We start from the raw sequence: 112,383 nt of genomic DNA on the forward strand, positions 1-112,383 counted from the left end.
GTTCGCGGTCCCGGATGGCATCGGCCCCCAGTGCCTGCATCGCACCCCGCACCGCCTGTTCCACCAGACCGGGCCAGATTTCCGCCAGGACAACAGCCGCGCTGCTGATATCCTCAAGCGGCCAGGCGCGCGCGCCGCAGGCCCTGCGCAGCCGCGACAGCACCGGCAGCCCCATCATGACCTGCCCGCCCACCGTCGGGGGGAAAGCCATCTGGAAACAGGAAGAAGCTGCATTTGCCACGATGTCCGTGACACGCCTTTCGGCAATTTCGTCGAACCGGACGCCCTGCTTGCGATAGGGCACGCCGGGCCATCTGTCGCGGTGCGATTTCCCCCAGAAGGGGCCGGGACCGCTGAAAAGCGCGTTCAGGCGCTCGGCCACCTCATAACGGTTGTTGTCGCCCGAGGCGTCATCGCTGATCTGGCTCTCGAACCAGTCCCACAGGGCCAGCGTGCCCTTGTTGCCGACAACCTTCCGGGCAAACCCCTTTGGATAGCCAAAGGGGAAGTCGAACCCCAGCAACAGCCGCCGCCCCGCCGCCACCTCCTGCGCAATCAATGCGCGCAAGTGGCCTTCCGCCTCCTGCCTGCTGCGACAGTAAAGCGGTGCCTGCTCCACCCCCGCGCGGTTGATCCCGATCCAGATCGCATCCTTTGACGGACGTGCCGGAGCGCGCTTTCCGGCGGACCAGTCGACAACGGCAAATGTATCGAATGCCGTCACAGCCCGACCTCGGCCAGGATGAAATCGGCGATGGCGCTGGTGTCATTGAGGTCAAAGACCGGCCGGTCGAGGTCGAGCGGCACATCGCTGGCCACTGCCCGCACGGTCGGATCCTCCGGCGCGATCAGGGGGTTGCCCGTTTCGGCGCGATGCGCCTCCACCTTGGGATGAGCATCGCGCTTGTAACCTTCGATCAGCACCAGATCGACCGGCGACAACCGCGCCAGCAGTGCCTCCAGCGTCGGTTCCGCCTCGGCGCGCAGCTCATGCATCAGGGCAAATCGGTTGCGCGAGGCCAGCATCACCTCGGTCGCGCCTGCAACACGGTGGCGGTGGCTGTCCTTGCCTTCGTGGTCCACGTCGAAGGAATGGTGCGCGTGCTTGACCGTGGAGACGCGCAGGCCCCGCCCGGTGATTTCGGTTACCAGCCGTTCCATCAACCCGGTCTTGCCCGCGTTCTTCCACCCGACAACGCCGTATAACTTCATAACATTGCCTCGGCCCGCTGCAGGTCTTCGGGCGTGTTGATGTTAAAGAACGCCGCCTCATCCGGGAACAGCGCTTCGCGCCCGTCGTGGCGCGCTGTCCACTGCACAACCTTGCGCATGCCGTCTTGAAGTGATGCACGAAGATCGTCGCGTAACCCCACAGGCCATAAGCCAAAAGTCGGATGCCGCGCATGGCCCCGCTCAGGATCAGGCGTCGCGGCCAATACCAGCGGCTGCGCCATCCCCTCGCTTGCCAGCAACAGCTGCGGAACCAGATCGCAGGGAAAGAACGGCGTGTCGGCGGCGGCGGTCACGATCGTATCCGCCCCCTGTTCCGCCGCCCAGTCCAGCCCGGCCAGAACCCCCGCCAGGGGGCCTGCGAAACCGTCGATACTGTCGGGCAGAACCGGCAGCCCAAGCGCCGCAAAGCGGGCTGCATCGCCATTGGCATTCAGCGCCAGATCAGCGACCTGCGGCGACAGCCGCCCGATCACCCGGTCCAGCACGCTCTGCCCGCCCAGCCGCAACAACCCCTTGTCGCCGCCGCCCATGCGCGTGGCTTGTCCGCCTGCCAGGATCACGCCGAGAGGTTGCTTCATGTCGCAGCCTCATGCCACCGGACCACATCCCTCACACCCTTCGCCACCAGCATCGCTCCGACCCCACCGCCGGGGACCAGCATGCCCGCAAAGCGCAACGCGTAGCTCTCGCTCATGATGCGGCCTTCCGCCCGGAGCGCTTTGGCTCATCGGCCACAGTTTCCGGATCCACATCCCGCACCAGACGTTCCGCACCGCTCAGGCAGATGAACCGCCGCCCCTTCAGGCGTCCGATCAGGGTCAGCCCGACCTGCCGCGCAATTTCCACGCCCCAGGCGGTAAAGCCCGAGCGTGACACCAGCACCGGGATGCCCATCATCGCCGTCTTGATCACCATTTCGGAGGTCAGCCTGCCGGTGGTATAAAGTATCTTGTCCGCCCCGTCGACGCCCTCGGACAGCATCCAGCCCGCGATCTTGTCCACCGCGTTGTGGCGCCCGACATCCTCCATATAGACCAGCGCGCGCTGCCCCTGGCACAACACGGTGCCATGGATCGCACCCGCCGTGAGGTACAGGCTGGGCGTCCGGTTGATCCGGGCGGAAAGCGCATAAAGTGCAGAGGTCGTCACCGGCGTCTGCGGCAGATGTACCTGGTCCAGCCCCTCCATCATGTCACCAAAGACGGTGCCGACCGCACAGCCCGACGTCCGCGTCTTGCGGCGCATCTTGTCTTCGAAATCGGTTTCGACAGCGGTGCGGACCACCACGGTTTCCAGCTCTTCGTCATAATCCACGCCGGTGATCTCATCGCCCAAGCGCAGCATCTGCTGATTGCGCAGGAATCCCAGCGCCAGATACTTGGGATAATCCCCGATGGTCATCGCGGTGACGATCTCCTGACGGTTGAGGTAGATGGTCAGCGGGCGCTCCTCCACCACGCGGATGTCGGTCTCGACCCCGTTCTGGTCCGTGCCGCGCACCGCCCGTGTCAGACGATCCGCCGCAGGATCGGGCGCGATCAGGAAATCAGACAAATCCGGGTTCTGGGCCAATTGTATCCCCTTTTGTAACAGGTTACCCCTGTCTGCATAATCTAGGGGTATCCCATGACCATCACCACCACCAAATCCGCCTATCTGAAGGGCATCGCCGACGGTGCCCCCTTCATTCTGGTGATCATTCCCTTTGCTGCGCTCTTTGGCCTGCTGGCCACCGAAGCCGGTCTTTCGGTGATCGAGGCGCTGTCCTTTTCCGTGGTGGTCATTGCCGGGGCCGCGCAGTTCACTGCCCTGCAGCTGATGCAGGAAGAGGCCCCGACGGTGATCGTCCTGTGCTCTGCCCTTGCGGTGAACCTGCGCATGGCGATGTATTCCGCCTCTCTTACCCCCTGGATCGGGGGCGCGCCGCTGTGGCAGCGCGCGCTGGCGGCCTATCTGACAGTCGATCAATCCTATGTCATCGCGATGGCCCAATACGAAAAGGCGCCAAAGATGACGATCCCGCAGCGGATGGGATATTTCTTTGGGGCGGTCACGCCGATCGTGCCGCTGTGGTATTTCTTTACCTTCATCGGTGCCTACCTTGGCGCCCGGGTGCCGGACGGCCTGGCGCTTGATTTTGCGATTCCGATTACATTTCTCGCGATGATCGCGCCGATGTTCCGCACGCTGGCCCATGTGGTTGCGGCCTTTGTCGCTGTTGTCGTCAGCCTGTTCGCGACCGGCATACCCTATTCGCTGGGCGTCATCGTCGCCGGCTTGATCGGCATGATGGCAGGCGCAGAGGTCGAGCGCCGGATGAAGCGCCGCGCGGGAGGTCCGACATGATCGACAAGACAACACTCTGGATCGTGATCATCGGGCTGGGGCTGGGCAGCTTCTTCTTGCGATTCGTCTTTACCGGGCTGGTCGGCAACCGGGCGATGCCGGAATGGTTGCTGCGGCACCTGCGTTACACCGCTGTCGCCGTATTGCCTGCCCTGGTGGCACCCCAGGTTCTCTGGCCGAATGCAACCGGGGGCGAGTTCGACCCCGCACGGCTGGCGGCAGCGACGGTCACCCTGGCGGTGGGCGTTCTGACCAAGAATGTCATCGGTGCCATCCTTTCAGGGGCGGCAACGCTGTACGGTCTGCTCTATCTGCTGGGGTAGCGGTTAATCCGCGACGACAATGCCCGCCTTGACCGCGTCGGTCACATGGCCTTCGTCATCTTCGAAATAGCGGGTGGTGGTCACACCGGGGCGTTTTGCAATCTGTTCCATGAACTGCGCCGGGTAGAAGGTGGTTTCGATGTCACCAAAGCCCGGAACCTTCTTGAGCAGGGAAGTGGTGGCATTGGCGCAATAGGCACCGGGCACAGCGCCATTCGACTGGACCAGCCGCAGCGCGGTTTCCGCCTGCTCGGGTGTCACGATCATTTCCTGGGTGACCACATGAAATGTCTCACGCGCATGGGCGGATTTGTAGGCCTGGATCCAGGACGGTGTCATGCCATAGAGCACATCGCCGCGTTCGACGACGCGTTCGTCGCGGAATGACCCCGCCGGGTCGAAGATGACCTGCTGGGAGCCATTGACCAGCAAGGCGGTATGACCGCCCTTGCCGGTGCGGTTGTTGATCATCGTGAAGACGGTGATTTTCTTGGGGCCCGGCGCCTGATAGGCGGCCGCGGCCACTGCTTCCGGCGGGCTGTCGGGGCTTGTGTCAGCCGCGCAACCGGCAAGAAGGGCGGCGCAAACAAGGCCGGTCAACAGGCGTTTCACTAAAGAAATCTCCGATACTGGTCACATATGCCTGGCATCACCGGATGCCGCAGCGCCTCAGCGGATGAAGATCGCCATCAGCACCAGCAGCAGCAGAATGATGATTCCGGTGCGGGTCACAAAGGACATGAAAGATGCAAAGGTCTGTTCCTGCACCTTGATGTCCATGCTGCCATGTTCGTGATCGGCCATATCAATCGGTCCCTCGTTTCAATGTTTGCGGCTGACTACCCTATTCAAACCGTCCTGTCACGACCCCATAGTGGCTCAGGGTCAGGTTGTCGCGGCGCTGTTGTCCGCATCATTCTCCAGGTCCTGGACCAGCCGGAAGCCGATCCGGTTGGGTTCGGCATCCTCGACCGCTTTCGGCAGCGCCCGCAGGATCACGTTCAACTGGCTGACATGCTGGATATGCTGCATTCTTCCGCCCACCGGATCGGCCCCGTAAAAGGTGATGATATCGGGATCGAAATAGCCCATGCCCACGATCCGCAGCACCCCGGCATCAGCCCCGGTAAAGCCCATCGCGACCTCGTGATCGCTGTCCAGCTGCTCTTCGAATTTCTTGAGGTAAAGGACAATGCGTTCATAGGCCCATTGGGCCGGTGATTTCTGCTCCATGGGCTGACCGCTGACCGCACCGGGCACCGGCTGGTCCTGCGCGCGGGCCGTCTCGGGGTCCATGTGAACCTCATAGCGGCGCGGCAGCGCGTCGGCCTCATAGGCTTCGGCGGCGGTCTTGATCTCGTTGTCCATGTTCACACCTTGCTCTGGTACACCCAGGCCCCGTCCTGCTGCCGCAGCGCGCGGGTGGCGTGGCCTGTCTGGTATAGGTGGCTCAGATGGGCAACGGCTTCAACCAGGGCAAGGCCATATTCGCCCTCGCCGATCTTGCGTTTGAACAGGGGCGGGAAACATTCCGACGCGGATCTGGGGGTCGCGATGAAATCCATCAGACGTTTCAATGCGCCGTGATGATTCTCGATCAGTTGCTCCATCCGCTTGGGCAGGCCGGTAAAGGGCAGTTTGTGTCCACCCAGCACCAGATGATCGGCCCGCGCCAGCGGAGCCAGCCGCTCGCAGGCCTCAAGCCATTCGCCAATCGGATCCGCCATCGGCTCGGTTGCATAGACACCGACATTCGGGCTGATGGAGGGCAATATCTGATCCCCTGCAATCACCAGGTTGTCGTCCCTGCTCCAGAAGGTCGCATGCTCCGGGGCATGGCCATTGCCGATGTGCACATCCCAGGTGCGCCCGCCCATGACAATGGTGTCGTCCTGCCTGATCCGGGTGTAGCCCAGCGGCATCGGGTCGACCACATCGGCAAAGTTGAAGGGCCGGTCGTTGCTCCGTTTCTCCAGCAGCTCGCTGTGCATGCCCGACTGGCGGTAAAAGCTCAGCGTTTCGGCCGGGGCCACTTCCTGCGTGTCGAGGGTCAGCATCCGCGCCGTCAGCCAGGCGGTACGCGTGGTCACCAGCTCGGCGCCGTGTTCGGTCTGGAACCATCCGGCGAGGCCCACGTGATCGGGGTGGTGATGCGTCACCACCACCCGGCTGACAGGTTTGCCCCCCAGCGGGCCTGCCAATGCCTCTGCCCAGATCGCCTTGGACTTCTTCGACGAAAACCCGGTGTCGATGATGGTCCAGCTGTCACCTTCATCCAGCGCATAGATGTTCACGTGATCCAGCTTCATCGGCAGCGGCATCCGCAGCCAGAGCACGCCGGGCGCAACCTCGATCGCGGCGGTGCCATGTTCGGGCGGCGTCTCCCAGGGATAGCGCAGGCCGGCGGGTGCAATATCAGCCATTACGCCACCAGATCGTCGGCTGTGACGGCAAAGAGATCGGCCGCGCCCGCCTGGGCATGGGTCAGCAGCCCGCCATATTCCGGCATGATCCGCTGGATATAGAACCGCGCAAGGCGTTCGCGCGGCCCGCCCTTGTCGGCCATGGCGGCCTTGAGGTGCAGATGCCCCCCCAGCACCCGTGCAAAGGCCCGCAGATAGGGCACAGCCCCGGCAAAGCGCGCCTGCATGTCATCCTGCGCCACCAGCCAGTCGGTCGCCTCGCGCAGGCTTTCGCAGGCCTGCCAGACCGCATCGGCCATGTTGGGAAAGCTGTCGCGCGCCCGTTCGATGTCCGCTTCCATCTCGTCCAGCAGCGCGCCCGCCGCATCGCCGCCGTCCATCATCTTGCGGCCCACCAGATCCATCGCCTGAATGCCGTTGGTGCCCTCGTAGATCGCGGTGACCCGCACGTCGCGGGCGAATTGCGCGGCGCCGGTTTCCTCGACAAAGCCCATGCCGCCGTGGACCTGCACGCCGGTCTGGGCAACCTCGTTGCCCACGTCGGTGCCAAAGGCCTTGGCAATCGGGGTCAGCAGCGCCGCCCGCGCCTTCCAGGCGGCGTCGCCGGTGGCATTGGTCATGTCGATGGCATGGGCACAGGACATGGCGATGGCCCGCGCGACATAGATGTCGGCCTTCATGGTCGCCAGCATCCGGCGCACATCGGCATGGTCGATGATCGTGCCCTTGCCGCCCTGCCTGCGTTCCTGCGCATAGGCCAGCGCGTGCTGATAGGCACCTTCCGCCACGCCCACGCCCTGCCCGCCGACACCCAGACGCGCGTTGTTCATCATGGTGAACATCGCGGCCATGCCGCCCTGTTCCGGCCCCACCATCCAGCCGGTGGCACCGGCGTATTCCATCACGGCAGTGGGCGAGCCATGCAGGCCCAGCTTGTGCTCCAGGCTGACGACCTTCAGATCATTGCGCCTGCCCGGGTTGCCATCGGCATCCGGCAGGAACTTCGGCACCAGAAACAGGCTGATCCCCTTGGTCCCCGCAGGGGCGCCGGGCAGACGCGCCAGCACCAGGTGGCAGACGTTCTCGGCAAAGTCGTTGTCACCCCAGGAGATGTAGATCTTCTGCCCGGTGATCGCATAGGTGCCGTCGCCCTTGTCCTCGGCCCTGGTCGACAGCGCGCCCACGTCCGAACCGGCCTGCGGTTCGGTCAGGTTCATCGTGCCGGTCCATTCGCCCGAGATCAGCTTGGGCAGGTAAAGTGCCTTGAGTGCGTCAGAGGCATGATGCTCCAGCGCCTCGATCTGACCCTGGCTCATCAGCGGGGCCAGTTGCAGCGACAGGCAGGCGCCGCTCATCATCTCGTTCACGGCGGTGTTCAATGTCATCGGCAGGCCCATGCCGCCATGCTCCGGGTCCGCCGTTATGCCGATCCAGCCACCCTCCGCGATGGCGCGAAACCCCTCGGCAAAGCCGGGTGAGGTGCGCACGACCCCGTTTTCAAGCCTGGCCGGATGCAGGTCGCCGGGGCGCTGCAGCGGTGCCAGCACCGCGTCGCACATCTTGCCCGCCTCGGAGAGGATGGCACGGGTGACATCCTCTGTCGCCTCCGCAAAACGCGCTGTGGCGCGCAGGGCCTCCGTGTCCAGGATGTGTTCGATCAGAAAGGCAAATTCATCTGTGGCAGCTTGGTATGGCATGTCTATCCTCTCCCGACTGGGGCGCAGCGGCTTGGCAACCCCGTCCCCACCCTGCTATGGGCAGGTCCGTAGTGCCGTCAACATGAAGCGCGGCACCCTGCCCCGCAACCCAAAACGCAGCGTCATCAGCACCCATGGCCGATCAGTCAGAGATCCTGCAATTCGACACGGACGGCATCGCCAGGGCCGCAGCACTCCTGTCCTCCGGGCAGTTGGTCGCCTTCCCGACCGAGACGGTCTATGGGCTGGGCGCGGATGCGCGTGACGGGGATGCCGTGGCGCGGGTCTATGCGGCCAAGGGCCGGCCCGGTTTCAATCCGCTGATCGCCCATCTGGCGGATGCCGGACTGGCCCGCAGCTATGTGCAATGGTCCGACATGGCGGAAATCCTGGCAACCGCATTCTGGCCGGGACCGCTGACGCTGGTCCTGCCGCTGAAACCCGGTCACGGGCTTTCAACGCTGGTGACCGCGGGCCTGGACACGGTGGCCCTGCGGGTGCCGGCCCATCCCGCAGCCCATGCGCTGCTGGAGGCTTTCGGCGGCCCGGTGGCGGCCCCTTCGGCCAATCCATCGGGTCGGATCAGCCCGACCACGGCTGCACATGTCTTGGCCGGTCTGTCAGGGCGCATCGCAGCAGTGCTGGACGATGGCCCCTGCACGGTGGGTCTGGAAAGCACCATCATCGGCCTGGATGGCCCGGCCCCCACCCTGCTGCGCGCAGGCGGGCTGCCGCAGGAGGCCGTGGAAGCGGCCCTTGGCCGGCCGCTGTCGGTTGTGAGCGGCGCAGAGGTGATTGCACCGGGGCAGCTTGCCTCCCACTACGCGCCGCGCGCGCGGGTCCGGCTGAATGCCACATCGGCAGAGGCCGAAGAGGTGCTGCTGGGGTTCGGCCCGGTGGACGGGGTGCTGAATCTCTCCCCGACCGGCGATCTGGTGGCGGCGGCAAGCCATCTGTTTGACCATTTGCACCAGCTAGACGCCATGAACCGCCCCATCGCGGTGGCTCCGATCCCCGATCACGGGCTGGGTCGTGCCATCAACGACAGGCTGCGCCGCGCCGCCGCCCCACGTTAAGAGATTGCGGAAGAGATCCCGGGGTCAGGCCCTGCCTGCCGTCGCCGACAGGCCCAGGGGATCGACGCCCAGCGATTTCAGCGCCGCAGACCATTTGCGCTCGTCCGGCAGGTCGAACACCGTTTCTTGGGTTGCCTCGCAGGTCAGCCAGCCATTCTGGGCAATCTCGCCCTCCAGCTGGTCAGGCCCCCAACCGGAATAACCCAGCATCAACTGCGCCTTTTCGGGCCCCTTGCCTGCGGCGATGTCCTCAAGCACATCAAGCGTCGCCGTCACGGCAAAAGCACCTGCGATGTTCATGGTCTGCATGGCAGAGCGGTATTCCGGCGAATGCAGCACGAAGCCGCGCCCGGTCTCCACCGGCCCGCCGATATGCACCCGCAGGTCGAACTGCGCCGGGGCTGTGGGGGTCTCGATCTGGTCCAGCACATCGGACAGCGCCATGTCTGCCGCGGGCTTGTTGACGATCAGCCCCATCGCCCCCTTTTCCGAATGATCGGCGACAAAAATCACCGCATGGGCAAAGCGGGGGTCGCCCATGCCGGGCATCGCAACAAGAAGTTTTCCGGTCAGGTTCATCGGCTACGGCATGTCATTACAGGTGATTTCAGCCTTTACGATGCCCAAGCAGGCAGGCTGTGGCAAGGGGTGGATCAAATGTCGGTGACCTTGCCCGAAACATGGATGATGCAAACGTGACTTGGCAGGGGCGCGCGCTTGGGCCATTGAACGGGCATGATCAAACATCTTGCATCCGCGCTGGCCCTTTGTCTGGCAACCGCCCTGCCGGGGTTCGCCCAGACCGGAATCGGCACACCCGTTACAGCGGAAATCCTGCCCGGATGGGTCAAGGCGGACGGCACCCGCGTCGCGGCGATCAGGTTCAAACTGGCACCGGGCTGGAAGACCTACTGGCGCGCGCCCGGCGATGCCGGCATCCCGCCGCAATTCGACTGGTCGCAGTCGGACAATCTGCGCGGCGTCGGCATCACCTGGCCGGCACCGAAAGTATTCCACGAGGGCGGGGTGCGCACCATCGGCTACAAGGACGAGCTGGTGCTGCCGATCACCCTTGCCCCGCGCAGCGCAGACAAGCCGATGCGCCTGACGGCAACCCTGGATTTCGGCGTTTGCAGCGACATCTGCGTGCCGCAGCAACTGGAAGTCTCTGCCATGCTGGACGGCACGGACAGCAGGCCGACACCGGCCATTGCAGCGGCCCTCGCCGCACGCGCCTATTCGGGGTCGGAGGCCGGCGTCCGTTCCGCCACCTGCAGCTTGCGGCCAACGGCAAACGGGCTTGAGATCGAGACGCGGCTGGATATGCCCCGCGCCGGCAAAAGCGAACTGGTGGTGATCGAACCCGGCCAGCCCGGCCTCTGGGCGGGCGAGATGGACAGCACAAGGTCCGGCGGAACGCTGACGGCAAGGGGCGCATTGTCCGCGATATCGGGGGGCGCCGTGGCAATCGACAGATCGGCCATCACCATCACCGTATTGGGCGACAATCAGGCCATAGAAATCCGCGGCTGCGCACCCGGCTAAAGCCCCGCCTTACACTCCGTAGCGCCGATACCGGGTGTATCAGGTTAAAGGCGGGACGCTGCAGGTGTCGGAGGTCAGCTGGCGGCCGCCTTCGCCCGCCTGCCCGACAGGGCGAAATAAAGCGCGCCGGTGACGTAACCTGCCAGCGCAATCACCCCGGCCCCGATCACGAACAACAGCAGCGCACCCTGGATTCCGCCCATGGCAAAGGGAACCAGCCCGGAAACCGTCGGCTGCACGCTGCCCTGCCAGACCGCCCAGCCCAGCGTCAGACCACCCCAGGCCAGCACCAGCAGCCAAAGCGCGATCATCCCCAGCCGCAGGCTGCGCAGCGGTGCCCGCAGGCCGCGCCGCATCGCGGTCACCTGCAACGCCACATCCTGCTGGGCCGCCACCAATGCGGGCACCACAAGAAGCACCAGCAACATGCCAAAGCCCAGCCCATAGACCAGCGTGATCACCGTGGGCTTGAGAAACTGCGCCTGCTGGCTTTGCTCATAAAGCAGCGGCGCCATGCCCAGCACCGTGGTCAGCGTGGTCAGCATCACGGGCCGCAGCCGATCTGCCGCGCCGTCGATGATCGAGGGGACCAGCCCCCGCGTTTCGGCATATTCGTCGATGGTCGTCACCAGCACGATGGAATCATTGATGATGATCCCGGTCATGCCCAGCAGCCCCACCACCGTGAACATGCTCAGCGGCACATCCCACAGCGCGTGCCCATAGATCGCCCCGACCAGCCCGAAGGGGATGATCGCCATCACCACCAGGGGCCGGGTCCAGCTGCCAAAGATCCATGCCAATACCAGGTAGATGCCCGTCAGAACCAGAATCAGCCCGGTCAGCGCGTCGCTGAGGAAATCGCTTTCCTGTTCGCTCAGCCCGGACAGGCGGAACTCGACCTGCTGTTCCGAGGCGATGCGCGGCAGGATGACCTCCTGCAGGGCCTGCTGGATCTCTGTCGCGCGGGCGGCATCGTCTTCCGAGATATCGCCGGTCACCGAGATCAGCCTGATCCCGTTCTCGCGCCGCACCGTGCTGAAACCGGTCCGCCGCGCCACGCTGACGATATCGGCCAGCGGCACATAAAGCCCCTCCGGCGTGCGCATCTGGGTCCGGTCCAGGAAATCCGCCGTCAGCTCGCCCTCGGGCAGTTCCACCCGGATCGCGGCAGAGCGGGGACCATCGGGATAGGTCGCCGCTTCGATCCCGGCCAGGCGATTGCGCAGCACCCGCCCCAGCGTGTCGATGGTAAAGCCCAGCGCCTGCCCCTGCGGGGTCAGATCGAGGATCAGCTCTTCCTTGTCATAGGCCAGGTTGTCCTCGACCGCGCTGACCTCGGGATAGCGGCGCAATGCATTCTTCAGGTCTTCCGCCGCAGCCTTGAGCCTTTCGGTACTGGCCCCGTAGAATTGCACGTCCAGCGCATCGCCGCCCGGTCCTGACCGCCAGCCGCGAAAGCTGACGGTTTCAGCCAGCGGATGGTTCACCACCCGGTCCTGCAATTCGCCCACGAAGGCAAAGCTGGAATAGGGGCGCAGATCGGCGTCGATCAATTCGATGGAGATGCCGCCCAGCAGATCCGCATCCTTGTTGTCGGCCCCGGCCAGGCCGCGCCCCGAGGTGCCGCCGATCTGTGCCATCACATAGTCCAGCGGATTGGCCCCGTAGCGCGCCTCATATTCCGCACCCAGGGCTTCGGTCGCGCGCTGCATCTCGCGCATCATCTCCATCGTGTCGGCGCGGCTGGCCCCCTCTGCCATAGCAAAACTGCCCGACACGGAGCCCTGCTCCGGCGAATTGAAGAACCGCCATTGCACCGATCCGTTGATAAACAGCGTGATCTGCGACGCCAGCACCACGACCACACCCGCCAGCACGACATAGCGGGCGGCGATCACCCCGGCCATGAAGGGGCGGAAGAGCCGGTCGCGCATGAACTCGAACCCGCGGTTCACCACCCGGCTGGGCAGATCGTACCAATGTTCCCTGGCCGCCGCGCGCATCGCATGTGCCATGTGGTTGGGCAGGATCAGGAAACATTCAACCAGCGACGCGGCCAGAACGGCAATCACGGTAAAGGGGATATCCTGGATCAGGTCACCGAACCGGCCCCCGACAACAACCAGCCCGTAAAAGGCGATGATGGTCGTCAGGGTGGCGGCAAAAACCGGCATCGCCATCCGCCGCGCGGCATTCTCCGCCGCCTGCAAGGCGCCTTCACCGGCCCGGTAGCGCTGATCGGCATATTCGCCCACCACGATGGCATCGTCGACCACGATGCCCAGCGTGATGATCAGCCCGAAAAGCGAGATCATGTTGAAGGTGAGCCCGCCCGCATACATCAGCGCGATGGCCGCCCCCATCGCCACCGGAATGCCAGCCGCCACCCAGAAGGCGGTGCGCGCGTTCAGGAACAGGAACAGCAGCAGCACAACCAGCCCCAGCCCCATAAGACCATTGTCGATCAGCAGGTCCAGCCGCCCGGTGATCGCCTCCGCCCGGGTGCGGATCAATTCGACGGTGACATTTGCGGGCAGGCTGGCCGACAGCTCTGCCGCCACCTCCTCGACCGTGGCCTGGATGCCGATGGCATCACCCCCGTCAGAGCGGTCCACCCGGACCGAAACGGCGGGATTGGCACCGACGAAGTAGGATTGCATCCGGTCCACCCCTTCGCTGCGCACGGTCGCCAGGTCACCGATGGTCAGCTTGGAGCCATCGGCGTTGGAACGCAGGACGATCCCCGAAATCTCCTGTGCGCTGCGTTTGGCGGTGCCGGTGCGGACCCTTGCATTGGCCCCGGTGACATCCCCTGCCGGGTCCGCATCGACTTCGGAGGCGATGGCAGCGGCGATATCGGCCATGGATATGTCAAAGGCGATCAGCTTGGCGGAAGGCACCTCGACCAGAGTCTGTGACGCCGCGATCCCCTGGATCGACGTGCGGGTGACACCGCGGGCGAACAGCCGGGTCACGAATTCATCGGCAAACCGGCCCAGCTGTTCGGGGGCAATGGGGCCGGTGATGACCACATCTGTCACCCGGTCGCGCCAGGCCCCGCGCCGGACATTGGGGTCTTCCGCCTCCTCCGGCAGGGTGGTGATGGCATCCACCGCCGTTTGCACATCGGTCGCCGCGCGTGCCATGTCCCAGCCCGGTTCGAAATCCAGCGTGACCGTGCCCCGCCCTTCGCGCGACGTGCTTTCCGAGCTTTCGACACCCTCAACCGCCAGCAGCGCCGGTTCCAGCACCTGCACGATTGCGGCGTCCACATCCTCGGCTCCCGCCCCGTCCCAGACCGTGGTGACAGTGACGTTGTCGACAATCACATCGGGGAAGAACTGCGCACGCATGTTCGGCGCGGCAGCAGCCCCGGCAACCAGCAGCAGGACCAGCAGAAGGTTCGCCGCCGTGCGGTGCCGCACGAAGTAGGACAGCAGCCCCCCGGCCTTGCCCGTGATCGCGCGGGCCATACCCTAGCCCCCCATCCGGCTTTCCAGCCGCGCCACCATGCCGGCAGGGACACGCGGTTCCGACAGCCGTGCCAAGACCCGTTCCTTTGCCTCCTGCGGCATCGCGCTGCTGGCCTCGACAAAGGCCACCAATCGCGCGCGGCGCTCTTCACTCAGTTCCAGCATATCCGCCGCCTCATCCGGCTGTGGTTGCGGCAATGCCCGGTCAAGGGGTTTGACGGCAATGCCTGCACCCAGCAGGGGCGAGCGTTCGCTCACGACCTGGCGGCCCTCGACCGGCCCCCTGACCAGCACGTCGTCACCCTGGCGGCGCAGCAATTCCACCGACACCTGTTCCAGCCTGTTGCCTTCGCCCAGCACCAGCACGCTGTCACCGGCATCCAGCGCGGAAGCGGGCAATTTCACCACGTTCTGCAGCACCGGCTCTGCCACCCGGACGGTGACGAAATCGCCGGTCTTGAACCCGGCGGCATTCTCCAGCGCGGCAAAGATCAGACGCCCCGTCGCCCCCTCGCCCGCGGCGGCACTGGCCCGGCTGATGCGGCCCCGCGCCTCCAGGTCGACACCGGCCACATCCAGCGTCACGGTGACATCGCTGCGGATCAACCGGCCCTCATCGTCCAGCAGGCGGGCATATTGCGCCGTGGACAGGCGAAACGACACCTCCAGATCATCGGGGTCGATCAACTGCGCCAGCTGCTCATTGGCAGAGGCCAGGCGCCCCACCACCACGGAAGTGGCCGAAAGCGTGCCGGAAAACGGCGCTTCGATCGTCGTGTCGTCCAGACGGCGCTCTGCCTCTGCCAGGGCGATCCTTGCCCGTTGCAGGCTGGTCGCGGATTGATCCACCCGCGCCTCCGCCGCTGCAACCGCCTGCCGGGAGGAGATCACCGCCAGCCGGGCGGTCGATGCGGCCAGTTCGGCGGTTTCCGTTGCGGTGGCGGTGCTGACGCCCCGCTCCCCCAGATCCTGTTGCCGGTCAAAGGCACGGTCGCGCAGGGCGGCCTGTTCTTCGGCAGCAGTGAGAGAATCCCGTGCCAGCACCAGCGCCCGTTCCGCATCGCGCTGTTCGGCCTGCGCATCGGCGATATCGCTGGCAGCCCGGTCCACCGCCGCCTGCGCATCGCTGGGGTCAAGCCGCACCAGTACCTGTCCGGCCTCAACCGCGCCGCCATCCTCGAAATCTTCCGCCAGTTCAACGACGCGCCCGCCGACAGCGGCGCGCAGTTCCAGCAGACGGCGGCTTTGCAGCGCGCCGAAGGTTTCCAGCACCGGAGCGATATCCGTCGCCTCGGCCAGCATCACATTGACTGAAAACACCCGTTCGCGCGCGGGCGGTGTCCGGGGTTCCTGCGCAAGACGTTCCTGCAGCGCGCTGCCGACCAGATAGACGGCAAACACCAAAAGCCCCAGCGTCGCCGCCGCGAGGAACAGGCCGATCATACTCTGTCTGAGAAACCGCATGCAGATCCGATCCGAAAATGACTGAGACGAGAGAGCTATACCCTAGTTCGCAGTCGAAAAATACAATTCACACCCCTGATACGCAGCAGCGAAACCTTTCCGTCGCTGCCACCAGTGAAGAATGTCGCGCAGCTTTGACCCGGTACATCCGATTTTCTGAATCGCATCAACGGGCCGCATCCTGCAATTCTGACCCGAACGACAGGTATCTCTGGCCCGGACCGGCCCTTTGGTGACGCGTGGGGTAGCGTCGGCAGTGCGGAATTTACTGCCGTCGATGAAAGGCACCCAGGCCCGGAACAAGCCGAAGGCGCCGGGCCATCGCCTGCCCGTTGTCCCGTTCCGGGTCAGCGATGAGGTAAAAGCCATCTTCGCGCGACTTCATACGACCGGGAATAAACCGGGCAGATCAGCCTTGCTTGCCGAACAGCCCGCCAAGGGCGCGTTTGATGATGCTCCGCACCCTGGGGCGTTTTGACGGGGTAAAGGGCAAGGGGCGGCACACCTCCATCGCTGCCACACCGACGCGCGCGGTCAGCGCCCCGTTCACCAGGCCTTCGCCAAAGCGCCGGCTGAGCTTGCCCAGCAGCGATCCGCCCAGGATCGGTTCCAGCATGTCGTCGCCCACGGCCACCGCACCCGTCGCCACAAGATGCGACAGCACCGCACGGGTCAGCCGCCATGAGCCGAAAAAACCCGAGCGGCCGCCGTAGATTTCCGCAATCCGGCGGATCATCCGCAGGTTCGATGTCAGCGCCGCGGCCACATCGGCCAGCGCCAGCGGCACCAGCGCCGTCACCGTCGCCACCTGCCGCGCCGCCGCCTCGACCTCGCGGCTGGCGGCAAGGTCGAGCGGGCCAAGCAGTTCGGCCTCGGTCAGTGCCAGCAGACCCTGTGCATCCAGCTGGTCCCCCCGCAGTTCCGCCAGCCTGTCCCGGCCCCAGCGGGTATCCTCGCGGCCCTTGTAGAGCGCGACCATCCGGTCTGTGACGGCCCGCGCGGCACCCAGATCAGCCTGCGCCAGCGCCTCTGCCGCATCATGGCGCAGCCCGTCGAGCCGGGCCAGACGGCCAAAGGCAGCCATCTCGCGCAGGCAAAGCAGCGACAGGACCAAAAGGAAGGCCGCGACCAGCACCGTCATCGCCCAGCCCAGCAGCGGATATTGCGCCATCAACCCGGTGATGAAACTCCATGCCGCGATGGAGACCGCAGCCCCCACCAGCGCCGTTGCCAGCCACCAGAACAGACGCACCAACAACGAGGCGCGCCGCGCGGCAAGCTGGGCAGCGATCTGCATCGCCTGCCCCTTTGGCGCCGGGTCCGACAGATCCGGCACCGGCGGCGCTTCGGCCACCTGCGGGCGCGGTGCCGCGTCTTCGTCGAGTTCAAACAGAACCGGGCCCCTGGCCATCACCTTGCCTCCTGTTGCCAGTCATAGCGAATGTCGGGCAGGCCTTCGTCATTGGCCTCGCCCTGTGTCCGCAACGCTTCACGGAACCCATGCCGCAGGTAGAACCGCTGCGCGCCGGTATTGGCCTGAAAGGTCCAGAGCGTCAGCGCCGGTGCCGCGGCCTGCGCCTGCCGCAGCAGATCGCTGCCAATGCCCTGTCCCCGTGCCGCCCGCGCGACATATAGCGCATGCAGTTGGGCAGCGTCGCGCGCGGCAAAGCCCAGAACCTCGTCCACCCCCACGGCCAGGGTCACCCAGCCAAGGTCGATCATATCCGCCGCATGGGCCAGATCCTGCGCCCGGCTGTGGATGCGGGGCATCCAGGAGGTCGTGTCCACGAATTCGGACAGGATCATCCCCACCGCCCCCGCATCGACGGGCCGCGCCGCCCGCAGCCGAATCACAGCCGGTCCCCGAACAGGAATTCCGCCGCCCGGTCCAGCCGGATATGCGGCGGCCCGTCGCCGGGGCGCAGCTCCAGCGGGGCCGGTGCAAACCGCATGATCTGGTAGTCCTGATCCAGCCAGCTTTCCGCCCCGCTGCGCGCAGGCGTCAGCAGATGTGCGGGGTCCGAAGGCAGGTCACCGGGATAGAAAGCCGCCTCCTTGCCGGTCTCCAGCAGGGTGCCGCGCACCACGCCCAGATCTTCGCCCTGATGTTTCATCATGTCTTCGGTCGTGGCCCGCAGCGAGGCGATGGCCATGGCGGCGGTCCCCGCACCTGCATATTGCGCCCGGTCCCGCGCCTCGCGGGTCAGCGCCTCCATGATCGCGGTCAGTTTGGGATGCTGGCTGTGATGCAGATGATCGGCCTTGGTGGCGGCAAAGAGGATCTTCTCCACCCGCTTGCCACCCAGCAGGCTGCTCAGGAACCGGTTGCGGCCGGGCCTGAAGGCGCCCAGCGTCTCGCCCATGGCGCCGCGAAGGTCCTCCACCGCCTGTGGCCCCTGATGGATCGCACCCAGCGCGTCCACCAGCACGATCTGCCGGTCGATGCGCGCGAAATGATCCCGGAAAAACGGCCGCACCACGCGGGATTTGTAAGCTTCGAACCGGCGCGCCATCTCGCGGTGAAGCGAACCGCGCGAAGACGCCCCCTCAACCGGAATCGGGGCAAAGGTAAGCACGGGGCTGCCCGCAAGATCGCCAGGCAGCAGAAACCGCCCCGGCGTGCAGTCGGAAAACCCCGCCGCGCGGGCCTGAACCAGATATTCGCCAAAAAGCCGGGCAAGCTCCTGCGCCAGCGGCTCGTCATGTTTGCCCTCGGGGTCGACGTTGCGCGCGCGCGCCATGAATTCGGCAGCCGAGGGCCGCGCCGCGATCCGTTCCAGGGTCTCGCGCGACCAATCTTCGAAACTGCGCTCCATCAGCCCCAGATCCAGCAGCCATTCGCCGGGGTAGTCGACAATATCCAGATGGATGGTGCGCGGCCCCTGCAACCCAGCGAGCAAACCGGTGGGCCGCACCTTGAGCGACAGGCGCAATTCGGAAATCGCGCGGGTGCTGTCGGGCCAATGGGGTGCAGGGCCGGTCAGCGCGGCCAGATGGGATTCATATTCGAAACGCGGCACGGTGTCGTCGGGCTGGGGCTGCAGGAACGCGGCCTGAATCCGCCCCTCCCGCGCGGCAACCAGACCGGGCATGCGGCCACGGTCCAGCAGGTTCGCCACCAGCGAGGTGATAAAGACCGTCTTGCCGGACCGCGCCAGCCCGGTCACGCCCAGCCGGATCACGGGCTCCATGAACGTCTCCGACACCGCGTCCTGCACATTTTCGACCTGACGCCAGATGCCGTCCGCGATCCGCCCGATGACCAATGCCTTGCCCGTCCCTTCGTTGCTGGGTGTAACATAGGGTCGCGACGCAGGGATTGCCAGATGGCCACCGCCCCGCTAAAGCGCGGCCATGCCCCGATATGCCCTGAAAATCGAATACCACGGCGCGCCCTTCGTTGGCTGGCAAAGGCAGACGAACCTGTCCTCGGTTCAGGGCGCGATCGAAGCGGCCCTGGCCCGGCTGGAACCGCGCACCCACAACATTGTCGCCGCCGGGCGCACCGACGCGGGCGTGCATGCGCTGGCGCAGGTGGCCCATTGCGACATGGCGGATGACTGGGACCCGTTTCGCCTGTCGGAAGCGCTGAACTATCACCTCAAGCCGCAGCCCGTCGCGATCCTTGATTGCAAGGCCGTGCCGGATGATTTTCACGCGCGCTTTTCAGCCCTGGAACGGCGGTATCTTTTCCGCATCCTGTCGCGCCGCGCACCTGCCGTGCACAGCGCCGGTCTGGTCTGGCAGATCAAACACCACCTGGACCTTGAGGCCATGCGGGAGGCGGCGGGGATTCTGCTTGGAAAGCACGACTTTACCACCTTTCGTTCAACCGTGTGTCAGGCGGACAGCCCGGTCAAGACGCTGGATCACCTGACCATTGCACAGGTTGAGGCACCCGGCGGCGTGGAATACCATTTCGATGTGCGCGCACGGTCGTTCCTGCACAATCAGGTCCGCAGCTTTGTCGGCTCGCTGGAGCGGGTCGGCACCGGATCATGGCAGCCGCAGGACATGCAAAAGGCGCTTGATGCCCGCGACCGGGCGGCCTGCGGTCCGGTCTGCCCGCCACAGGGGCTCTACCTCGCGCATGTCGGCTATCCGGAAGACCCATTTGCCTGAGGCGGTGCCAGACTTTTTAAAAAGTCTGGGCCGATTTTTTCAAAAAAATCGTCATCTTGCGCGGGGTTGTTCAGCTCGGCTCATCCCATGTACCGTGGTGGTTTCCGGCCATGTCCAGCCGCCCGAACCCGTGATGTCCAAAGAAATCACGCTGCGCCTGGATCAGGTTTGCCGTGCCCCGCGCCCGGCGCATGGTGTCATACCACGCCAGCCCCGCAGAGAGCGCAGGCAGCGCCACGCCCATGGAGACCGCCGCCACCAGCACCCGCCGCAATGCCGGGATCGCCTCCTGCAACTGGGTGCGGATCGCGGGGGCCAGGATCAGGTGGCCATGGGGCAGCTCCCCGCGGAAGGCTGACGCGAGGTCATCCAGCAAGGCGGAGCGGATGATGCAGCCGGCCCGCCAGATCTCTGAAATCCGGGCCAGATCCAGCTGCCAGCCGAATTCCCCGGAAGCCGCCGACAGGATGCGGAACCCCTGCGCATGTGACAGGATGCGTCCCGCCAGCAGCGCCAGCTCCAGGTCCCTCTCAGGGGGCATCTGCGTGTCCAGCGCGCCCGCTGCCAGCATCGGCTCCGCCGCCGCGCGCATGTCCTTTTCCGAGGACCAGCCGCGCGCGCCCACCGCCGCCTCGATGGTGCTGGCCGATTGCCCCATCCTCAGGGCCTCGATCAGGGTCCAGCGGCCGGTGCCCTTTTGCCCCGCCTGATCGCGGATCACATCGACCATCGGCTGCCCCGTCTCCCTGTCGGTGGAGGACAGCACGGTCGCGGATACATCCATCAGGTAGGATTTCAGCGGCCCCTCGCGCCAGCCCTCAAAGAGCCTGCCGATGCTCTGCGCCGTTTGTCCGGCACCGTCGCGCAACAGCCCGTAAACCTCTGAAATCATTTGCATATCGGCATATTCGATGCCGTTGTGAACGGTCTTGACGAAATGGCCCGCCCCGTCGGGACCCAGATGCGCAACGCAGGGATCCCCCTCGAATCTCGCGGCAATTGCCTCCAGCATCGGTTGCAACTGGGTCCAGGAATGATCGGTGCCGCCCACCATCATCGAAGGGCCGTGGCGCGCGCCCTCCTCGCCGCCCGACACGCCCATGCCGACGAAATGCAGCCCCTTGTCCTTCAGCGCAGCCGCGCGTCTGCGGGTGTCGTTGAAATCGGCATTTCCGCCGTCGATAATGGTATCGCCCGGGTCCAGCAGGGGTGCGATCTCGGCGATCATCGCATCCATCGGCGCGCCCGACGGGATCATGAACAGGATCGACCGGGGGGTGGCAAGCGCCGCGACGAAACCGGCCAGTGCCGGGGTGCCGACAAGGCGGTCGGCCAGCGGCCCCGCTTCTACCAGGAACGGGTCAATCCATTCCGCCTCCCGGTTGGAGACCGCAACGGTGAATCCGCTCTCTGCCAAATTCAATGCCAGAGCGGAACCCATTGTCCCCAAACCGAAAACACCTATATCTGCAGTGGCGGTCATGATTGCTCCCTCAATTGTTTGTCCGCAGAGTGGTCGCTGGACCCGCAAGGTGCAAGCCAACAGATTGGATTTGCCTTTCGGCGGGGAATAAGTTATCCACAGGCAGATACAAGACGATGATATTAATAAGAAATTAACAGGCAAACCAGATGATACACGCCTTTCGCCTCGCCTGGACCGAGATGGTCCTTCCTATTCTGAAACGCCCCAAGCGTTTGCAGGTCGCGGCCCTGTGCTATCGCGACACAGCGGAGGGCAAGCGCGTGCTGCTGATCACCAGCCGCGACACGGGCCGCTGGATCGTGCCCAAGGGCTGGCCGATCGACGGGCTGGACGGCCCCGGTGCCGCCCTGCAGGAAGCCTGGGAAGAGGCCGGCGTGCGCAAGGCCGAGATCGAAAGCGATCCGGTGGGATTTTACTATTATGCCAAGGGCATGACCGAAGGTCTGACCATCCCGGTCGAGGCGCAGGTCTATCTGACGCGGGTCAAGGAACTGGGCGAGGATTATCCGGAGGCGGATGTGCGCAAGCGTGCCTGGTTCACCCCCGAACGGGCCGCCGAGCTGGTCGAGGAACCTGACCTGCAGGACATGCTGCGCGCCCTCTGAAGCGCCTGACGACCCCCCGTGATCCCACAGCACACTTGCGCGCGAAGGCCCGCTGTGCCAACCGGTGGAACCCATAGACATGTCACCGGGGGAGACAACAGGTATGAGCAGCCGACCGAAGGGCAGCCAATGGAAGACGCTGGATACCGACCTTAATCGGATTTCGCAGGTCGAACAGGCCACGGCCTATGTGTCGCGGCCCCTGGTCGCCACCGGGATCGCGCTGGCCTTCATGGTGCTGGCCGGGGTGATGGCCTCCATTTTCTTCGGTCAGACCCCGCAGAACTTCGTGGTGATCGCCGCCGCCGTCTTTGGCGCCTACATGGCGGTCAACATCGGGGCAAATGACGTTGCCAACAACATGGGTCCGGCGGTCGGGGCGAATGCCCTGACCATGGGCGGGGCCATCCTGATCGCGGCCCTGTGCGAAAGCGCGGGCGCCCTGCTGGCGGGGGGCGACGTGGTCTCCACCATTTCCAAAGGCATCATCGACCCTGCTTCCATCGCGGACACGCGGATTTTCATCTGGGCGATGATGGCGGCGCTCATATCCTCTGCCCTCTGGGTCAATCTGGCCACCTGGGTCGGGGCGCCCGTCTCGACCACCCATTCGGTTGTGGGCGGGGTCATGGGGGCCGGTATCGCGGCGGCAGGGATGTCTGTGGTGAACTGGCCCTCCATGGGCATGATCGCGGCAAGCTGGGTCATCTCGCCGGTGCTGGGGGGTGTCGTGGCGGCAGGCTTCCTGGCCTTCATCAAGGCGCGCATCCTCTACCAGGAGGACAAGATCGCCGCCTCGCGGACCTGGGTGCCGGTGCTGGTCGGGCTCATGGCCGGCGTCTTTGCCACCTATCTCGCGCTCAAGGGTTTGAACAAGGTCGTCACCATCGGCATGTCCACTGCGCTGATCATCGGCCTGCTGGTGGGTCTGGCCACCTATGCCATTTCCGCACCGCGGATCCGGCGCAAGTCGGAAGGGATGGAGAACCGCAACAAATCCGTCAAACTGCTCTTTGGCCTGCCGCTGGTCTTTTCGGCGGCGCTGCTCAGCTTTGCCCATGGGGCCAATGACGTGGCCAATGCGGTCGGGCCCCTGGCGGCCATCGTGCATGCCAGTGAATTCGGCGGCTTCGAAGCCAAGGTCAGCATCCCGCATTGGGTCATGGTGATCGGCGCTTTCGGCATCTCTTTCGGGTTGTTCCTGTTCGGGCCCAAACTGATCCGCATGGTCGGCAGCCAGATCACCAAACTGAACCCGATGCGCGCCTATTGCGTGGCGCTCTCTGCCGCCATCACGGTAATCATCGCCTCCTGGCTGGGTCTGCCGGTCAGTTCGACGCATATCGCTGTCGGCGGGGTCTTCGGTGTCGGCTTCTACCGCGAATGGCATATGGAGCGGCGGTTGCGCAGACCGGATGTCACTGTCGGCACCGTCAAAAGGATCGCACCAGAGGAACGCCGCCGCCGCAAGCTGGTGCGCCGTTCGCATTTCATGACCATCGTCGCGGCCTGGGTGATCACCGTACCGGCGGCGGCAACGATCTCGGCACTGATTTTCCTGGTATTGAACGTCGTGACGAACTGACTGCCGCCCGGGATCAGGCCTGCTGATCCCGTGGCCGCGCAGCAGTGCGTTTCAACTCGGCCCGCAATGCGGCGGCGGGCAAGTTGGGCAGGCCCTGACCTGCGATTTCAGCCGTCTCGATCAGTTCGGCCACCAATCGTGCAACCGGTGTCCTGCGCCCCAGTTCCGCGCCCATGCGGATAAGCTCGCCCTGCAGCGCGTCGATCTCTGTCGGGCGATGTGCCATCAGGTCATAGGACATGGAGGCGCGGGCCTGATCGTCGATCGTCAGCATCTGTGCGGCCACCCGCGTAAAAAGCGGCGTGGGCAACCGAAAGATCCAGGGGACGGCACCGACGGAAACCGGCGTTGTCGAGGCAGGCGAAATCCCCTCGGCGCGCAGCACCGCCAGCGCCTCGGCCCATTGGTCGGCCATCAGCCGCCGCCAGCCCCTGTCGTGCAATTGCGCCCTCAGCGGCAGGCCACTGAGCGCATTCAGCGCATTGTTGAGGTTGATCAGGAACTTGCCCCATTGCACCGCGTCGATATCGCGGCTTTCCCTGACCCGCAGGTAAGGCACGCTGAGCAAGGCCCCCAGATCGTCCGGCCCGGCCCCGATGACGATATCGCCGCTGGTCGCACGGTGATAGCCGCCCTGCCCCATCGGCACCACGTTGAAGGGCACCATCCCCCCGCGCAGGTCGCGGCCCGGCAGGAGGCGCTGCAGCGTCAGGACATTGGTCACCCCGTTCTGAAGGCTCACCACCGGGCATTTCGCGGGCGCATGCCGGTCGATCAGCCGCGCGATCTGCGCGGTGCTGCCCGATTTGACCGTCACAAAGATCAGATCGGCGTCGGCGAGGCAGGCAGGATCTTCCGACAGGGTCATCCTGTCGCCGCTGACCTTTTGCGCCATGCCGTCGAAATCCGTCAGGGTCAGCCCGTGGGTATGTATCTCCGCCGCGACCCTTGGCCGGAGCAGCAAGGTCACCTGTGCCCCCGCCGCCGCCAGCACCCCACCTACGAAACAGCCGATGGCACCCGCACCGGCTATGACGATATTGGGGTCTGCGCGCATTGCGGTCCTATCGGCCCAGACAGTGGCGCATGATGGCCTTTTGCGCGTGCAGGCGGTTCTCGGCCTCGTCGAAGATCACCGAATGCGGCCCGTCCATGACGGCGCTGGTCGCTTCATCCTCGCGGTGGGCGGGCAGGCAATGCATGAACAGGGCATCCTCCTTGGCCCGCGCCATCAGCGCCTCGTTTACCTGATAGCCGCGCAACTGGTTGTGGCGGCGCTCGCGGGCCGACTGGGGGTCATGCATGCTGACCCAGGTGTCCGTCACCACAAGGTCCGCGCCCTCGACCGCCTTGTTGGGATCGCGTTCCACCGTGTAGAGCCCGGCAAGCGCCGGTTCCGGGTCAAGCGGTGGCGGGCCGGTAAAGACCAGATCAAAATCAAACTGCTTGGCCGCATGGGCAAAGCTGGCAAAGACATTGTTGCCATCGCCCGACCAGACAACCCGCTTGCCCTTGATCGGGCCGTTGTGTTCCTCGAAGGTCATGATATCGGCCATGATCTGACAGGGATGGCTGCGGTTGGTCAGCCCGTTGATCACCGGCACGCTGGCGTATTCGGCCATGTCCAGCAGGGTCTGTTCCTCGAAGGTACGGATCATGATCAGATCCACATAGCGCGACAGCACGCGGGCGGTGTCCGCGATGGTCTCGCCATGGCCCAGCTGCATGTCGGCCCCCGAGAGCACCATGGTCTGTCCGCCCATCTGACGGACCCCAACGTCAAAGGACACGCGGGTCCGGGTGGAGGGTTTTTCAAAGATCAGGGCGACCATGTGGTCCTTGAGCGGCAATGTGTCGTCCGGCGCGCCCTTGGGCCGCCCGTTGCGGGATTGTTTCATCGCGGCGGCATTGTCGATGATCTGCCGCAAATCGGCGGAATCGGTTGTGTTGATGTCGAGAAAGTGTGTCATGTCAGTCTCTTACTTGGCGACCGCACGCCCGTGGCGGGCGGAGTCGCAGGGATATTTATGGGCCAAAAAGAAATCAGGACCCGGCAAGCGCGCCAGCGGCCCGATCAAGGCGGCTGACCGCTTCGGCGATCTCCTCGTCGGTGATGTTCAGCGGCGGCAGCAGGCGTACCACGTTATCGGCGGCGGGCACGGTTATCACCTCGACGCCGTAACCGGCGGCCACCAGATCGGCGGGGGCGATCTTGCATTTCAGACCCAGCATCAGGCCCGATCCGCGGACCTCTTCCAGCACATCCGGGTGGCTGGCCACCAGCCCCTCCAGCTTTTGCCGCAGCAGCCCCGCCTTGCGGTTCACCTCTGCCAGAAAATCCGGGTCGGCAACGATGTCCATCACCGCGCAGCCCACGGCACAGCCCAGCGGGTTGCCGCCATAGGTGGAGCCATGGGTGCCTGCCGTCATGCCGCTGGCCGCCTCCTCGGTCGCCAGCACGGCGCCCAGGGGAAAGCCGCCGCCGATGCCTTTGGCCACCATCATGATGTCGGGGGTCACGCCCGCCCATTCATGGGCGAAAAGCTTGCCCGTCCGCCCCACGCCGCATTGAACCTCGTCCAGGATCATCAGGATGCCCTTTTCCTCGCAGAGGTCACGCAGCCCCTTGAGACAGGCATCGGGTAGCGGGCGAATGCCGCCTTCGCCCTGCACCGGCTCGACCAGCACGGCGCAGGTCGCGTCGGTGATCGCGGCGTTCAACGCCTCGTGGTCGCCAAAGGCAAGATGGACAAAGCCGGGCAGCAGGGGGCCGAAACCCTTGGTCATCTTCTCTGACCCGGCGGCGGCAATCCCGGCAGAGGACCGGCCATGGAACGCGCCGTCGAAGGTGATGATCTCGACCCGCTCGGGCTGACCCTTGTCGTAGAAATACTTGCGCGCCATCTTCACCGCCAGTTCGCAGGCCTCCGTGCCCGAGTTGGTGAAAAAGACGGTATCGGCAAAGCTATGTTCGACCAGCTTGTCCGCCAGCGCCTGCTGCTGCGGGATCTGGTAGAGGTTCGAGGTGTGCCAGAGGGCGCCGGCCTGATCCGTCAGCGCCTTGGTCAGCGCCGGGTGTGCGTGGCCCAGCGCGTTCACGGCAATGCCTGCGCCAAGGTCCAGAAAACGTCGTCCGTCCGCCTCGATCAGCCAGGTGCCTTCGCCCTTCACAAAGCTGAGGGGCGCACGGTTATAGGTCGGCAGGACAGAAGAGATCATCTGAAGTTTCCTTGGATAGGGCCGCGAAAAGCCCAAATGGGCATGGGCGGCGTGCTGGGTCAAGAGATTTGGGGAGGTGCAATGCACCATGGATCAGACCTGCGGTCGGCAGGTCACGCTGGGCTGTTTCAGCCGCGGCGTCGTCGGGACGGGATATGTCGCATCGTGATCATGGCGCATTCATTACGCCGCATTTCGCCTTTTGCCCAGCCCGAAAATGACGTCTTGTCTCTGCACATTGTTGCGGCCATACCGGCCGCATGTATCAGGCTAGGGTCCAGAACAACGCGCTTGCCGCCGGCTTGATCGGGGTGGCAACGGCCTTCATCGCGGCGACGACCCTGATGGCCAAGGCACTGGGCGGTGACACCTTCGGCGCGCCCCTGCCCGCGCTGCAGATCAGCCATGGCCGTTTCCTCTTTGCCTTTGTGGTGATCGGCAGCGCCACGCTGATCCTGCGCCCCGCCCTGGAGCGGCCCCACTGGGGCCTGCACATCGCCCGGACCGCCTGCGGCTGGGGCGGGATCACGCTGATGTTTGCTTCTGTCGCCTTCATCCCGCTGGCGGATGCCACGGCGATCTCCTTTCTCAACCCGGTGTTCGCGATGATGCTGGCGATCCCGCTGCTGGGCGAGAAGGTCGGGCGCATCCGCTGGTCCGCCGCGGCAATGGCGATGGCCGGTGCGGCCGTGCTGCTGCGGCCCACGCCCGACAGTTTTCAGCCCGCCGCGCTGCTGGCATTGGGGGCGGCCATGGTCATGGGGATGGAGCTCATCTTTATCAAGAAACTGGCCCGGCGCGAAAACCCGTTCCAGATCCTGCTGGTCAACAACTTCATCGGTCTGGGCATCGCGACGCTGGCGGTTCTGCCGGTGTGGCAGCCACCGACCACGGCGCAATGGGCCGTGCTGGCGGGCATCGGCGGTTGCATGGCGCTGGCGCAGACCTGTTTCGTCAATGCCATGGCGCGCGCCGACGCCAGCTTTGTCGCGCCCTTCAGCTATGCCACACTGATCTTTGCCACCCTCTATGACATCGCGTTTTTCGGGGTCATCCCGGATGCGGTTTCGCTTCTGGGCGCTGCCATCATCATCGCCGGTGCCGTCCTTCTGGCCCTGCGCGAGGCGCGGCTGAAACCGGAGCCGCCCCGGCCCACAACCGCGGTGTGACGCATCGTCCCTTGCACCCGGCAGTGGAGTGATTAGAATAGGGGCCTGACTTTGACAAAGCGGCCACTCAAAAAGGGCCGCTTTTTAACTGGGGAAACCTGCGATGTCCTGGACCGATGAGCGTGTCGAGACGCTGAAAAAGATGTGGGGCGAAGGCCAGTCCGCGAGCCAGATCGCCAAGGAACTTGGCGGCGTGACGCGCAATGCCGTGATCGGCAAGGTGCATCGTCTGGGCCTGTCGAACCGCGCCACATCCGGGGCCGCAGCGGCCAAACCGGAAACCAAACCGAAGCCGGAAGCCAAACCCAAGGCGCCGCCGAAGCCCGAAAAGCCCGAGATGAAGACCGAAGCGGCAGCACCGCCCCGGTCGAACCTGCCCGCCCGCAAGCAGATCATTCCCGCAGGCCAGCCGCTGCCCCCACAGCCCTCGGCCAACGAGATCAGCCCGGAAGCGCTGGCAAAGGTCAACGAGGTCGAGAAGAAAGCCAAGAAGATCGGCCTGATGGACCTGACCGAGCGGACCTGCAAATGGCCTGTCGGCGACCCGGCGACCGAAGATTTCTGGTTCTGCGGGCTGCCCGTCAAACAGGGCAAGCCCTATTGCGAAGCCCACGTCGGGGTGGCCTTTCAGCCGATGTCGGCACGGCGCGACCGCCGCCGCTGAGCCGGATTTCCTGCAAAAACTTCGCCAGGTGCCGTCAGGCATTCAGGCATCAGCAATGAGAAGCTGATGGGTTCCCCGTGGGGAACCCAATACATTGTTAATAACACTTTTTATTTAGATATCGCCGCGCGCGGGGCGAGTGAGACCCCTGCCGAAGCGTTTCTGGACATACCTGGTCCAGTTGTTTGCCGCCGCTCCCCTCGGTCGAACGTGCAACGTGATCTGCGAAGTTTCAGGTCTGTCCTGCAACAAAGCCAACGCGCACGTGAGTTGCGCCCTGCCGCGCCGCGTGGTTGATAATCCTGTCACCCTGCTGGAAAGGCCCCGCCATGCCCGATACGATCCGCGCCGCCGATGCGCTTGCGCGCCGCCTTTATGCCGCAGGGTGCCGTACCGCCTTTGGCATGCCGGGGGGCGAGGTGCTGACCCTCATTGATGCGCTGGAAAAAGCCGGGATCAGGTTCATTCTGGCCAAGCACGAGAACGCCGCCGGCTTCATGGCCGAGGGGGTCCACCACCGCGACCTTGCCCCGGCCATTCTGGTCGGCACCATCGGGCCCGGCACGCTGAACGGCGTCAACACGGTGGCCAATGCCCTGCAGGATCAGGTGCCGCTGATCGTGCTGTCGGGCTGCATGGATGCGGATGAGGCGCAAAGCTATACCCATCAGGTGCTGGATCAGGCTGCGGTTTTCAAACCGCTGACCAAGGCCCAGTTCACCCTGAACGCCGGGGCTGCGCATCTGATCGCGGACAAGGCTGTCGCCATCGCCACCGAGGGGCGTCATGGCCCCGTCCATATCGACGTCCCGATTTCCGTGGCAGAGGCCCAGGTGCCGGCCGAGCCCCCTGCCGCGCGCGCGCCTGCCGCTGCCCGCGCGCCCCATGGGGCTGACCTGGCCACCGCAAGGGACTGGCTGGCGCAGGCGCGCCGCCCGGTGATGATCGTCGGTGTCGATGCCTTGAACGAAGGGGCGCAGAGCGCCGTTCAGCAATTCGCCGAAGACCACCATGTGCCGGTCATCACCACCTACAAGGCCAAGGGTATCCTGCCCGAGGATCATGCGCTGTCGCTGGGCGGCGCGGGCCTGTCCCCCCTTGCGGATCAGCATATTCTGCCCTTTGTGCAGGCCGCCGACCTGGTGCTTTGCGTCGGCTATGACCCGATCGAGATGCGCCCCGGCTGGCGCAATGTCTGGGACCCCCGGCAAAAGCACGTCATCGACATCAGCGCCATGCCAAACCACCACTACATGCATCAGGGGACGCTGAATTTCGTCACCGATTGCGCGCCGACACTTGCCGCCCTCTCCGAGGGGCTGGACACGGACGAAACCTGGCCGGAGGGAGAGATCTACCAGCTCAGGACCGCACTGGCATCGGCCTTTCGCCGGGACGAGGACTGGGGCCCTGCCGCGATCATCGACAGCTGCCGGAAAGTACTGCCGCGCAACACGATTGCCAGCGCAGACAGCGGCGCACACCGCATCCTGCTGAGCCAGATGTGGGAGTGTTATGCACCCCGCGACCTGATGCAATCTTCCGCGCTTTGCACCATGGGCTGTGCCCTGCCGCTGGCCATCGGGGCAAAGCTTGCCGCACCCGACCGGCCTGTTGTCTCCTTCTCAGGGGATGCCGGCTTCCTGATGGCGGTTGGCGAGCTGGCCACCGCCGCAGAGCTCGATATTGCGCCGATCTTCGTGGTCTTTGTCGATGCCTCGCTGGCGCTGATCGAAAAGAAGCAGCGTGAGCGGCAACTGGCGAACTTTGGCGTCGATTTTGCGCAGCACAACTTTGCCGCGATGGGCGTTGCCTTTGGCGGCGTCGGGGTCACGGTGCGTGACCGCGCAGGATTGGAAGCGGCTCTGACAGAGGCTTTGCGCGCGGATAAATTCACCGTCATCGCCGCGCTGATCGACAGGGGAGCCTATGATGGCCGTATCTAGTATGGCGGAAACGAAATGCGCATCATTTCGTTTCCGCCATGCCACGGGCGATTGCTGAACTGGGCATCGATTCGTTGCAAAAATAGGCACAACGCCTTGCAACCTACCGATTTTGCGCAGGAACCCGCTCAGCCCGGAGCAGGTTTCGGCGGGTTTTGTCACAATCGCTCACGAAACCGGATAGGCCCTTCACGTTGGCGTGTGACACAGCCATGTGCGGTCCCGGGCTGCCTCTTTGACAGTATGGTACCGGCACCCGAAAGCTGCCCGGAAGGCCATCTTGATGACGAACGATATCTGCAATGCGCCCGTCGCACTGACACGCCCGGCTGCGCTGCAAAGCTGGAATGCGATGATCCGCGCGTTTCTGGCGCACAAGCCCGAGACGCCGCAACACCTTGGCGACACCCTCGCCGCCGCACCCGATTTTGCCATGGGACATGCTGCCCGTGGCCTGTTCTCGTTGATGATGGGCCGGGCCGAACTGTGGCAAGTGGCCGAGGATGCCCGCACGGCTGCCCATGAGGCTGCCCGGAACACGCAGATCAGCCCCCGCGAAAAGGGCTGGCTCGACGCGCTGGATCACTGGCTGGCCGACAGCCCCACGGGCGCCATCGCAGCCCTTGAAGGTATCCTTGATCACTGGCCACAGGACACGCTGAGCGCCAAGGCAAGCCATGGCATCCGCTTTATCCTTGGGGATGCGTCAGGCATGCGCAGATCGGTGGAACGGGTGCTGCCCGCTCATGCCGCCGACCACCCGCTGCGCGGCTACCTGCTGGGCTGTCATGCCTTCACGCTTGAGGAAACAGGCGAATACGCGGCGGCGGAACGGGCGGGCCGCGAAGGGTTGGCCCTGGCCCCCGACGATGCCTGGGGTCTGCACGCCATCGCCCATGTCCACGACATGCGCAACGAGGCGGATGCCGGGATCGCCCTGATCGAGGATTTCCGCAGCGCCTGGGAAGGCAGCAACAACTTTCGCTATCACGTCTGGTGGCACAAGGCGCTGCTGCATCTGCACCGGGGAGAGCTGGATGTGGCGCTGGCGCTTTATGACAGCCAGATTCGTGCCGACAAGACGGACGACTACCGCGACATCGCCAATGCCACCTCGCTGCTGATGCGGCTTGAGCTGGACGGGGTCGATGTCGGACACCGCTGGGACGAGCTGGGCGCCCTGGCCCAGAATCGCATCGACGACGGCTGCATCGTCTTTGCCGACCTGCATTATCAGCTTGCGCTGGCCGGTGCCGGCAAGGGCCGCGCGGCGCAGGAGATGGCCGACCGCTTTGCCCGCGATGCCCGCCAGAGCGGTGATATGGCCGCGCGGGTCGCCGATCCTGGCCTCTGCGCGCTGGCCGGTCTCACCGCCTTTGCCGAAGGCCGCTATGGCCATGCGTTTGAAAACCTGAGCGCCGCCCGGCCGAAAATGCAGAGCATCGGCGGAAGTCACGCGCAACGTGATGTTTTTGAACGAATGACCATTGACGCAGGCCTGCGCGCGGGCCATTTCCACGCGACAGAACAGATCCTTCTGGACCGGCTGGCATTGCGTGACGGTCATGCGGACCGCTTTGCCGAAAGCCGGTTTGACCAACTGTCACGCATGCGACGAATTCCCGCTCAATAGCTTCGAGAACCCTCAACTAAATGACAATCGCCGACACCACCCACGTGCCTTCTCGCCCTGTCACCGCCCTGGGAGCGCAGGCACCTGCCCGCGTCCGTGACCTGCGGCTGGATTTCTTCCGCGGCCTTGCGATGTTCATCATCCTGTTCGCGCATACGCCCGGCAACCTGCTGTCTCTCTGGATCCCGGCGCGCTGGGGCTTTTCGGATGCGACCGAGATTTTCGTGTTCTGTTCGGGCATGGCCTCTGCCATCGCCTTTGGCGGGGCCTTTGCCCGCGTCGGCTGGTTTCTGGGCTCGGCCCGCGTGCTGTTCCGGGTCTGGCAGGTCTACTGGGCACATGTCGGGCTGTTCTTTGCCACCCTGGCGATGACTGTCTACCTGACCGACCTCGATATCACCGGACAGAACTACTGGGGCCAGCTGAACCTCTGGCCGGTCTTCGTGGAAAGCGACAAGTGGGAGAACTCGAACATCCTGCTGTCCTTCATGACGCTGCGCTACGTCCCGAACTATTTCGACGTCCTGCCGATGTACATGATCGTGCTGCTTCTGATGCCGCTGGTCATGGCGCTGGCACAGGTCGACAAACGTCTGGTCGCGGCCTTTGTCATCGGCATCTGGCTGCTGGCACAGGACGCCCTGCTGCAGGCCCTGGGGCTGGGGGCGTGGCACCTTGAATTCCCGGCAGAGCCATGGTCGGACCGGGGCTGGTTCTTCAACCCCTTCGGCTGGCAGCTGATCTTCTTCACCGGCTTTGCCTTCATGCGGGGCTGGCTGCCCAAACCCCCGGTCACGCCGCTTCTGTTTGGCCTGGCGGCCTTTATCGTGATCGCCAACATCCCGTTGTCCAACATCGGCGTGAGAGAGCTGGAACTGGGATGGGCCGCCGACTGGCGCAAGGCCAATGCGGCCCTCTTTGACAAGACGGATTTTGCCATCCTGCGCTACGTTCACTTTCTCAGCCTTGCCTATATCTGCTGGGTGCTGGCAGGGGATCAGGGCAAGAACCTTCTGGCACGCGGCACAGGTGCTGCGGCACGCCTGCGCGAGGGTCTGTTGACCGTGATCCTCAAGGTCGGCCAGCAAAGCCTTGCCGTGTTTGTCTTCAGCATGTTCACCGCGCGCGTCCTGGGCTTTGTCATGGATGTGATCGGGCGCGGTGTCTTCATCACCCTGGCCGTGAACCTGGTCGGCTGCGCCCTGCTGGTCGCGGTGGCCTATGGGGCAGGCTGGTTCAAATCCCAACCCTGGCGTCAGAAGAGGGCCACATCATGATCCGCCGCGACGTACTGAAAGCAATTGCCGCCCTGGCCGCCCTGCCCGCCACAGCCTGGGCCGGGGACAACAGGCTTGCCCTGAAAGAGACGGCTGCACCCTTTGGCCCCGATACGGTCACCAACCGCGCGCGCATTCTGGCCAGCAAGCCCTATGCCCCGCGCCCGATGATTCCCGAAGCCTGGCGCAAGCTGACCTACGACCAGTACCGGCAGATCTGGTTCGACGGGCGCAACGCCCTGTGGGAAGGCACCGACGTGCCACAGCGGGTCGATGTGTTCCCGCCCGGTCTCTATTTCCCGCAGGCCGTGGCGATGCATGTCGTGGCAGAGGGAGAGGCAAGGCCCATCGCCTTTGACATGGGGGTCTTTGACAGGACCGACCAGTTCCCCGATCTTCCCGTGGATGACACCCTGGGCTATTCCGGCCTGCGCTTGCGGGCAGAGCTGGAAAAGCAGGGCATCTTTCAGGAATACGCCGTGTTCCAGGGGGCCAGCTATTTCCGGGGCATCGGAACGGGCGAAACCTATGGCCTGTCGGCACGGGGCCTTGCGCTGAAAACCGGCGATCCGGCAGGCGAGGAATTTCCCGATTTCACCGCCTTCTGGCTGGAACGTCCCGCGGCCGACAGCAACAGCCTGGTGCTGCATGCCCTGCTGGACAGCCCTTCCTGCACCGGTGCCTACCGGTTCGAGATTACCCATGGTCCCGTCCTGCAGATGAAGGTCCGCGCAACCCTTTTCGCCCGCGAAGAGCTGACCCACCTGGGCATTGCGCCGCTGACCTCGATGTTCCTGTTCGACGACACCATGCGGCAACGGTTCTCGGATTTCCGCCCGGCGGTGCACGACAGTGACGGCCTGCTGATGCACAACGGCATCGGCGAGGTCATCTGGCGCCCACTATCCAACCCGCTGAACCTGCAGATCAGCAGCTTCGTGGACAACAACCCGCGCGGCTTTGGCCTGTTGCAGCGCAAGCGGCAGTTCTCGGACTTCAACGATCTGGAGGCGCTTTATCACAACCGCCCCGCCGTCTGGATCACACCCGGTGAAGACTGGGGCAAGGGCGCCGTGACCCTGGTCGAGATCCCGGCCGATCTTGAGATCTACGACAATATCGTCAGCTACTGGCGGCCTGCCACCCCGCTGCCCGCCGGGGCGGAACACAAGATGAGCTATACCATGCACTGGGGGGCCGACCCCGTGGCGGTCACTGCGGATGTGCCGGTCAAGGTCCTGAACACCGCCATCGGCGGCAGGATGGAGGGCGGTCAGGTCGTGGTGATCGACTTTGCCCCCGGTCCCGAAGTGCCCGAAGACCTGTCGGAGATCGAAGTTGTCATTCGCGGGGGCGAAGTTCCGCTCACACCGGGGATCCTGCAACGCAACCCCGAAACCAACGGCCCGCGTCTGGCGTTTACGTTTCAACCCGAAGATGCAGCCTTCGCGGAATTCCGCGCGCAACTGCGCCTCGCGGGGGAACCGTTAAGCGAAGTCTGGTTATACCGTTGGACTAGAACATGATTGAACATCCGCCGACTGACGACACCATGCCAAGCCGGGCACCGCTTGCCATGCAGATACAGGATTTTTCACGCCCGCCCGTCCGCCGCGCGACGACGGTCCAGCCCCGTTCGCTCGGCTGGCGCCTGGCGGTGTTCGGCCCGGCACTGATCGGGACCGGCCTGCTGATGTACGGGCTTTACGGCTGGCTGGCCGGTGCCGGGATGACCTGGCTCGAATGGGCCCTGCTCAGCATGATCGGGGCGACCTTTGTCTGGGTGACGCTCTCGGTCAGCACCGTGGGCGTGGCGATTGCCGGATTGCTCGCGCGGCAACGCGCCGACGAACGTGCGCCGGATGCGGTGCGTTCCCTCGACGTGGCCCTTCTGGTGCCCGTGTACAACGAGGTGCCATGGGACGTTTTTGGCAACGCCACCGCCATGCTGGCCGATCTGCACCGCCGCGCCGGGCCACACCGCTACACGCTTTTCATCCTGTCCGACACGCGGGACGAGGCGATTGTCGCGCAGGAAGAGCGCGCCTTTGCCCAGCTGCGGGCCGAAGCGCCCGCGGGCATGAACGTATACTACCGCCGCCGCGCCAAGAACACGGACAAGAAAGTCGGCAACCTGGTTGACTGGATCACCGGCTGGGGCGCCGCCTATGAAGGCATGGTGGTGCTGGATGCCGACAGCCTGATGACCGGCCGGGCCATCGACAGGCTTGCCAGCGAACTTTCCGCAGACCCCGACGCGGGGCTGATCCAGACCTTCCCGATGCTGATCGGGGCCAATACATTGTTCGCCCGCATCCAGCAGTTCTCCAACATCGCCTATGGCTGGCTGCTGGCCGAGGGGCTGGCCCTGTGGGCACGCAACGAAGGCAATTACTGGGGTCATAACGCGATCATCCGCACCCGTGCCTTTGCCGAAAGCGCCGGGCTGCCCTACCTCACGTCGGGCGGACGCAACGACCTGATCCTCAGCCATGATTTTGTCGAGGCGGGCCTGCTGCGCCGCGCGGGCTGGCGGGTGCGTTTCCTGCCCCGCGTCACCGGCAGTTTCGAGGAAACCCCCGGCACGCTGATCGACTATGTGGTGCGTGACCGGCGCTGGTGCCGGGGCAACCTGCAGCACCTGCGCCTGCTGGGCACGGCGGGGCTGCATCCGGTGTCTCGGTTCCACCTGTTTCACGGGGCGGTCGCCTATCTGCTGTCACCGGCATGGTTTGTCCTGCTGGTGATCTGGTCCCTGCTGGGCAAGGACGCGGACACCAATGTGGTGCGCTATTTCAATCAGGCGAACCCGTTCTTCCCCGACTGGCCCCCGGCAATGAGCCATATCGACAGCGCGGTCTTTCTGGTGATCATGTACGCGATGCTTCTGACCCCCAAGGTGGCGGGCGCGGGCATCATCGCCTTTACCCCCAGGGCCGTTGCGGTTTTTGGCGGCAAGGGTGCCTTTCTGGGGTCCTTCCTGGTGGAGGTGGCCCTTTCGGTGGCCTATGCCCCGATCCTGATGATCCAGCAGACCAAGGCGGTTCTGAATGCCGCATTGACCCGCAGCGAGCCCTGGGCCCCGCAGCAGCGCGGAGCAAAAGGTTATCCGCTGCGCACGCTGATCGGCTTTCACTGGCTGGAAACCCTGCTGGGCCTGCTGTTGCTGTCCGGGCTTGTGGCGGGGCTGATCTCGCTCTGGCTGGTGCCGATCGTCTTCAGCCTTGTCATGGCAGTGCCCCTCTCTGCCCTGTCGAGCGTGAACCTCGCGGGTGTGACGCGCCGGGGCTTTCGGATGGACAGCCCCAATACCCTGCGCGAACCGGCCATCGTTGCGCAGGCGCGGCGCGCGCGGACACAGATCAAGTCCCGGCTGCTGGCAATCGAGAAGGTCGCGGCGGAATAGCCGCGCGCCCTGCCCTCCGGCGCGCGGTCATTGCATGACCGGCAATCCGCGCGCCAGCCACCCCGGCCCCGCACCGGAACCCAACATGCCTTCGGGCACATCCAGAATCGCGGTGAATCCGGCCTGGGACAGACGTTTGCCAAGCCGCGCGGAACGGACCCCACGGGCGCAGATCAATGCAACGGGCCGCGCCCTGTCGCCGCCAGCCTCCGCCAGCAGCGCCTCGACAAAGTCATCGCGCCGCAGATCAAGCGGGACCGCGCCCAGCGGAATGCCCGTGGCCTGCCATTCATCCGGCCGTCGGATATCCACCAACAGGATCTCGCCCAGCTGCGCCCGCGCCAAAGCCTCCGGCGCGCTCAGCGCACCCTCACCGATCTCGGCCCCGATGTTGTACCAGCGCGCCGCAAATATGCCGGTGGCCACGACCGCAACCGCCACCAGCAGGAAACCCCGCCGCAACATGTGCGACGGGGTTCGGGAAGGTCCGGCGCGAGGTTTCAGTTGACCGGTGCCGAAGAGGTGAACTTCGGTATCGTGCTGGTCGACCGCTCCTTGGGCTCGATGGAGACCCAGTTGCTCTCAGCCAGGTTGATGTTGCCGGGAATGTCTTCCTCCCAGAAACTCACCACGTTCTTGGTGATGTTCAGGTAGAGCTTGCCATCAACAATGCGCCAGAGGTTCGGATTGCCCGGCACCTTGCCGCCCTTGGCGACCCCATAGGCGCAATGTCCGTCATATTGCGGCGCATATTTCGCCGGATCGGCCAGAAAGGCTTCGCGGTTTTCTTCCGAGGAGAATGCGAAGGTCGCGCCGTTATACTCCGCGGTGATGGCCGCCTTGCCGGGGACCGCCGCGGGCTGTGGCTGGCCCGGATCGGACTGGGGCAGATCGAAATAGGCGACCACATCGTAACCCGACGCGGCAAAGCCCGTTTCATCAATATATTGATCCCCCGCAAAGGCCTGTGTGGCAAGGGTCAGCGCCGTGGCGGCTGCGGCAAGGGTCAGTGTAAATCTGGTCATATTTCAAATACTCCGTGAACGTTGCGTTGCACCAAGGCTACCCATGCGCCTGCGCCATCGCATCCCACAAACCCGTGACCTCGCAGCCCCGTGAGGCAATCTATCATGCCCCGTGATCAAACTGCCCGATTATTTCAGGATCGGCGGCTTTGCCGGGTCCGACCCTGGCGGCAAACGCGGTGTTTGTTGCAGGGCCTCCCCCTGCGGCAGGTCGAACCGCAAACCGACCTTCGCCAGTTTGGCCACCACCGGATCGGAAGGCGCGAAGAAACCCACGTCCATCGCACCCGCCTCGATCCCGGAAAAGGTCAGCGCCTCGGAGGCCGCGCGCACCAGCGCATCCTGCGCGCGCGGGATCGCCCCGACAAAGGCCAGCAGATGCCCACGCCCGCCCCCCGCATATGAGACCCCCACCAGGAAAGCCCCCGCTGCCATCGCCGTTGCCGTTGCCAGCTTGGCGTCGATCGCGGCAATCAGGGTTTCGGGCAGCCCCTTTGGCGGCAGGACCTGTTCGATGCGGGCCTCGACCTCACCCGGCGCATGGGCCAGCGTGTCACGCAGCCAGTCCAGCGCCTCTGCGGGCAGCAGGATTTCAGAGGGCGCCACCCCGACATTCACCGCCATGCCCAGCGGCTGCCCTTCCAGCATCCCCGCGATGGCGCGCCCCGACAGGGCGACATAGGGCGCGGGCTCCCCCACATAGGCGCCCAGCCGCGCGGCCCGGTCAAAGACCAGCACATAGGTGTCATCCAGCAGGACCGGGCTGATCTGATCCCCCTCCGGCTCCGCCTCAAGCAGCAGGTACAGTTCCACATCCGCGATCCGCTCGAAGAACCGCAACCGGGCGGTGTCGTCATCCTGTGCCGCGGTCATGGCGGCATGGGCGGTGTCCAGCGGGGTCGGGTCAGTCATTCAGCACCTCTGCAACGGCGGCACGCAGCCGGGGCAGAACCTCGGCTTCGAACCACGGGTTTTTCTTCAACCACCCGGTATTGCGCCAGGACGGATGAGGCAAGGCAAAGACGCCCGGCGGATGGTCGCGCCAATCGGCAACCGCCTGCCTCACTGTCCTGAACCCGGGCAGATGATAGCGCATCGCATGGCCGCCGATCAGCACCGTCAGGCGGATGTCCGGCACCACCTCCAGCGCCCGCGCCCGCCAGGTCCGGGCGCAGATGGGTGGCGGCGGCAGATCGCTGCCCTTGGCGTCATAACCCGGAAAACAAAAGGCCATCGGAATCACCGCAACTTTGCCAAGGTCATAGAACTGCGCCTCATCCAGTCCCAGCCAGTCACGCAGACGATTGCCCGAAGCGTCCCGGAACGGCTTGCCCGCCTCATGCACGCGCAGCCCCGGCGCCTGACCGGCAATCAGGATGCGCGCACCTGGGGCAAACCACACCACCGGCCTCGGCGCATGCCCCGTGGCCGTCGCGGCAAACCGCGCCGCGCAGAGGCTGCATGCCCGCAATTCATCACGCATATCCGACATGACATCCAGATACACCACCGGAGTGTTCTGCCAAACCCCGGTTTCATTGTTCTTCAAATACACATCGCAACCGCGGCAAAGAACACTTCGAGAATTATCGAAATAAAACTTGCGCCACAATTTCATTTCTATATTTCTAGAAATATGAAATCCGAATCGCATATCGCCCCGCCCCTCACCCTGGCCGCTGCCAGCTTTGCCGCTCTCGGCTCCGAACAGCGCCTGTCCGTCCTGCGCAGCCTGGTCCGCGCAGGGCCAGAGGGGCTCAGCATCGGGGCGCTGGGGGATCGGACCGGCGTCACCGGCTCCACCCTCACCCACCACCTGAAACTGCTGGCCGCTGCCGGTCTGGTCAAACAGACACGGTCGGGCCGCTCCACCATCTGCGCCGCCGTCGCCTATGACGAGATCCAGGCGCTTGCGCATTTTCTGCTGACCGAATGCTGTGCCGATGCCTCGGCCCCCTGCAAGGACCACGACCATGGCTGACACCACCCAGACCTCACACACCCTCAGCGCCGCGCTGCGCTGGCGTCCCGGCGCATGGGCCTTCACCCTCGCGATCCTGGTGGCACTGGCCCTCTTCGACCTGCCGCAGCTTGTCCCGACCCTGGTGTTCGCGGGCAAGGCGCTGGCGGGCACCGCCCCCTTCATCGCCTTTGCGGTCCTGGCCGTGGCCTATCTCAAGGCCAGCGGGGCCGAAACGCTTCTGGCCCGCGCCTTCGAGGGGAACCCGGCGCGGATGATCGTCATGGCAGCGCTTCTGGGCGGGCTGTCGCCCTTCTGCTCCTGCGAGGTCATCCCCTTCATCGCGGCCCTGTTGGCAGTCGGCGCGCCGCTGGGCGCGGTCATGGCCTTCTGGCTGGCCTCGCCGCTGATGGACCCGGCGATGTTCGCCATCACCTCGGGCACGCTGGGCTGGGATTTCGCCATTGCCAAGACCCTGGCCGCCGTCGGCATCGGCATGTTCGGCGGTTTCGGTGTCATGCTGGCCGCGAACACGCCGCTCTTTGCCGATCCGCTGCGCGAACGCCCGGCGGTGGGCGGTTGCTGCAGCGTCAAGAAACCCTTCTCCGGCCAGCCGGTCTGGCGCTTCTGGCAGGAGGGCGCGCGCCGCGAGGTGTTCCGTGACACCGCCATGGACAACGCGCTGTTCCTGATCAAATGGCTGACCCTGGCCTATGTGGTCGAGGCGCTGATGCTGACCTATGTGCCCGCCGACTGGATTGCCGGCGTGCTGGGCGGCACCGGCCTGATGCCGATCCTGCTGGGCGCGCTGGTGGGGGCACCGGCCTATCTGAACGGCTATGCCGCCGTGCCGCTGGTGGATGCGCTGCTGGCGCAGGGCATGACACAGGGGGCCGCGATGTCCTTTGTCATCGCGGGCGGGGTCAGCTGCATCCCGGCGGCCATTGCGGTCTGGGCGCTGGTCAAGCCGCGCGTCTTTGCCGCCTATATCGGCTTTGCCCTGATCGGCGCGATCATTGCCGGGCTGCTCTGGCAGGCGGTGGCCTGACCGCTACATCGCGTAACAAGCGGGGCTGCACGCGCTGCCGCCCCACCCAATAGGGACAGGAAGACCATGGCGCACGACCATCATCATCACATCGATCCCGAAGCGGGCGACGCCAAGGTGGCCTTTGCCATCGCGCTGAACTTGGCGCTGACACTGGCACAGATCATCGGCGGCGTGATTGCCGGCAGCCTGTCGCTGATCGCCGATGCGCTGCACAACTTTTCGGACGCCATCGCGCTGATCATCGCCTTCGGTGCGCGCAAGATCGCCCGCCGCCCGGCAGATGCGCAGATGACATTCGGCTATGGCCGGATCGAAGCCGTCGCGGCGCTGGTCAATTACACCACCCTGATCGTGATCGGCCTCTACCTGGTTTACGAGGCGGTGATGCGCTTTTTCGAACCCTCCGCGGTGGCGGGCTGGATCATCGTGATCGTGGCGGGAATCGCGCTGGCGATCGACCTGGCGACGGCGGCGCTGACCTATACGATGTCCAAAAGCAGCGTGAACATCCGCGCGGCCTTTTTGCACAATGTGGCCGATGCGCTTGGCTCCGTTGCGGTGATCCTTGCCGGGACCCTGGTGATCCTGTTCGGCTGGACCTGGGTCGATCCCACGGCGACCTTGCTGATCGCGGGCTACATCCTGTGGCAATCACTGCGCGAAATGCCTGCCGTGATGCGCATCCTCATGCTGGCCAGCCCGCCCGATCTGGACACCGCTGCCGTGATCGACACCGTTCAATCCACCCCGGGCGTGGCCAGCACCCACCATGTCCACCTGTGGATGATGGGCGAACATGAAACCGCGCTGGATGCCCATGTGGTACTGGATCCGGGTGCCCCGGCCGATGCCACCCGAAGCGCGGTAAAGGCCCGTCTGGCCGCAGCCCATCACCTGCACCATTCCACGCTTGAAATGGAAACGCCCGACCAGGCCTGCCGGGCTCCCCTGCTGATCGGCCACTGACCTGCCGGGCCGCGTTGTACATTTGTTTCCTAATGAGACATAATGTGGACAAAATTGGGCACTAGGGCTGACCCAAGCCACGGCCAACGGGGCACTCGGATCAGATCAGACACCGCGAGCGAAACAGGCATGCTGGAATTCGAAAACGTCTCCAAGTCCTTTTGGACCGGAACCCAACACAAGGTGATCCTTGACCGGGTTTCCTTCAAGGTGGAACTGGGGCGTTCACTGGGCATCCTGGCCCCCAACGGGACCGGCAAGACAACGCTGATCAACATGATGGCCGGCCTTGAAAAGCCGGATGAAGGCGAAATCAGGCGCGGCTGCAACATCTCTTTCCCGCTGGGCTTCATGGGCGGTGTCGTCGCCAAGGTTTCGGCGATGGAAAATGCCCGTTATATCGCACGGCTTTACGGACTGGACCCGGATTATGTGGAAAGCTTCTGCCGCTGGCTCTGCGGGCTGGGCGAATATTTCGATCAACCGCTGGGCACCTATTCGGCGGGCATGCGGTCGCGGTTTTCCTTTGCGCTGATGCTGGCGCTTGATTTCGACATGTACCTGATCGACGAAGGCATGCCTGCGACAACAGATGTTGAGTTCAACCGCAAGGCGGGCGATATCCTTCAGGAACGTCTGCGCACCACCACGATCATCATCGTCTCGCACCAGGCGCAGACGCTTGAGAAATTCGCACGTTCAGCCGCCGTTCTCCTGAACGGGCAGCTGCATATGTTTGACACCTTGGAAGAAGCGAAACAGCTCTATGACTACGAAACCCAAGGCTCGTAAGTTCCGCATCAAGCGGAGCGTGCCCCCCATGCCGACGGCAGACCATGCCGAATTTGGCAGTGCGCAGCCGAAAGAGCATGTTACGCCCGAACGCCCCGCCACATCCGCGCGCCCTGCAGGGCCGCGTCCCGTCCCGGTGTCCGGTGCCAGGCCCGCAGCGCAGGCGCCTACCGCTTCGCAGCCCAAAGCCGGGGCCGAGGACAGCGCGCCGCAGGACACCCTCCGCAGTGGTGAGGTTTCTTCCCCCAAGGAAGTGGCGGGCGAGCTGGACATGGATGCGATCCGCCGCGAGGGGCTGACCGGCCGTCAGCTGCGCATGGCGCGGCGCGTGGCGCAGAAACACGGGCTTGCGCCCACCTCCGACTTTGACGCGGTGCGCCTGCTGCGGTCCAAGGGGATCGACCCCTTCCAGCGCTCGAACATGCTCGAACTGGTGGTGCCGCAGGCCGGCGGAGAACAGCGCGACGGCGGCCCCGGCGACATGATGGCGCAATTGCCCGCACAGCAGGGCGGCGCCGGAACCGGCCGCGTGCAACTGCCCCAGACCGTGCCGGCGGGCGGCGGCATCAATCTGCCCTCGACCGAGCTGAGCCCCGCCGAACGCCGCCAGCGCGAAATCGGCGACATCCAGCGCGACATCTCGCGCCGCCGCCGCCGCAAGCTGGGGCTGCTGATGGTGCGGCTGGCGTTCTTTGTCATGCTGCCGACCTTTGCGGCAGGGTATTATTTCTACAAGGTTGCGACCCCGATGTATGCGACCACCAGCCAGTTCCTGATCATCCAGAGCGAAGGCACCAGCACCAGCCCCTTTGGCGGGCTGCTGCCGACGCAATTCGCAAACTCGGCGGACAGCATCGCGACACAGGCCTATCTGCAATCCAAGGACGCGATGCTGCGCCTGGATGCGGACGCCAATTTCAAGACGCATTTTTCGAATGCGGACGTGGACCCGATCCAGCGCCTGACCGATGACCCGACCAATGAAGAGGCCTATAAGGTCTACAAGAAGAACGTGAAGATCGGCTATGATCCGACCGAAGGCGTCATCCGGATGGAGGTCATTGCCGCCGATCCGCATGTCTCTGCCGATTTCTCGCGCAACCTGCTGAAATACGCGGAGGAACGCGTCAACAACCTGTCCAAGAAAAAGCGCGAAGACGGGATGGCTGACGCGGTGCAGGGGCTGGAGCAGGCGATGGACAAGCGCCGCGCCGCCCAGCAGAACCTGATCGAGCTTCAGGTGCAGAACGGTGTGGACCCCGAGGCCGAAATCATCGCGATCAGAACCCAGATCACCACCTACGAAGGATTGCTGATCGAAAAGGAACTGGAACTGGCCGCCCTGCTGGACAACACCCGCCCCAACAAGGCCAAGGTCGATGGCGCACAGGGCGACGTGCGCCGCCTGAACGAACAGCTGGACAAGCTGAATGCCAAGCTGAATTCGGCCACACAGGGTGAGGATTCTCTGGCCAAGAAAGCGGTTGAACTGCAACTGGCCCAGGCCGATCTGGTTGCGGCGGACACCAACCTGCAACTGGCCCAGACCGGGCTGGAGGCCGCCCGCGCCGAGGCCAACCGCCAGGTGCGTTACCTGACCGTTGCGGTGGAACCGGTGGCACCGCAAGAACCCACCTATCCGCGCAAATTCGAGAACACGATCTTGGCTTTCCTGATCTTTGCAGGCATCTACCTCATGCTGTCGCTGACATCGGCGATCCTAAGAGAACAGGTAACCTCATGACGCAAGTTCCCGTTGGTGACATCCTTATCGGCAATGACCGCCCGCTCACGGTGATCGCCGGCCCCTGCCAGCTGGAATCCGAGGATCATGCCCAGATGATCGCGGGCCGGATGAAAGAAGCCTGTGCGGCAGCCGGGGCGCAATATGTGTTCAAAGCAAGCTACGACAAGGCCAACCGCACCTCGCTTTCGGGCAAGCGGGGCCTGGGGATTGATCAGGGGTTGAAGGTACTGGAATCCGTCGCACGCGCCAATAACGTGCCGGTGCTGACCGACGTGCACACCGAAGAACAATGCGCGATTGCGGGCGCGGTTGTGGACATCCTGCAGATCCCCGCCTTCCTCTGCCGCCAGACCGACATGCTGCTGGCCGCCGGAAAGACCGGCAAGGCGGTGAACGTCAAGAAGGGCCAATGGCTTGCACCCTGGGAAATGGGCAATATCGTCGACAAGATCAAATCGACCGGCAATGAAAAGATCCTGCTGACCGAACGCGGCACCTCCTTTGGCTATAATACCCTTGTGACGGACATGCGCAGCCTGCCCCAGATGGCACAGACCGGCTACCCGGTGGTCATGGATGCGACCCATGCGGTGGCCTCTCCCGGCGGCAAGGGGACGTCATCGGGCGGACAGCGCGAATTTGCGCCGGTGCTTGCACGCGCCGCCGTGGCCATTGGCGTGGCAGCGGTTTTCATGGAAACCCATGAAGACCCCGACAACGCCCCCAGCGACGGGCCGAACATGGTCTATCTCGACCAGATGCCGGGTCTGATCGCCAGCCTGATGCGCTTTGACGCGCTGGCCAAAGAATTTCCCCTGTCTTTCTGATACCTGAACGAAAGAGGTCCCTGCGTGACCAGACCAGCACCTGCCGTGACCCAGAACACCTGGGAATTTCTGCGCGACGCCATGATCACGCCCACGGGATTCCGCGAATATGACGCGCGCTGGAAATACCCCGACGACATCAACCTGCCGGGCATCACCGCCCTGGGCCTGGGGCTGGGCACGCAGATGTACCGGCGCGGGATCGAACCGGTGATTGCCGTTGGCAACGACTATCGCGACTATTCGCTGTCGATCAAGAACGCGCTGATGCTGGGGCTGATGCAGGCGGGCATCCAGGTCCGTGACATCGGCCCGGCCCTGTCGCCGATGGCCTATTTCGCCCAGTTTCACCTTGATGCGCCTGCGGTGGCCATGGTCACGGCCAGCCACAATCCCAATGGCTGGACCGGGGTCAAGATGGGCTTCGAACGCCCGCTGACCCATGGCCCCGACGAAATGAGCGAGCTGCGCGACATCGTGCTGAACGGCGAGGGCCAGCCGCACCCCGGCGGCGGTTACGAATTCATCCACGGGGTGCGCGAGGCCTATCTCGACGATCTTGTGGGCGATTTCAAAATGACCCGCCCGCTCAAGGTGGTCTGCGCCACCGGCAACGGCACCGCCTCGGCTTTTGCGCCCGAGCTGTTCCGCCGCATGGGCGTGGAGGTGGTCGAAAGCCACAACAGGCTCGACTACACGTTCCCGCATTACAACCCGAACCCCGAAGCGATGGAAATGCTGCACGACATGGCCGCATCGGTCAAAGCCTCGGGCGCTGATCTGGCGCTGGGATTTGACGGCGACGGCGACCGTTGCGGCGTGGTTGATGACGAGGGCGAAGAGATTTTTGCCGACAAGGTCGGCGTGATCATGGCCCGCGATCTCGCCCGGCTCTATCCCGGATCGACCTTCGTGGCAGACGTGAAATCGACCGGGCTTTTCGCCTCCGACCCGGAGCTGATCAAACACGGGATCAAGGCGGATTACTGGAAGACCGGCCACAGCCATATGAAACGACGGGTCAAGGAACTGGGCGCATTGGCGGGTTTCGAGAAGTCCGGGCACTACTTTCTCGCAGAGCCCATCGGGCGCGGATACGACTGCGGGATGCGGGTGGCGGTGGAAATCTGCAAGCTGATGGACCGCAATCCGGACAAGAGCATGTCCGACCTGCGCCGCGCCCTGCCGCAGACCTGGGCCACGCCGACCATGTCACCCTATGCCGCCGATACGGAGAAATACGCGATACTGAACCGGATCGTGGGCAAGCTCACGACCCTGCCGGAACTGGCGGGCCGCAAAGTGGCGCAGGTGGTCACCGTGAACGGCGCACGGGTGATCCTGGACAATGGCGCATGGGGGCTGGTGCGGGCATCCTCGAACACGCCCAATCTGGTGGTGGTCTGCGAAAGCCCGGATTCGGAAGCTGAGTTGCGCCAGATTTTCGCGGAACTGGATGCGGTGATCCGCAGCGAACCCGGCGTCGGCGATTACGACCAGACCTTCTGAACCTGCGCCGGATATTCTTTCAAAGGAATTTGCCGGAGTTTTTGAAAACTCCGATACGCGGCAGGCAAGACCGGTGGCACAACAGGCGAATTTTTCAAAAAATTCGGTCCGGAGTTTTTGAAAACTCCGGCGCGCGGCGTCACTTTCTTCGCTGATGCTCGTCCAGACGCGGCATGATCTCCACGAAATTGCAGGGCCGGTGACGGTAATCCAGCTGCTTCACCAGGATCTCGTCCCAGGCGTCCTTGCAGGCCCCGGGTGATCCCGGCAGCGCGAACAGATAGGTGCCATTCGCCACCCCGCCGGTCGCACGGCTTTGCACGGCGGAGGTGCCGATCTTGTTCATCGACACGATGGTAAAGACGGTGCCAAAGGCGTCGATCTCCTTTTCATAGACGTCGCGGTGCGCCTCCACCGTCACATCACGCCCGGTCAGCCCTGTGCCGCCGGTGCTGATCACGACGTCCACCCCGTCATCCGCGCACCAGGCGCGCAGCTGGTCGGCGATTTCCGCCCGCTCGTCGCGGAGGATCCGGCGATCGGCCACCCGATGCCCCGCTGCCTCGATCCGGCCCACCAACACGTCGCCTGACCTGTCTTCGGCCAGATCGCGGGTGTCCGACACGGTCAGCACCGCAATGCGCACCGCGATGAAGTCCTTGGTTTCGTCGATCCGGCTCATGCCCGCTCCATCATTGCCAGCCGCGCGGCCAGCGCGACAAAGATACCCGCGCTGAGATAGCCCAGCAAACGCCCGCCGCGCGCCAGCCTGCGGCCGAGCGTGCTGGCGAAAACACCAACGCCCGCGTTGATCACAAATCCGCCCAGCCCCAGCACCGCGCCAAAGACAAGGAACTGCCCCAGCACGGATCCGGCATCGGGGCGGACGAACTGCGGCACGAAGGCCAGCACAAAGAGAATCACCTTGGGGTTGCTCAGGTTCACATAGAACCCGGTGCGAAACGCCTGCCAGACGCCATAGGCGCGGGCATTGTCCTTTGCAGCCCTGCTGTGCCGAAGGGTCTGCGCCGCCAGCCACAGCAGATAGGCCACGCCAATCCAGCGGATCACCTCAAGCGCCCAGGGCAACGCGGCCACCACAGCCCCCAGCCCCAGGCCCGCCAGCCCCACATGCACCATGCCGCCAAACGAAATCCCGGCACTGGCCGCCACCGCCGCCCGGGGACCGGAACGCAGCCCCTGGCCAAGGCAGAACATCATGTCCGCCCCGGGCGTCAGGTTCAGCGCCAGCGCGGCGGGCACAAAGGCCAGCAGGGTCAAAGGATCAACCATCCGCCAGCTTCGCCTTCAGCGACAAAAGATCGGCCCAGGCCTCGCGCTTGAATTCGGGCGAGCGCAGCAGATAGGCGGGATGGAAGATCGGCAAGGCGGGCACCCCGGCGGCCTCGGTCCATGCGCCGCGCAGCCGGGTGATGCCACGTTTGCCCAGCAGCGCCTGACAGGACCAGTTGCCGACAATCACCAGCACCTGCGGCTTTGCCAGTGCGATGTGGCGCATGAGGAAAGGTTTCATCATCGCGATCTCTTCCGGCTTGGGGTCGCGGTTCTGCGGCGGCCGCCAGGGCAGGACATTGGTGATATAGACCGGCGCCTCTGCCCGGTCGCGCCCCATGTCGATGGCGGCCAGCATCTTGTCCAGCAGCTGCCCTGCCCGCCCGACGAAGGGCTTGCCCGCCCGGTCCTCGTCACGGCCCGGTGCCTCGCCCACCAGCATCACGGACGCGCCGGGGATGCCATCGCTGAACACCAGATTGCGCGCGCCCTTCTTCAGGTCGCAATGTTCGAATGCCGCCATGGCCGCGCGCAAGTCCTCAAGCGTTGCCGCAGCAGCGGCAGCCTGTTCGGCAATGGCCACGGCATCGACCCTGGCCTGTGGCACCGGCGCGACCGCAGGTGTCGCAGCCACGGCGGCCTTCGGCTTTTCAACAGCGGCAGGCACCTCATAGCGATTGACCGGCACATCCCCGATCGCCTCAAACGCGCCAAGCTCGATCTGCCATTCCAGCAGCGCGAGATCGTGATGATAAGCCGATGATTCCATGACGCCACTCTACGCCCTGCCCGCGCCAAGCTAAATCCCCACCTTGTCGCCCGCCCCCGCACCCCCCTATAAGGGCCCGACACTGACGAAAGGCGCCGCCATGTCCTTCCCCCACCGCCATCTGCTAGGCATTGAGCATCTGTCGCAGGGCGATATCACCACCCTGCTGGACCTTGCCAACACCTATGCAGAGCTGAACCGCCAGCCTGACAAACACGCCGATGCGCTGGCCGGACTGACGCAGATCAACATGTTCTTCGAGAATTCGACCCGCACGCAGGCCTCTTTCGAGATTGCGGGCAAGCGGCTGGGTGCCGATGTGATGAACATGGCGATGCAGGCGTCGTCGATCAAAAAGGGCGAAACCCTGATCGACACCGCCATGACCCTGAACGCCATGCACCCCGACCTGCTGGTGGTGCGGCACCCGCAATCGGGCGCGGTGGACCTGCTGGCACAAAAGGTCAATTGCGCGGTGCTGAACGCGGGCGACGGGCGGCACGAACATCCCACGCAGGCGCTGCTGGACGGGTTGACCATCCGCCGGGCCAAGGGACGCCTGCACCGACTGAGCATCGCCATCTGTGGCGATATCGCCCATTCCCGGGTGGCACGGTCGAACATTCTGCTGCTGGGCAAGATGGAGAACCGCATCCGCCTGATCGGCCCGCCGACCCTGATGCCCGCAGGCGTGGCCGATTTCGGGGTCGAAGTCTTTGACGACATGGCGGAGGGGCTGAAGGACGTGGACGTGGTGATGATGCTGCGCTTGCAAAAAGAACGCATGGATGGCGGCTTTATCCCCAGCGAAAGGGAATATTACCACCGTTATGGGCTGGATTCCGAAAAGCTTGCACATGCCAGGCCCGACGCCATCGTCATGCATCCCGGCCCGATGAACCGGGGTGTGGAAATCGACGGCACGCTGGCCGATGACATCAACCGCAGCGTGATCCAGGACCAGGTTGAAATGGGTGTTGCCGTGCGGATGGCAGCCATGGATCTGCTGGCGCGCAACCTGCGCCAGACACCGGTGCGCCAGGTTTCCTGACCTCTGTCCGAACCAATACCGCCCGGTTTGCGTTTGTCCCTCATGAGACAGCTCAAATCATCCACGATTGAAAATCCGGACCCCGACGAGATGGCACAAATCACCATTCCCGCGCATGAACATGGCATTGTGCGTGTCTTCAGTCTTTCGATGTCTGATGACCAGGCGAAATCGCTGCGCAACAGCCGTCAGGCGCAAAAGGATGCACTGGGGATGCAGCAGCTTGATCCGCGCGGAATCGACGTCTTTCAGATTTCCGATCTGGCCGAGATCGGATTGCATGGCTATCTGCGCGAAGGGGTCGATGCCGATGAGGCCGGTTTGACCCGCGACCGCGCCAAGCTGCGTGCGCTCGAAGGATGGGTCATGCTGGTCTATTCCAGCGCCTTTGAGGGGCGCGAGGTGACATTCACGCCGACCCCGGAGCTGACGCTGATCGGCACCTATGGCCAGGCAAAGCGCGACTGGAGCCAGATCGAGATCGATTCGGATGCGGCAAAACCATATTCCGGCACGCCGACCCTGACGCCCCCGCAGCCGGTGCGCGGTGGCGCTGGCGGGGCGATGGTGATCATCGGGCTGCTGGTTCTGGTGGCCCTTTTCTGCCTGTGGATGCTTTCCTAACCCCGGCCCATGCGGTAGGTAACTTTCATGAAGGAACCTGAACCCGACCCCAAGATGTCCGGCCGCATCGCGATGATCGCCCTGCTGGTGGCATTTGGCGTGGCCGCGATGATGGTCTGGATGGCCGGATGACGTCGCGGCTGAGCTGGGCGCCGCAACGGGCGGTGTTTCTGCGCCGGGCGGCGGTCACCGCGCTGTTTACCTTCCTGGCGCTGCTGGCGGTCGGGTTTCTTTTGTCCTTTTACACCGATCTGCCGTTTCTTTGGGTGATCCCGACGGCGCTTTTGCTGACAGCAGGATTCCTGTTCGACGACGCCCTGCGCTGGCGCGCCTCCAAATACGACCGCTGGCACCTTGAGGGCGGGCATCTGATCCACGAAGACGGCGATGGCACCGCGCAGCTGCCGCTGAGCGAGATCGACCGGGTCTTTACCCGCTTCGGGGGCCGTGTGGTTGTGGAATTATCCTCGGGCCAGCGCATCGCGATAGGATATCTGCCCTATCCGGCAAAAACCGCCGAGACCATCGAGGCCGCGCGCCGGGGTCCCCTCGCGGATTGAACTTGCCCCTTGGTTCAGCCCGCGTTTTAGGGCAAGACACGCCGGACCCAAACACGAAGGCCCGCCATGACGTTGCACTTCATCAACGCGCAGCTGATCGACCCCGAAGCGGGGACACTCACCAAAGGGGCGCTGACCGTCCGCAATGGCCGGATCGAACGGATCGCCGCCAATGATGAACCGCCCGGTGACGCGCAGATCATTGATTGCCGGGGCAAATACCTCGCCCCCGGCATTGTGGACCTTGGCGTAAAGGTCTGCGAACCCGGCGAACGCCACAAGGAAAGCTATCGCTCTGCCGGGCTGGCGGCGGCAGCGGGCGGTGTGACAACGATGATCACCCGCCCCGATACGACCCCGGCCATCGACAGCCCCGAAGTGCTGGAATTCGTCACCCGGCGCGCCAATGAGGCGGCACCGGTCAACGTGATCCCGATGGCGGCCCTGACCAAGGGGCGCGCGGGCCAGGAGATGACCGAGATCGGTTTCCTGATGGACGCGGGTGCTGCGGCCTTTACCGATTGCGACCATGTGGTCACCGATACCAAGGTGTTTTCGCGCGCCCTGACCTATGCCCGCAGCCTTGGCGCGCTGGTCATCGCCCATCCGCAGGAACCGATCCTGAGTGCCGGGGCCGCCGCGACCAGCGGAAAGTTCGCCTCCCTGCGCGGCCTGCCCGCCGTGTCGCCGATGGCCGAACGCATGGGGTTGGACCGCGACATTGCGCTGATCGAGATGACCGGGGCGAAATACCACGCCGACCAGATCACCACCGCCCGCGCCCTGCCCGCGCTGGAACGGGCCAAGCGCAACGGGCTGGACATTACCGCCGGGGTGGGCGTGCATCACCTGACGCTCAACGCGCTCGACGTGGCGGACTATCGCACCTTCTTCAAGCTCAAGCCGCCGCTGCGGGACGAGGATGACAGGCTGGCGGTTGCCCATGCTGTCGCTTCCGGCCTGATCGACATCATCTGCTCCATGCACACGCCGCAAGACGAGGAATCCAAGCGCCTGCCCTTCGAGGAAGCCGCCTCCGGTGCCGTCGGGCTGGAAACCCTGCTGCCCGCCGCGCTGCGGCTGGTCCATGCCGAGGTGATGGACCTGCCGACGCTCTGGCGCGCGCTGTCGCTGAACCCCGCGAAACGCCTGAACCTGCCCGGCGGACGGCTGAGCGCGGGGGCCCCTGCCGATCTGGTGCTGTTCGACGCCGACGCACCGTTCAAGCTGGACCGTGCCACATTGCGTTCCAAATCGCGCAACACCCCGTTTGACGGAATGCGGATGCAGGGTAAGGTCCTGAAAACCTATGTTGCAGGCAATTGCGTATTCGAGGCCCCCTGATGCCCCTGATTGAAAGTTCCGCCGCCGTTCTGATCCTTTGGGGTCTCATTGGCTATCTTCTGGGCTCGATCCCCTTTGGCCTGCTGCTGACCCGTGCGATGGGGCTGGGCAACCTGCGCGACATCGGCTCCGGCAACATCGGTGCCACCAACGTCCTGCGCACCGGCAACAAGAAGGCCGCCGCGCTGACCCTGGTGCTGGACGGGGCCAAGGGCGCGGTTGCGGTCCTGCTGGCCCGTGCGATGGCGGGCGAGGATGCGGCACAGCTGGCCGGGCTGATGGCGATGCTGGGCCATTGCTATCCCGTCTGGCTGCGCTTCAACGGCGGCAAGGGTGTCGCGACCTTCCTAGGCATCGTGCTGGCACTGGCATGGCCGGTTGGTATCGGCTGCTGCATTGCCTGGCTGATCGGGGCGCTGACCAGCCGCATATCCTCGATGGGGGCGCTGGCCGCCGCTTCCGCCTCGACCTTCCTGATGGTGATTCTCGGCGCGGCCAACGCTCTGGTTCTGGGCGTGGTCCTGACCCTGCTGATCTTTTGGCGTCACCGGGCCAACATCAAACGCATCCGTGCCGGCACGGAGCCGAAAATCGGCAAGACAGCGTAACACCGCCACCCGATGCGTCGGGCCTGCGCCAAAGATTACAAAACATTGAATTTATTGAGTTTACCTCAATATCCTGTGTGCTTTCACGACAGGTGACCCGACCCTGTGACATCGCGCCACAGCGCCACCGGACAAATTCTCTTGCCATTCCCGACATTCCTGATATTTCTGTCATTACAGAAATTAACGTATGGAACATGAAGATGCACCTCACACCGGCCATGCAGAACTTTATCCTCCACTGGGGGGACATGGGCGCGAAATGGGGCACCAACCGCTCCGTGGCGCAGATCCATGCGCTGCTGCACATCGCGCCGGAAGCCCTGAGCGCGGATGAAATCTGCGAGCTGCTGAACCTCGCCCGGTCAAACGTGTCGAACGGGCTGAAAGAGCTGCAATCACTCGGCCTGGTCAAATCGCAGCGCAAGCTGGGGGATCGGCGCGATCACTTCACCTCGATCCGCGACATGTTCGATCTGGTCAACCAGGTGATCGAAAGCAGGCGGGAACGAGAATATGCCCCGACCCTCGCCGCCCTGCGCGAGGTTCAGGCCGAGGCCGAACAGGACGCAACCCCGCCCGCCGTGAAAGCGCGCATCAACGAGACGCTGACCACCATGCAGATGTTCGACGACTGGTATCGTGATGTGTCGCGCCTGCCCCGGTCGGTGCAATTGTCGGTGATCAAACTGGGGGGCCGCATCGCGCGCTTCCTGCCAAAGTCCAAGGACAGGGGCTGACAAGCGCCTTCCATTTACCCGAGGATTTCTCTCATGACAGAAATTACTGGAAACTTCGCCTCCGCCCGCACCGCCGGTCCTCATCATGTCATCGACCCCGTGGCCTTCTTCCTTGCCCTCATCGGCGGCCCGGTATTGGTAACCGCAATCAGCTTCTGGCTGGTGGTCCCGGTCTTCGCGCTGATCATCGGCGGGCCGCTTTACCTTGCTGTCGGGACCCCGGTTTTGCTGTGGCGTCTGCAAAGAGAGGTCCACGACATCTTTGAGCTGGCCGTTCTTGCGATGAAAGCGGTGGGGATCCTGACACTGGGCGCAACACTCTATCTGTGCCTCACCGCTCAGGAGGGGCAAATCCCTTCCCTGCTGACAATGGCCCTGTTCGCCCTGGTCTTTGCTGCCCTCTGGACCGCCACATTCGGCTGGCTCTATCGCAGGCTCTGCCGCGATTTCTTCACCCATCCCATTCCCAACTGACCTCGATAGGAGAGACAAATGATCCTGCTTGCCCTTATCTACCTTCTTCTGGCCTTCGGCGCGCTTGCCGCCCTGTGCACCATGATCCTGCGCATCGGCGCGATGATCGGCACCTGCCCGCAGACCGGTGCAGCAGCCCGCGCAGCGGCAGTCACCATCGCCACCGGCTTTGCCGCCATCGGCACGGGCGGTGTGATCCTGATCGGCGCACTGCTGCCGCTTGCGGTCAGCGGCCCGGTGATCAGCTTCCTGCTGGCACTGGGCCTGGCAAGCCTCTGCCTTGGCCTAGGCTTCACCCATGCCGTCGGCACCCTGCGCGCCGTGCTGGCCACCCCTGCCCGGGACAATCCCCGGCAACAGCCAGAACCGGCCTGACGGCACGACCACATGAACCAGGGACCGGCGCGCAACCGCGCCGGTCCCGCACCCTGCGAATAGACGGCGCGCCCGATTAGATCACACCACCGTCAAAATCCTGCCCCGATCGCCCGGCAGTTTCGGTCCCTGAACAACATTCATCGGATTGCACCGTGCGCGCATTTTTCCAGTACTTCGAGAATTTCTTTTTCCGCGCATTCAATTTTTCGGGCCGTGCCTCACCGCTCGAATACTGGTGCGTGATGCCGCTGATCTGGATCGTGATCCTTGCGCTGCTGCCGGGGGATGCCGCCGAATTCTGGTCCAGCCTGCTGGCGCGGCAGGTCCCGCCGCTGAACCCGCTTTACTACGATTCCATTTTGGTCTTCGTGCTGACCATCGTCCCGCGCCTCTCCCTGACCGTGCGCCGCCTGCATGACAGCGGCAAAAGCGGCAAATGGGCCAAGCTGCCCTTCATCGCGATATTCTCCAGCATCACTTTGGCATTGGGCATCGGCTCTGCCTTGCTGACATCCAGCGTCGCCGGAAATGAAGCCGTGCTTGGCCTGGCCGTATTGGCTGCCCTCGTCATGGGATCGGCAGAAAGCGCCTGGGACGGTATATTTGCCGCTGCAATTGCCGCAAATAGCCTGGGATGGGATGTGATCTGGGCAACGCTCAGTGACATGACGGGCGGCATGCCGAAACCACAGCTTGCACAAGGTGTCGGAGATCTGGCCCAGTCGGTGAAATCGGACCCCGGTATTGGCATTCCGGCGATCCTGGTCACGACGCTGATGGTCTGCACACCCGTCGTCTCGGCCCTGTTGCACCTGATGTTCATGCTGGCCCCCACCAAATACGAAGAGGACGGGTTTGGCGGCATGCTGGACCCCGCGCCGATGCGCGAGACGGGTGGATCCTCTGCCCCCGGGATCAAACGGCGTGATCCGCTGCAAAGCTATGCCTGCCTGTTCGAACGCAGCCCCGAGCAGGAAGCCGCCCTGAAGGTCAGGCAGAAGCAGGAGTTGAAAGACCTCTACCGCACCCGGGTGCTGGGCCAGGGCTAAGGCACGCGCGCCGGGAAAGGCTCAGTAGCTGAATTCGTCGTAGATCCGGCTCAGGTCACCGCCCCAGGGGCCGTGATAGGCCTCCAGCAGTTCATCCGCAGGCACCTTGCCGGTCTCGACGCTTTCCTTCAACGCGTTCAGGAAATGTGTCTCGTCGGGGACCAGCCCGCCGGCGCCTGCGCGTGCGCGGGCTTTCAACCCGGCCTCAGACAGGGCCAGGGCCTCGCGGGCGACCTCATGCAGGGAAATGCCCTGCACCTTGCCCTGCATCCCTTCGATGCTGGCCGACACGCGCAGCCCGTCATGCTGTGCCGGCGTCCAGTGCTTGACCAGATCCCAGGCACCGTCCAGCGCCGACTGGTCATACATCAGCCCCACCCAGAAGGCGGGCAAGGCACAAAGCCGCCGCCAGGGCCCGCCATCCGCGCCGCGCATCTCGATGAACTTCTTCATCCGCGCCTCGGGGAAGGCGGTGGTCAGGTGATCGGCCCAGTCGCTGAGCGTCGGCGTCTCGCCGGGCAGCGCAGGCAGTTTGCCCGCCATGAAATCGCGGAACGACATGCCCAGCGCGTCGATATACTTGCCGTCGCGGTAGACAAAGTACATCGGCACATCCAGCGCATAGTCCACCCAGCGCTCAAACCCGAACCCTTCCTCAAAGACAAAGGGCAGCGTGCCGGTGCGCGAGGCATCCAGGTCGCGCCACACCCGGCTGCGCAGGCTCTTGTAGCCGTTCACCTTGCCTTCAAAGAACGGGGAATTGGCGAACAACGCGGTGGCCACGGGCTGCAAGGCAAGGGCCACGCGCATCTTCTTGACCATGTCGGCCTCCGACCCGAAGTCGAGGTTGACCTGAACCGTGCAGGTCCGCCGCATCATGATCCGGCCCATGGTGCCGACGCGGCCCATGTAGTCGTTCATCAGCTTGTAACGCCCCTTGGGCATCAGATCCATCTGTTCATGGGTCCAGTCCGGTGCCGCGCCCAGCCCGATAAAACCGACGCCGATCTCGTCGGCGACATCCTTGACCTCGCGCAGGTGGCTGTTCACCTCGTCGCAGGTCTCGTGAATGGTCTCGACGGGTGCGCCGGACAGTTCAAGCTGCCCCCCGGGTTCAAGCGAGACATTCGCGCCATCCTTTTCCAGCCCGATCAGCTTGCCGCCCTCTTCGACCGGGGTCCAGTTGTGGCGGTCGCGCAGCCCCTCCAGCATGACCCGGATCGAGCGTTCGCCCTCGTAAGGCAGGGGATTATGGGTATCCTTGCAATAGCCGAACTTCTCATGCTCGGTTCCGATCCGCCACTGGTCCCGGGGCTTGCAGCCCTCCGCCAGGTATTCGGCCAGTTGTTCGTGACGCTCGATGGGGCCGCCGCCGGACTGTGGAATGGACATGGGTGAGGGCTCCGCAATGATATCTCTGAATGGTCAGGGATGGGCGATCAGAAAGGGCGTGTCAATGCAGCACGCGCACTGGCGGTCGCTGCACATGCCGCTGCCAGATCACCACCGATTGCACGCCGCCTGCCCGCAGCTCACCCAGCATCCTCTCGGTCCTGATCCCAGGCAGGGTTGCAAAGGCATCAAACAGTGCCTCTGACCCCGCCGCGTTCACCGGAATCAGCAAAGCGGACTGCCCGGGCTGTTCAAGCCGCCAATGCGCCGGATACATGTTGCGCTCCAGCGTCAGGCTCTGCATCTCCCGCAGGGCCACGGTGCCCCCGGTCAGCGGGCCGAAATATGTGACCTCGCCCTCATCGACCTGAACCGCCCCCGGCCCGTCCCGACCTGCCCGGAACCGCAACCGCTGCAGCCCGATCCAGGCCAGCCCGGCACCCGCCGCGATCAGCGGATAGCCCACGACCGCCAGCAGAAAACCCGGCACCGCCACCAGCCATAACCCGGTCAGCCCCAGCACGGCCCCCGCGATCACCTCGCGCCAGCGCCACAGACTTTCTGCCGCCTCAGGCCGGAGAAACGTCATCCGGGGTCCACTTTCATTTCATTGTTCCCAAAATACACACCACAGACCTCAGCCCCAATCGCCCAAAGCCTGCTGCCAAAGCGTCATCGCCGCAACCGCCGCCGTATCCGCCCGCAGAATGCGCGGCCCCAGACGTACCGCCACTGCCGCCTCCAGCCGCGCCAGCCGTTCCCGCTCCTTCTCCGAAAACCCGCCCTCCGGCCCGATCAGGATGGCCCAGGGCCCCCGCGCGACTGGCAGCGCAGAGCCGCCCCCGGCGGCCAGCGCCTCGTCGCAGAACATCAGGTGGCGGGTGCTGTCCCATCCGTCCAGCAACCGGTCAAAGCGCACCGCTTCGGCCACCTCCGGCACATAGGTGCCACCGCATTGCTCTGCCGCCTCCACCGCATGGGCCTGCAGACGGTCGGTCTGCACCCGGCCCGCGTTGGTGAATTCCGTCATCACCGGCACGATCCGCGCCGCCCCCATTTCGGCGGCCTTTTCCACGATGAAATCCGTGCGGGCCTTCTTGATCGGGGCAAAGCAGAGCCAGAGGTCCGGCGGCATCTGCAAGGGCCTGCTCTGCGCGACGCAGATCAGCGCGCCGTCACGTTTGCCAGCGCGGGCAACCTCTGCCAGCCATTCACCGTCGCGCCCGTTGAACAGCGCCACCTGCGCGCCGACAGGCTGCCGCATCACCCCGAAGAGGTAATGCGCCTGCCCCCGGTCCAAAGGAACCGATTGCCCCGCCCCCAGGGGGTGATCTACATAAAGCCTGATCTTCGCACTCATGAGGTTCATATATGCAAGACCAGCCCGCCGCGCCAGATCGCCAGGACGCAAAAGGCACCGTCGCCGATGCGCCGCCCGACAATTGGGTGGATCGCCACGCGCCCCAGGCCCTGCGCCCCTACCTGCGCCTGTCCCGCGCGGACCGGCCCATCGGGACCTGGTTGCTGCTGCTGCCCTGCTGGTGGGGGCTGGCCCTGGCCATCCTGCATGACCAGAGCCCCCGCTGGGAAGACCTCTGGCTCTTTGCCGGCTGCGGCATCGGCGCCTTCCTGATGCGCGGCGCGGGCTGTACCTGGAACGACATCACCGACCGCGACATCGATGACAAGGTGGCGCGCACCCGGTCCCGTCCGATCCCGTCGGGACAGGTCTCGGTGCGCCAGGCCCTGGCCTGGATGGTGCTTCAGGCGCTGCTGGCGGCCTGCATCCTGTTCACCTTCAACTGGGCTGCCGTCGGTCTGGGGGTGCTGTCACTGCTGCTGGTCACGGTCTATCCCTTTGCCAAGCGCTTTACCTGGTGGCCGCAGGTCTTCCTCGGGCTGGCCTTCAACTGGGGTGCGCTGCTGGTCTGGACCGCACATACCGGCAGGCTGGAATCACCCGCCGTGCTGCTTTACGTCGCGGGAATCGCATGGACGTTGTTCTACGACACGATCTATGCCCATCAGGATACCGAGGACGATGCGCTGATTGGCGTCAAATCCACCGCCCGCCTCTTTGGCGACAAGAGCCCGCAGTGGCTGCGCCGTTTCCTGGTGGTGACCGTTGGCCTGATGGGGCTGGCCGTGGTGTTCTCTGCCCTTCCAGACGCCTCCGTATTGGCGCTGGTGCTGGCCCTGGGCGGCCCCTGGGCCATGGGCTGGCACATGGCATGGCAATTGCGCGGGCTCGACCTGAACAACCCCTCGAAAATGCTGCAATTGTTTCGCGCCAACCGCGATACAGGCATGATCCCGCTGTTGTTCTTCGCAGCAGCCCTGCTGGCATGATTGCACCCCCCGCCCCCGGCGCGTATCAAGACGGCAGCGTTCACGATCAAGAAGAAAAGCCATGCGCCTGTCTGCTGTCCTGACCATCACCCTTACCTTTGTCGCCGCCGCCGTGGTTTCCCTCGTGGCGGCGAATTTCTCTGTCAAACTGATCGAGGAGACATCGGAAATCGGTGTGCGGGACGCGCTGGACGATCAGGGCATGACATGGGCCGAGGTACAGGCCGACGGGCTGCAGGTCACGCTTGCAGGCATCGCACCGACCGAGGCCGTCAGGTTCCGGGCACTGACCACGGCAGGCTCCATCGTGGATGCCGCCCGCGTCATCGACGACATGGAAGTCGAGGCTCAGGCCGCCATCGCCCCGCCGCGTTTTTCCGCCGAGGTCCTGCGCAACGACAGTGGCGTGTCCATCATCGGCCTGATTCCCTCCTCGACCGACCGCGAGGCCGCGATCGCCCGTTTCACCAAGATGTCCGGCAGCAAGGAAGTCGCCGATCTGCTTGAACAGGCGGATTATCCCGCGCCTCCCGGCTGGGAAGAGGCCCTGGGGTTTGCCATCACCGCCATTGCCCAATTGCCCCGTGCCAAGGCCTCCATCGAGGCCGGGCGCGTCTCCATCACGGCAATTGCCGACAGTCCCGAAGCCAAGGCCGCAATGGAAACCAAGCTCAAACGCGCAGCACCGCCATCGCTGAAGCTGGTGCTCGACATCGCGGCCCCCCGCCCGGTGATCACCCCCTTTACCATGCGCTTCGAACTGGATGAGGATGGCGCTAGGTTCGACGCCTGTTCCGCCGATACGGATGCCGCGCGCAACCGCATCCTGGCGGCAGGCGAACGCGCCGGCGCCCCTGCGAACAGCCGCTGCACGGTCGGTCTGGGGGTTCCAAGCCCGGCCTGGGCGGAAGCGGTGATGCAGGGCATCGACGCCGTCAAACGCCTTGAAGGCGGTTCGGTCACCCTGGCCGATGCCGATATGACCCTGGTCGCCCAGCCCGGCGTCGACCAGTCACTGTTCGACCGCGTCGTGGGCGAGCTGGAAACCTCCCTGCCCGAGGTCTTTGCCCTGAGTGCAAAACGTCCCAAGCTCGAAGACCCCAATGCAGGCCCGCCGGAATTCACCGCCACGCTCAGCCCCGAAGGTCAGGTGCAATTGCGCGGCCGTGTCAGCAATGCGCCGCTGCGCGAACTGGCCGACAGCTATGCCAAGGCACGCTTTGGCTCCGACAAGGTCTATATGGCCGCGCGGATCGACGAAGACCTGCCCGACAGCTGGGGCCCCCGCGTGCTGACCGGGCTGGAAGCGCTTGCCAGCCTGTCCAACGGCGCTGTCACCGTCACCCCCGATACCGTCTCGGTCACCGGCAACACCGGCAATCCCGATGCCAACACCGCAATTGCCTCCCTGCTGTCCGACAAACTGGGGGAAGGGGCCGACTATGACATTGATGTCATCTACCAGGAAAAGCTGGACCCGGTGCTGGGCCTGCCCACGCCAGACGAATGCGAGGCCGAAATCGGCGAAGTGGTGAAAGTCGCCAAGATCAATTTCGAACCGGGCAGCGCCACCATCGACGCCAGCGCCCTGGGCACCATGGACGACATCGCGGAAATCCTGAAACGCTGTGGCGACCTGCCACTTGAGATTCAGGGCTATACCGACAGCCAGGGCCGCGAGAGCATGAACCTTGCACTGTCGCAATCGCGCGCCGAATCCGTCCTGAACGAATTGCGCGCACGCCGCGTGTTGACCGGGTCTTTCACCGCCAAGGGCTATGGCGAGGAGAATCCGGTCGCCGACAACAAGACCGAAGTGGGCCGCGAAGCCAACCGACGCATCGAGTTTCGCCTGATCCGCCCGAAAACAGTGGAGCTTCCGGGGCAAACAACGCTGGAATCCGTTGCCCAATCAAGCGATACAGAGGCGGATCAAGTCGAAGAAGGCCCCACTGATGAGCAGAACTGAATTCGTCCTCGCCACCGCGATCATCCTGTTCGTGGCTTTCTGTCTGGGATGGTTTGCAAACTGGCTGCTGCACAGGTTCACCCGTGTCGCGGCAGGTGATGTGGCCCAGCTCGACAAAATGAGCCAGGAATTGCACGAGGCCGAAGAAACCCGCGACCAGGCGATCACCTACCTGCAACAGCGCGAGGCGGAGCTGACCAATCAACTGGCCCAGACAGAAGCGGAACTGCGCGCAGCGATGGATGGCCTGCGCGACGCCCGCCACGAGGCCGAGGAAATGCGCGCCTATATCGACCGGCAGCAGGCCAGCTGACCGGTCCTGCAAACTTCATCGGGGCGCGGCCGGGGCCGTCTCAGGCCACGGTCATGACAGCACATTGCGCGCTCTTGCTGATCTCCTGAGAGGTCGAGCCCAGAAACAGCCCCTTGACGGCACCCAGCCCCCTGCGCCCGGTGACAATCAGATCGGCCTTTGCCTCTTTGGCGCGCGCCAGAACATTTGCCGCCGGAAGACCATGCCCGATGTGAACCTCCACATCCGGCATCCCAGCTTCCGCCGCAATCCCTTTGGCGCGTTCCGCCATTTTCACAGCCGCTTCGCGCAGCATCTCGTCATGGGCCGCCGTGGGGCCGACATAGAACCCCGAAATCGCCTCGGCGGCAAAGGTCACCGTCTCTTCCAGAGGCGTATGGCATACCTCCAGCCTGGCCCCGAACTTAAGCGCCAGTTCGCAACCCATCTTCAGGGCGCGCTCGGCAGCCTCGGACCCGTCAAAACCAACAACTATGGACGTGATCATCTTTCATCCTCCTGTGCTTTCCCCCTGATCCTATCAGCGGAGTGTGCAGGGAACCTTGATGTGGGTCAAACAGCCGCTTGTCAGGACCAGCGGTCCAGCGCCGCCTCATCCTCGTCCTTTGCCGCGACCCAATCGCCGCCCTGCGCCGTCACTTCGCGCTTCCAGAACGGGGCGCGGGACTTGAGGTAATCCATCAGGAACTCCGCCGCGGCAAAGGCATCCTTGCGGTGCGGAGCGGCGGTCGCGACCATCATGATCATCTCGCCGGGTTTCAGCGCGCCAAACCGGTGGATCACCAGCACATCGCCAAGAGAGAACCGCGTCACCGCCTGCTGCGCCATATCGGTCAGCGCCGCCTCTGTCATGCCGGGGTAATGTTCGATCTCCATCACGTCCAGCGGATCACCGGGCAGGTCCCGCACGACGCCGGTAAAGGTGACAATGGCCCCCATGTCAGCGCGGCCCGCGGCAAAATCCGCAGCTTCCTGCCCCAGATCAAAGGCCGCTTCCTGTACGGAAATGCGCATCGCCTACCCCCCCGTCATCGGGGGGAAGAACGCCACTTCACGAGCGCCATCCAATGGCGCGTCAAAATCCACCAGGGTCTGATCCACCGCCACACGCAGCGCCGACAGATCCTCAAAGGCCGCGGCATAGCGTTCCTCGCGCGCGCGCAACTCGACAACCAGGTCATTCACGGTCCTGGCCCCGGTCTCGACCTCTTCGCGCGGCACGCCGATCCGCTCCCGCACCCAGGCAAAATACAAGACATTCATGAGTTGCCCTCCTTCAGATGCGGCATCGCCTTTTTCAGGTAGTCCACCCCGGTGATTGCCGTCAGCGCCGCCGCGATCCACAACAATGTCAGCCCGACGCGCCCCGCCCAGACTTCCAGGTCGAGGTCGTGACCGATCAGATCGTGCTCCAGCGCCACGCCCAGCGTTTCCCCCGACGCCACATCCATCCCGCCACCGGAAAGGCCGAAATAATGCTCGAACACGCCCTGGCTGAACAGCACAGCGATGGCAATCATCTGCGCCGTTGTCTTCCACTTGGCCAGTTTGGTCACCTTCAGCGTGCCGGACACATCGCCAAGGTATTCCCGCAGCCCGGAGACAAAGACCTCCCGGAACAGAATCACCGTGGTGGGCAACACCAGCCAGGGCGACCAGCTTGAAAAGCCCACAATGACCATCAGCGCAATCACCACCATGGCCTTGTCGGCAATCGGGTCCAGCATGGTCCCCAGCTTGGTCTCCTGTTTCCAGGCACGCGCCAGATAGCCGTCGAACCAATCCGTCACCGCCGCGACCACGAACAACAGCATGGCCAGCCCGTCCGCATAAAGACGATCGAAATACAGGAACATCACCGCAACACCAGGTGCTGCGACCAGACGCAAAAGCGTCAGAACATTGGGCAGATTCCATTTCATGACCGCACCCTAACCCGCCCCGCAAAGGCGCGAAAGCACCAACCCCCCTCTCTTTTTGGCCAAAAATATTCCCAGGGGGTTTGGGGGACAGCGTCCCCCATCAGAAAACAGGATCGAGCGCGGCGCAGCCGCTCTTCCGCGTCAGCCCCGGTCATGAAAATAAGCATATATCGTCTCGGCCAATGCGCCGGATACGCCCTCGACCGCCTTGAGATCGCTCAGGTTCGCGCGCCCCACCGCCTTGGCGGATCCGAAATGCGCCAACAATGCACGTTTGCGGGCCGCGCCCACGCCCGGCACATCATCCAGCGGCGTGGCCCCGACCGCCTTGGCGCGTTTCGCGCGGTGCGTGCCGATGGCAAAACGATGTGCCTCGTCGCGCAGGCGCTGGACGAAATACAGTACCGGATCGTTATGGCGCAGCGCCATCGGACGTTTGCCAACGCGGTGGAACTCCTCCTTGCCGGCGTCGCGGTCCACACCCTTGGCAACACCGACCATCGGAATATCCTCGACCCCGTATTCGCGCATGATCGACGCCACGGCAGAGACCTGCCCGGCTCCGCCGTCAATCAGCAACAGCTCCGGCCACTGGCCTTCCCTGCGTTCCGGGTCTTCCTTGATCAGGCGCTTGAAACGGCGCGTCAGCACCTCTTTCATCATGCCGAAATCGTCGCCGGGGGTCAGCTCATCACCGCGGATGTTGAACTTGCGGTACTGATTCTTCATCATCCCGTCGGGTCCGGCCACGATCATGGCACCCACCGCATGGGCCCCCTGGATATGCGAGTTGTCATAGACCTCGATCCGCTGCGGCGGACCCGGCAGGTCGAATGCCTCGGCCAGACCGCTCAGCAATTTGCCCTGTGTCGCCGTCTCCGCCATCTTGCGGGCCAGGCTCTCGCGGGCGTTGCGCAGGGCGCCATCCACCAGCTCGGCCTTTTCGCCACGCTGGGGCACCAGCAGTTCCACCTTGCGGCCCAGCTTGCCCGACAGCGCATCCGCCATCAGATCGGGGTTTTCGATCTCGTTGCTCAGGATCAACTGGCGCGGCGGCTCACGGGTGTCATAGAACTGACCGATAAAGGCCTCCAGCACCTCGGCAGCATCCACGTCTGCGCCGACGCGCGGGTAGTAATCGCGGTTCCCCCAGTTCTGGTTCGCACGGATGAAGAACACCTGCACGCAGGCCTGCCCGCTGTCCATGTGCAGCGCAATGATGTCCGCCTCGGCCACGCCCTTGGGGTTGATGCCCTGGGCCGTCTGCACCTGCGTCAGCGCCTTGATCCGGTCGCGCAGGGCGGCGGCACGTTCAAATTCCATCGCTTCGGAGGCCTGCGCCATCTCGCCCGCCAGCCGGGCCTGAATATCCGTCGTCCTGCCCGAGAGGAATCTTTCCGCATCCCGCACGGACTGGCGGTATTCATCGCTGCTGATCTTGCCGACGCAGGGGGCGCTGCAGCGTTTGATCTGGTGTTGCAGGCAGGGCCGCGTGCGGCTGTCGAACATGGCATCCGAACAATCGCGCAGCAGAAACACCCGCTGCAACTGGTTCAGGGTCCGGTTCACCGCCCCCGCACTGGCGAAGGGACCGTAGTAGGCGCCCTTCTCCTTCTTGGCGCCCCGGTGCTTCTTGATCTGGGGAAAGTCCTGATCCGTGGTGACGAGGATGTTTGGAAAGCTCTTGTCGTCGCGCAGCAGCACGTTGAACTTGGGCTTGAGCTGCTTGATCAGGTTCTGTTCCAGCAGCAGTGCCTCGGTTTCGGTCCTGGTGGTCAGGAACATCATCGAGGCGGTGTTGGAGATCATCCGCGCAATGCGTGGCGAATGCCCGGTGGGGCGCGCATAGCTGCTGACCCGCGCGCGCAGATTCCGCGCCTTGCCCACATAAAGCACCCGGCTTTCCGCATCCAGCATCCGGTAGACACCCGGCGAGGTGTCGATGGTCTTGAGATAGCCCTGGATGACCTCGTGACCCAGCTGCGGTTTGATCGTTTCTTCCGTCATCGTCCCGTTCTGATTCTCCGGTTGGCCTGCAACAGGCGGCTGGTCATGACAAGGATTAACCTGTCCACCAAATATGTGGATAACTCTGCAGATAACTCTGACGCAGGTGGAATTTTTCTTTGAATCCGGCCCGCTTCACCGAAACGCACAATATTTAGGCAGATATGCAACCTCTTGATTTTCCACGTTAAGTTTATTAACCCTTGCCAATTCATTGAATCTTAACGACTTTTGCAACGGTTTTGTAACACCTCCGCAGCACCGTGCAGAACTTTCGCCCGGGGTCTTACTCGACACCGATGATGTCGCGTGTCTGCCAGACCAGATGCTGCCCGCCATCGACGCACAGCAACTGTCCCGTGACCCCCGGCGCATCCAGAAAATAGCCAAGGGCGGCAGTGATGTCATCGGGATTGGCCCCCCGCTCCAGCAATGCGCTGGCGCGTTGCTGGGCGAAATGCGCATCGCTCTGCCGGGCGCCTTTCAGGGTTGGTCCGGGGCCGATGCCATTGACCCGGATGACCGGGGCCAGCGCCTGCGCGGTGGTATGGGTCATGGCCCACAGCCCCATCTTTGCCAGCGTATAGGTCATGAACTCAGGCGTCAGCTTGCGCACCCGCTGGTCGATCATGTTGACGATCAGACCGGTCGCAAGCGGCTCTCCGTTGGCGTCCCGATCCGGGGTCAGCCCCTGCGCGGCCATGGCCTGTGTCAGCAGGAAGGGCGCGCGCAGATTGCTGCCCATATGCCGGTCCCAGCTGCTGCGGGTTGCGGATTTCAGCGTGTCGTATTCAAAGATCGAGGCATTGTTGACCAGACAGGTGATCGGCCCGCCCAGTGCCGCGGCCGCGCGGGGCAGCAGGCTTTCCGTCGCGGCGTCCTCCAGCAGATCGGCCTGCAGCGCCGTGGCCTTGCGGCCCATCGCCTCGATCTCGTGCACGACTTCTTCCGCGCCTTCGGCGGAACTGGCGTAATGCACGGCCACATCATGGCCCCGCGCCGCCAGGTACAGCGCCATTGCGCGGCCCAGCCGCTTTCCCGCACCGGTCACCAACGCCCGCTTCATCACGTTCTCCTCAGCTCAACACGACCACAAGATACAGGGCATATAGAGCGGACAAGGCAATCCCCCAAATGCGCGTGATGTCACGGCCCAGATAGACAAAGGGGATCAGCAACAGCGACGCGCCCAGCATGACCCAAAGGTCGAGCCTCAGGAAGGCGGGGTCGACGTCGATGGGACCGACGAGGCTGGCGATGCCGATGATCGCCAGCAGGTTGAACATGTTCGATCCGATCACATTGCCCAGCGCCACATCCGCCTGGCGGCGCAGGGCGGCCATGACTGTCGTGGCCAGTTCCGGCAGCGAGGTGCCGACCGCCACCAGGGTCAAACCGATCACCGTATCGCTGACCCCATAGGCGGTTGCGATGATGGTGGCATTGTCCACCAGCAGGCTTGCGCCCAGCGGCAGGCCGATCAGGCCCAGCACCAGGAAAACCGCAATCTGCCAGCGCGGCATGTCGGGGTCGGCCCCTTCGGGTTCCTCGGCATCATCGCCTTTGCAGGCGTTGCGGTGGTTGCAGGCCTCGCCGAACTGATCGGCCAGCACATAGGCCAGCCCGCCCAGCAGGACCAGCCCGGCAATCCAGTCAAAGACACCCCGGAACGCCAGCGCGATGAACAGCACCGAGGCGGCGATCATGAAATTATATGTCTTGCGCGTGTGGCATTCAGAGGTGTGCATGGTTGCCAGCAAGGCCGGTATGCCCAGCACCAGCAGGATATTGGCGGTGTTCGATCCCACCACATTGCCCAGGGCAATGCCCGGCGCATTGTCGATCACGGCCTTGATCGAGATCAGCAGCTCCGGGGCGGATGTGCCAAAGGCCACAATGGTCAGGCTGACGATCAGCGCGGGCACGCCCAGCCGCAGCGACAGGTTCACCGCGCCCTTCACCAGCGCATCGCCTGCAAGCAGCAGGATCACCAGCCCCAGAAGAGACAGCAGCCACGGCATCAGCATCAGCCCTGCCCCCCGCAGCTACAGCGGCCCTTGCCGATACGATACCGGCCGCAGGCGCTGCACTTGGTCTGGCTGAAGCGCTTGCCGCCGAGCCAGTGCATCTTGCCGAACCAGGCAAGCATCCCCATGAACACAAGGAAAAGAAGAACGATCTTGAATACCATCAGAGCCCAAACCGCGCAAAGGCCGCGCGTTCTTCGATGCCCTGCACTGCATCATCGACGATCTGCGCCCCGAACCGCGACAGCAACCCCTTGCGCGCGCCATAGCGGCGGAATTTGACCTTGTCGCCAAAGCGGTCCTTCATCATCGGGCGCAGGTGGCCGATGCCGTCGATCAGACCCAGTTCGGCGGCGCGTTTCGCCAGCCAGATCTCTCCGGTGAACAGGTCCTGATCCTCGGGCAGCTTGCCTGCCCGACGGCTGTTCACATGGTCCTTGAAATTCTCGTGGATGTCTTCCAGCAGCACCTTCAGCCGGGCCACGTCTTCCGGGTTTTCGGGGCGGAACGGGTCCAGCATGCTCTTGGATTTGCCAGCGGTATAGACGCGCCGTTCCACGCCGTATTTGTCGATCAGCTCATGCACCCCGAAGGAGGCGGAGATCACACCGATGGACCCCAGCACCGAAGACGGATCGGCATAGATCTCATCCGCGGCCACGGCCAGCCAGTAGCCGCCGGAGGCCGCGACATCCTCGACAAAGGCGATGACGGGAATCTTCTTTTCCTCTGCCAGCCGACGGATGCGCGCACCGATCAGCGAAGACTGGACGGGGCTGCCACCGGGCGAGTTCACCTCAAGCGCGATGGCGACCGGTTTGCCCTTGCTGAACGCCTTTTCGATCACCGGCCCCAGGGTCGCGTCGTTCAGCACGCCACGCCCTGAGGTGCTGATCATCCCCGACAGGCGGATCACAGCAACGGTCGGGTTGGACTTCAGGAAAGGCAGCCAGTTGTTCATGCCCCCCATGTAGAACGCCGACGCCGGTCAAACAAGGCGAGGCGAAGCTTTATTGGCGAATGCGCCAGCCGGTGCGGAAAATCCACCATATGATGCCGAGACAGACACCGGTAAACAGCCCGATGGCCAGAAGGCTGGTCAGGATCGGCACATCCGCGGTGTCAAAGAACGCCCAGCGGAACCCCGAGATCAGGTAAACCACCGGGTTGAACATCGACACTGCCTGCCAGAACGGCGGCAGCATCGAAATGGAGTAGAAAGACCCGCCCAGGAACACCAGCGGCGTGACGATCAGCAGCGGCACGATCTGCAATTGTTCGAAATTGCCCGCCCAGATGCCCAGGATAAATCCGAAGAGCGCGAAACTGATCGTGGTCAGCAGCAAGAACGCCACCATGGCCAGTGGATGGGCGATGCTGAAATCGACAAAGAAGTATGCCGTGATCAGGATAATGAATCCGATGATCAGCGACTTGGTCGCGGCGGCCCCCACATAGCCCATGACGATTTCGAGAAAGCTGATCGGCGCGGACAGAAGCTCAAAGAACGTGCCGATGAACTTGGGGAAATAGATCCCGAAAGAGGCATTGGCGATGGATTGGGTTATGACCGTCAGCATGATCAGCCCCGGCACGATGAACGCCCCATAGCCGACCCCCTCGACCTGTTCGATCCGGCTGCCGATGGCCGCGCCGAAAACGACGAAGTAAAGCGATGTGGAGATGACAGGCGCAAGCAAACTCTGCGCGACGGTCCGGAAGAACCGGAACATCTCGAAAATATAGATGGAGCGGACAGCCGTCCAGTTCATGCCGCGTCCTCCTTGACCAGATTGACAAAGATATCTTCCAGGCTGGATTGCCGGGTCACGACATCGCGCAGCACCAGCCCCTCGGCGGCAACATCCGCCAGCAGCTTGGTGATGCCAGTGCGTTCGGCATTGGTATCATAGGTATAGATCAAGGCGTGCCCGTCACTGGACAAGGCCAGATCGTCGGACTGCAGATTCCTGGGAACCTCGGTCAGGGTCTCGGTCAATTGCACCTCAAGTTCCTTCTGACCCATGCGGGTCATCAGCTTGGTCTTTTCCTCGACCAGCAGCAGCTCGCCATGGGCGATCACACCGACGCGGTCGGCAATCGCCTCCGCCTCTTCGATATAATGGGTGGTCAGGATGATGGTCACGCCATCTTCCTTCAGCTTGTCGACGATCTGCCACATGTCCTTGCGCAATTCCACGTCGACGCCTGCGGTGGGTTCGTCAAGAAACAGAACGCGGGGGTCATGGGCCAAAGCCTTGGCGATCAGGACACGGCGCTTCATACCGCCCGACAATTCCCTGATCTGGTTGTCCTTCTTGTCCCAAAGCGACAATTGCCGCAGCACCTTCTCGATGGCCGCATCGTCGGACGGCTTGCCAAACAGACCGCGTGAGAACCGCACGGTGTTGATGACCCGCTCAAAAGGCTCCAGGTTGATTTCCTGCGGCACCAGCCCGATCATCGACCGCGCGGCGCGATAATCATGCAGGATGTCGTGCCCGCCGACAGTGACCGTACCGCTGGTCGGCATGGTGATCCCACAGACCGTAGAGATCAATGTGGTCTTGCCCGCGCCGTTCGGGCCGAGAAGGGCAAGGATTTCACCCTCTTCAATCCCCAGGTTCACGCCCTTGAGCGCCTGGAACCCATCCTTGTAGGATTTGCGCAGGTCTGTGATTTCAACGATATTTGCCATGGCTCAGGCCCCCTTCATCCCGCGCGAACTTAATCGGCGGGACGTTAAAGTAAACAGTTCAGTTCAGTCTTTTGACCGACCGAACCAGCCTTTTTTCCTGGGGGCCTCTTCGGCGTCGTCCCCGCCTGCATCTTCCGCCGGTCCCTCCAGGGCCGCCTGAAGGTTGTCGAAGAACTGATCCGCCATCTTCTTGGCAAACCCGTCGATGATCCGGCTGCCCAGCTGCGCGAGCTTGCCGCCCACCTTGGCCTCCACGTCATAGCTCAGCTCGGTGCCGCCATCCTTTGCCGCCAGCCGCACGTCGGCACCGCCCTTGGCAAAACCCGCAGCACCGCCCTTGCCCGCGCCATCGATCTTCATGGATTGGTCCGCAACCAGATCGGTGATTGTCACCTCTCCCTTGAAGGTGGCCTTTACCGGCCCGACCTTCTGCACGACGGTCGCCTCGTATCCCTCCTCGACCGAGCCGGTGACCTCGGTGGCGCCCGGTACGCAGGCCTTGAGCACCTGGGGATCCAGCAGGGCTGCGTAAACCTCTGACGGGGGCGCCGCAATCTGACGGGTATCTGACATCTGCATGGGGGAACCTCCGGGTTATTTGCGCGCAGGATAGCCAAGTTGGCAGGACTGTCCAACGCCAAACGCACTGGACAGACGCGGCAGGGCTGATAGGTCAATTGCATGACTGTGCTTCCCCAAAATCGCGCCGGGCCGGCGATTGCCTTTGTACTGGCCGGGATCCTGGCGATTTCCGTGAACGACATGCTGATCAAGCGGCTTTCCGGGGGCTATCCGCTGCATGAACTGGTGTTCGTGCGCTCAGCCATCGGGATCGTATTCAGCCTGGTGCTGGTCCAGATCGAGGGCGGCTGGCATATCCTCAAGACCGACCGGCCGGGTCTGCACCTGCTGCGCGGGGCGCTGGTGGTGATTGCCAACATGACATTCTTTGTCGCCCTTGGGGCGATCCCCCTGGCCGATGCCACCGCATTGTTCTTTGCGGCACCCCTGTTCATCACGCTGCTGTCGATCCCGATCCTGGGGGAAAAGGTGGGGCTCCTGCGGCTCGGTGCCGTGATGGTTGGATTTGTCGGGGTTGTCATCATGCAACGGCCCTGGGCGGGCAGTGAAACGCTGGGTGCCTCCCGGCTGGTGCTGCTTTTGCCGGTACTCGCAGCGCTGACCTATGCGCTGAACCAGCTGATGACCCGCAAGCTGGGGGTAAGCAGCAAGGCCTCGGCGCTCTCGGTCTACATCCAGTCGGTTTTCATCGTCGTTTCGCTGGGGTTCTTCCTGGTGGCCGGCGACGGACGCTTTGTGAGCGAGGGCAGCTCGGCCTCGATGCAGTTCCTGCTGCGCGCCTGGGTCTGGCCCGCGCCCGGGGACGGCTGGATCTTTGTTGGCATGGGGTTGAACGCGGCGGTAATCGGCTATTGCCTGAGCGCCGCCTACCGGATGGCCGATGCCGCCACGGTCGCGCCCTTTGAATACATGGGCCTGCCGCTGGCGGTGTTCTGGGGCTTCATGATTTTTGGGGATCTGCCCGCCTGGGAAGTCTGGATCGGCATCGCATTGATCCTCGGTTCGGGATTGTTCGTCTTCTTGCGCGAGCGGCAAAAGACCCGTGTGCGGGTCAGCCGACCGACCACCCGGCGGTACTGAGGGTTCGGAATTTTCAAAAATTCCGGACCGTTTTCTTCAAAGAAAACGACTACTCCGGCCGAGACACCTGCACCACCACCTTGCCCGTGGCCTTGCGGGTCCGCAGCAGGTCCAGTGCCTCGTTCGCCTGTTCCAGCGGCAGCACGTTGCTGACATGCGGCTTGATCCTGCCTGCCACATACCAGTCGATCAGGGTGCGGAAACTGTCGGTCAGCACGCCGGGTTTGATCCGCGCGTAACCGCCCCAGTAAAAACCCAGAACCGTCAGGTTCTTGACCAGCAGGATGTTGGCCGGGATCTGCGGCACCTCGCCACTGGCGAACCCCAGCGGCAGCAGCCGCGCCTCGGGGTTGCAGGCGCGCATTGCCGCCTTGAACTGATCGCCGCCGATCGGGTCATAAACCACATCCGCCCCGCCCAGCGACTTGACCACCGCGCGGATGTCATCGGTATCGGAATCGATCAGGTGATCGGCACCCAGCTTGCGGCAGATCTCAAGCTTCTCCTTGCCCCGCGCACAGGCGATCACCTCTGCGCCCATCAGCTTGCCCAGTTCCACCGCGGTCAGGCCGACCCCGCCCGAAGCCCCCAGCACCAGCAGCCGTTCCCCCGGTTTCAAACCTGCCTTGTAGTCCAGCGCGACATGGCTGGTGCCATAGGCGATCAGGAAGGCCGCCGCATCCACCGCGTCCATCTCATCAGGAATCGGGACGCAGACCTCCGCAGGCAGGACCGCATATTCCGACAGGCCGCCAAAGCCGGCATAGGCCGCAATGCGCTGATCCTTTGCCAGCGTGTTCACCCCGTCACCCAACCCCACGACACGGCCCGCCAGTTCCATCCCGATGGTAAATGGCAGCGGCGGCTTTTCCTGGTAGGTCCCCTTGATCATCAGCGTGTCGCCGAAATTCAACCCGCAGGTGTCAATCCTGACCAGCACCTCGCCCGGTCCGGGCACGGGCAGCTCCAGTTCCCGCAGGCTCAGGGGTTCGTCATAGGCGGTCACTTGCATCGCGCGCATCATGGGGTCCTTTTCGATTGGCCCGCTTTGTCGCCTGTCCCCGCAGCCCTTGGCAAGGGGCATCACGCTATCCTGCGAAAATCACGGCGCGGATGCCATAGGCCACAAGACCCAGGGCCGAAATGCTCAGCACCCAGAGCAGCACGAACCATCCCAGCCGACGCAGCCAGAGCGGCATCAATGATATCCGTCTTCCGGGTCGATCTTGCCCCGGAACACCCAATAGGCATAGGCGGTATAGGCAAGGATCATGGGCACCAGCACCAATGTCCCGACCAGCGTGAACCACAGCGAACTGTCGGGGGCCGCGGCGTCCACGATGGTCAGGGCACCGGGCACCATATAGGGATAGAAACTGATCCCGATGCCGATGAACCCCAGAACAAAAAGGCTGAGTGCGCAGAGGAACGGCTGCAGGTCACGCTGCTGTTGCAACCCCCGGAACAGGCCCAGAATGCAAAGCCCCACCAGCACCGGCACGACAAAGCTGAAACCCATCGACGGCCAGGTGAACCAGCGTTCGAAATAGACGTAGCGCAGGAAGGGTGTCCAGAGGCTGACAGCCGCCATGAAAATCACCGTTGCAATGGCAAACGGCCGGGCCAGCCTGCGCATATGGGTCTGGATGCGCCCCTCCAACTTGAGGTTCAGCCATGTGGCTCCCAGCATCGCGTAGCCCACCGTCACCGCGACACCGGTCAGGAAGGTGAAGGGCGTCAGCCAGTCCCACCAGCCGCCCGCATAGGCGCGGTTCTCGACCTCGATCCCCTGTACCAGCGCGCCCAGCGCGATGCCCTGGCACAGCGCCGCCGTCAGCGATCCGCCGAAAAACGCGATGTCCCAGGTCCCCTTCCAGCGCTTTGTGCGCCAGCGGTACTCAAAGGCCACGCCGCGAAACACCAGCCCCAGCAGCATCAGGATGATCGGCATGTAAAGCGCGGGCATCACCACGGCATAGGCCAGCGGGAACACCGCGAACAGCCCGCCGCCGCCCAGCACCAGCCAGGTTTCATTGCCGTCCCAGATCGGCGCGACGGAATTCATCATCACGTTGCGCTCTTTCTCGTCCTTGGTCAGGGGAAACAGCAGGCCCACCCCCAGGTCGAAACCATCGAGGATGACATAGACCAGCACCGCAAAGGCGATGATCCCCGCCCAGATGAATGACAGTTCAAAACCCAGCATCTCAGGTCCTCGCCTTGTCGTCGTGATTGCCCTGCATCTGCACCGACGGGGTCGTCCCGGCGGTGCGGGTCGGGCCTTCGTCCGTGATCGGCGCATCGCTCACGGGTTTGATCGGCTTGCCCATCAGGCGCAGGATATAATAGGTGCCCGCGCCGAAAACGAAGAAATAGACGATGATAAAGGCAATCAGCGAGGCCGCGACCGCGGGTGCCGCGACGGGCGAGAGGCTGTCGGAGGTCCGCAGCAGCCCGTAGACGGTAAAGGGCTGGCGTCCCACTTCGGTCGTGATCCAGCCCGCCAGCACCGCGACGAACCCCATCGGCCCCATCGCCATCGACGCGCGGTAAAGCCAGGGCGCATCGAAAAGCCGCCCGCGCGCCCGCGCGATCAGCCCCCACAATCCCAGACCCAGCATGGCAAAGCCAAGGCCCACCATCACCCGGAAGGAGAAAAAGACGATGGCCACTGGCGGTTCATCCTCGTCCGGAACGGTATCAAGACCGGCCAGCGGCGCGTTCAGGTCGTGCTTGAGGATCAGAGAGCTGAGCTTGGGGATCTCCACCGCGTAGTCGACACGCTTTTCCGCCTGATTGGGGATGCCGAACAGGATCAGCGGCGCTCCGTGGGGATGGCTTTCGAAATGCCCCTCCATCGCCATCACCTTGACCGGCTGGTGTTCCAGCGTGTTGAGCCCGTGGGAATCGCCCGCCAGGATCTGCAGGGGGGTCACCAGCGCCAGCATCCACATCGCCATGGAGAACATCCGCCGGGCAGGCGCATCGCTGCGGTCGCGCAGCAGGTGCAGGGCCCCCACCGCCCCCACCACCAGCGCGGTTGTCAGGAAGGCGGCCAGCACCATGTGCGTCAGGCGATAAGGGAACGAGGGATTGAATACGATCTGCCACCAATCCTCGGGAATGAACTGCCCCAGCTCGTTCATGCTGAAGCCCGCAGGCGTCTGCATCCAGGAATTGACCGACAGGATCCAGGTGGCCGAAATCAGCGTGCCGAATGCCACCATGCCCGTTGCCATCATATGCAGCGCATCACCCACCCGTTCGCGGCCAAAAAGCATGATCCCCAGGAACCCCGCCTCAAGGAAAAAGGCGGTCAGCACCTCATAGGCCATCAACGGGCCGATCACCGGGCCGGCCTTGTCCGAAAACACCGACCAGTTGGTGCCGAACTGATAGGACATGACGATGCCCGACACGACCCCCATGCCAAAGGCAATGGCGAAAATCTTGACCCAGTAATTGAACAGAATCAGGAAGGTGCGGTCCCGCGTCCAGAGCCAGCGCGCGTTCAGCACCGCCAGGAAGCTGGCCAGCCCGATGGAGAAGGCCGGAAAGATGATGTGAAACGAGATCGTGAAGGCAAACTGCACCCGCGCGAGGATCTCTGCGGAATATCCGTCGAACATGGTCTGGCCTCCATTGCTTCTGTCCCGGACATAGGCTGTTTTCGCAGCCTGTACAGCGACACATTTCGCCGCAGCGGGTGTCAGAAGCGCAGGTCCACTTTCAGACCCGGTTCATTGTCACCCAACACGAGTTCCGCACCATGCAGCGCCGCCACGGCTGCCACCAGGCTCAGACCCAATCCGTTTCCGGGCGTGTTGCGGCTGCGATCCAGACGATAAAGCCGGTCCAGCACCTTGTCACGTTCCTTGACCGGAATGCCCGGTCCGGTATCGGCCACCTGCAGCCAGACCCGGCCCGCCGCGTGCTGCGACAGGCGAATCGTGATTTGGCTGCCTGCAGGCGTATGGCGCAGTGCGTTTTCGATCAGGTTCGAGACCATCTGCCCCAGCAAAGCCCTGTCCCCCCGCACCTTCGGCACATCAGCGGCAATCTCCAGGGTCAGGCGATGGCCGCTGTCGCCGGCACTGGGGTCATAAACCTCGACCAGGGTCTGGCAGACCTGCGCCAGATCAACGGGTGCGAAGCGCGACCGGGCCGATCCGGCCTCGACCTGCGCCAATTGCAGCAGCGCCTGGAACACATGCCCCATATCCGCGACTTCGGCACGGGTGCGGGCAACCAGTTCGGCCTCTTCGCTGTCCGGGGGCACCTTGCCCTCCAGATCCTCCAGTTGCAGGGCAACCCGTTGCAACGGCGTCTTGAGGTCATGGGCGATGTCCGATGACACCTGTTTCAGCGCGGTGACAGACGCCTCCTGCGCGGTGGCCATCTGATTGAGCTTGCCGCCGATCTGCGCAAGGTCGTCTGACCAGCGCGGCCCGACCACCACGCGCGCGCCCAGATCCCCGCCGGTCATCCGGTCCAGCGCGCGGCCCACCACCTCCACATGCCGCTTGGAGCGGCGTGCCAGCACAAGCCCGCCCGAAAGCGCGATCAGCGCCGTTGGCAGCAGGCTGATCAGCAGGATGTTGAGGAAGACCCCGCCCAGCGCCTCGATCTCTGCCCGGCTGCGGGCGATGGTGATGATGCCGCCATGCAACCGGTCGGTCAGCGACAGATAGGCGCCATCATATTGCGCGCGGTCCCGGTCCAGCGAGATGATGTGAAAACCCGCCTCGTCCCGCGCGATCGCCCCGTTGCCAAAGATCCGGCCCGAGGGCGCGATATAGCTCAGCACCATGCGGTTGGGGTCAGCCTCGCGGCTTTCGGCCTCTACCAGTGCCGCCACGGCGCGGGCATTGGGGGCGGCGCGAAAGCCCGCTAGGTCCTGGCGCAGATCGGCACGCATGGCCTGTTCGAACGAGCGTTGGGTAAACCCGTAGCTGGCCGCGAGGCTAAGCAAGCTGACTGCGGTGAACAGCGCCACCAGCAGCAGCGCCAGCCGCAGCGGCATCGACCGCCAGAGTTCCGCAAGCCGTGCCGTCATGCGGCAATCCGGTATCCCGCCCCGCGCACCGTCTGGATGATTTCCTTGTCAAAGGGCCGGTCCACCTTGGCGCGCAACCGGCTGATGTGGGTTTCCACCACATTGGTGCCGGGGTCAAAGCCGATGTCCCAGACCGCTTCCAGCAACATGGTTCTGGTCTGAACCCGCCCCTTGCGCCGCAACAGATGTTCCAGCAGGGCAAATTCGCGCGGCAACAGGTCCAGCACCTGCCCCGCCCGCGTCACCGTCCGGGTGATCAGGTTCATTTCCAGATCGCCCGCGCGCAGCACCGTCTCCGTCTCCATCGCCTGGGGCCTGCGCGACAGCGCCGCGACCCGCGCCGACAGTTCGCCAAAGACAAAGGGTTTCGCAAGGTAATCATCCGCCCCGGCGCGCAGCCCCTCGATCCGGTCGTCGACATCGCCCATCGCCGTCAGCAGCAAGACCGGCACCTTCGATCCGGCGCCGCGCAGCGTCTTGAGCAGGGTCAGCCCGTCGACCTGCGGCAGCATCCGGTCAAGAATCAGCACATCATGCCCCCCCGCCGTCGCCGCAATCAGCCCTTCGCGCCCGTCCGCGACCAGATCGACAACATGACCTTCCTCGCGCAATCCCTTGGCGATGTAGCGCCCGGTTGTGGCGTCGTCTTCTATGACGAGCAGTTTCATCGTGACCTCTGTTCCTGATCTGCAGGTCTCCTGCATAGACAATATGGGGCCGCAGGCCGCGTTACAAATTTGTATAGGGCCGCCCACGATGCTGTAAGGACAGACCGTCATATGGGGTGGGCACAAGAAAATTCGAGGTAACCCCGATGCACTCCATACTGAAATCACCAAGACAAAGCGCCGCCGCGGCATTGACCGCGGCCCTGCTGGCCACTTCCGCGCTGACCGTCGCACCTGCTGCGGCCTATGCGGTGCCCGCCGGCGGCTATGCCGATCTGGTGGAACAAGTCTCCCCTGCCGTGGTCTTTATCGAAGTCACCACCAAGGCACAGGACACTCCCGCCCCGATGCCGCGCAACATTCCCCCGCAACTGCGCCGCTTCTTCGAGGACGGCATGCCCGGAATGCCCGGCCACCAAGGGCCGCTTCAGGGCGTGGGCTCGGGCTTCATCATCTCTTCCGACGGCCAGATCGTGACAAACCACCATGTGGTGGCAGGAGCCGACACCGTGACCGTCAAACTGGCCGATGACCGCAGTTTCGAGGCCAAGGTGGTCGGCAGCGACCCGATGACGGACATCGCCCTGCTCAAGATCGAAGCGGATGTTGACCTGCCCTTTGTCAAATTCGGCGCCACAGATGGCCTGCGGGTGGGCGACGAAGTTGTCGCCGTCGGCAACCCCTTCGGCCTTGGCGGCACCGTGACCTCCGGCATCATCTCTGCCCTGTCGCGTGACATCCGCTCGGGCCCCTTTGATGACTTCATCCAGACCGATGCCTCGATCAACAAGGGCAACTCCGGCGGACCGCTGTTCAACAACGCCGGTGACGTGATCGGCGTCAACACCGCCATCCTGTCGCCCGATGGCGGCTCCGTCGGCATCGGCTTTGCCGTGCCTGCCGACCTGGTGCAGACGGTTGTGGCCGATCTGTCCGACGATGGCAGCGTCTCGCGTGGCTGGCTGGGTGTGAACATCCGCCCGATGACCGAAGAGGTCGCCAATGTCCTGGGCTACGATTCGCCCAAGGGCGCCGTGATCGAAGCGGTGAGCGAGGACAGCCCTGCCGCCAAGGCCGGTCTGGAGCGGGGCGACATAATCATGTCCTTTGGCAAGACAGAGGTGACCGACCTGCGCGACCTGACCCGTGCGGTGGCCACCACCGAGCCTGAACAAAGCACACAGATGAAAGTGCTGCGCAAGGGCGAGGAGCTGACCCTCGACGTAACCGTGGGCAAGCTGGATCCCAAGCCGGCCTGACCCATGCGTGACCCCGGCGGCGCATCCCCCGTTGCCGCCGGGGCTTTTCAACTCCGGCCCGGCTGCCCCTACAACTTGGCGATGCGCACCAGCGCCTGCCGCAACAGCCGGGCCTCTTCCTGCGAAAAATCCGCCATCAAAGCCCGGTCGAACTGTTTCCCCTGCGCGGCCAGATCGGCATAGGCCTGCCTGCCCTGCGATGTCAGCGCCAGGGTTTCATGGCGCCTGTCGTCCTCCCAGGGGCTGCGCGTCAGGAATCGTTTGGCCTGCAGGGCGGCCACCGCGCGGCTGACCTTGGTCTTGTGCATCCGCGCCCGGTCGCAGATCTCCTTGGCCGTCATTGCCCCGTAGCGCCCCAGATGGAACAGCACCCGCCATTCGGTGCGCAACATCCCGTATTTACCCTTGTAATATCGCTGAAAACTCGCGCTGGATTCCTCCGCCGCCATGTTCAGCAGATAGGGCAGAAACCCCCGCAGGTCGAAATCATCCACCGTCTCCCCCGGCGGTGCCCCGTCTTTTTTCGGCATTTTGCAATTTATCCCGTTGTTAGTTACAAAACCAACTAATATGTGATCTTCACGTTTTGCGAAAGGACCTGCCATGAATAAGGACGTCGCCCCCCACGCGCTGAAAAGCGCCGCAACGCCTGTCGGCACCCATGAGGGATACATGCCCGGCTTCGGCAACGACTTCGAGACGGAAGCCCTGCCCGGTGCCCTGCCCCAGGGCATGAACTCGCCCCAGAAGGTGAACTACGGCCTCTACGGCGAACAGCTTTCCGGCACCGCCTTCACCGCGCCCAGCCACCAGAACGAACGCACCTGGTGCTACCGCATCCGGCCATCGGTCAAGCACACACACCGCTTTGAAAAGATCGACCTGCCCTATTGGAAATCCGCGCCACATGTGGACCCGGACGTGGTCAGCCTGGGCCAGTACCGCTGGGATCCGGTCCCGCATTCCGAAGGGAAACTGACCTGGCTCACCGGCATGCGCACCATGACCACGGCCGGTGACGTCAATACGCAGGTCGGCATGGCCAGCCACATCTACCTTGTCACCGACAGCATGGTGGACGCCTATTTCTACTCCGCCGACAGCGAACTGCTGGTGGTCCCGCAGGAGGGCCGTCTGCGCTTTGCCACCGAACTGGGCGTGATCGACATTGAACCACAGGAAATCGCGATCATCCCGCGTGGCCTGGTCTACCGGGTCGAAGTGCTCGAAGGGCCCTGCCGCGGCTTTGTCTGCGAGAACTACGGACAGAAGTTCGACCTGCCCGGTCGCGGACCGATCGGGGCCAACTGCATGGCCAACCGCCGCGATTTCAAGACGCCCATCGCCGCCTTCGAGGACCGCGACGCGCCCTCCACCGTCACGGTGAAATGGGCGGGCCAGTTCCACGAGACGAAAATCGGCCATTCCCCGCTCGACGTCGTTGCCTGGCATGGCAACTATGCCCCCTGCAAATATGATTTGCGCACCTATTGCCCGGTCGGCGCGATCCTGTTCGATCATCCGGACCCGTCAATCTTTACCGTGCTCACCGCGCCCTCGGGTGTCGAAGGCACCGCGAACATCGACTTCGTCCTGTTCCGCGACCGCTGGATGGTGGCCGAGGATACCTTCCGCCCGCCGTGGTATCACAAGAACGTCATGTCCGAACTGATGGGCAATATCTTTGGCATCTATGACGCCAAGCCCAAAGGCTTCGTCCCCGGCGGCATGTCGCTGCACAACATGATGCTGCCCCACGGCCCGGACAAGAACGCCTTTGAAGGCGCGTCGAACGCCAAGCTTGAGGCCGAGAAACTGGAGAACACCATGTCCTTCATGTTCGAAACCCGCTTCCCGCAGCACCTGACCACCTTCGCCGCCAAGGAGGCGCCACTGCAGGACGATTACATCGACTGCTGGACCGACCTCGAAAAGAAATTCGACGGCACCCCCGGCAAGAAATGATGCCGCCTGCCGGTTTCGCCCTAGGTGAAACCGGCAGCTATCAGCACAAGGAATACCCATGACCCTCCTCCAATCCTGGGTGGAAAGCGCCAACAGCGCCAACACCGACTTCCCGCTCAACAACCTGCCCTACGGCGTGTTCGAGACAAACACGCTTGAACCGCGCTGCGGCGTGGCCATCGGCGACATGATCCTCGACATGGCCGCAATGGAAGAGAACGGGCTGATCGACCTGGCCGAAGAGCCCGTGTTCGACGTGCCCTACTGGAATGACGTGATGGAACTGGGGCCCGAAGGCTGGGCCGCCCTGCGCAACCGGCTGACCGACCTGCTGGCGGCCGATGCCCCGGACCAGGCGCAGGTCGCGCCCCACCTGGTGCCGATGGCAGAGGCGCGGATGCACATGCCGCTGGTGGTCACCGAATTCACCGATTTCTACGCGGGCAAGCACCACGCCACCAACATCGGCACCATGTTCCGCAGCGCTGAAAACGCGCTGCCGCCGAACTGGCTGCACATCCCCATCGGCTACAACGGGCGCGCCTCCACCGTGGTTGTCTCCGGCACGCCCATCGTGCGCCCCAATGGCCAGACCAAGGCGCCGGACGCCGATATGCCCTCCTTCGGCCCCAGCAAGCGGCTGGACATCGAGCTGGAGATGGGCGCCATCGTCGGCACCTCCTCCGAGATGGGCCACCCGATCAGCGTGGCGCAGGCCGATGACATGATCTTTGGCTATGTCCTGCTGAACGACTGGTCGGCGCGCGACATCCAGCCCTGGGAATACCAGCCACTGGGCCCGTTCCAGGCCAAGGCATTTGCCACTTCGATCTCCCCCTGGATCGTGACGAAAGCGGCGCTGGAGCCGTTCCGCACCTCCACGCCCGAACGCGAAAAGGACCTGCTGCCCTACCTGCGTGAACCCGGCCCGATGCTCTATGACATCGAGCTGGAGGTGACGATGGCCCCCGAAGGCAAGGCGCCGACCACCATCGCGCGCACCAACTACAACCAGATGTACTATTCCGCCGCACAGCAGTTGACCCATCACGCCTCTTCCGGCTGCGCGATGAACGCGGGCGACCTGCTGGGTTCGGGCACGATCTCCGGCCCCGAAAAGCACGAGCGCGGCTCGCTGATCGAACTCAGCTGGGGCGGCAAGGAAACCATCACGCTGGACAGCGGCGACACCCGCACCTTCATCGAGGACGGCGATACAATGACGCTCAAAGGCGCCGCCAAAGGCGACGGATTCCGCATCGGCTTCGGCGACTGCGTGGGCACGATCAAACCGGCAATCAAGTTCCCCTGAGCTTCATTGTTCCAAGAAATACACAGATGTGACGCCACCACATGCGCCACGCCAGAAAGGACATACCATGGCCAAAGCTTTTGCCTCCCAGGGCGACCTGACCGAAAAGAAAATCACCTTCGACGAGGTCGGCCGCGGCCTCTGGGCCTTTACCGCCGAAGGGGACCCCAACTCCGGCGTCATCATCGGTGATGACAGCGTCATGATCGTCGAGGCGCAGGCGACCCCGCGCCTGGCGGGCAAGGTCATCGAGAAAGTCCGCGAAGTCACCGACAAGCCGATCAGCCATGTGGTGATGACCCACTACCACGCGGTCCGCGTGCTGGGGGCCTCCGCCTATGGTGCCGATCAGGTCATCATGTCCGACGTGGCCCGCGCCATGGTGGTCGAACGCGGGCAAGAGGACTGGGACAGTGAATTCCAGCGCTTCCCGCGCCTGTTTGAAGGGCATGAGAGCATTCCCGGCCTGACCTGGCCCACCACCACATTCTCCGACAGCATGACCGTCTATCTCGGCAACCGCCGGGTGGACATCAGGCAGATCGGCCGCGCCCATACCGCAGGCGACGCCGTCATCCACGTCCCGGACGAGAACGTGATGTTCACCGGTGACATCGTCGAGGACCACTCCGCCTGCTATTGCGGTGACGGGCATTTCAACGACTGGGGCGGCACGCTGGACAATATCCTGGCCTATGACGTGGATGCCATCGCACCGGGTCGCGGCGGCGCGCTGATGGGCAAGGATGCGGTCAAGGGTGCCATTGCCAGCACCCGCGACTTCGTGAATTCCACCTATGCCCCCGCCGCCCGTGTCGCGGCCCGCGGCGGCAGCCTCAAGGAAGCATGGGACGCGGTGCGCGAAGCCTGCGACCCCAAGTTCTCGGATTATGCGATCTACGAACATTGCCTGCCCTTCAACGTGGCCCGCGCCTATGACGAAGCGCGCGGCATCGACACGCCCCGCATCTGGACCGCCGAACGGGACATCGAAATGTGGAACGCGCTGCAGGCGTGATCCTGCAGCCCAGGGAGGATCGATATGGTTGCCGTAAGATACCAGACTGCTTTCAAGCTCTACCCCTACCACCAGGTCCCCGCGCAATCGCAGGCCCCGGTGCGGCACCCGGTGGTCATCGTCGGGGGCGGTCCCATCGGCCTCACCCTGGCGCTTGATCTCGGGCTCAAGGGCACCCCGGTACTGGTGTTGGACGACCACGAGGGCGCTGGCCTTGGGTCCAAGGCGATCTGCTTTGCCAAGCGCACGCTGGACATCGCGCATCGTCTTGGCGCGGCGCAGCCGATGGTGGACAAGGGCGTGGTCTGGAACGTGGGCCGGGTGTTTCACGCGGACCGTGAGGTTTACGAATTCAACCTTCTTCCCGAAGACGGCCACCGCTACCCCGCCTTCATCAATCTGCAGCAGCCCTATTTCGAACGCGACCTTGTGGAAGCCATCGAAAAAGCCCGGACCAATGGCGCGCCGATCGAGATACGGGGCGCAAACCAGGTCACCGCGATCACGCCGCAGGACGGGTTTACCACGCTGGAGGTCGACACCCCCGATGGCCCCTACCGGATCGAGGCCGACTACCTGATTGCCTGCGACGGCGCGCGTTCTCCCCTGCGCGAGATGATGGGGCTGACCTTCGATGGCCGGGTGTTCGAGGACAACTTCCTGATCGCCGATGTGCACATGAAGGCCGACTTCCCCACCGAACGCTGGTTCTGGTTCGATCCGCCCTTCGAGGGTGCCGGCCAGTCCGCCCTGCTGCACAAGCAGCCCGACGACATCTGGCGCATCGACTTTCAGCTTGGCTGGGACATCGACCGCAAGGCGGAACTGGACCCGGAGCGCATCCGCGCCCGCGTTGATGCCATGCTGTCCAGCCAGACCGGCACCGTGCCGGAATACGAGCTGGCATGGACGTCGATCTACACATTCCAATGCCGTCGCATGAAGTCTTTCCGGCATGGCAACGTGATCTTTGCAGGCGACAGCGCGCACCAGGTCTCGCCCTTCGGTGCGCGCGGGGCCAATTCCGGTGTGCAGGATGCGGACAACCTGGGCTGGAAACTTGATCTTGTGCTGAAAGGGCTGGCCGATGACAGCCTGCTCGACAGCTACGCCACCGAACGTGAATTCGGCGCCGATGAGAACATCCTGAATTCGACCCGTGCCACCGACTTTCTGACGCCCAAGACCCAGACCAGCCGGCTCTTCCGTGACGCGGTGCTGACCCTGGCAGAGCGGCATACCTTTGCCCGGCCCTTGGTGAATTCGGGACGCCTGTCGGTGCCATGCACCTATGACGGATTTCCGCATTTCGGCCCCGATGCGTTGAATGGCCCTGCGGTCACCCGCCCCGGCGCGGCCTGCGTCGATGCGCCGGTCGAAGACGGCTTCCTGCTGGACAACCTCGGCGGCACCTTCACCATCCTTGCCCTGGGCTGCGCTGCAGAGGCAGTGAGCGCGCAGGGCATTGACGCGGCTGTGCTGGAAATCGCCAACCCCTCCGACGCGCTGACCCGCCGCTACCTTGGTGACGCGAAACAGGCCGTTTATCTCATCCGTCCCGATCAGCATGTCGTGGCCCGCTGGCCCGGTTTCGACGCGGATGCCATCGCCAGCGCCATTGGCCGCGCCCTCGGAAAGGACAGCTGATGTCTGTGACACTGACCCCGAACATTCCCGACCAGGACGGATTTTACGATGAGCTGCTGCGCACCCATGAAGGCCTGAGCAAGGAGCAGTCCGATGCGCTCAACGCGCGGCTGATCCTGGTGCTGTGCAATCACATCGGCGACCGCGAGGTGATCCGCGCGGCGCTGGCGGCGGCGAAATAATCACAGGTCCACTTCGACCACGCCACCGGCCTCTGCCGCCCGGCTCTGGCACAGGATGATTGCATCCTGCCGCTGCGCCCTGGACAGCACGAAATCGCGGTGCTGGACCGCGCCCGAGACCAGGCCGCATTTGCACACGCCGCAGATGCCGTCGGAGCATTTCACGTCCACATGGATGCCATTTTCCGCCAGCACGTCCGTCGCGCTCTTGCCGGCAGGCACGGCGAGGTCGCGCCCCGAGCGCGCCAGCCGCAGGGTGAATTCGTGGTTCACATATTCCGGCACTTCGGGGACCGAGAAATACTCCAGATGCCGCGCCTCCTCCGGCACGCCCGCCGCCTCTGCCGCCGCCATGACCGCCGACATGTAGCGATCCGCCCCGCAGGTATAGACATGCGCGCCCGAAGGCAGGCCGCCCATCACGGTGCCCAGATCGGCGCGTGTATCCTCATCGGTGATGTGCAGATGCACCCTGTCGGCCCAGGGCACCGCCGCGAGGTCCGTCAGATACCCCATGCTGCCGCGTGACCGCCCGGAATAATGCAGGGCAAAATCGCGCCCCGCGCGGTGCAGCTCATGGGCCATGGCGATCATCGGTGTCACCCCGATCCCGCCGCCCATCAGCAGCGAGAACGGTGCCTCCGCATCCAGCGGGAAATGGTTGATCGGGTTCGAGATGAAGACCTTGCGCCCCTCGCTGAATATCCGGTGCAGCAGTTTCGATCCGCCGCGCCCGGCATCCTCCATCAGCACGCCGATCTGATAGGTGCTGCAGTCGCCCGGATCACCCGACATGGAATACTGGCGCAGGAATTCCGGTGCCACCACGATATCCAGATGCGCCCCCGCCTGCCAGGGCGGCAGATCACCCCCGCCCACAGGCTGAAACTCATATTTGGTGATCCCTGCCGCCATCTTCTCCGCCTTGGTGATCTCTACATGGATCACCGGGCTGTCGGCGGCATCGGTGGTGCGGTGCACCATGCTCTCATCGCCCGCCGCCAGACGCCGCTGATATTCTTCGGCCGTGATCATCGCGCGGTAAGCCTCGATCCCCGCCTCCCGGTCCATCGGGTCAGGGTACGGATATGGATGCGGGGCCAGTGGCGCGGGATAGACCGCCAGAGTCTGGTCCTCATACTTCAGGTCCAGATCCCGTTGCAGGGACCGTTCGTTCACCGGCTTGTCCGTGGGGCGGTAGCCGCCGTCTTCCGCGATTTCCAGATCCCACCACCATTTCTTGACCGGGTTCAGCCCGCCATTGCCCACCACATCATCCAGCCGCGCCAGCGCCGGGGCCGCTGCGGGAATGTTCATCGCGGCCCAGCGGAACGGGGCTTCCTTGAAGATGCCTTCCAGGTTCCAGGGGCAGGTCTTCATGCAGCGCCCGCACATCGCGCCGCCGGGTGTGGTGATCCGATAGGTGGCGCATTTCTGGCTGTCGGATTTCCATATCTCATAGCCGTTGAACATCAGCTTCGGCCCGGCGGTGATCGCGCCCGAAGGACATTCCCGCGCGCATTTGTTGCAGGACTCGCAGAATTTCTGCAGGCCAAAGTCGATGGGCCTGTCATGCGCCATCGGCAGATCGGTGGTGATCGCCCCGGATTTCAGGCGCGGGCCCAGATAGGGGTTCAGGATCACCTCGCCGATGCGGCTGACCTCTCCCAGCCCGCTCAACAGCAAGAGCGGCGGCTGCAGCACCTCGCCATCCATCACCGTATGCGCCTTGGCGCTGTAGCCGAGGTTGCGGATCTGTTTCGCCACCACGCCGCCAATCAACGAGAACCGCAAATAGGCGCGCATCGACTGCGCAACGCTGATCCAGTCGTCGCCCGAGGCGCCCTCCATCGTCTCGTAGCCCTGGTCGATGATCAGCGACACCGCCTGATCATGCGGCGGGTCGATGGGCGCGCCGGTGGCGTCATGCGAATACCACGCCCAGTCCGGGCAGCGCGAAATGCCGACCGCATCCGCGCCAAGGTAATAGCAGGTCGCCTTGACCAGATCGGCGGCTTCCGCCGGGTCCAGCGTGACCTTCCGATCCGCCGGGGCACCATCCTGCAACAACACGAAAGCCCCCAGTGCCCGCCGTTGCGCGGTCGAGGGTGCAGCCTTGCGCACATAGTATCCGCCCTTTGCCCCCTCCTGCAGCGCCTTGCCCATGTCGCCGAACTGCGCGCGGGCGAACATGTCGGTCCGCTTGGGCACCCGCGCCACCCGCGCCTCGTCGATATAGGTGGTGGGGTCCGCCACCCGTTTCAGACGCTCGAAAGGATGCGCGCCATCCACGAACCGGCGTTTGGCATAGGGCACCGCGTTCATCGCATTCTTGCGAAAACCCGTCCCCAGTTTCCACCGCACGCCAAAAGCCGAGGCAGGCTGCGCCGACATCGGTGCCAGTGGCCGGTCCGGGGCCATGGCAAAGCTGGTCGTCACCGCCGCCAGACCGAAACGCCCGCCGATATAGGGGTGGTGCAGCGCGCCGTCCTCCACCGTCGCCAGCCCTGCGGCAACCGCCAGCCGGCCAAGATCAACATCCGAGGTCGAGACCGTGTGCCCCCGCGCGTCAAAGCCCAGCACCCTCAGGTAATTGGCCAGCACCACGGCGGTTTCCGCCGCAAGCAACCCTGCCCGATGCGCCTGCGCCTCCCTGATCCAGGTGGTCCCGGCTTCGCCCGCCTCAACGTCACGCGGGTTCTCGTAAAGGAAGACCAGCGCATGGGTGTGGCCGTCAATCGTGCCCGGCGGCGCCTCCATCGATTCCTTGAGGTCGGCCATGATCATGTCGATGCCCGAGGCCAGTGTTTTGGTCTGGCGGGTGCGCAGGTCTTGCGCCAGCCGGTCGATGTCGGGGTTGCGAAAGGGGGTTTCCAGCACCGCTTCCGCAGGCAGCTTGCAAACGCCGACCACCGCCGCGTCAGAGAAATATCCAAAGGCTTTCAAATGATTTGCACGCTCCCGCAAGTCCTCCGGCACCTCGGATATGCCCCGATTGATCAGCCCGTCGCGGATCGCGTCCAGCATCGCCTGATGCTCGCGCATCGCATTGAGGATCGACAGCGGGTCGTCAGACCGTTCAAAGCTGAGCTGCGCCATCTGCGGCACCGTTGACAGCTCCGGCATTTGCCCGGCCCGCGCCAGCAGCTCGGTGGGGTATGGCCCCATGTGGACCGGACGGTTCTTGTCCGAAAACAGGCGGAATGTCATCGCGCGGTCCCTTTGCAACAGCCAAATGCCGAGGTCGCGACGGTCACCTGCCGCACAGGCCTTGTCAACCGATCACGCGCAGGCAATTCCGACCACCCCGGCCGCCCCGAAACAGGCCACAGCCAGCGGCCCTGTGGGGCCGTGACCCAGTTGGATGCAACACACCCCATTTAGTTAGCATGGAAAGTAATATAGCCTTGCACTGCCACCCGTAAAATACCAGATGAACCCATCCCAGCCAGCAGGTTCCCGTGTGACCAAGCCCAAAGACGCCAGTTCAGAGACCCTGCCCGCCACCGACCGGTCCCTGCCGATCGCGCTGATCCGCGCGCGGGAAACGGTGATGGCCCCGATCCGCGAGATGCTGAGCGAGACGGGGATCACCGAACAGCAATGGCGGGTGCTGCGTGTCCTGTCCGAAGGCGGCACGCTCGACGCGACCGAAGTGGCGGACCGCGCCAGCCTGCTGCTGCCCAGCCTCACCCGCATCGTGCGCAGCCTGTCGGACCGCGGCTATGTCACCCGCACCCGCGACCATGGTGACCGCCGCCGCCAGATGCTGGCGATCACCCCCACCGGCCAACAGGTGATCGACGACAATCTTGACGAGGCCCTGCGCATCGCCCAGCGTATTCGTGCAACCCTTGGCGAAAACAATTACGAAAAGCTGCTGGATCTGCTGGGCGCGTTACACACGTTCAAATAGAAGAACGCCAAATTTCTTGACAGTCGAATGTCTGGTTCCTTACCCTCGCCCAATATTTCGGGGTAATTTCCTTCTAATTCATTCCACTGGATCATTCTGCCCGGCCTTTCCCCCGCCGTGCGAAAGGAACATCATGCGTTCGATCAAATTCATCGCCACGACCGTTTTTCTTTTTCCAATGGCTGTCAGCGCCCAGGACAATTTCCTCAACGGTGTAAGTATATCCGACAATGATTTGGGAGAGGCAGACCTGTTTGTCACCGACAACTCCGTTCTGGACGGGGATGTGTGCATCGGCAACGGCTGCACCTTGGATGTAACTTTTGCGTCAGATGTCGCCGTAATGGTTGCCGATACATCCAACAGCATAATTTTTGACGATACGTCATCGGCAACATTCCCGGACCGGGACTGGAAACTGCTGATCAATGATGTGCTGGCAGTTTCGTCCGGCGGAATAGAACGGTTCGCTATCGAGGATGTCACCAACGGCACCATTCCCTTTTCGGTTCTGGGCGCTGCGCCGGAGAATGCGCTGGTGGTGGCCAGCAGCGGCCAGGTGGGCCTGGGCACGGCCATTCCGCAAGCTGATCTGCACATTTCCAGCGCGGACACAGCCGACGTGCTGCTTGCACCCACGAATGCGGGTGTGCGTTCTTTTCAGGTGGGAGTGGATGCAGATGGCCTGTTTACCCGGATTTCGACCGGCGCGATCCCGTTCGAAGTGGCCAATGACAGCGCCTTTGGTGCGCTGCAGATCCTCAACAGCGGGGTCCGGGTGAACGCGGGCAATTTCGACAAGGATTTCCAGATCGGCAGCGATGTGAACGACAATGCAATGTTCGTCGATGGCGCCACAGCCTTTGTCGGCTTCGGCACCAATTCCCCCGAACAGCTGCTGCACATTCGTTCCGACGCGACCGGCAGCGACGCCTTCGCCTTGTTCGATGCCAATGGCACAGGCTCCGACGCGGCGTTCCTTCTGCGCCAGAACGGCGTCACGCCCACGACCTGGGAATTCCGCAACCAGCAGGATTCAGGCCGCCTGAATGTCGGGGTCGCGGGAGGCAACACGCCGCTCAAGATTGACAATACCGCCAACAACAACCTGCTGAAACTGGGCCGCAACGGCCGCCCGGACGAGGTGGTGGTGACCGGAAAGCTGGTGGTGAACAACACCCAGATGAACGTGCCGGATTACGTCTTTGCCGAAGATTACGCCCTGCGCCCGCTGTCTGATGTTCAGGCATTCATTGACGCCAACAGCCATCTGCCCGAGGTGCCTTCCGAAGCACAGATCAGGGCGAGCGGTCTGGACATGGCCGAAATGCAGCTGGTCCACCTGAAAAAGATCGAGGAACTGACGCTTTACACGTTGGAGCAGGAAGAACGGATCACCCGGCTCGAAGCCGCGCTGGAGGCGCTTGTCGCAGAGTAGCCGCAGCGGGGAACCGAGAATGGCCTGCGTCTGCGCTGCCCGTGATGTCACGACACAGGGACTTGATCTGGCACAGATGCAGATGGTGGACCTGGAAAAGATCGAAGAGCTTACCCTGCACAGTATCGAGCAGCACAAGACCAACACGGCACAGGGCGCGAGGATAGAACGACTGGAAGAACTGATCGAGGATATGCGCGCCACCCGCTGACCAATTTCTTTTCATGGACGGGTCAGCACCAGGCGCTTAGCGTTACCTGCATATTCACAACTTTAAAGCGCCGTTTCGACGGCTGAACAAAAGGAACAATTTCAATGATCCATTCACGTCTGTTTGCTTCCGGGTTTGCCCTTGCTCTTGCCGCGATGCCAGTGCTGGCCCAAGACCTGACCGGGGACGATCTGATCATCAGCGGAGAGATCGACCAAAACGGATTTGGTACAAACGATTTCAGCGCGTCACTCTCACTCTTTGACGGGCGCATGTGTATCGGGAATGCCTGTGACGACTCCACTGTAGGCGCCCCGGGCCAGCCACCGCTGAAACTACGCTGGAGCGATCCAAGCCTCGTTTTTGAGGACAGTACGACAACGAGTAGCATCCCCAAGCGTGACTGGCGGATTCAGATCAATGATAACACGGTCGGCGGGCTGGACCGGTTTTCCATTCAGGATGAAGGCGATACACCCGGTGAGGAAATACCGGTGATCCCCTTTACAATTATCGGTGGTGCCCCGGAAAACAGCTTCTGGATCGCAGACGACGGCGATATCGGCCTGGGGACAAGCCTGCCGCAGGGCGATCTGCATATCGTAAGCTCTGGCACCCCCGTCAGCCTGCGGATGCAGAACGGCGGCGCCAGCCCCTACAACTGGGAAATGCAATCCAACAGCCTGAACTGGTTCGTGAAAAACGTTACCGGCAACCGGGTGCCATTCGTGGTGCGCGCCGGGGCCAGGGACAGCGCCCTCGTTCTGAGCGACGACAGCTTTGTCGGCGTCGGGACGGCGGCACCCGAAGAACTGTTGCACATCCGCTCCGACGCGGCCAACACGGACGCCTTCGCGCTGTTCGATGCGAATGGCAGCGGCTCCGACGCGGCCTTCCGCCTGCGCCAGAACGGTGTCATCCCCACCACATGGGAGTTCCGCAACCAGCAGGATTCCGGTCGCCTGAACGTCGGCATCGCGGGCGGCAATACACCGCTGAAGATCGACAATGCAGCGGCCAACAACCTGCTGAAGCTGGGCCGCAACGGCAAACCGGACGAAGTGGTCGTCACCGGCAAGCTTCTGGTCAACAACACCGAGTTGAACGTGCCCGACTACGTTTTCGATGACAGCTATGCCCTGCGCCCCTTGGCCGATGTCCGGTCCTTCATCGAGGCCAACAGTCACCTGCCCGATGTGCCCTCGGCCGCGGATATTGCTGCGACCGGGGTCGATATGACCGAGATGCAGATGACCCTGCTGAAAAAGGTCGAGGAGCTGACGCTTTATACCCTGGCGCTGGAAGATGCCCGCGCAGCGCAGGCACAAGAAATCGCGGAATTGCGCCGGTTGGTCACGGCAATCCAGGACTGACGACAATCAGCCACCACACCATTTTACGCCATATGGGCGGCAAATTCTGAACGGATTTGCCGCCCATATGCCTTTCCCTCGCCCATTTTAGGCCAAACCGTTGGTTAATGTAGCCACTGGATCACGACCAAAGGTGGCGCAAACAGATGAACAGCCCAAGCACCCTCGCCCGCTGCGCTATTGCAGCCTGCACATTATTTGCTGCGGGGTCGGCTGCTTCGGAAACTGCGCTGCCGGTCAACGACAAGGTGGCTGAACAGAACCACCGGACAGAGGCATTGGCACCCCTTGTTCACCACTTCACCCCACAGGCCAGTAACCAGTAAAGAGGACCAACAATGCCCTTCACCAAATACCTGCGCGCCACCGCGATTGCGGCGGCTACCCTGCCCGCCCTTGCCCAGGCTGAAGTCCTCAGCGAGGACAATCCGACCATCCGCAGCTTTCTCTGCGTCGGCTTCAACTGCGCAGATCAGGATATTGCAGGGATTGACGATTTCCGGGTCAAGGACAACACGATCCGCATCCACTTCGACGATGTGTCCTCCTCCAGCAGCCCGGACAACGACTGGCGCATCATGATCAACGACAGCGCCAGCGGATCGGACGAATACTTTGCCATCCAGGATGCGACGCGCGGGCCGCAGATCTTTCGTCTGTCCGCAGGCGCACCGGAGAACGCATTGTTCATGGCCCCCACCGGGCGCATCGGCCTGAAGACCTCCATGCCGCTGCGTGAACTGCATATGGTGGACGCCAATACCGTGACCCTGCGCATGGACCAGCGCGGCGGCAGCGCGCCCGTGCAGGTCTGGGACATCAACGCCAACCACAACGCCTTTTACGTGACCGATATTTCCAACAGCACGACCCCCTACAGGATCGAACCGGGCGCGCCCAGCGACAGCTTCAGCATCGAGAGCAACGGTTTCATCGGTCTGGGCACCAATGCCCCGGAGGAATTGCTGCACATCCGCACAACGGCTGACAATACCGATGCCTTCGCGCTGTTTGACGCGGCGGGCAGCGGCTCGGATTCCGCCTTCCGCCTGCGCCAGAATGGCGTGACCCCCACCACATGGGAATTCCGCAACCAGCAGGATTCGGGCCGCCTGAATGTCGGGATCGCCGGGGGCAACACCCCTTTCAAGATCGACAATGCCGCCAATAACAACCTGCTGCGGCTGGGCCGCAACGGCAGACCGGATGAAGTTATCGTCACCGGCAAGCTGGTGGTGAACAACACCGAAATGAATGTCCCGGACTATGTGTTCGAACCCGGTTACAAGCTGAAGACCCTGGCCGAAGTCGATCAGTTCATTGCCGAAAACGGGCATCTGCCCGGTGTTCCTTCCGCCGCCGATGTCGCGGCAACCGGGCTGGACATGACGCGGATGCAATTAGCCCAGCTCGAAAAGATCGAGGAACTGACCCTGCACAGCATCTCGCAGGACAAGCAATTGTCGGCCCAGCAAGAGGAAATCGCACAACTGCGCGCAATGGTTGAGACCCTTGTCGAAGCCCGGTGAAATCGGGGGTTGGGCGCAGCTGCCCGGCAAATAACAACCACGCGCCCTGCCGAAGCCGGGCGCCTGGCCACCCAACTGTGGCCAAAACCCAGCACAAGGTGATAATTCCTGCGACGCGGGACGAATTGGGCAAAACTGTGTTCTCTGTCACGCCCAACCCCGTTATGTTAACTCTGAAATATCAAAAACTTCAAAGAGCGACAGCAAACTGTGCTATAATTGCGCTTCCCAGCGCCAGGAGAGAAAAATGAAAAACACCTTTAACCGCACCAGCACCATTGTCGCCGCCGGCGCTTTGATGACCCTGACAGGTGCCGCAAGCGCGCAGCAGGTTTTTGCAACAGACGTCATTATACAGGGCAGCCTCTGTGTCGGCTTTGATTGTGTAAACGGTGAAAACTTCGGTTTCGACACGGTGCGGCTCAAGGAAAACAACCTGCGTGTTCATTTTGACGACACCAGCGCCTCGGCTTCCTTTCCCGGCAACGACTGGCGCATTGTCATAAACGATACCGGCAATGGCGGTGCAAACTACTTTGGCATCGACGACGCAACGAGTGGCAGGCGTGTTTTCAACATCGAAGCGGGCGCAATTTCAAATGCGATGTATATTGATGCCGATGGCGATGTTGGCCTCGGCACCACCAACCCTGCGGTCGAACTGCATGCCGTGGACGGCAATACGCCAGCCCTGCGGCTGGAGCAGGACGGCAGCTCCGGTTTTACGGCGCAGACCTGGGACCTTGCGGGCAACGAGACCAACTTCTTTATCCGGGACGTGACCAACGCCAGCAAGCTGCCATTCAGGATCAGGCCCAATTCGCCCGAAGACTCAATCTACATCAAAGAGGGCGCGGGCGATATCGGCATGGGTACGGACAACCCGCAGGCCGGCCTTCATATTCGCCGGACAAGTACCACAAAGGCGGCGCTTTTGGTTGAGGCAGCTACCGCCGATGCGACCCTCGAACTCAAGCAGAGCGGCACCGTCAGCACGACCTGGGAATTCCGCAATCAGCAATCTTCGGGGCGTCTGAATATCGGTCTTGTGGGTGGCAATACGCCGGTCAAGATCGACAATACCGCCAACAACAACCTGATCCGCATCGGTCGCAACGGTCTGCCGGACGAGGTGAACATCACGGGGCGTCTGGTGATCAACAATACCCAGGTCAACGTGCCCGACTACGTGTTCGCTGATGATTACGTGCTGCGCCCGCTGGCCGAGGTCAGGGCCTTCATCGACACCAACAGCCACCTGCCCGAAGTCCCCTCTGAGGCGCAGATCAAGGCCAATGGCGTCGACATGAGCGAAATGCAGATGGCCCTGCTGAAAAAGGTCGAGGAGCTGACGCTCTATACGCTTGATCAGGAAGACGTGATCAGCGCGCAGCAGGCCAAACTGGCCGAGGTCGACGCCCTGCGGGCGGAACTGGCCGAGATCAAGACGCTGCTGTCAGAAACCCGCTGAACAACAAAGCCAGCCAGCCCCTTATAGGGTCTGGCGAAATACCTGAAGCATCAGGCATCACGTAACACGTTGAAATCTCTGATTTCAGGCAGCGTTACGTGATGCAGGTTTTTCGCATGACGTTTTACAGCGTCCCGCCTTTAACCTGATACACCCCGTATCGCCGATGTCCCGAGAGCGCGCAGCGCGGCAGGGTATCGGCGATTCACGTTTAAGGCGGGGCGCTCTAGCGGGGCTGGTCGGTCCCTGTTTCCTCAATCTCCAGATCAGCCTCCGGGACATTAAGGGTCGACCAGGTCTTGTCCTGCCGGGGGCTTGGCGGCATGTCGCAAGCGCGCTTGTGAATGTTCACCTTGGCAATGAAATTGGCGGATATCGGCGCGGTCACAAAAAGGAACGCGATGATCAGCAGCTCATGCATCGACCCTTCCGCGTAAACGTAAGAGTGGATCATCGACGCCAGCAGCAGCGCCCCGATGCCGACCGTACCAACTTTGGTCGGGGCGTGCAGTCGGGTCATGGAACCGTTGAGTTTCAGCAGGCCTATCGCCGCCACCAGGGCGAAAAACGCGCCCACGACAAGGCAGAAGGCCACGGCATATGTTCCGATCACGGCAAGGGTCATTCGATGATGTCCCCCCGCAGCACGAAGCGCGCATAGGCCACGGTCGACACGAAGCCGAGCATGGCGATGATCAGCGACGCCTCAAAATAGATGCCGGTGCCCTGCGCGACCCCCAGCAGCACGATCAGCCCGATGGCATTCACCACCATCGTGTCGAGCGCCAGGATCCGGTCGCCGGTTGACGGCCCGATCACCAGCCGGACCATCGCCCCCAACTGGCTGAGCGCCACGCAAACAAAGGCAGCAACCAGGCTCCATTGCATCACCTCCTGAGCAAGGGTCATGCGAATATCTCCTTCAATCGGCGTTCGTAGCGGTGCTTGATATCATCGCGCACGGCATCAGGATCAGGCGCGTCGAGCGCATGTACAAGCAGGCTGTGCCCCTCGTCCGAAAGGTCCGCCGAAACGGTGCCGGGGGTCAGGGTGATGGTGCCGGCCAGAATCGTGATCGCCTCGGGCTGGCGCAGGTCCAGCGGGACGACAACCCAGGCCGGCCGCATCGCGGCATTGGATTTGGTCAGCACGATCCAGGCCACCTGCACATTGGCCACCAGAATGTCCCACATCACCAGCAGGCAATAGCTGAGCATCCGGAAAACCCTGATCTTGCCAGGCCGATCCGGCCACCATTGCGCCGTACCAATGGGGATCACGATCCCCAGGATCAGACCAAAAACGACCATACCCGCCGAGATGCCGTTCTGCAGCAGGGTCCAGACCACGACCAGCAGCAGCGTCAGGAACGGATGTGGCAGCAGCCATCGCAAGGCACGCATCATCTCAATGTCCCTCCTCTGTGGTCTCGCCATGGCCTGCATCCCCGGCCCCGTGGCCATCATCCGCATGACCTTTGTCATATCCTTCGGGCTTGGGCCGCGTCAGCTTGCCCTTGGTCTCAAGCACCGTGGACATATAGCGCGAGGGCGCGAACAATTGTGCCGAAGTCGCCTCCGTGAAACGGTAGATCGGCCCGGCCAGAACCGTATGCAGCACCAGCAGCACCAACAGCCCGCTGACCGCACCGTAGGACAGGAAACTTGGCACGTCAGAACCATCGTCCTTGGCCGTGGCTTCACGGTTTTCCGCGCTCTTGCTGTCCTCCGCGTCGGCCACATCGCTGGGCACCACGACACTTCGCGACTTCCAGAACAGCGTGCTGCCCGCGCGCGAGAACCCGATAACCGAGATCAGGCTGGAGCCAAGCACAACCGCCCAGATCCAGACCACCCAGCCGCTGGCAAAACCGGCATCCAGGATCAGCAGCTTGCCCACGAAACCCGACAGCGGCGGCAGCCCCGCCATGGCAATCGCGGCGGCAAAGAACATCGCCGCTGTCAGCGGCCCACCGGCCACCGGAGGCTGCGCTGTCAGGTTCAGATCGGAACGGCCCGCGCGGGTCAGATCGGTGATCAGGAACAAGGCCCCCGCCGCCAGCGTGGAATGCACGATATAATAAAGCGCCGCCGCGATGCCGGCCGGTGTGAACAGGGCGATGGACACCATCACCATCCCCATCGACCCGATCACCGAAAAGGCCACCAGCCGGTGCAACCGACGCGCCGCCAGCACGCCGATCATGCCGATGGCCAGCGAAATCAGCGCCAGCGGCATCAGCCACAGCCCGTGCAGCCCTTCCGTCACCGCCACATCCGGGCCGAAGATCAGCGTATAGACCCGGATGATCGCATAGGCCCCCACCTTGGTCATGATCGCGAAGAGCGCCGCCACCGGGGCCGGTGCCTCGGCATAGCTCGACGGCAGCCAGAAATGCAGCGGCACCAGCGCCGCTTTGACCGCAAAGACCAGCAGCAGCATGACGGAGGCGATGCGGATGCCCACCGTCTCGGCCCCGTCGATCATCGCCACCCGCTGCGCCAGATCGGCCATGTTCAGCGTCCCGGTCTGGGCGTAGAGCGCGCCCAGCGCGAACAGGAACAGGGTGGAGCCAAGCAGGTTGTAGAGCACATATTGCACGCCTGCGCGCAGCCGCACATGCCCGCCCGCGTGGATCATCAACCCGTAGGAGGCGATCAGCAGCACTTCGAAGAACACAAAGAGGTTGAACAGGTCACCGGTCAGGAAGGCGCCCATGATGCCCATCAGCTGGAACTGGAACAGCGCATGGAAATGCCGCCCCCGGTTGTCCCATTCCGACCCGATGGCATAAAGCAGCACGAACAACGCCAGCACAGCTGTCAGCAGCACCATCATCGTGCTCAGCCGGTCCCCCACCAGCACGATGCCAAAGGGCGCGGCCCAGTCGCTGAGCTGATAAAGGGTGACAGTCCCGTCCGAGGCCTGCCAGGTCAGACCGGCGGCAATGGTGATCAGCGCCAGCACCCCGGCGACGGAGAACACCCGCTGGATCCCGATGTGATAGCGCGCGGCCAGCACGATGAACGGGGCCAGCATGGCGGGCAGAACGACGGGGGCAATGATCCAGTGGTTCATGCTGCGCCCTCCGACCCGTCTTTGGCCGGGGCCGGATCGTCCACGTGATCGTCATCCGCGCCCAGATAGGCCCCCAGCGCGATCATCACCACCACTGCCGTCATGCCAAAGGAGATCACGATCGCCGTCAGCACCAGCGCCTGCGGCAAGGGATCGGTATAGCGCTCCGCATCCGTCAGGATCGGCGGGGCACCGATGGTCAGCCGCCCCGAAGCGAACAGGAACACATTGACCGCATAGGTCAGCAGCGACATCCCCATGATCACCGGAAAGGTCCGCAGGCGCAGGACCAGGTACAATCCTCCGGCGGTCATGACGCCAATGGCGGAAGCAACAAGGAACTCCATCTTACAGCCCCCCTTCCAGCTTGGGGTTGGCAGGATCGGCCGGATCGCGCGAGGGGTCGATGTCCATCGCATGTTCCGTATCCGGCACATGGGCGCGCCGCGCCAGCCGCGAGAAACTCTCAAGCGACAGCATCACCGCGCCGACCACGGCCAGGAACACGCCCAGGTCGAACAGCGCCGCCGTGGCCAGCTCGAACTTGTAGAAAGGCGGGATCCGGACATAGGTGAAATCCGAGGTCAGGAAGGGCTTGCCCACGAACCACGACCCGATGCCGGTCAGCCCGGCCACCAGCACACCTGCGCCGATGATCCCGTGATAGGGGTAGCGTTGCCGCGCAGCGGCCCAGCTGAAGCCGCTGGCCATATACTGCATCACCACGGCGATGGAGACGACCAGCCCGGCAATGAACCCGCCGCCGGGTTCGTTGTGGCCCCGCAGGAAGATGTAAAAACCCACCATCAGCACCACCGGCATGATCACGCGGGTCAGCACCACCATCATCATCGGATGCATGTCGCCCGCGCGCGGCTGGTCCGGCTTGCGGTTCAGCAGCCGCGCCCGCACCGGGCCGTCCAGCAGCGTTTCGGTCAGGGCATAGATCAGCAGCGCCGCGATCCCCAGCACGATGATCTCGCCAAAGGTATCAAACCCCCGGAAGTCCACCAGGATCACGTTCACCACATTGGTGCCGCCGCCGCCCTTGTAGGAATTGGCCAGATGGAATTCCGAGATCGACGGCGCCACGGTATCACGCAGCAGGAAATGCCAGGACATCAGCGCCGCCGTGATCCCGCCGCCCAGCGCCACCGCCACATCGCGCATCCGGCGCAGCACGGTGCTTTCGATGGGGGTCCGGTTCGGCAGGAAGTTCAGCGCCAGCAGCAGCAGGATGATCGTCACCACCTCGACGGTAAGCTGGGTCATCGCCAGGTCCGGCGCGCTGAAGACGACAAAACCGACCGAGACCATCAGCCCGACGATGGCAATCAGGATCAGCGACAACAGGCGGTTTCGGTGCAGGAACACCAGCCCCAGTGTTGCCGCCACCAGCATCGCCCAGCCGGCAATCTCGATTGCTCCGGCGGTCTGCATGCTGCGCGTCGCGGGCCCCACCGTGCCCGTCCGCCAGCCATGATAGCCCAGCGCCACCACCGTCACGGCCATGATCGCCGCATAGCGGGTGAAAGCGCCGTTGTGCAGGCCGTGGATCACCCAGCGCGCCAGCGCCACCGCCCCCGCGATCACGGCTTCAAAGATCACCTTGGCCTCTGGGCGCGGTGCCGCATCCCAGACCCGCAGCAGCGGGCGGAATGACGCCAGCACCAGCAACCCGCCACCCACGGCCGCAATCGACATGTAAAGGGCGGGCGTCAGGCCATGCCAGATCTTGATGTAATGCACATCCAGCGGGGCCACCCCGCCGATCACCGCGCGCGCCACGAGAAAGACGAAGTCCTGCACCAGGAAGGGCGCCACCCCGATCACGACCACCAGCACCACCAGCAATGCGGGCGGCGCCCACATGCCGAAGGGCGGATCATGCGGATGCGCCGGATAATCGTCTCGCTTGGCCCCCAGGAAGGTATGCGAAATCAGGCGGAAGCAATAGGCGGCGGAAAACAGCGAACCGATCACCGCAAGCGCGGGCACCAGCCAGCCGGTGTTGAACAGGACAGTATGCGAGGCTTCCTCAAGCATCATTTCCTTGCTGAGGAACCCGTTCAGATAGGGAATACCGGCCATCGACAGCGCGGCCAGCGTGGCCATCACAAAGGTGATCGGCATCAGATGGCGCAAGCCCCCCAGCTTGCGGATGTCACGGGTATGGGTTTCGTGGTCGATGATCCCGGCAGACATGAACAAGGCGGCCTTGAACGTCGCGTGGTTGAGAATGTGAAACACCGCCGCCATCGCGCCAAAGGCGGTGCCGGTGCCCAGCAACATGGTGATCAGCCCAAGGTGGCTGACCGTGGAAAAGGCCAGCAGCGCCTTGAGATCATGTTTGAACAGCGCGATCACCGCGCCCAGCACCATTGTGATCAGGCCTGCAGAGGTCACGATCACGAACCATTCCGGCGTGCCCGACAGCACCGGCCACATCCGCGCCATCAGGAATATGCCTGCCTTCACCATCGTGGCGGAGTGCAGATAGGCGCTGACCGGCGTCGGTGCCGCCATGGCATGGGGCAGCCAGAAATGGAACGGGAACTGCGCCGATTTGGTGAAACAGCCCAGCAGGATCAGGATCAGCGCCGGCAGATAAAGCGGGCTGTCCTGAATGATCTCACGGTTCTGCAGGATCACGCTCAGGTCATAGCTGCCCACGATCTGGCCCAGGATCAGCATCCCCCCGATCATCGCCAGCCCGCCCATGCCGGTCACGGTCAGCGCCATCCGCGCGCCTTCGCGGCCCTCGGGCAGATGCTTCCAATAGCCGATCAACAGAAAGGACGACAGCGATGTCAGCTCCCAGAAGACCAGCAAAAGCAGGATGTTGTCGGACATCACGATGCCCACCATCGCGCCCTGGAACAGCAGCAGATAGGTGAAAAACTCGCCCATATTGTCGTCACGCGACAGGTAGAACCGCCCGTAGGTGATGATCAGCAGCCCGATCCCCAGGATCAGCGCGGCAAAGAAGAAGCCCAGGCCATCCAGCATCAGGTTGAAATTCATGCCCAGCATGGGCAGCCAGTCCACCCCGGCGGTGACGACATCGCCCGCCAGCACAGCGGGCAAATTGGTCAAAAGCCCCACAAGGGCGGCAAGGGTCACGGTGAATGTCACGCCAGCACAGGCAGAGCGCCCCGCCGAATTCATTATTCCGGGCAACAAAGCACCCAGAAAGGGCAGGGCAACGATAAGAAAGAGGGACACGCGAACTCCTGATCTGTCAACCTGTGCAGTCCTCCATTGTTGGGGGAAATTTTCAGGTTTCTCAAGGCGAACCGGGAAATTTTATTGCAAATTCGTGACTTCTGTCGCTGCAATCGCCCGTCCTGGCCCCCGGTCCGGGAAATGTGACGCAAGGGAAGTTCGCATTTGCGAAACGAAGTTCCGACCTGCGGGATTGGCAGCGCCGCATTTACTGTCTAGCCTCCGGCAAGAGAGTCGCGCCACCCTGTGGAGGAGGTGGCGCTGCAGATGCTCCGGGGGAGGACCGACCATGCGATACCACAGACCAGCCGCGCAGCACGGGCGCGCATGAAGATGACCGCCATGACATCGGAAGAGGCCGTGCGCCATGTGCTCGCCACCGAACCCACCTTCGCCGTGGAAGAGGTGAACATACGCGGTGTTACCTACAAGGCGTTCAAGAACGTTCCCCCAACCGTCCCGGCCCTGATGGCCGCCAGCCGTGCCAAGCAGGGTGATGGCAAGCTGGATTATCTCGCATACGAGGGCGAAAGCCTGACCTACGACCAGTTCTGCACCCATGCGCACCGCGTCGCCCATGCGCTGCGTGACGATCTGGGGGTGCGCCAGGGTGACCGCATCGCCATCGCCATGCGCAACTACCCTGAACTTCTGACCGCGATCATGGCAATCTCCTCGCTTGGCGCGACGGTGGTGTTCCTCAACGCCTGGTGGACCACGGAAGAGCTGGACTATGCCCTGCGTGACAGCGGCGCGCGGATCGTCTTTGCCGACCGTCCCAGGATCGAACGGCTGGCCCCGCTGAAAGACGCGCTGGACCTCAGGCTGATCGGCTGCCGCGACGGCACAGGCCTGGGCGACCACGATTATACTGCGCTCTACGATGCCGCCACCGGCGACGCGGCCCCCGAGGTCACGATCGACACCGATGATGACTTTGCGGTGATGTATTCCTCCGGCACCACCGGGCACCCCAAGGGCGTGGTCCAGACCCATCGCGGCGCGGTGAACGCGGTGTTCAGCTGGCTGATGCAGTCGGTTCTGGCTCCGCTGGTCACCCCGCCGGAACCGGATGCACCCGAAGCGCCCCGCCCTTCGGTGCTGGTGGTCACCCCGCTGTTTCACGTCACCGCAACGCATCCGATCTTTCTGCTGTCGATGCCCGCCGGGGCCAAGGTCACGCTGATGTACCGCTGGGACCCGGAAGAAGCCGTGCGTCTGATCCGCGATGGCAATGTGACCCGCTTCCTGGGCGTACCGACCCAATCCGCCGAACTGATGGAGGCGGCCCGCAAGATGGGGGAAACCCTGCCCTCGCTCGATTACATCGGTGCAGGCGGCGCGAAACGCCCCGCCGCGCAGGTTGCCGCCATCGCCGAGACCTTTCCCAATGCGGGCGTCGCCACCGGCTGGGGCATGACAGAGACCCAGGCGCTTGGCATCGGCATGATCGGCGACGATTACAAGGCGCGCCCCGACTGCGCGGGCAAGCTGCACCCGCCGGTGCAGGAACTGCGCTTTCTCGATGATGCGGGCAACGATGTGCCACCGGGAACATTGGGCGAGATCACGGTCAAGAGCCCGGCCAACATGCGCTGCTACCTCAACATGCCCGACGCCACCGCCCAGACGATGCAGGACGGCTGGCTGCGCACGGGCGACCTGGGGGTGATCGACGCGGACGGCTATGTCACCATCCTAGACCGCAAGAAGAACATCATCATTCGCGGCGGCGAGAACATCGCCTGTCTCGACGTGGAAGGCGCGCTGCATCGGCTGCCCCAGGTGGCCGAAGCCTGTGCCTTCTCCGTACCTGATGAGCGGCTGGGCGAAATCGTGGGTGCCATCGTGCAACTGCGCCCCGGCGCAACGCTTGATCGTGACAGCATGGCACGCGCGCTTGAGGGGCATCTGGCCAGCTTCAAGATCCCCGCCCTGCTGTGGTGCCAGGACGGCCCGCTGACCCGTGGCGCCACCGACAAGATTGACCGCCGCGCGCTGCGCGCGGCCTGTTTGCAACAAATGGAAGAGACTGCATGACCCATCCGACAGAAGAAGAGATCGGCCAATACATCGCAGCGGCCGGCAAGGCCGCATGGGAGGTTCCCGGCCTGCCCGACGGCATCGCGCACCGCCCGGTCAAGACCGTGGGCATCATCGGTGCCGGCACCATGGGCGGCGGCATCGCGATGAACTTTGCCACCGCCGGCTACCCGGTGAAGATCGTGGAAACCACGCAAGAGGCGCTGGACCGGGGCCTTAAGGTGGTGCGCGGCAACTACCAGCGCAGCGCCGACAAGGGGCGTTTCCCGCAGGACGAGGTCGAGGCCCGGATGGACCGTTTTGACGGTCGTTTGTCGATTGCCGATCTGGCCGACTGTGACCTGGTGATCGAAGCGGTGTTCGAGGACATGGAGCTGAAGCGCAAGATCTTCACCGAACTGGACCGCGTGATGAAACCCGGCGCGATCCTGGCCACCAACACCTCGGCGCTGAACATCGACGAGATCGCGGGCATGACGAAGCGGCCCGAGGATGTGATCGGGCTGCATTTCTTTTCGCCCGCCAATGTGATGAAACTGCTGGAGATCGTGCGCGCCCACCATACCGCCGACGATGTGGTTGCCACCTGCATGGCATTGGCCAGGGACATCAACAAGATCGCAACGCTGGTCGGCGTCTGCCCCGGCTTTGTGGGTAACCGCATCCTCTTTGCGCGCCAGAAACAGGCCAACAAACTGGTCTATCAGGGCGTCATGCCCTGGGACGTGGACGCGGCACTCAACCAGTTCGGGTTCAAGATGGGCCCCTTCCAGATGAGCGACCTTGCGGGCCTCGACATCGGCTGGTCCAAGGGGGCCAAGACCGAGAACCCGATCCGCGATGCGCTGTGCGAAATGGACCGGCGCGGGCAAAAGACCCAGGCGGGCTTTTACGATTATGACGAAAACCGCCGCCCGATCCCTTCGGATGTTACCGCCGGGATCATCCGCGACATCACCGGGGCCGAGCCGCGCAGCATGAGCGCGGAGGAGATCATCGAGATCTGCATCTACCCGATGATCAACGAGGCGGTGAAAATCCTTGAAGAGAACAAGGCCCAGCGCCCCAGCGACGTCGATGTGGTCTGGCTCAACGGCTACGGCTGGCCCGCCGACAAGGGTGGCCCGATGTTCTATGGCGACATGGTCGGTGCGCAGGCGGTGCTGGACCGGATGGAGAAACTGGGCGCGGAAGACCCCGACTTCGCCCCCGCCGACACTCTGCGCAAACTGGCGGAGACGGGCGGCAAATTCACGCAGATCGACACCGGAGGGCTGAAAACATGAGCTACGAATACATCCAGACCGAGACCAGGGGGCACATCCTGGTCGTCACCATGAACCGCCCCGATGTCTACAACGCGGTGAATGAGGACATGCACCACGAGATGAGCGATTGCTGGGATGCCTTCGCCGCCAATCAGGATCTCTGGGTCGCCGTGCTGACGGGCGCGGGGGACAAGGCGTTCTCTGCCGGGAACGACCTGAAGGCAACGCAGCAGGGCGGAATCAAGAAGGGCCTGCCCAAGACCGGTTTCGCCGGGCTGTCCTCGCGCTTTGATCTGGAGAAACCGCTGATCGCTGCCGTGAACGGCTTTGCCATGGGCGGCGGCTTCGAAACCGCGCTGTCCTGCGACATCATCCTCGCCTCGGAAAACGCGAAGTTCGCGCTGCCCGAGGTCAAGGTCGGCTTTTTCGCCTCCGCCTCCGGCGTGCAGCGCCTGTCACGCTACATCGGGCGGCTGGCGGCGCAGGAGCTGATGCTGACGGGCCGCACCATCGGCGCGGAGGAGGCATTGCGCATGGGCTGCGTGAACGAAGTGCTGCCCGCCGCCGATCTGATGGACCGCGCCAGGGCAAAGGCCGAAGAGCTGTGCAGCGTCTCGCCCTCTTCCGTGAAGGCGACAAAGCGCATCCTGAATTCCATGGCCATCGCCGATGGTCTGCCCGAAAGCCTGGCCTATTCCCGCGAAGTCCAGATGGACCTGGCCCGGACCGAGGATTTCAAGGAAGGCGTCAACGCCTTTGTCGAGAAACGCAAACCCAATTGGGTCAACAAATGACGGCCCCCGAGAGGGGCTGAGACATTGGGTTCTTCGGGAACCGGAAAAACACAACTGGAACAATGCCCAGGGAGGCACAAAAGATGAGCGATATGAACCCACCGGAGTTGAACAACCTTGAGATGTCAGAGGGCAACAAGCCCCTGCTGAACGCGGTGATCAAGCACATCCGCGAAAACGTGGACCCGATCAGCGAAGAATACCACCGGCTCGGCGACGCGCAAAAGGACCGCTGGTCCTATCACCCGCGCCAGCTGGAACTGCTGGAAGGGGCCAAGCAAAAAGCCCGTGACGCGGGCCTGTGGAACTTCTTTCTGCCCAACGCGGAAACCGGCGAGGGGCTGTCGAACCTCGACTACGCCTATATCGCGGCGGAACTGGGCAAGAACCCCCTCGCCTCGCAGACGCTGAACTGTTCGGCCCCCGATACGGGCAATATGGAAGTGCTGGAACGGGTCGGCACGAAAGAGCAGAAGGAAAAGTGGCTCAAGCCCCTGCTGGCCGGTGAAATTCGTTCGGCCTTCGCGATGACGGAACCGGACCGCGCGTCTTCCGACGCCAAGAACATCGCCATGTCCGCCGTGCTGGAAAACGGCGAATGGGTGATGAACGGCGAGAAATACTATATCTCCGGCGCAGGCGATCCGCGCTGCAAGATCATGATCGTGATGGTCAAGACCTCTCCGGATGCGGAACCCTTCCGTCAGCAGTCGCAAATCCTCGTGCCGATGGACACGCCTGGGGTCGAAATCCTCGGGCCGATGCATGTCTTTGGTCACGACGACGCGCCGCATGGGCATATGCACATCAAGTTCACCGATGTCCGCGTCCCCGAAAGCAACATACTCTGGGGTGAGGGCCGCGGTTTCGAGATCAGCCAGGTCCGCCTTGGACCCGGCCGCATCCACCACTGCATGCGCTCCATCGGACAGGCGGAAAAGGCGCTGGACCTGATGATCGAACGCGGCCTGTCACGCGAAGCCTTCGGCAAGCGGATCATCGACCTGGGCAAGAATATGGAAACCATCAGCCGCGCCAAGATCGAGATTGAATCCATGCGCCTGCTGGTGCTCAAGGCGGCCAAGGCGATGGACGTGCTGGGCAACAAGGAGGCCCGCATCTGGGTGTCGATGATCAAGGCCAAGGTGCCGGAACAGGTCTGCGACATCATCGACCAGGCGATGCAGGTGCATGGTGCGACAGGTATTTCCCAATGGTCGCCGCTGTCGGGCATGTACGCCCAGCAGCGCACCCTGCGCTATGCCGACGGCCCCGACGAGGTGCATCACCACGTCATCGCGCGCCACGAGGTCAATACCTACAAGGAAAGCAACGCGCGCCAGGACGCCGCCAAGCAACACACCGAAAACCGGGGCAGCGCGGGGTTCATGGGATGAGCAAACTTTTCGACCTGACCGGAAAAGTGGCGCTGCTGACCGGTGCCTCAAAAGGCATGGGCCTGGCGATGGCGACGGCGCTGGCCGAACATGGTGCCACGGTTGTCATTTCCGCACGCAAGCAGGATCAGCTTGACGCGGCAGCCGAGGGCATCAATGCCCTTGGCAAGGGCAAGGCCTTTGGCATCGCCTGCAACGTCGGCTACAAGGACCAGCTGCAGGCGCTGGTCGATCAGACCCATGAAAAAGCGGGCAAGATCGACGTGGTGATCGGCAATGCGGGCGTAAACCCCTATTATGGCAAGACATCGGAGATCCCCGACGACGCCTACGACAAGACCATGAACGCCAACGTGAAATCCAATCTCTGGCTGGCGCAGATGGTGGCCCCCGACATGATCGAGAAAGGCTCGGGATCGATGGCCTTTACCTCCTCCATCGGGGCCTTCAAACCCTCGGTCATGCTGGGCACCTATGGCATGTCCAAGCTGGCGCTGATCGGGCTGTGCCGCAACCTCGCGGCGGAGTTCGGCCCGAAGGGCCTGCGCTTCAACGCGATCTGTCCGGGACTGGTGAAGACCGAGTTCGCGCGCGAGCTGTGGGACAACCCAGAAGTAGAGAAACGCATCAAGGAGGAAATCCCCCTGCGCCGCCTGGGCGAGCCGGAGGATTTCGCGGGTCTTGCAGTCTTCCTCGCCTCGGATGCCAGCCGCTATATGACAGGTCAGGCGCTTACCGTCTGCGGCGGCTCCAACATGTGGACGTGACGCCATGGAACTGAAGGACAAGATCATCGTCGTCACCGGTGCCGCCAGCGGCATCGGACGCGCCATGTGCATCCGCTATGCCGAGGAAGGCGCGAAACACATCGCCTGCGTGGACCGCGACCTGAAAGGCGCGGAAGAAACCGCCGCAATGATGGGCGGCACCGCCCATATGGTGGATGTATCGGTCAAGGATCAGATCACCGCCATGATCGACAAGGTCGAGGCCGAGGTGGGCCCGATTGACCTGTTCTGCTCCAACGCGGGCATATCCGTGGCCGGTGGTGTCGAGGTGGAGGATGACGCATGGCAACGCATCTGGGAAATCAACGTGATGTCCCATGTCTGGGCCGCGCGTCATCTGGTGCCGAAGATGGCCGAGCGCGGCGGCGGATATTTCCTGAACACCGCCTCCGCCGCCGGTCTGCTGAACCAGGTCGGCTCAGCCCCCTACGGCGTGACCAAACACGCGGCGGTCGGTCTGGCCGAATGGATCGCCCTGACCTATGGCGACCAGGGGATCAAGGTCAGCGTGCTCTGCCCCCAGGCCGTGCGCACCGAGATGACACGCGGCCATGAGGACCATGTGGCCGCCATCGACGGCATGATGGAACCCGCCCCCGTGGCCGAAGCCTGTGTGCAGACGATCCGGGACGAGACATTCCTGGTGCTGCCACACCCGGAGGTGCTGGGTTACATGCGCAAGAAGACCGAAAACTATGACCGTTGGATCGGGGGCATGCGCAAGCTGAACCGCCGTTTCGGCGGGTTCGAGGAGTAAGCCAATGATCGGATATGCAACCATCGGCGTGGCGGACATGACCCGCGCCAAGACATTCTACGGCGCCTTGTTCGAGGGCAAGGCCAAGGTGGTGATGGATCAGGGGCGCATCGCCTTTCTGTCCTCGGGACGCGGCCAGCCGATGCTGGCCATGTGCGAACCCTACGATGGCAACGCGCCCAACCCCGGCAACGGCACGATGATCGCCTTCACCTGCGCCGACAAGGCAGAGGTGGACGCGATGTACGCCCGCGCGCTGGCGCTGGACGCGCCGGACGAGGGCGCGCCGGGCCAGCGCATCCCCGACCGGTTCTATGGCGCCTATGTGCGCGACCCGGACGGCAACAAGCTGTGTTTCTTCGTGTTTGGGTGAGCACATGGCCCACATCGGCCCTCAGGTCACGCTGAATGACCCTGCTTTCGTCCACGACAGCGCACTGCTTTTCGGCAAGGTGACGCTGGGGCCCGGCAGCTCTGTCTGGCCCTATGTCGTCACCCGTGCCGAGATGCATGAGATCATCATCGGCGCGCGCACGAATATTCAGGACCATGTGATGATCCACGTGGGCTATGCCACGCCGACCATTGTCGGGGAGGATTGCTCAATCACCCACCGCGTGGTTCTGCACGGCTGCGAAATCGGCGACCGTGTCCTGATCGGGATCGGCGCGACGATCATGGATGGTGCAAAGATCGGCAGCAATTCCATCGTCGCAGGCCATTCCATCGTGACCGAAGGATCAGAGTTTCCGGAAAATTCGATCATCGCCGGCAGTCCGGCGAGGTTGGTCAAAACGCGTGACAACGGCCCGGCCAACCTGGCAAATGCGCGCTTCTACCACATGAATGCACTGAACTATGCGCAAGGGATCGACCGCCTGACGGAAGACAATCTGCGCCAACTTCAGCCCTGAGACCGGGCTCGGCCCTACCCGCGCCCCTTCAGCGGTCGCATCAACCCTTCTTGCGTCACCGATGCAGCCAGCTGGCCGTTCTGGTTGTAGATCAGCCCCCGGTTGAACCCGCGTCCGCCGCCGGTCCATGGCGCGTCGAGGTCGTAAAGATGCCAGTCCGAGAATTCGATCGGCGCGTGGAACCACATCGCGTGGTCGAGGCTGGCGGTCATCACCTTGCCCTGGAACCAGGTCAGCCCGTGGGGCCGCAGCGATGACCCCAAGAGGTTCATGTCCGAGGCATAGGCCAGCAGGCAATGCTGCATCTGCGGCCCCTGCCCCTTGGCCGCCTCCATCCGGAACCACAATTGGTTGCGGTCATCCGCAGGGCCGGGTGAGAACAGGTCACGCGGCTCGATCTCGCGGATCTCGATGGGGCGCTCACGCAGGAAATCTTCGCGGTATTTCTCCGGGATGCGCGCCACATTGGCCTCGCGCAGGGCGGGACGGTCGGGCCAGTTCTCCGGCGGTTGCGCGTCGGGCATGGGGTGTTGGTATTCCCACCCCTCTTCCGCGATATGGAAGGAGGCCGACAGGTTGAAGATCTGCTTGCCATGCTGGATCGCAACCACCCGCCGGGTGGTGAAACTGCCACCATCACGGGCGCGGTCCACCTGGTAGATCACCGGGATCGCCGGATCGCCCGGCCGGATGAAATAGGCATGAAGCGAATGGCACAGCCGGTCTTCTACCGTGCGGTAGGCCGCCATCAGCGCCTGGGCGATCACATGGCCGCCAAAGATACGCGTCGTTGTCTCCCCGCCCGACCCGATGCCCCTGAACAGGTCCACTTCAAGCTGTTCGATGTCCAGCAGTTCGAGCAATTCTTCAGCGACGGCGGTCATGTGAGGGCTTTCTCAGGTCAGGGCCCGTGCCTCGGCATAGGCGATAAAGAAATCAAAGCTGTCCGGGTTGGCCATGGAATCGCGGTTCACGACCCTGGCAGCATCGCCCCCCAACAATAACTTTTTGACCGGAACCTCAAGCTTCTTGCCCGACAAGGTGCGCGGCACTTCCTTTATCTCTATGATTTCATTCGGGATAAAACGGGCCGACACGCCACTGCGGATCGCGGCGTTGATCTGATCCTTCAGCGTATCATCCAGTGCAACGCCGGGTGCAGGCACCACGAAAAGCGGCATGAAGCTTTCGCGGCCCAGGAATTCAAGGTCGACCACCAGCGAATCCATCACGCTGTCCAGCCCCTCGACCGCCTGGTAGATCTCGGCAGAGCCCAGCCGCAATCCCTTGCGGTTGATCGTGGCGTCGGACCGCCCATAGATCACACTGGCCCCTTCGGCATTGATCGAAATCCAGTCGCCATGCCGCCAGATGCCGGGGTAATCGGCAAAATAACTGTCGAACAGGCGGCTGCCGTCCTCGTCCCCCCAGAAATACAGCGGCATGGAGGGCAAGGGCTCTGTACAGACCAGCTCGCCCACCTCGTCCAGCAACGCATTGCCATGGGCGTCATAGGCATGCACCGCATTGCCCAGGGCACGGCATTGCATTTCGCCCGCGCGCACCGCCATGCCGGGATGGCCCAGCACAAAGGCCCCGGCAAGGTCGGTCCCGCCCGAGATCGGCGCAAGCCATTGATCCGCCTTCACGTCCCGGTAGATCCAGTCATAGGCATCCGACGACAACGGCGACCCGGTGGACCCGAGCGAACGCAGCGCGCTCAGATCGACATCGGTGCGCGGGGTCACGCCCGCCTTCATGCAGCCGCTGTAGAATGCGGCACCGGCACCGAAATAGGTGATCTTCTCCGCCGCCACAAAACGCCAGACAACGCCCATGTCAGGATGGTTCGGCGCACTGTCGAACATCGCGACGGTTGCCCCCTGCCCCAGCGCCATCCATTGCGAATTCCACATGATCCAGCCCGAAGAGGTCATCCAGCAGAACCTGTCCGCAGCTGTCAGGTCATGGTGCAGCGACTGCTTGGCCGCCTCAAGGATGATGCCGCCATGGCCATGCACGATGGGTTTGGGATTGCCCGTGGTGCCCGACGAATAAACGATCCAGAGCGGATGTTCGAAATCCACCTGTTCCGACAGGTAAAGCGTGTCGTCCCCGGTCAGGCTGGCCCAGGCGACATGGCCCGGCGGCAGCTCGCCCACCACCGGTACGGTCACGCATTGGGTGACGCTGGGCAGGCCCGCCGCGATCTCGGCCAGAATGGCGCGCCGGTCGATGGTCTTGCCCGCGTGCACATAGCCGTCCTGCGCGATCAGCACCTTGGGTTCGATCTGTTTGAAGCGGTCAAGGATGGCGACATGCCCCATGTCCGGTGCGCAGAGCGACCAGATTGCCCCGATGCTGGCCGTTGCCAGAAAAGCCACCAGCGCCGTGTCGGTATTGGGCAGGATGGCGACAACCCGGTCACCGGTGCCCACCCCCATGCCGCGCAGCCGCGCGGCAACGCTTGCCACCTGGGCCCGCAATGCGCCCCAGGTCATCTCGCTCCGGCCAAAGGTCTCCGATTGCACGATCAGCGCAAGCTGGTCCTCGCGCCCTTCCACGTGTTTCATGATCTGGTCGACATAGTTCAGCCGCCCGCCGGTGCCCCATTCGGCCCCCGGCATCTGACGTTTGACCAGCAGCTTATCCGGCCGAACACTGGCCCGCACGTCAAAGAAGTCCCAGATCGCCGACCAGAAGCCTTCCAGGTCCTCGATGCTCCACCGCCACATGGCGTTGTAATCGTCGAAACTCAGGCCACGGTGATCGGCCAGCCAGCGCTCAAACGCGGCCATGGTGGAGGCCTCCCGGCGTTCAGCCGAAGGTGCCCAGAGCACCGGTGCCGTCATGTCAGCGCCCCATGCACCAGCGCCTTGAGCTGTGCGCGTGCGGGATAGGCGCTGCTGGGGATCAGCTGGGTGAAAAAGATCACCGAGAGGTCAAAGACCGGGTCGATCCAGAAAAAGGTCGAGGCCATGCCGCCCCAGCTGAAATCGCCCACCGACCCCGGCGCACGGGCGCGGCCCGGATTCAGCAAGACGGCCCCGCCGATGCCGAACCCCATGCCTTCCATCGGCTGTTCGGCAAAGCTTTGCGGCCCCATGGAGGCGATTTCCCCCGGCAGATGGTTGCGCATCATGAAATCGAGCGTCTTCGGCCCGATGATCCCGGCCCCGCCGGTGCGCAGCATTTCGGTGAACTTCAGATAATCGTCGATGGTCCCGACAAGGCCACCGCCGCCCGACAGCAATGTGGCCTCCAGAAACGGGG

At 63.6% G+C, this 112,383-nt stretch carries 112 protein-coding genes (2 of these 112 cut by a window edge); 54 read left to right on the forward strand and 58 right to left on the reverse strand.

Going from position 1 to position 112,383, the window contains the following annotated elements:
* From PVW51_RS05485 to PVW51_RS05500, 4 genes are all read right to left on the reverse strand, one after another.
* Positions 1-724 carry the beginning of a molybdenum cofactor synthesis domain-containing protein gene (locus PVW51_RS05485; protein WP_274573907.1) on the reverse strand. Its footprint begins 1,397 nt before the window's first position, so only the first 724 of its 2,121 coding nucleotides appear in the window; the start codon lies at positions 722-724; the stop codon falls past the left edge of the window.
* Positions 721-1,212, reverse strand: a complete 492-nt coding sequence (mobB, locus tag PVW51_RS05490; protein ID WP_114275207.1) for a molybdopterin-guanine dinucleotide biosynthesis protein B — start codon at positions 1,210-1,212, stop codon at positions 721-723. The genes PVW51_RS05485 and mobB overlap by 4 nt, the downstream gene beginning before the upstream one ends.
* The gene (gene mobA, locus PVW51_RS05495; protein WP_274573908.1) at positions 1,209-1,811 is read right to left on the reverse strand and encodes a molybdenum cofactor guanylyltransferase MobA; all 603 of its coding nucleotides are present in this window, start codon (positions 1,809-1,811) and stop codon (positions 1,209-1,211) included. Before mobA ends, mobB begins: the two co-directional genes overlap by 4 nt.
* A 112-nt stretch (positions 1,812-1,923) precedes the next feature.
* Complete coding sequence (locus PVW51_RS05500; protein ID WP_274573909.1) at positions 1,924-2,805, reverse strand: formate dehydrogenase accessory sulfurtransferase FdhD; 882 nt, start codon at positions 2,803-2,805, stop codon at positions 1,924-1,926.
* 54 nt (positions 2,806-2,859) lie between these two features.
* On the opposite strand from PVW51_RS05500, the gene PVW51_RS05505 reads away from it, so the two are divergent.
* The gene (locus PVW51_RS05505) at positions 2,860-3,579 is read left to right on the forward strand and encodes an AzlC family ABC transporter permease (protein ID WP_274573910.1); all 720 of its coding nucleotides are present in this window, start codon (positions 2,860-2,862) and stop codon (positions 3,577-3,579) included.
* A complete protein-coding gene (locus tag PVW51_RS05510) occupies positions 3,576-3,902 on the forward strand; it encodes an AzlD domain-containing protein (RefSeq protein WP_269361316.1) in 327 nt (108 codons plus the stop codon). Before PVW51_RS05505 ends, PVW51_RS05510 begins: the two co-directional genes overlap by 4 nt.
* Before the next feature lie 3 nt (positions 3,903-3,905).
* On the opposite strand, the gene PVW51_RS05515 is transcribed toward PVW51_RS05510, so the two are convergent.
* From PVW51_RS05515 to PVW51_RS05535, 5 genes are all read right to left on the reverse strand, one after another.
* Positions 3,906-4,502, reverse strand: coding sequence for a hypothetical protein (locus tag PVW51_RS05515; RefSeq protein WP_274573911.1), 597 nt, complete (start codon positions 4,500-4,502; stop codon positions 3,906-3,908).
* Positions 4,503-4,571: 69 nt separating this feature from the next.
* The gene (locus tag PVW51_RS05520; protein WP_269361319.1) at positions 4,572-4,706 is read right to left on the reverse strand and encodes an aa3-type cytochrome c oxidase subunit IV; all 135 of its coding nucleotides are present in this window, start codon (positions 4,704-4,706) and stop codon (positions 4,572-4,574) included.
* A gap of 81 nt (positions 4,707-4,787) precedes the next feature.
* Positions 4,788-5,270 carry a DUF6173 family protein gene (locus PVW51_RS05525; protein ID WP_269361321.1) on the reverse strand — a complete coding sequence of 161 codons (483 nt, stop codon included), beginning with the start codon at positions 5,268-5,270 and terminating at the stop codon, positions 4,788-4,790.
* A gap of 2 nt (positions 5,271-5,272) precedes the next feature.
* On the reverse strand, positions 5,273-6,325 hold the full coding sequence (locus tag PVW51_RS05530) for an MBL fold metallo-hydrolase (RefSeq protein ID WP_274573912.1): 1,053 nt from the start codon (positions 6,323-6,325) through the stop codon (positions 5,273-5,275).
* Complete coding sequence (locus tag PVW51_RS05535; protein ID WP_269361324.1) at positions 6,325-8,022, reverse strand: acyl-CoA dehydrogenase; 1,698 nt, start codon at positions 8,020-8,022, stop codon at positions 6,325-6,327. Before PVW51_RS05535 ends, PVW51_RS05530 begins: the two co-directional genes overlap by 1 nt.
* 134 nt (positions 8,023-8,156) lie before the next feature.
* On the opposite strand from PVW51_RS05535, the gene PVW51_RS05540 reads away from it, so the two are divergent.
* Entirely contained in the window at positions 8,157-9,098 is a 942-nt protein-coding gene (locus PVW51_RS05540; protein WP_269361326.1) for an L-threonylcarbamoyladenylate synthase, read from the forward strand.
* 24 nt (positions 9,099-9,122) lie between these two features.
* Here PVW51_RS05540 and PVW51_RS05545 read toward each other — a convergent pair whose 3' ends face one another.
* Positions 9,123-9,677 carry a YqgE/AlgH family protein gene (locus PVW51_RS05545; RefSeq protein WP_269361328.1) on the reverse strand — a complete coding sequence of 185 codons (555 nt, stop codon included), beginning with the start codon at positions 9,675-9,677 and terminating at the stop codon, positions 9,123-9,125.
* A 156-nt stretch (positions 9,678-9,833) separates the two neighbouring features.
* On the opposite strand from PVW51_RS05545, the gene PVW51_RS05550 reads away from it, so the two are divergent.
* Positions 9,834-10,643 (forward strand): protein-disulfide reductase DsbD domain-containing protein, encoded by an 810-nt coding sequence (locus PVW51_RS05550; RefSeq protein WP_274573913.1) that lies wholly within the window; start codon positions 9,834-9,836, stop codon positions 10,641-10,643.
* Positions 10,644-10,717: 74 nt separating this feature from the next.
* Here the strand turns inward: PVW51_RS05550 and PVW51_RS05555 are convergent, their stop codons facing one another.
* From PVW51_RS05555 to PVW51_RS05575, 5 genes are all read right to left on the reverse strand, one after another.
* Entirely contained in the window at positions 10,718-14,119 is a 3,402-nt protein-coding gene (locus PVW51_RS05555) for an efflux RND transporter permease subunit (RefSeq protein ID WP_274573914.1), read from the reverse strand.
* A 3-nt stretch (positions 14,120-14,122) separates the two neighbouring features.
* On the reverse strand, positions 14,123-15,583 hold the full coding sequence (locus PVW51_RS05560) for an efflux RND transporter periplasmic adaptor subunit (protein WP_274573915.1): 1,461 nt from the start codon (positions 15,581-15,583) through the stop codon (positions 14,123-14,125).
* 409 nt (positions 15,584-15,992) lie between these two features.
* Complete coding sequence (locus PVW51_RS05565) at positions 15,993-16,994, reverse strand: YcjF family protein (RefSeq protein ID WP_274573916.1); 1,002 nt, start codon at positions 16,992-16,994, stop codon at positions 15,993-15,995.
* On the reverse strand, positions 16,994-17,437 hold the full coding sequence (locus PVW51_RS05570) for a GNAT family N-acetyltransferase (RefSeq protein ID WP_338019745.1): 444 nt from the start codon (positions 17,435-17,437) through the stop codon (positions 16,994-16,996). The genes PVW51_RS05565 and PVW51_RS05570 overlap by 1 nt, the downstream gene beginning before the upstream one ends.
* Positions 17,434-18,849 (reverse strand): YcjX family protein, encoded by a 1,416-nt coding sequence (locus PVW51_RS05575; protein ID WP_274573917.1) that lies wholly within the window; start codon positions 18,847-18,849, stop codon positions 17,434-17,436. The genes PVW51_RS05570 and PVW51_RS05575 overlap by 4 nt, the downstream gene beginning before the upstream one ends.
* 88 nt (positions 18,850-18,937) lie before the next feature.
* Between PVW51_RS05575 and truA the strand changes: the two genes are divergently transcribed.
* Positions 18,938-19,705, forward strand: coding sequence for a tRNA pseudouridine(38-40) synthase TruA (gene truA / locus PVW51_RS05580; RefSeq protein WP_274573918.1), 768 nt, complete (start codon positions 18,938-18,940; stop codon positions 19,703-19,705).
* Positions 19,706-19,775: 70 nt separating this feature from the next.
* Here truA and gndA read toward each other — a convergent pair whose 3' ends face one another.
* Positions 19,776-21,188 carry an NADP-dependent phosphogluconate dehydrogenase gene (gene gndA, locus PVW51_RS05585; RefSeq protein WP_274573919.1) on the reverse strand — a complete coding sequence of 471 codons (1,413 nt, stop codon included), beginning with the start codon at positions 21,186-21,188 and terminating at the stop codon, positions 19,776-19,778.
* Positions 21,189-21,337: 149 nt separating this feature from the next.
* Here gndA and PVW51_RS05590 point away from each other — a divergent pair, with 149 nt between their 5' ends.
* Complete coding sequence (locus tag PVW51_RS05590; RefSeq protein WP_269361341.1) at positions 21,338-21,796, forward strand: NUDIX hydrolase; 459 nt, start codon at positions 21,338-21,340, stop codon at positions 21,794-21,796.
* 103 nt (positions 21,797-21,899) lie between these two features.
* Complete coding sequence (locus PVW51_RS05595; RefSeq protein ID WP_274573920.1) at positions 21,900-23,381, forward strand: inorganic phosphate transporter; 1,482 nt, start codon at positions 21,900-21,902, stop codon at positions 23,379-23,381.
* A 13-nt stretch (positions 23,382-23,394) separates the two neighbouring features.
* On the opposite strand, the gene PVW51_RS05600 is transcribed toward PVW51_RS05595, so the two are convergent.
* The 3 genes from PVW51_RS05600 to PVW51_RS05610 all read right to left on the reverse strand — a co-directional run bounded on the left by PVW51_RS05600 (position 23,395) and on the right by PVW51_RS05610 (position 26,600).
* A complete protein-coding gene (locus PVW51_RS05600; protein WP_274573921.1) occupies positions 23,395-24,438 on the reverse strand; it encodes a 2-dehydropantoate 2-reductase in 1,044 nt (347 codons plus the stop codon).
* Positions 24,439-24,445: 7 nt separating this feature from the next.
* Positions 24,446-25,351 (reverse strand): ornithine carbamoyltransferase, encoded by a 906-nt coding sequence (gene argF / locus PVW51_RS05605; protein ID WP_269361346.1) that lies wholly within the window; start codon positions 25,349-25,351, stop codon positions 24,446-24,448.
* Between the two features lie 73 nt (positions 25,352-25,424).
* Entirely contained in the window at positions 25,425-26,600 is a 1,176-nt protein-coding gene (locus PVW51_RS05610) for an aspartate aminotransferase family protein (protein WP_274573922.1), read from the reverse strand.
* Between the two features lie 260 nt (positions 26,601-26,860).
* Here PVW51_RS05610 and PVW51_RS05615 point away from each other — a divergent pair, with 260 nt between their 5' ends.
* From PVW51_RS05615 to mdoH, 7 genes are all read left to right on the forward strand, one after another.
* A complete protein-coding gene (locus PVW51_RS05615; protein ID WP_269361349.1) occupies positions 26,861-27,769 on the forward strand; it encodes a DMT family transporter in 909 nt (302 codons plus the stop codon).
* 103 nt (positions 27,770-27,872) lie between these two features.
* Positions 27,873-28,433, forward strand: coding sequence for a GcrA family cell cycle regulator (locus PVW51_RS05620; RefSeq protein WP_269361350.1), 561 nt, complete (start codon positions 27,873-27,875; stop codon positions 28,431-28,433).
* A 329-nt stretch (positions 28,434-28,762) separates the two neighbouring features.
* Entirely contained in the window at positions 28,763-30,379 is a 1,617-nt protein-coding gene (locus PVW51_RS05625; RefSeq protein WP_274573923.1) for a thiamine pyrophosphate-binding protein, read from the forward strand.
* Positions 30,380-30,662: 283 nt separating this feature from the next.
* Positions 30,663-32,012 carry a tetratricopeptide repeat protein gene (locus PVW51_RS05630; RefSeq protein WP_274573924.1) on the forward strand — a complete coding sequence of 450 codons (1,350 nt, stop codon included), beginning with the start codon at positions 30,663-30,665 and terminating at the stop codon, positions 32,010-32,012.
* Between the two features lie 20 nt (positions 32,013-32,032).
* The gene (locus PVW51_RS05635) at positions 32,033-33,289 is read left to right on the forward strand and encodes an OpgC family protein (RefSeq protein ID WP_274573925.1); all 1,257 of its coding nucleotides are present in this window, start codon (positions 32,033-32,035) and stop codon (positions 33,287-33,289) included.
* Positions 33,286-34,815 carry a glucan biosynthesis protein G gene (locus PVW51_RS05640; RefSeq protein WP_274573926.1) on the forward strand — a complete coding sequence of 510 codons (1,530 nt, stop codon included), beginning with the start codon at positions 33,286-33,288 and terminating at the stop codon, positions 34,813-34,815. Before PVW51_RS05635 ends, PVW51_RS05640 begins: the two co-directional genes overlap by 4 nt.
* Positions 34,812-36,695 (forward strand): glucans biosynthesis glucosyltransferase MdoH, encoded by a 1,884-nt coding sequence (gene mdoH / locus PVW51_RS05645; RefSeq protein WP_274573927.1) that lies wholly within the window; start codon positions 34,812-34,814, stop codon positions 36,693-36,695. Before PVW51_RS05640 ends, mdoH begins: the two co-directional genes overlap by 4 nt.
* Before the next feature lie 27 nt (positions 36,696-36,722).
* Here the strand turns inward: mdoH and PVW51_RS05650 are convergent, their stop codons facing one another.
* The 4 genes from PVW51_RS05650 to PVW51_RS05665 all read right to left on the reverse strand — a co-directional run bounded on the left by PVW51_RS05650 (position 36,723) and on the right by PVW51_RS05665 (position 39,212).
* Entirely contained in the window at positions 36,723-37,160 is a 438-nt protein-coding gene (locus PVW51_RS05650) for a rhodanese-like domain-containing protein (RefSeq protein WP_274573928.1), read from the reverse strand.
* A gap of 35 nt (positions 37,161-37,195) precedes the next feature.
* Positions 37,196-37,720, reverse strand: coding sequence for a YHS domain-containing (seleno)protein (locus PVW51_RS05655; protein WP_274573929.1), 525 nt, complete (start codon positions 37,718-37,720; stop codon positions 37,196-37,198).
* Positions 37,721-37,849: 129 nt separating this feature from the next.
* Positions 37,850-38,632, reverse strand: a complete 783-nt coding sequence (locus tag PVW51_RS05660) for an SseB family protein (RefSeq protein ID WP_274573930.1) — start codon at positions 38,630-38,632, stop codon at positions 37,850-37,852.
* Complete coding sequence (locus tag PVW51_RS05665) at positions 38,625-39,212, reverse strand: uracil-DNA glycosylase family protein (protein ID WP_274573931.1); 588 nt, start codon at positions 39,210-39,212, stop codon at positions 38,625-38,627. Before PVW51_RS05665 ends, PVW51_RS05660 begins: the two co-directional genes overlap by 8 nt.
* A 144-nt stretch (positions 39,213-39,356) precedes the next feature.
* Between PVW51_RS05665 and PVW51_RS05670 the strand changes: the two genes are divergently transcribed.
* The 7 genes from PVW51_RS05670 to PVW51_RS05700 all read left to right on the forward strand — a co-directional run bounded on the left by PVW51_RS05670 (position 39,357) and on the right by PVW51_RS05700 (position 46,572).
* A complete protein-coding gene (locus PVW51_RS05670) occupies positions 39,357-39,701 on the forward strand; it encodes an ArsR/SmtB family transcription factor (protein WP_269361365.1) in 345 nt (114 codons plus the stop codon).
* Positions 39,694-40,728 carry a permease gene (locus tag PVW51_RS05675; RefSeq protein WP_274573932.1) on the forward strand — a complete coding sequence of 345 codons (1,035 nt, stop codon included), beginning with the start codon at positions 39,694-39,696 and terminating at the stop codon, positions 40,726-40,728. The genes PVW51_RS05670 and PVW51_RS05675 overlap by 8 nt, the downstream gene beginning before the upstream one ends.
* Positions 40,729-40,794: 66 nt before the next feature.
* Entirely contained in the window at positions 40,795-41,697 is a 903-nt protein-coding gene (locus tag PVW51_RS05680; protein WP_274573933.1) for a cation diffusion facilitator family transporter, read from the forward strand.
* A 129-nt stretch (positions 41,698-41,826) separates the two neighbouring features.
* Complete coding sequence (locus PVW51_RS05685; protein ID WP_114275243.1) at positions 41,827-42,489, forward strand: ABC transporter ATP-binding protein; 663 nt, start codon at positions 41,827-41,829, stop codon at positions 42,487-42,489.
* Positions 42,464-44,233 (forward strand): capsule biosynthesis protein, encoded by a 1,770-nt coding sequence (locus PVW51_RS05690; RefSeq protein ID WP_274573934.1) that lies wholly within the window; start codon positions 42,464-42,466, stop codon positions 44,231-44,233. Before PVW51_RS05685 ends, PVW51_RS05690 begins: the two co-directional genes overlap by 26 nt.
* Positions 44,230-45,063: a 3-deoxy-8-phosphooctulonate synthase gene (gene kdsA, locus PVW51_RS05695; protein ID WP_269361372.1), complete on the forward strand. Its 834-nt coding sequence runs from the start codon at positions 44,230-44,232 to the stop codon at positions 45,061-45,063. The genes PVW51_RS05690 and kdsA overlap by 4 nt, the downstream gene beginning before the upstream one ends.
* An 81-nt stretch (positions 45,064-45,144) precedes the next feature.
* Complete coding sequence (locus PVW51_RS05700) at positions 45,145-46,572, forward strand: phosphomannomutase/phosphoglucomutase (RefSeq protein WP_443287611.1); 1,428 nt, start codon at positions 45,145-45,147, stop codon at positions 46,570-46,572.
* 139 nt (positions 46,573-46,711) lie between these two features.
* On the opposite strand, the gene moaB is transcribed toward PVW51_RS05700, so the two are convergent.
* Genes moaB through PVW51_RS05715 form a run of 3 tightly spaced genes read right to left on the reverse strand, consistent with a single transcriptional unit; the run spans position 46,712 to position 48,634 of the window.
* Positions 46,712-47,254: a molybdenum cofactor biosynthesis protein B gene (gene moaB / locus PVW51_RS05705; protein ID WP_269361376.1), complete on the reverse strand. Its 543-nt coding sequence runs from the start codon at positions 47,252-47,254 to the stop codon at positions 46,712-46,714.
* Positions 47,251-47,865 (reverse strand): LysE family translocator, encoded by a 615-nt coding sequence (locus PVW51_RS05710; protein ID WP_274573936.1) that lies wholly within the window; start codon positions 47,863-47,865, stop codon positions 47,251-47,253. Before PVW51_RS05710 ends, moaB begins: the two co-directional genes overlap by 4 nt.
* On the reverse strand, positions 47,858-48,634 hold the full coding sequence (locus tag PVW51_RS05715; RefSeq protein WP_274573937.1) for a uracil-DNA glycosylase: 777 nt from the start codon (positions 48,632-48,634) through the stop codon (positions 47,858-47,860). Before PVW51_RS05715 ends, PVW51_RS05710 begins: the two co-directional genes overlap by 8 nt.
* Before the next feature lie 100 nt (positions 48,635-48,734).
* Between PVW51_RS05715 and PVW51_RS05720 the strand changes: the two genes are divergently transcribed.
* From PVW51_RS05720 to PVW51_RS05760, 9 genes are all read left to right on the forward strand, one after another.
* Positions 48,735-49,685: an aspartate carbamoyltransferase catalytic subunit gene (locus tag PVW51_RS05720; protein ID WP_114275250.1), complete on the forward strand. Its 951-nt coding sequence runs from the start codon at positions 48,735-48,737 to the stop codon at positions 49,683-49,685.
* 90 nt (positions 49,686-49,775) lie between these two features.
* Positions 49,776-50,309, forward strand: a complete 534-nt coding sequence (locus tag PVW51_RS05725; RefSeq protein WP_274573938.1) for a hypothetical protein — start codon at positions 49,776-49,778, stop codon at positions 50,307-50,309.
* Between the two features lie 128 nt (positions 50,310-50,437).
* A complete protein-coding gene (locus tag PVW51_RS05730) occupies positions 50,438-50,869 on the forward strand; it encodes a hypothetical protein (RefSeq protein WP_114275252.1) in 432 nt (143 codons plus the stop codon).
* A 66-nt stretch (positions 50,870-50,935) separates the two neighbouring features.
* A complete protein-coding gene (gene pyrC / locus PVW51_RS05735) occupies positions 50,936-52,213 on the forward strand; it encodes a dihydroorotase (protein WP_269361387.1) in 1,278 nt (425 codons plus the stop codon).
* Positions 52,213-52,821: a glycerol-3-phosphate 1-O-acyltransferase PlsY gene (gene plsY, locus PVW51_RS05740; RefSeq protein WP_274573939.1), complete on the forward strand. Its 609-nt coding sequence runs from the start codon at positions 52,213-52,215 to the stop codon at positions 52,819-52,821. The genes pyrC and plsY overlap by 1 nt, the downstream gene beginning before the upstream one ends.
* Positions 52,822-53,024: 203 nt before the next feature.
* Positions 53,025-53,561 (forward strand): GbsR/MarR family transcriptional regulator, encoded by a 537-nt coding sequence (locus tag PVW51_RS05745; RefSeq protein WP_269361392.1) that lies wholly within the window; start codon positions 53,025-53,027, stop codon positions 53,559-53,561.
* 33 nt (positions 53,562-53,594) lie between these two features.
* Positions 53,595-54,035: a hypothetical protein gene (locus PVW51_RS05750; protein ID WP_274573940.1), complete on the forward strand. Its 441-nt coding sequence runs from the start codon at positions 53,595-53,597 to the stop codon at positions 54,033-54,035.
* Positions 54,036-54,053: 18 nt separating this feature from the next.
* A complete protein-coding gene (locus tag PVW51_RS05755) occupies positions 54,054-54,410 on the forward strand; it encodes a hypothetical protein (RefSeq protein WP_274573941.1) in 357 nt (118 codons plus the stop codon).
* 155 nt (positions 54,411-54,565) lie between these two features.
* Entirely contained in the window at positions 54,566-55,462 is an 897-nt protein-coding gene (locus PVW51_RS05760) for a DUF805 domain-containing protein (RefSeq protein WP_274573942.1), read from the forward strand.
* Between the two features lie 21 nt (positions 55,463-55,483).
* Here the strand turns inward: PVW51_RS05760 and PVW51_RS05765 are convergent, their stop codons facing one another.
* The 3 genes from PVW51_RS05765 to PVW51_RS05775 all read right to left on the reverse strand — a co-directional run bounded on the left by PVW51_RS05765 (position 55,484) and on the right by PVW51_RS05775 (position 58,214).
* Entirely contained in the window at positions 55,484-56,854 is a 1,371-nt protein-coding gene (locus tag PVW51_RS05765) for a glutamate--cysteine ligase (protein ID WP_274573943.1), read from the reverse strand.
* A 61-nt stretch (positions 56,855-56,915) separates the two neighbouring features.
* Positions 56,916-57,443 (reverse strand): hypothetical protein, encoded by a 528-nt coding sequence (locus PVW51_RS05770; RefSeq protein WP_274573944.1) that lies wholly within the window; start codon positions 57,441-57,443, stop codon positions 56,916-56,918.
* A gap of 48 nt (positions 57,444-57,491) precedes the next feature.
* The gene (locus tag PVW51_RS05775; protein WP_274573945.1) at positions 57,492-58,214 is read right to left on the reverse strand and encodes a 16S rRNA (uracil(1498)-N(3))-methyltransferase; all 723 of its coding nucleotides are present in this window, start codon (positions 58,212-58,214) and stop codon (positions 57,492-57,494) included.
* Positions 58,215-58,225: 11 nt separating this feature from the next.
* On the opposite strand from PVW51_RS05775, the gene ubiA reads away from it, so the two are divergent.
* The 3 genes from ubiA (at position 58,226) to PVW51_RS05790 (ending at position 61,485) form a co-directional block, all read left to right on the forward strand.
* Entirely contained in the window at positions 58,226-59,203 is a 978-nt protein-coding gene (gene ubiA, locus PVW51_RS05780; RefSeq protein WP_274573946.1) for a 4-hydroxybenzoate octaprenyltransferase, read from the forward strand.
* A 61-nt stretch (positions 59,204-59,264) separates the two neighbouring features.
* Complete coding sequence (locus PVW51_RS05785) at positions 59,265-61,172, forward strand: OmpA family protein (protein ID WP_269361406.1); 1,908 nt, start codon at positions 59,265-59,267, stop codon at positions 61,170-61,172.
* Entirely contained in the window at positions 61,159-61,485 is a 327-nt protein-coding gene (locus PVW51_RS05790; protein WP_114275262.1) for a hypothetical protein, read from the forward strand. The genes PVW51_RS05785 and PVW51_RS05790 overlap by 14 nt, the downstream gene beginning before the upstream one ends.
* 40 nt (positions 61,486-61,525) lie before the next feature.
* Here PVW51_RS05790 and PVW51_RS05795 read toward each other — a convergent pair whose 3' ends face one another.
* The 12 genes from PVW51_RS05795 to PVW51_RS05850 all read right to left on the reverse strand — a co-directional run bounded on the left by PVW51_RS05795 (position 61,526) and on the right by PVW51_RS05850 (position 70,718).
* The gene (locus tag PVW51_RS05795; RefSeq protein WP_274573947.1) at positions 61,526-61,972 is read right to left on the reverse strand and encodes a universal stress protein; all 447 of its coding nucleotides are present in this window, start codon (positions 61,970-61,972) and stop codon (positions 61,526-61,528) included.
* A gap of 80 nt (positions 61,973-62,052) precedes the next feature.
* Positions 62,053-62,499, reverse strand: a complete 447-nt coding sequence (locus PVW51_RS05800) for a molybdenum cofactor biosynthesis protein MoaE (RefSeq protein ID WP_269361410.1) — start codon at positions 62,497-62,499, stop codon at positions 62,053-62,055.
* A 3-nt stretch (positions 62,500-62,502) separates the two neighbouring features.
* Complete coding sequence (moaD, locus tag PVW51_RS05805) at positions 62,503-62,748, reverse strand: molybdopterin converting factor subunit 1 (RefSeq protein WP_114275265.1); 246 nt, start codon at positions 62,746-62,748, stop codon at positions 62,503-62,505.
* Positions 62,745-63,407 carry a CDP-diacylglycerol--glycerol-3-phosphate 3-phosphatidyltransferase gene (gene pgsA, locus PVW51_RS05810; protein ID WP_269361413.1) on the reverse strand — a complete coding sequence of 221 codons (663 nt, stop codon included), beginning with the start codon at positions 63,405-63,407 and terminating at the stop codon, positions 62,745-62,747. Before pgsA ends, moaD begins: the two co-directional genes overlap by 4 nt.
* Before the next feature lie 141 nt (positions 63,408-63,548).
* Entirely contained in the window at positions 63,549-65,414 is a 1,866-nt protein-coding gene (gene uvrC, locus PVW51_RS05815; RefSeq protein WP_269361415.1) for an excinuclease ABC subunit UvrC, read from the reverse strand.
* 286 nt (positions 65,415-65,700) lie between these two features.
* The gene (locus PVW51_RS05820) at positions 65,701-66,480 is read right to left on the reverse strand and encodes an SDR family oxidoreductase (RefSeq protein WP_274573948.1); all 780 of its coding nucleotides are present in this window, start codon (positions 66,478-66,480) and stop codon (positions 65,701-65,703) included.
* Positions 66,481-66,490: 10 nt separating this feature from the next.
* Entirely contained in the window at positions 66,491-67,438 is a 948-nt protein-coding gene (locus tag PVW51_RS05825) for a calcium/sodium antiporter (protein WP_269361604.1), read from the reverse strand.
* Between the two features lie 2 nt (positions 67,439-67,440).
* Positions 67,441-67,605 carry a hypothetical protein gene (locus tag PVW51_RS05830; protein WP_205388213.1) on the reverse strand — a complete coding sequence of 55 codons (165 nt, stop codon included), beginning with the start codon at positions 67,603-67,605 and terminating at the stop codon, positions 67,441-67,443.
* The gene (locus PVW51_RS05835; RefSeq protein ID WP_269361419.1) at positions 67,605-68,402 is read right to left on the reverse strand and encodes a S49 family peptidase; all 798 of its coding nucleotides are present in this window, start codon (positions 68,400-68,402) and stop codon (positions 67,605-67,607) included. Before PVW51_RS05835 ends, PVW51_RS05830 begins: the two co-directional genes overlap by 1 nt.
* Positions 68,403-68,451: 49 nt before the next feature.
* Positions 68,452-69,213 carry an ABC transporter permease gene (locus PVW51_RS05840; RefSeq protein ID WP_269361420.1) on the reverse strand — a complete coding sequence of 254 codons (762 nt, stop codon included), beginning with the start codon at positions 69,211-69,213 and terminating at the stop codon, positions 68,452-68,454.
* Positions 69,210-70,139: an ABC transporter ATP-binding protein gene (locus PVW51_RS05845; protein ID WP_274573949.1), complete on the reverse strand. Its 930-nt coding sequence runs from the start codon at positions 70,137-70,139 to the stop codon at positions 69,210-69,212. Before PVW51_RS05845 ends, PVW51_RS05840 begins: the two co-directional genes overlap by 4 nt.
* A gap of 63 nt (positions 70,140-70,202) precedes the next feature.
* Entirely contained in the window at positions 70,203-70,718 is a 516-nt protein-coding gene (locus tag PVW51_RS05850) for a CoxG family protein (RefSeq protein ID WP_269361424.1), read from the reverse strand.
* Between the two features lie 102 nt (positions 70,719-70,820).
* Between PVW51_RS05850 and PVW51_RS05855 the strand changes: the two genes are divergently transcribed.
* Entirely contained in the window at positions 70,821-71,801 is a 981-nt protein-coding gene (locus tag PVW51_RS05855; RefSeq protein ID WP_274573950.1) for a DMT family transporter, read from the forward strand.
* Between the two features lie 49 nt (positions 71,802-71,850).
* Here the strand turns inward: PVW51_RS05855 and PVW51_RS05860 are convergent, their stop codons facing one another.
* From PVW51_RS05860 to PVW51_RS05885, 6 genes are all read right to left on the reverse strand, one after another.
* The gene (locus PVW51_RS05860; RefSeq protein WP_274573951.1) at positions 71,851-72,822 is read right to left on the reverse strand and encodes an NADPH:quinone oxidoreductase family protein; all 972 of its coding nucleotides are present in this window, start codon (positions 72,820-72,822) and stop codon (positions 71,851-71,853) included.
* A gap of 67 nt (positions 72,823-72,889) precedes the next feature.
* Positions 72,890-73,000 (reverse strand): DUF2474 family protein, encoded by a 111-nt coding sequence (locus PVW51_RS05865; RefSeq protein ID WP_269361429.1) that lies wholly within the window; start codon positions 72,998-73,000, stop codon positions 72,890-72,892.
* Positions 73,000-74,007 carry a cytochrome d ubiquinol oxidase subunit II gene (gene cydB / locus PVW51_RS05870; protein WP_274573952.1) on the reverse strand — a complete coding sequence of 336 codons (1,008 nt, stop codon included), beginning with the start codon at positions 74,005-74,007 and terminating at the stop codon, positions 73,000-73,002. Before cydB ends, PVW51_RS05865 begins: the two co-directional genes overlap by 1 nt.
* A gap of 1 nt (position 74,008) precedes the next feature.
* On the reverse strand, positions 74,009-75,430 hold the full coding sequence (locus tag PVW51_RS05875; RefSeq protein WP_269361431.1) for a cytochrome ubiquinol oxidase subunit I: 1,422 nt from the start codon (positions 75,428-75,430) through the stop codon (positions 74,009-74,011).
* Positions 75,431-75,510: 80 nt separating this feature from the next.
* Complete coding sequence (locus PVW51_RS05880; RefSeq protein ID WP_274573953.1) at positions 75,511-76,857, reverse strand: sensor histidine kinase; 1,347 nt, start codon at positions 76,855-76,857, stop codon at positions 75,511-75,513.
* Positions 76,854-77,525 (reverse strand): winged helix-turn-helix domain-containing protein, encoded by a 672-nt coding sequence (locus PVW51_RS05885; protein WP_269361435.1) that lies wholly within the window; start codon positions 77,523-77,525, stop codon positions 76,854-76,856. Before PVW51_RS05885 ends, PVW51_RS05880 begins: the two co-directional genes overlap by 4 nt.
* A 146-nt stretch (positions 77,526-77,671) precedes the next feature.
* On the opposite strand from PVW51_RS05885, the gene PVW51_RS05890 reads away from it, so the two are divergent.
* Entirely contained in the window at positions 77,672-78,784 is a 1,113-nt protein-coding gene (locus PVW51_RS05890; RefSeq protein ID WP_274573954.1) for a Do family serine endopeptidase, read from the forward strand.
* Between the two features lie 68 nt (positions 78,785-78,852).
* On the opposite strand, the gene PVW51_RS05895 is transcribed toward PVW51_RS05890, so the two are convergent.
* Positions 78,853-79,314, reverse strand: a complete 462-nt coding sequence (locus PVW51_RS05895; RefSeq protein WP_269361439.1) for a MarR family winged helix-turn-helix transcriptional regulator — start codon at positions 79,312-79,314, stop codon at positions 78,853-78,855.
* 73 nt (positions 79,315-79,387) lie between these two features.
* Between PVW51_RS05895 and hmgA the strand changes: the two genes are divergently transcribed.
* The 5 genes from hmgA to PVW51_RS05920 all read left to right on the forward strand — a co-directional run bounded on the left by hmgA (position 79,388) and on the right by PVW51_RS05920 (position 84,908).
* Entirely contained in the window at positions 79,388-80,749 is a 1,362-nt protein-coding gene (gene hmgA / locus PVW51_RS05900) for a homogentisate 1,2-dioxygenase (protein WP_274573955.1), read from the forward strand.
* A gap of 58 nt (positions 80,750-80,807) precedes the next feature.
* A complete protein-coding gene (gene fahA / locus PVW51_RS05905) occupies positions 80,808-82,061 on the forward strand; it encodes a fumarylacetoacetase (RefSeq protein WP_274573956.1) in 1,254 nt (417 codons plus the stop codon).
* Between the two features lie 67 nt (positions 82,062-82,128).
* Positions 82,129-83,079: an MBL fold metallo-hydrolase gene (locus PVW51_RS05910; RefSeq protein ID WP_274573957.1), complete on the forward strand. Its 951-nt coding sequence runs from the start codon at positions 82,129-82,131 to the stop codon at positions 83,077-83,079.
* 24 nt (positions 83,080-83,103) lie between these two features.
* The gene (locus PVW51_RS05915) at positions 83,104-84,726 is read left to right on the forward strand and encodes an FAD-dependent oxidoreductase (protein ID WP_274573958.1); all 1,623 of its coding nucleotides are present in this window, start codon (positions 83,104-83,106) and stop codon (positions 84,724-84,726) included.
* On the forward strand, positions 84,726-84,908 hold the full coding sequence (locus PVW51_RS05920) for a DUF2783 domain-containing protein (RefSeq protein WP_274573959.1): 183 nt from the start codon (positions 84,726-84,728) through the stop codon (positions 84,906-84,908). Before PVW51_RS05915 ends, PVW51_RS05920 begins: the two co-directional genes overlap by 1 nt.
* Here PVW51_RS05920 and PVW51_RS05925 read toward each other — a convergent pair whose 3' ends face one another.
* Positions 84,909-88,118, reverse strand: a complete 3,210-nt coding sequence (locus PVW51_RS05925; RefSeq protein WP_274573960.1) for a 2Fe-2S iron-sulfur cluster-binding protein — start codon at positions 88,116-88,118, stop codon at positions 84,909-84,911. It lies immediately after the preceding gene.
* Between the two features lie 253 nt (positions 88,119-88,371).
* Here PVW51_RS05925 and hpaR point away from each other — a divergent pair, with 253 nt between their 5' ends.
* The 6 genes from hpaR (at position 88,372) to PVW51_RS05955 (ending at position 94,846) form a co-directional block, all read left to right on the forward strand.
* Positions 88,372-88,824 (forward strand): homoprotocatechuate degradation operon regulator HpaR, encoded by a 453-nt coding sequence (hpaR, locus tag PVW51_RS05930; protein WP_274573961.1) that lies wholly within the window; start codon positions 88,372-88,374, stop codon positions 88,822-88,824.
* A gap of 133 nt (positions 88,825-88,957) precedes the next feature.
* Positions 88,958-90,262, forward strand: coding sequence for a hypothetical protein (locus PVW51_RS05935; protein WP_274573962.1), 1,305 nt, complete (start codon positions 88,958-88,960; stop codon positions 90,260-90,262).
* 19 nt (positions 90,263-90,281) lie between these two features.
* Entirely contained in the window at positions 90,282-90,473 is a 192-nt protein-coding gene (locus tag PVW51_RS05940; protein ID WP_274573963.1) for a hypothetical protein, read from the forward strand.
* 104 nt (positions 90,474-90,577) lie between these two features.
* Positions 90,578-91,846 carry a hypothetical protein gene (locus PVW51_RS05945; RefSeq protein ID WP_274573964.1) on the forward strand — a complete coding sequence of 423 codons (1,269 nt, stop codon included), beginning with the start codon at positions 90,578-90,580 and terminating at the stop codon, positions 91,844-91,846.
* 338 nt (positions 91,847-92,184) lie between these two features.
* Complete coding sequence (locus PVW51_RS05950) at positions 92,185-93,375, forward strand: hypothetical protein (RefSeq protein ID WP_274573965.1); 1,191 nt, start codon at positions 92,185-92,187, stop codon at positions 93,373-93,375.
* A gap of 247 nt (positions 93,376-93,622) precedes the next feature.
* Positions 93,623-94,846 (forward strand): hypothetical protein, encoded by a 1,224-nt coding sequence (locus tag PVW51_RS05955; protein WP_274573966.1) that lies wholly within the window; start codon positions 93,623-93,625, stop codon positions 94,844-94,846.
* Positions 94,847-95,072: 226 nt separating this feature from the next.
* On the opposite strand, the gene mnhG is transcribed toward PVW51_RS05955, so the two are convergent.
* From mnhG to PVW51_RS05985, 6 genes are read right to left on the reverse strand one after another with little or no spacing between them, the layout of a single operon-like run.
* Positions 95,073-95,471 (reverse strand): monovalent cation/H(+) antiporter subunit G, encoded by a 399-nt coding sequence (gene mnhG / locus PVW51_RS05960; protein ID WP_114275294.1) that lies wholly within the window; start codon positions 95,469-95,471, stop codon positions 95,073-95,075.
* Positions 95,468-95,755, reverse strand: a complete 288-nt coding sequence (locus PVW51_RS05965; protein ID WP_114275295.1) for a K+/H+ antiporter subunit F — start codon at positions 95,753-95,755, stop codon at positions 95,468-95,470. The genes mnhG and PVW51_RS05965 overlap by 4 nt, the downstream gene beginning before the upstream one ends.
* Positions 95,752-96,252 (reverse strand): Na+/H+ antiporter subunit E, encoded by a 501-nt coding sequence (locus PVW51_RS05970; RefSeq protein WP_269361460.1) that lies wholly within the window; start codon positions 96,250-96,252, stop codon positions 95,752-95,754. Before PVW51_RS05970 ends, PVW51_RS05965 begins: the two co-directional genes overlap by 4 nt.
* 1 nt (position 96,253) lies before the next feature.
* Positions 96,254-97,924, reverse strand: a complete 1,671-nt coding sequence (locus PVW51_RS05975; RefSeq protein ID WP_274573967.1) for a monovalent cation/H+ antiporter subunit D — start codon at positions 97,922-97,924, stop codon at positions 96,254-96,256.
* Entirely contained in the window at positions 97,921-98,271 is a 351-nt protein-coding gene (locus PVW51_RS05980) for a Na+/H+ antiporter subunit C (RefSeq protein ID WP_269361463.1), read from the reverse strand. Before PVW51_RS05980 ends, PVW51_RS05975 begins: the two co-directional genes overlap by 4 nt.
* 1 nt (position 98,272) lies before the next feature.
* Positions 98,273-101,149 (reverse strand): monovalent cation/H+ antiporter subunit A, encoded by a 2,877-nt coding sequence (locus PVW51_RS05985; RefSeq protein ID WP_269361464.1) that lies wholly within the window; start codon positions 101,147-101,149, stop codon positions 98,273-98,275.
* A 327-nt stretch (positions 101,150-101,476) separates the two neighbouring features.
* Here PVW51_RS05985 and PVW51_RS05990 point away from each other — a divergent pair, with 327 nt between their 5' ends.
* From PVW51_RS05990 to PVW51_RS06025, 8 genes are all read left to right on the forward strand, one after another.
* Positions 101,477-103,189 carry a class I adenylate-forming enzyme family protein gene (locus PVW51_RS05990; RefSeq protein ID WP_274573968.1) on the forward strand — a complete coding sequence of 571 codons (1,713 nt, stop codon included), beginning with the start codon at positions 101,477-101,479 and terminating at the stop codon, positions 103,187-103,189.
* Positions 103,186-104,478 carry a 3-hydroxyacyl-CoA dehydrogenase gene (locus tag PVW51_RS05995; RefSeq protein WP_274573969.1) on the forward strand — a complete coding sequence of 431 codons (1,293 nt, stop codon included), beginning with the start codon at positions 103,186-103,188 and terminating at the stop codon, positions 104,476-104,478. Before PVW51_RS05990 ends, PVW51_RS05995 begins: the two co-directional genes overlap by 4 nt.
* Entirely contained in the window at positions 104,475-105,254 is a 780-nt protein-coding gene (locus PVW51_RS06000; protein ID WP_274573971.1) for an enoyl-CoA hydratase-related protein, read from the forward strand. The genes PVW51_RS05995 and PVW51_RS06000 overlap by 4 nt, the downstream gene beginning before the upstream one ends.
* A gap of 83 nt (positions 105,255-105,337) precedes the next feature.
* Positions 105,338-106,651 carry an acyl-CoA dehydrogenase family protein gene (locus PVW51_RS06005; protein ID WP_269361471.1) on the forward strand — a complete coding sequence of 438 codons (1,314 nt, stop codon included), beginning with the start codon at positions 105,338-105,340 and terminating at the stop codon, positions 106,649-106,651.
* Positions 106,648-107,418 (forward strand): SDR family NAD(P)-dependent oxidoreductase, encoded by a 771-nt coding sequence (locus tag PVW51_RS06010; RefSeq protein ID WP_269361473.1) that lies wholly within the window; start codon positions 106,648-106,650, stop codon positions 107,416-107,418. Before PVW51_RS06005 ends, PVW51_RS06010 begins: the two co-directional genes overlap by 4 nt.
* A 4-nt stretch (positions 107,419-107,422) precedes the next feature.
* Positions 107,423-108,196 (forward strand): SDR family oxidoreductase, encoded by a 774-nt coding sequence (locus tag PVW51_RS06015; RefSeq protein ID WP_274573972.1) that lies wholly within the window; start codon positions 107,423-107,425, stop codon positions 108,194-108,196.
* 4 nt (positions 108,197-108,200) lie between these two features.
* Entirely contained in the window at positions 108,201-108,569 is a 369-nt protein-coding gene (locus tag PVW51_RS06020; RefSeq protein WP_274573973.1) for a VOC family protein, read from the forward strand.
* Positions 108,570-108,573: 4 nt separating this feature from the next.
* Complete coding sequence (locus PVW51_RS06025; RefSeq protein WP_269361477.1) at positions 108,574-109,110, forward strand: gamma carbonic anhydrase family protein; 537 nt, start codon at positions 108,574-108,576, stop codon at positions 109,108-109,110.
* Between the two features lie 14 nt (positions 109,111-109,124).
* Here PVW51_RS06025 and PVW51_RS06030 read toward each other — a convergent pair whose 3' ends face one another.
* The 3 genes in view from PVW51_RS06030 to PVW51_RS06040 are tightly spaced (at most 12 nt apart) and all read right to left on the reverse strand, a layout consistent with a single transcriptional unit that may run on beyond the window.
* Positions 109,125-109,994, reverse strand: a complete 870-nt coding sequence (locus tag PVW51_RS06030; RefSeq protein WP_269361479.1) for an acyl-CoA thioesterase — start codon at positions 109,992-109,994, stop codon at positions 109,125-109,127.
* Positions 109,995-110,006: 12 nt separating this feature from the next.
* On the reverse strand, positions 110,007-111,962 hold the full coding sequence (locus PVW51_RS06035) for an acetoacetate--CoA ligase (protein ID WP_274573974.1): 1,956 nt from the start codon (positions 111,960-111,962) through the stop codon (positions 110,007-110,009).
* On the reverse strand, positions 111,959-112,383 hold the end of the coding sequence (locus PVW51_RS06040; RefSeq protein WP_274573975.1) for a serine hydrolase domain-containing protein. Its footprint extends 781 nt past the window's final position; 425 of the gene's 1,206 nt are visible here — the last part of the coding sequence; its start codon lies off the right edge, out of view; its stop codon occupies positions 111,959-111,961. Before PVW51_RS06040 ends, PVW51_RS06035 begins: the two co-directional genes overlap by 4 nt.

The sequence above is a fragment of the Sulfitobacter sp. PR48 genome (assembly GCF_028807335.1).
In the GTDB taxonomy this organism is placed as follows: domain Bacteria; phylum Pseudomonadota; class Alphaproteobacteria; order Rhodobacterales; family Rhodobacteraceae; genus Sulfitobacter.

What these genes read in the sequence shown, in the direction of transcription:
- mobB (WP_114275207.1), bottom strand. Translation starts at nt 1,212, where the DNA reads ATGAAGTTATACGGCGTTGTCGGGTGGAAGAACGCGGGCAAGACCGGG.
- mobA (WP_274573908.1), bottom strand. Translation starts at nt 1,811, where the DNA reads ATGAAGCAACCTCTCGGCGTGATCCTGGCAGGCGGACAAGCCACGCGC.
- PVW51_RS05505 (WP_274573910.1), top strand. Translation starts at nt 2,860, where the DNA reads ATGACCATCACCACCACCAAATCCGCCTATCTGAAGGGCATCGCCGAC.
- PVW51_RS05510 (WP_269361316.1), top strand. Translation starts at nt 3,576, where the DNA reads ATGATCGACAAGACAACACTCTGGATCGTGATCATCGGGCTGGGGCTG.
- PVW51_RS05520 (WP_269361319.1), bottom strand. Translation starts at nt 4,706, where the DNA reads ATGGCCGATCACGAACATGGCAGCATGGACATCAAGGTGCAGGAACAG.
- PVW51_RS05525 (WP_269361321.1), bottom strand. Translation starts at nt 5,270, where the DNA reads ATGGACAACGAGATCAAGACCGCCGCCGAAGCCTATGAGGCCGACGCG.
- PVW51_RS05530 (WP_274573912.1), bottom strand. Translation starts at nt 6,325, where the DNA reads ATGGCTGATATTGCACCCGCCGGCCTGCGCTATCCCTGGGAGACGCCG.
- PVW51_RS05535 (WP_269361324.1), bottom strand. Translation starts at nt 8,022, where the DNA reads ATGCCATACCAAGCTGCCACAGATGAATTTGCCTTTCTGATCGAACAC.
- PVW51_RS05540 (WP_269361326.1), top strand. Translation starts at nt 8,157, where the DNA reads ATGGCCGATCAGTCAGAGATCCTGCAATTCGACACGGACGGCATCGCC.
- PVW51_RS05545 (WP_269361328.1), bottom strand. Translation starts at nt 9,677, where the DNA reads ATGAACCTGACCGGAAAACTTCTTGTTGCGATGCCCGGCATGGGCGAC.
- PVW51_RS05550 (WP_274573913.1), top strand. Translation starts at nt 9,834, where the DNA reads ATGATCAAACATCTTGCATCCGCGCTGGCCCTTTGTCTGGCAACCGCC.
- PVW51_RS05555 (WP_274573914.1), bottom strand. Translation starts at nt 14,119, where the DNA reads ATGGCCCGCGCGATCACGGGCAAGGCCGGGGGGCTGCTGTCCTACTTC.
- PVW51_RS05560 (WP_274573915.1), bottom strand. Translation starts at nt 15,583, where the DNA reads ATGCGGTTTCTCAGACAGAGTATGATCGGCCTGTTCCTCGCGGCGGCG.
- PVW51_RS05565 (WP_274573916.1), bottom strand. Translation starts at nt 16,994, where the DNA reads ATGGCCAGGGGCCCGGTTCTGTTTGAACTCGACGAAGACGCGGCACCG.
- truA (WP_274573918.1), top strand. Translation starts at nt 18,938, where the DNA reads ATGCCCCGATATGCCCTGAAAATCGAATACCACGGCGCGCCCTTCGTT.
- gndA (WP_274573919.1), bottom strand. Translation starts at nt 21,188, where the DNA reads ATGACCGCCACTGCAGATATAGGTGTTTTCGGTTTGGGGACAATGGGT.
- PVW51_RS05590 (WP_269361341.1), top strand. Translation starts at nt 21,338, where the DNA reads ATGATACACGCCTTTCGCCTCGCCTGGACCGAGATGGTCCTTCCTATT.
- PVW51_RS05595 (WP_274573920.1), top strand. Translation starts at nt 21,900, where the DNA reads ATGAGCAGCCGACCGAAGGGCAGCCAATGGAAGACGCTGGATACCGAC.
- PVW51_RS05600 (WP_274573921.1), bottom strand. Translation starts at nt 24,438, where the DNA reads ATGCGCGCAGACCCCAATATCGTCATAGCCGGTGCGGGTGCCATCGGC.
- argF (WP_269361346.1), bottom strand. Translation starts at nt 25,351, where the DNA reads ATGACACACTTTCTCGACATCAACACAACCGATTCCGCCGATTTGCGG.
- PVW51_RS05610 (WP_274573922.1), bottom strand. Translation starts at nt 26,600, where the DNA reads ATGATCTCTTCTGTCCTGCCGACCTATAACCGTGCGCCCCTCAGCTTT.
- PVW51_RS05615 (WP_269361349.1), top strand. Translation starts at nt 26,861, where the DNA reads ATGTATCAGGCTAGGGTCCAGAACAACGCGCTTGCCGCCGGCTTGATC.
- PVW51_RS05620 (WP_269361350.1), top strand. Translation starts at nt 27,873, where the DNA reads ATGTCCTGGACCGATGAGCGTGTCGAGACGCTGAAAAAGATGTGGGGC.
- PVW51_RS05625 (WP_274573923.1), top strand. Translation starts at nt 28,763, where the DNA reads ATGCCCGATACGATCCGCGCCGCCGATGCGCTTGCGCGCCGCCTTTAT.
- PVW51_RS05630 (WP_274573924.1), top strand. Translation starts at nt 30,663, where the DNA reads ATGACGAACGATATCTGCAATGCGCCCGTCGCACTGACACGCCCGGCT.
- PVW51_RS05635 (WP_274573925.1), top strand. Translation starts at nt 32,033, where the DNA reads ATGACAATCGCCGACACCACCCACGTGCCTTCTCGCCCTGTCACCGCC.
- PVW51_RS05640 (WP_274573926.1), top strand. Translation starts at nt 33,286, where the DNA reads ATGATCCGCCGCGACGTACTGAAAGCAATTGCCGCCCTGGCCGCCCTG.
- mdoH (WP_274573927.1), top strand. Translation starts at nt 34,812, where the DNA reads ATGATTGAACATCCGCCGACTGACGACACCATGCCAAGCCGGGCACCG.
- PVW51_RS05650 (WP_274573928.1), bottom strand. Translation starts at nt 37,160, where the DNA reads ATGTTGCGGCGGGGTTTCCTGCTGGTGGCGGTTGCGGTCGTGGCCACC.
- PVW51_RS05655 (WP_274573929.1), bottom strand. Translation starts at nt 37,720, where the DNA reads ATGACCAGATTTACACTGACCCTTGCCGCAGCCGCCACGGCGCTGACC.
- PVW51_RS05660 (WP_274573930.1), bottom strand. Translation starts at nt 38,632, where the DNA reads ATGACTGACCCGACCCCGCTGGACACCGCCCATGCCGCCATGACCGCG.
- PVW51_RS05665 (WP_274573931.1), bottom strand. Translation starts at nt 39,212, where the DNA reads ATGTCGGATATGCGTGATGAATTGCGGGCATGCAGCCTCTGCGCGGCG.
- PVW51_RS05670 (WP_269361365.1), top strand. Translation starts at nt 39,357, where the DNA reads ATGAAATCCGAATCGCATATCGCCCCGCCCCTCACCCTGGCCGCTGCC.
- PVW51_RS05675 (WP_274573932.1), top strand. Translation starts at nt 39,694, where the DNA reads ATGGCTGACACCACCCAGACCTCACACACCCTCAGCGCCGCGCTGCGC.
- PVW51_RS05680 (WP_274573933.1), top strand. Translation starts at nt 40,795, where the DNA reads ATGGCGCACGACCATCATCATCACATCGATCCCGAAGCGGGCGACGCC.
- PVW51_RS05685 (WP_114275243.1), top strand. Translation starts at nt 41,827, where the DNA reads ATGCTGGAATTCGAAAACGTCTCCAAGTCCTTTTGGACCGGAACCCAA.
- PVW51_RS05690 (WP_274573934.1), top strand. Translation starts at nt 42,464, where the DNA reads ATGACTACGAAACCCAAGGCTCGTAAGTTCCGCATCAAGCGGAGCGTG.
- kdsA (WP_269361372.1), top strand. Translation starts at nt 44,230, where the DNA reads ATGACGCAAGTTCCCGTTGGTGACATCCTTATCGGCAATGACCGCCCG.
- PVW51_RS05700 (WP_443287611.1), top strand. Translation starts at nt 45,145, where the DNA reads ATGATCACGCCCACGGGATTCCGCGAATATGACGCGCGCTGGAAATAC.
- moaB (WP_269361376.1), bottom strand. Translation starts at nt 47,254, where the DNA reads ATGAGCCGGATCGACGAAACCAAGGACTTCATCGCGGTGCGCATTGCG.
- PVW51_RS05710 (WP_274573936.1), bottom strand. Translation starts at nt 47,865, where the DNA reads ATGGTTGATCCTTTGACCCTGCTGGCCTTTGTGCCCGCCGCGCTGGCG.
- PVW51_RS05715 (WP_274573937.1), bottom strand. Translation starts at nt 48,634, where the DNA reads ATGGAATCATCGGCTTATCATCACGATCTCGCGCTGCTGGAATGGCAG.
- PVW51_RS05720 (WP_114275250.1), top strand. Translation starts at nt 48,735, where the DNA reads ATGTCCTTCCCCCACCGCCATCTGCTAGGCATTGAGCATCTGTCGCAG.
- PVW51_RS05725 (WP_274573938.1), top strand. Translation starts at nt 49,776, where the DNA reads ATGGCACAAATCACCATTCCCGCGCATGAACATGGCATTGTGCGTGTC.
- PVW51_RS05730 (WP_114275252.1), top strand. Translation starts at nt 50,438, where the DNA reads ATGACGTCGCGGCTGAGCTGGGCGCCGCAACGGGCGGTGTTTCTGCGC.
- pyrC (WP_269361387.1), top strand. Translation starts at nt 50,936, where the DNA reads ATGACGTTGCACTTCATCAACGCGCAGCTGATCGACCCCGAAGCGGGG.
- plsY (WP_274573939.1), top strand. Translation starts at nt 52,213, where the DNA reads ATGCCCCTGATTGAAAGTTCCGCCGCCGTTCTGATCCTTTGGGGTCTC.
- PVW51_RS05745 (WP_269361392.1), top strand. Translation starts at nt 53,025, where the DNA reads ATGCACCTCACACCGGCCATGCAGAACTTTATCCTCCACTGGGGGGAC.
- PVW51_RS05750 (WP_274573940.1), top strand. Translation starts at nt 53,595, where the DNA reads ATGACAGAAATTACTGGAAACTTCGCCTCCGCCCGCACCGCCGGTCCT.
- PVW51_RS05755 (WP_274573941.1), top strand. Translation starts at nt 54,054, where the DNA reads ATGATCCTGCTTGCCCTTATCTACCTTCTTCTGGCCTTCGGCGCGCTT.
- PVW51_RS05765 (WP_274573943.1), bottom strand. Translation starts at nt 56,854, where the DNA reads ATGTCCATTCCACAGTCCGGCGGCGGCCCCATCGAGCGTCACGAACAA.
- PVW51_RS05770 (WP_274573944.1), bottom strand. Translation starts at nt 57,443, where the DNA reads ATGACGTTTCTCCGGCCTGAGGCGGCAGAAAGTCTGTGGCGCTGGCGC.
- PVW51_RS05775 (WP_274573945.1), bottom strand. Translation starts at nt 58,214, where the DNA reads ATGAGTGCGAAGATCAGGCTTTATGTAGATCACCCCCTGGGGGCGGGG.
- ubiA (WP_274573946.1), top strand. Translation starts at nt 58,226, where the DNA reads ATGCAAGACCAGCCCGCCGCGCCAGATCGCCAGGACGCAAAAGGCACC.
- PVW51_RS05785 (WP_269361406.1), top strand. Translation starts at nt 59,265, where the DNA reads ATGCGCCTGTCTGCTGTCCTGACCATCACCCTTACCTTTGTCGCCGCC.
- PVW51_RS05790 (WP_114275262.1), top strand. Translation starts at nt 61,159, where the DNA reads ATGAGCAGAACTGAATTCGTCCTCGCCACCGCGATCATCCTGTTCGTG.
- PVW51_RS05795 (WP_274573947.1), bottom strand. Translation starts at nt 61,972, where the DNA reads ATGATCACGTCCATAGTTGTTGGTTTTGACGGGTCCGAGGCTGCCGAG.
- PVW51_RS05800 (WP_269361410.1), bottom strand. Translation starts at nt 62,499, where the DNA reads ATGCGCATTTCCGTACAGGAAGCGGCCTTTGATCTGGGGCAGGAAGCT.
- moaD (WP_114275265.1), bottom strand. Translation starts at nt 62,748, where the DNA reads ATGAATGTCTTGTATTTTGCCTGGGTGCGGGAGCGGATCGGCGTGCCG.
- pgsA (WP_269361413.1), bottom strand. Translation starts at nt 63,407, where the DNA reads ATGAAATGGAATCTGCCCAATGTTCTGACGCTTTTGCGTCTGGTCGCA.
- uvrC (WP_269361415.1), bottom strand. Translation starts at nt 65,414, where the DNA reads ATGACGGAAGAAACGATCAAACCGCAGCTGGGTCACGAGGTCATCCAG.
- PVW51_RS05820 (WP_274573948.1), bottom strand. Translation starts at nt 66,480, where the DNA reads ATGAAGCGGGCGTTGGTGACCGGTGCGGGAAAGCGGCTGGGCCGCGCA.
- PVW51_RS05830 (WP_205388213.1), bottom strand. Translation starts at nt 67,605, where the DNA reads ATGGTATTCAAGATCGTTCTTCTTTTCCTTGTGTTCATGGGGATGCTT.
- PVW51_RS05835 (WP_269361419.1), bottom strand. Translation starts at nt 68,402, where the DNA reads ATGAACAACTGGCTGCCTTTCCTGAAGTCCAACCCGACCGTTGCTGTG.
- PVW51_RS05840 (WP_269361420.1), bottom strand. Translation starts at nt 69,213, where the DNA reads ATGAACTGGACGGCTGTCCGCTCCATCTATATTTTCGAGATGTTCCGG.
- PVW51_RS05845 (WP_274573949.1), bottom strand. Translation starts at nt 70,139, where the DNA reads ATGGCAAATATCGTTGAAATCACAGACCTGCGCAAATCCTACAAGGAT.
- PVW51_RS05850 (WP_269361424.1), bottom strand. Translation starts at nt 70,718, where the DNA reads ATGCAGATGTCAGATACCCGTCAGATTGCGGCGCCCCCGTCAGAGGTT.
- PVW51_RS05855 (WP_274573950.1), top strand. Translation starts at nt 70,821, where the DNA reads ATGACTGTGCTTCCCCAAAATCGCGCCGGGCCGGCGATTGCCTTTGTA.
- PVW51_RS05860 (WP_274573951.1), bottom strand. Translation starts at nt 72,822, where the DNA reads ATGCGCGCGATGCAAGTGACCGCCTATGACGAACCCCTGAGCCTGCGG.
- PVW51_RS05865 (WP_269361429.1), bottom strand. Translation starts at nt 73,000, where the DNA reads ATGCCGCTCTGGCTGCGTCGGCTGGGATGGTTCGTGCTGCTCTGGGTG.
- cydB (WP_274573952.1), bottom strand. Translation starts at nt 74,007, where the DNA reads ATGCTGGGTTTTGAACTGTCATTCATCTGGGCGGGGATCATCGCCTTT.
- PVW51_RS05875 (WP_269361431.1), bottom strand. Translation starts at nt 75,430, where the DNA reads ATGTTCGACGGATATTCCGCAGAGATCCTCGCGCGGGTGCAGTTTGCC.
- PVW51_RS05880 (WP_274573953.1), bottom strand. Translation starts at nt 76,857, where the DNA reads ATGACGGCACGGCTTGCGGAACTCTGGCGGTCGATGCCGCTGCGGCTG.
- PVW51_RS05885 (WP_269361435.1), bottom strand. Translation starts at nt 77,525, where the DNA reads ATGAAACTGCTCGTCATAGAAGACGACGCCACAACCGGGCGCTACATC.
- PVW51_RS05890 (WP_274573954.1), top strand. Translation starts at nt 77,672, where the DNA reads ATGCACTCCATACTGAAATCACCAAGACAAAGCGCCGCCGCGGCATTG.
- PVW51_RS05895 (WP_269361439.1), bottom strand. Translation starts at nt 79,314, where the DNA reads ATGCCGAAAAAAGACGGGGCACCGCCGGGGGAGACGGTGGATGATTTC.
- hmgA (WP_274573955.1), top strand. Translation starts at nt 79,388, where the DNA reads ATGAATAAGGACGTCGCCCCCCACGCGCTGAAAAGCGCCGCAACGCCT.
- fahA (WP_274573956.1), top strand. Translation starts at nt 80,808, where the DNA reads ATGACCCTCCTCCAATCCTGGGTGGAAAGCGCCAACAGCGCCAACACC.
- PVW51_RS05910 (WP_274573957.1), top strand. Translation starts at nt 82,129, where the DNA reads ATGGCCAAAGCTTTTGCCTCCCAGGGCGACCTGACCGAAAAGAAAATC.
- PVW51_RS05915 (WP_274573958.1), top strand. Translation starts at nt 83,104, where the DNA reads ATGGTTGCCGTAAGATACCAGACTGCTTTCAAGCTCTACCCCTACCAC.
- PVW51_RS05920 (WP_274573959.1), top strand. Translation starts at nt 84,726, where the DNA reads ATGTCTGTGACACTGACCCCGAACATTCCCGACCAGGACGGATTTTAC.
- PVW51_RS05925 (WP_274573960.1), bottom strand. Translation starts at nt 88,118, where the DNA reads ATGACATTCCGCCTGTTTTCGGACAAGAACCGTCCGGTCCACATGGGG.
- PVW51_RS05935 (WP_274573962.1), top strand. Translation starts at nt 88,958, where the DNA reads ATGCGTTCGATCAAATTCATCGCCACGACCGTTTTTCTTTTTCCAATG.
- PVW51_RS05940 (WP_274573963.1), top strand. Translation starts at nt 90,282, where the DNA reads ATGGCCTGCGTCTGCGCTGCCCGTGATGTCACGACACAGGGACTTGAT.
- PVW51_RS05945 (WP_274573964.1), top strand. Translation starts at nt 90,578, where the DNA reads ATGATCCATTCACGTCTGTTTGCTTCCGGGTTTGCCCTTGCTCTTGCC.
- PVW51_RS05950 (WP_274573965.1), top strand. Translation starts at nt 92,185, where the DNA reads ATGCCCTTCACCAAATACCTGCGCGCCACCGCGATTGCGGCGGCTACC.
- PVW51_RS05955 (WP_274573966.1), top strand. Translation starts at nt 93,623, where the DNA reads ATGAAAAACACCTTTAACCGCACCAGCACCATTGTCGCCGCCGGCGCT.
- mnhG (WP_114275294.1), bottom strand. Translation starts at nt 95,471, where the DNA reads ATGACCCTTGCCGTGATCGGAACATATGCCGTGGCCTTCTGCCTTGTC.
- PVW51_RS05965 (WP_114275295.1), bottom strand. Translation starts at nt 95,755, where the DNA reads ATGACCCTTGCTCAGGAGGTGATGCAATGGAGCCTGGTTGCTGCCTTT.
- PVW51_RS05970 (WP_269361460.1), bottom strand. Translation starts at nt 96,252, where the DNA reads ATGATGCGTGCCTTGCGATGGCTGCTGCCACATCCGTTCCTGACGCTG.
- PVW51_RS05975 (WP_274573967.1), bottom strand. Translation starts at nt 97,924, where the DNA reads ATGAACCACTGGATCATTGCCCCCGTCGTTCTGCCCGCCATGCTGGCC.
- PVW51_RS05980 (WP_269361463.1), bottom strand. Translation starts at nt 98,271, where the DNA reads ATGGAGTTCCTTGTTGCTTCCGCCATTGGCGTCATGACCGCCGGAGGA.
- PVW51_RS05990 (WP_274573968.1), top strand. Translation starts at nt 101,477, where the DNA reads ATGAAGATGACCGCCATGACATCGGAAGAGGCCGTGCGCCATGTGCTC.
- PVW51_RS05995 (WP_274573969.1), top strand. Translation starts at nt 103,186, where the DNA reads ATGACCCATCCGACAGAAGAAGAGATCGGCCAATACATCGCAGCGGCC.
- PVW51_RS06000 (WP_274573971.1), top strand. Translation starts at nt 104,475, where the DNA reads ATGAGCTACGAATACATCCAGACCGAGACCAGGGGGCACATCCTGGTC.
- PVW51_RS06005 (WP_269361471.1), top strand. Translation starts at nt 105,338, where the DNA reads ATGAGCGATATGAACCCACCGGAGTTGAACAACCTTGAGATGTCAGAG.
- PVW51_RS06010 (WP_269361473.1), top strand. Translation starts at nt 106,648, where the DNA reads ATGAGCAAACTTTTCGACCTGACCGGAAAAGTGGCGCTGCTGACCGGT.
- PVW51_RS06015 (WP_274573972.1), top strand. Translation starts at nt 107,423, where the DNA reads ATGGAACTGAAGGACAAGATCATCGTCGTCACCGGTGCCGCCAGCGGC.
- PVW51_RS06020 (WP_274573973.1), top strand. Translation starts at nt 108,201, where the DNA reads ATGATCGGATATGCAACCATCGGCGTGGCGGACATGACCCGCGCCAAG.
- PVW51_RS06025 (WP_269361477.1), top strand. Translation starts at nt 108,574, where the DNA reads ATGGCCCACATCGGCCCTCAGGTCACGCTGAATGACCCTGCTTTCGTC.
- PVW51_RS06030 (WP_269361479.1), bottom strand. Translation starts at nt 109,994, where the DNA reads ATGACCGCCGTCGCTGAAGAATTGCTCGAACTGCTGGACATCGAACAG.
- PVW51_RS06035 (WP_274573974.1), bottom strand. Translation starts at nt 111,962, where the DNA reads ATGACGGCACCGGTGCTCTGGGCACCTTCGGCTGAACGCCGGGAGGCC.